General features: G+C 50.8%; 105 protein-coding genes, 1 tRNA gene and 1 pseudogene (2 of these 107 cut by a window edge). 70 read left to right on the top strand and 37 right to left on the bottom strand.

All coding sequences use genetic code 11. The features are described 5' to 3' along the window. From sucC to AC07N2_RS01840, 8 genes are all read left to right on the top strand, one after another. On the top strand, positions 1-644 hold the 3' portion of the coding sequence (gene sucC, locus AC07N2_RS01875; protein WP_494776755.1) for an ADP-forming succinate--CoA ligase subunit beta. It extends 523 nt beyond the left edge of the window; only the last 644 of its 1167 coding nucleotides appear in the window; the start codon falls outside the window, past its left edge; it ends in the stop codon at positions 642-644. A gap of 2 nt (positions 645-646) precedes the next feature. Further along, on the top strand, positions 647-1522 hold the full coding sequence (gene sucD, locus AC07N2_RS01870) for a succinate--CoA ligase subunit alpha (protein ID WP_076592421.1): 876 nt from the start codon (positions 647-649) through the stop codon (positions 1520-1522). Between the two features lie 194 nt (positions 1523-1716). Further along, a complete protein-coding gene (locus AC07N2_RS01865; protein ID WP_076592420.1) occupies positions 1717-2484 on the top strand; it encodes a fumarylacetoacetate hydrolase family protein in 768 nt (255 codons plus the stop codon). A gap of 19 nt (positions 2485-2503) precedes the next feature. Then, a complete protein-coding gene (locus AC07N2_RS01860; protein ID WP_076592419.1) occupies positions 2504-3514 on the top strand; it encodes a 2-dehydropantoate 2-reductase in 1011 nt (336 codons plus the stop codon). A 762-nt stretch (positions 3515-4276) separates the two neighbouring features. After that, positions 4277-5305 carry a Bug family tripartite tricarboxylate transporter substrate binding protein gene (locus AC07N2_RS01855; protein WP_076592418.1) on the top strand — a complete coding sequence of 343 codons (1029 nt, stop codon included), beginning with the start codon at positions 4277-4279 and terminating at the stop codon, positions 5303-5305. Between the two features lie 115 nt (positions 5306-5420). After that, positions 5421-5942, top strand: a complete 522-nt coding sequence (locus AC07N2_RS01850; protein ID WP_494776754.1) for a tripartite tricarboxylate transporter TctB family protein — start codon at positions 5421-5423, stop codon at positions 5940-5942. A gap of 72 nt (positions 5943-6014) precedes the next feature. Beyond that, positions 6015-7544 (top strand): tripartite tricarboxylate transporter permease, encoded by a 1530-nt coding sequence (locus tag AC07N2_RS01845; RefSeq protein ID WP_076592416.1) that lies wholly within the window; start codon positions 6015-6017, stop codon positions 7542-7544. Positions 7545-7781: 237 nt separating this feature from the next. Beyond that, positions 7782-8615 (top strand): cytidylate kinase family protein, encoded by an 834-nt coding sequence (locus AC07N2_RS01840; RefSeq protein ID WP_494776753.1) that lies wholly within the window; start codon positions 7782-7784, stop codon positions 8613-8615. Positions 8616-8648: 33 nt separating this feature from the next. Here the strand turns inward: AC07N2_RS01840 and AC07N2_RS01835 are convergent, their stop codons facing one another. Then, a complete protein-coding gene (locus tag AC07N2_RS01835) occupies positions 8649-9257 on the bottom strand; it encodes a Crp/Fnr family transcriptional regulator (RefSeq protein ID WP_076592414.1) in 609 nt (202 codons plus the stop codon). A gap of 280 nt (positions 9258-9537) precedes the next feature. On the opposite strand from AC07N2_RS01835, the gene oxc reads away from it, so the two are divergent. The 6 genes from oxc (at position 9538) to fdhF (ending at position 21609) form a co-directional block, all read left to right on the top strand. Further along, positions 9538-11250: an oxalyl-CoA decarboxylase gene (oxc, locus tag AC07N2_RS01830; protein WP_494776752.1), complete on the top strand. Its 1713-nt coding sequence runs from the start codon at positions 9538-9540 to the stop codon at positions 11248-11250. A 250-nt stretch (positions 11251-11500) separates the two neighbouring features. Beyond that, a complete protein-coding gene (frc, locus tag AC07N2_RS01825) occupies positions 11501-12760 on the top strand; it encodes a formyl-CoA transferase (RefSeq protein ID WP_076592412.1) in 1260 nt (419 codons plus the stop codon). 582 nt (positions 12761-13342) lie between these two features. Further along, entirely contained in the window at positions 13343-15094 is a 1752-nt protein-coding gene (locus AC07N2_RS01820; protein WP_494776751.1) for a thiamine pyrophosphate-binding protein, read from the top strand. A 72-nt stretch (positions 15095-15166) separates the two neighbouring features. Further along, complete coding sequence (frc, locus tag AC07N2_RS01815) at positions 15167-16417, top strand: formyl-CoA transferase (RefSeq protein WP_494776750.1); 1251 nt, start codon at positions 15167-15169, stop codon at positions 16415-16417. A 616-nt stretch (positions 16418-17033) separates the two neighbouring features. Then, complete coding sequence (locus AC07N2_RS01810; protein WP_494776749.1) at positions 17034-18737, top strand: NADH-ubiquinone oxidoreductase-F iron-sulfur binding region domain-containing protein; 1704 nt, start codon at positions 17034-17036, stop codon at positions 18735-18737. Positions 18738-18768: 31 nt separating this feature from the next. Next, the gene (gene fdhF, locus AC07N2_RS01805) at positions 18769-21609 is read left to right on the top strand and encodes a formate dehydrogenase subunit alpha (RefSeq protein WP_494776748.1); all 2841 of its coding nucleotides are present in this window, start codon (positions 18769-18771) and stop codon (positions 21607-21609) included. A 98-nt stretch (positions 21610-21707) separates the two neighbouring features. Here fdhF and AC07N2_RS01800 read toward each other — a convergent pair whose 3' ends face one another. Further along, a complete protein-coding gene (locus AC07N2_RS01800) occupies positions 21708-22544 on the bottom strand; it encodes an EamA family transporter (RefSeq protein WP_494776747.1) in 837 nt (278 codons plus the stop codon). A gap of 256 nt (positions 22545-22800) precedes the next feature. Between AC07N2_RS01800 and AC07N2_RS01795 the strand changes: the two genes are divergently transcribed. Continuing rightward, on the top strand, positions 22801-23637 hold the full coding sequence (locus AC07N2_RS01795; protein WP_494776746.1) for a formate dehydrogenase accessory sulfurtransferase FdhD: 837 nt from the start codon (positions 22801-22803) through the stop codon (positions 23635-23637). A gap of 22 nt (positions 23638-23659) precedes the next feature. Here the strand turns inward: AC07N2_RS01795 and AC07N2_RS01790 are convergent, their stop codons facing one another. Further along, positions 23660-24988, bottom strand: coding sequence for a D-amino acid dehydrogenase (locus tag AC07N2_RS01790; protein ID WP_494776745.1), 1329 nt, complete (start codon positions 24986-24988; stop codon positions 23660-23662). Positions 24989-25314: 326 nt separating this feature from the next. On the opposite strand from AC07N2_RS01790, the gene AC07N2_RS01785 reads away from it, so the two are divergent. Then, positions 25315-25650: an HAD family hydrolase gene (locus AC07N2_RS01785; protein WP_076592404.1), complete on the top strand. Its 336-nt coding sequence runs from the start codon at positions 25315-25317 to the stop codon at positions 25648-25650. A 114-nt stretch (positions 25651-25764) separates the two neighbouring features. Here AC07N2_RS01785 and AC07N2_RS01780 read toward each other — a convergent pair whose 3' ends face one another. The 4 genes from AC07N2_RS01780 to AC07N2_RS01765 form a co-directional block, all read right to left on the bottom strand. After that, positions 25765-26904: a UbiH/UbiF/VisC/COQ6 family ubiquinone biosynthesis hydroxylase gene (locus tag AC07N2_RS01780; protein ID WP_494776744.1), complete on the bottom strand. Its 1140-nt coding sequence runs from the start codon at positions 26902-26904 to the stop codon at positions 25765-25767. 10 nt (positions 26905-26914) lie between these two features. Further along, on the bottom strand, positions 26915-28246 hold the full coding sequence (locus AC07N2_RS01775) for an aminopeptidase P N-terminal domain-containing protein (RefSeq protein WP_494776743.1): 1332 nt from the start codon (positions 28244-28246) through the stop codon (positions 26915-26917). After that, the gene (gene murU, locus AC07N2_RS01770; RefSeq protein ID WP_494776742.1) at positions 28243-28959 is read right to left on the bottom strand and encodes an N-acetylmuramate alpha-1-phosphate uridylyltransferase MurU; all 717 of its coding nucleotides are present in this window, start codon (positions 28957-28959) and stop codon (positions 28243-28245) included. Before murU ends, AC07N2_RS01775 begins: the two co-directional genes overlap by 4 nt. 79 nt (positions 28960-29038) lie before the next feature. Next, positions 29039-30076: an aminoglycoside phosphotransferase family protein gene (locus tag AC07N2_RS01765; protein WP_494776741.1), complete on the bottom strand. Its 1038-nt coding sequence runs from the start codon at positions 30074-30076 to the stop codon at positions 29039-29041. Between the two features lie 149 nt (positions 30077-30225). Between AC07N2_RS01765 and AC07N2_RS01760 the strand changes: the two genes are divergently transcribed. From AC07N2_RS01760 to gloA, 5 genes are all read left to right on the top strand, one after another. Next, on the top strand, positions 30226-32439 hold the full coding sequence (locus AC07N2_RS01760; protein ID WP_494776740.1) for an LPS-assembly protein LptD: 2214 nt from the start codon (positions 30226-30228) through the stop codon (positions 32437-32439). Positions 32440-32468: 29 nt separating this feature from the next. Next, positions 32469-33872: a peptidylprolyl isomerase gene (locus AC07N2_RS01755; protein ID WP_494776739.1), complete on the top strand. Its 1404-nt coding sequence runs from the start codon at positions 32469-32471 to the stop codon at positions 33870-33872. Positions 33873-33899: 27 nt separating this feature from the next. Then, a complete protein-coding gene (pdxA, locus tag AC07N2_RS01750) occupies positions 33900-34943 on the top strand; it encodes a 4-hydroxythreonine-4-phosphate dehydrogenase PdxA (protein ID WP_494776738.1) in 1044 nt (347 codons plus the stop codon). A gap of 26 nt (positions 34944-34969) precedes the next feature. Then, positions 34970-35737, top strand: a complete 768-nt coding sequence (gene rsmA / locus AC07N2_RS01745) for a 16S rRNA (adenine(1518)-N(6)/adenine(1519)-N(6))-dimethyltransferase RsmA (RefSeq protein ID WP_494776737.1) — start codon at positions 34970-34972, stop codon at positions 35735-35737. Between the two features lie 96 nt (positions 35738-35833). After that, positions 35834-36241 (top strand): lactoylglutathione lyase, encoded by a 408-nt coding sequence (gene gloA, locus AC07N2_RS01740; RefSeq protein ID WP_494776736.1) that lies wholly within the window; start codon positions 35834-35836, stop codon positions 36239-36241. An 80-nt stretch (positions 36242-36321) separates the two neighbouring features. Here the strand turns inward: gloA and AC07N2_RS01735 are convergent, their stop codons facing one another. From AC07N2_RS01735 to AC07N2_RS01670, 14 genes are all read right to left on the bottom strand, one after another. Further along, on the bottom strand, positions 36322-37224 hold the full coding sequence (locus AC07N2_RS01735; protein WP_494776735.1) for a M48 family metallopeptidase: 903 nt from the start codon (positions 37222-37224) through the stop codon (positions 36322-36324). A 14-nt stretch (positions 37225-37238) separates the two neighbouring features. Further along, positions 37239-37994: a lysophospholipid acyltransferase family protein gene (locus AC07N2_RS01730; protein ID WP_494776734.1), complete on the bottom strand. Its 756-nt coding sequence runs from the start codon at positions 37992-37994 to the stop codon at positions 37239-37241. 30 nt (positions 37995-38024) lie between these two features. After that, entirely contained in the window at positions 38025-38582 is a 558-nt protein-coding gene (gmhB, locus tag AC07N2_RS01725; RefSeq protein WP_494778094.1) for a D-glycero-beta-D-manno-heptose 1,7-bisphosphate 7-phosphatase, read from the bottom strand. Between the two features lie 80 nt (positions 38583-38662). Further along, positions 38663-40765, bottom strand: coding sequence for a glycine--tRNA ligase subunit beta (gene glyS, locus AC07N2_RS01720; RefSeq protein ID WP_494776733.1), 2103 nt, complete (start codon positions 40763-40765; stop codon positions 38663-38665). Positions 40766-40767: 2 nt separating this feature from the next. Beyond that, positions 40768-41685, bottom strand: coding sequence for a glycine--tRNA ligase subunit alpha (gene glyQ, locus AC07N2_RS01715; protein ID WP_076592391.1), 918 nt, complete (start codon positions 41683-41685; stop codon positions 40768-40770). Between the two features lie 71 nt (positions 41686-41756). Further along, positions 41757-43307, bottom strand: coding sequence for an apolipoprotein N-acyltransferase (gene lnt / locus AC07N2_RS01710; RefSeq protein ID WP_494776732.1), 1551 nt, complete (start codon positions 43305-43307; stop codon positions 41757-41759). Positions 43308-43363: 56 nt separating this feature from the next. Further along, entirely contained in the window at positions 43364-44254 is an 891-nt protein-coding gene (locus AC07N2_RS01705; RefSeq protein WP_494776731.1) for a CorC family transporter, read from the bottom strand. Positions 44255-44393: 139 nt separating this feature from the next. After that, on the bottom strand, positions 44394-44852 hold the full coding sequence (gene ybeY / locus AC07N2_RS01700; protein ID WP_173830597.1) for an rRNA maturation RNase YbeY: 459 nt from the start codon (positions 44850-44852) through the stop codon (positions 44394-44396). Continuing rightward, on the bottom strand, positions 44836-45906 hold the full coding sequence (locus AC07N2_RS01695; RefSeq protein ID WP_494776730.1) for a PhoH family protein: 1071 nt from the start codon (positions 45904-45906) through the stop codon (positions 44836-44838). The genes ybeY and AC07N2_RS01695 overlap by 17 nt, the downstream gene beginning before the upstream one ends. Before the next feature lie 37 nt (positions 45907-45943). Beyond that, positions 45944-47296: a tRNA (N6-isopentenyl adenosine(37)-C2)-methylthiotransferase MiaB gene (gene miaB / locus AC07N2_RS01690; RefSeq protein ID WP_494776729.1), complete on the bottom strand. Its 1353-nt coding sequence runs from the start codon at positions 47294-47296 to the stop codon at positions 45944-45946. A 45-nt stretch (positions 47297-47341) separates the two neighbouring features. After that, positions 47342-47710, bottom strand: coding sequence for a hypothetical protein (locus AC07N2_RS01685; RefSeq protein WP_494776728.1), 369 nt, complete (start codon positions 47708-47710; stop codon positions 47342-47344). A 249-nt stretch (positions 47711-47959) separates the two neighbouring features. Continuing rightward, a complete protein-coding gene (locus AC07N2_RS01680) occupies positions 47960-48403 on the bottom strand; it encodes a universal stress protein (RefSeq protein WP_494776727.1) in 444 nt (147 codons plus the stop codon). 291 nt (positions 48404-48694) lie between these two features. Beyond that, positions 48695-51694: an FAD-binding and (Fe-S)-binding domain-containing protein gene (locus AC07N2_RS01675; RefSeq protein ID WP_494776726.1), complete on the bottom strand. Its 3000-nt coding sequence runs from the start codon at positions 51692-51694 to the stop codon at positions 48695-48697. 150 nt (positions 51695-51844) lie between these two features. Further along, a complete protein-coding gene (locus tag AC07N2_RS01670) occupies positions 51845-53062 on the bottom strand; it encodes a pyridoxal-phosphate-dependent aminotransferase family protein (protein ID WP_494776725.1) in 1218 nt (405 codons plus the stop codon). A gap of 293 nt (positions 53063-53355) precedes the next feature. Here AC07N2_RS01670 and AC07N2_RS01665 point away from each other — a divergent pair, with 293 nt between their 5' ends. Next, a complete protein-coding gene (locus tag AC07N2_RS01665; RefSeq protein WP_076592383.1) occupies positions 53356-54081 on the top strand; it encodes a GntR family transcriptional regulator in 726 nt (241 codons plus the stop codon). A 128-nt stretch (positions 54082-54209) separates the two neighbouring features. Here the strand turns inward: AC07N2_RS01665 and AC07N2_RS01660 are convergent, their stop codons facing one another. The 3 genes from AC07N2_RS01660 to AC07N2_RS01650 all read right to left on the bottom strand — a co-directional run bounded on the left by AC07N2_RS01660 (position 54210) and on the right by AC07N2_RS01650 (position 57331). Beyond that, the gene (locus AC07N2_RS01660; protein WP_494776724.1) at positions 54210-55718 is read right to left on the bottom strand and encodes a tripartite tricarboxylate transporter permease; all 1509 of its coding nucleotides are present in this window, start codon (positions 55716-55718) and stop codon (positions 54210-54212) included. 9 nt (positions 55719-55727) lie between these two features. Further along, positions 55728-56249: a tripartite tricarboxylate transporter TctB family protein gene (locus AC07N2_RS01655; RefSeq protein ID WP_494776723.1), complete on the bottom strand. Its 522-nt coding sequence runs from the start codon at positions 56247-56249 to the stop codon at positions 55728-55730. 77 nt (positions 56250-56326) lie between these two features. Continuing rightward, positions 56327-57331 carry a Bug family tripartite tricarboxylate transporter substrate binding protein gene (locus AC07N2_RS01650; protein WP_494776722.1) on the bottom strand — a complete coding sequence of 335 codons (1005 nt, stop codon included), beginning with the start codon at positions 57329-57331 and terminating at the stop codon, positions 56327-56329. Positions 57332-57702: 371 nt separating this feature from the next. Between AC07N2_RS01650 and AC07N2_RS01645 the strand changes: the two genes are divergently transcribed. The 20 genes from AC07N2_RS01645 (at position 57703) to AC07N2_RS01550 (ending at position 74001) form a co-directional block, all read left to right on the top strand. Beyond that, complete coding sequence (locus tag AC07N2_RS01645) at positions 57703-58845, top strand: DSD1 family PLP-dependent enzyme (RefSeq protein WP_494776721.1); 1143 nt, start codon at positions 57703-57705, stop codon at positions 58843-58845. 145 nt (positions 58846-58990) lie between these two features. After that, positions 58991-59563 carry a DUF302 domain-containing protein gene (locus AC07N2_RS01640; protein WP_494776720.1) on the top strand — a complete coding sequence of 191 codons (573 nt, stop codon included), beginning with the start codon at positions 58991-58993 and terminating at the stop codon, positions 59561-59563. 100 nt (positions 59564-59663) lie between these two features. Continuing rightward, positions 59664-60635: an MBL fold metallo-hydrolase gene (locus tag AC07N2_RS01635; RefSeq protein WP_494776719.1), complete on the top strand. Its 972-nt coding sequence runs from the start codon at positions 59664-59666 to the stop codon at positions 60633-60635. A gap of 40 nt (positions 60636-60675) precedes the next feature. Beyond that, positions 60676-61104: a DsrE family protein gene (locus AC07N2_RS01630; protein ID WP_494778093.1), complete on the top strand. Its 429-nt coding sequence runs from the start codon at positions 60676-60678 to the stop codon at positions 61102-61104. 126 nt (positions 61105-61230) lie between these two features. Further along, on the top strand, positions 61231-61605 hold the full coding sequence (locus AC07N2_RS01625; protein ID WP_231949311.1) for an ArsR/SmtB family transcription factor: 375 nt from the start codon (positions 61231-61233) through the stop codon (positions 61603-61605). Positions 61606-61699: 94 nt separating this feature from the next. Further along, positions 61700-63061: a sulfite dehydrogenase gene (gene soxC, locus AC07N2_RS01620; protein WP_494776718.1), complete on the top strand. Its 1362-nt coding sequence runs from the start codon at positions 61700-61702 to the stop codon at positions 63059-63061. Continuing rightward, entirely contained in the window at positions 63045-64121 is a 1077-nt protein-coding gene (locus AC07N2_RS01615) for a c-type cytochrome (RefSeq protein WP_494776717.1), read from the top strand. The genes soxC and AC07N2_RS01615 overlap by 17 nt, the downstream gene beginning before the upstream one ends. 81 nt (positions 64122-64202) lie before the next feature. Beyond that, positions 64203-64637 (top strand): pseudoazurin, encoded by a 435-nt coding sequence (locus AC07N2_RS01610; protein WP_494776716.1) that lies wholly within the window; start codon positions 64203-64205, stop codon positions 64635-64637. Between the two features lie 57 nt (positions 64638-64694). Then, on the top strand, positions 64695-65156 hold the full coding sequence (gene soxY, locus AC07N2_RS01605; RefSeq protein WP_076594043.1) for a thiosulfate oxidation carrier protein SoxY: 462 nt from the start codon (positions 64695-64697) through the stop codon (positions 65154-65156). Positions 65157-65209: 53 nt separating this feature from the next. Then, complete coding sequence (gene soxZ / locus AC07N2_RS01600; protein ID WP_494776715.1) at positions 65210-65521, top strand: thiosulfate oxidation carrier complex protein SoxZ; 312 nt, start codon at positions 65210-65212, stop codon at positions 65519-65521. A gap of 92 nt (positions 65522-65613) precedes the next feature. Beyond that, entirely contained in the window at positions 65614-66420 is an 807-nt protein-coding gene (gene soxA / locus AC07N2_RS01595) for a sulfur oxidation c-type cytochrome SoxA (protein ID WP_494776714.1), read from the top strand. A 9-nt stretch (positions 66421-66429) separates the two neighbouring features. Beyond that, positions 66430-67044, top strand: coding sequence for a sulfur oxidation c-type cytochrome SoxX (soxX, locus tag AC07N2_RS01590; RefSeq protein WP_494776713.1), 615 nt, complete (start codon positions 66430-66432; stop codon positions 67042-67044). Positions 67045-67177: 133 nt separating this feature from the next. Next, positions 67178-68890 carry a thiosulfohydrolase SoxB gene (soxB, locus tag AC07N2_RS01585; protein ID WP_494778092.1) on the top strand — a complete coding sequence of 571 codons (1713 nt, stop codon included), beginning with the start codon at positions 67178-67180 and terminating at the stop codon, positions 68888-68890. A 12-nt stretch (positions 68891-68902) separates the two neighbouring features. Beyond that, positions 68903-69487 carry a rhodanese-like domain-containing protein gene (locus AC07N2_RS01580; RefSeq protein WP_494776712.1) on the top strand — a complete coding sequence of 195 codons (585 nt, stop codon included), beginning with the start codon at positions 68903-68905 and terminating at the stop codon, positions 69485-69487. A gap of 62 nt (positions 69488-69549) precedes the next feature. Then, positions 69550-70065 (top strand): TlpA disulfide reductase family protein, encoded by a 516-nt coding sequence (locus AC07N2_RS01575; protein ID WP_494776711.1) that lies wholly within the window; start codon positions 69550-69552, stop codon positions 70063-70065. A gap of 9 nt (positions 70066-70074) precedes the next feature. Next, positions 70075-70596, top strand: a complete 522-nt coding sequence (locus tag AC07N2_RS01570) for a thioredoxin family protein (RefSeq protein ID WP_494776710.1) — start codon at positions 70075-70077, stop codon at positions 70594-70596. A gap of 122 nt (positions 70597-70718) precedes the next feature. Next, entirely contained in the window at positions 70719-71048 is a 330-nt protein-coding gene (locus AC07N2_RS01565) for an ArsR/SmtB family transcription factor (RefSeq protein ID WP_494776709.1), read from the top strand. Beyond that, positions 71048-71479, top strand: a complete 432-nt coding sequence (locus AC07N2_RS01560; protein ID WP_494776708.1) for a YeeE/YedE family protein — start codon at positions 71048-71050, stop codon at positions 71477-71479. Before AC07N2_RS01565 ends, AC07N2_RS01560 begins: the two co-directional genes overlap by 1 nt. A 10-nt stretch (positions 71480-71489) precedes the next feature. Then, on the top strand, positions 71490-71927 hold the full coding sequence (locus AC07N2_RS01555) for a YeeE/YedE family protein (RefSeq protein WP_494776707.1): 438 nt from the start codon (positions 71490-71492) through the stop codon (positions 71925-71927). A 370-nt stretch (positions 71928-72297) separates the two neighbouring features. Continuing rightward, on the top strand, positions 72298-74001 hold the full coding sequence (locus tag AC07N2_RS01550; protein WP_494776706.1) for an HNH endonuclease: 1704 nt from the start codon (positions 72298-72300) through the stop codon (positions 73999-74001). 94 nt (positions 74002-74095) lie between these two features. Here AC07N2_RS01550 and AC07N2_RS01545 read toward each other — a convergent pair. Both AC07N2_RS01545 and AC07N2_RS01540 read right to left on the bottom strand, forming a co-directional pair. Next, positions 74096-74755, bottom strand: a pseudogene (locus AC07N2_RS01545) (recombinase family protein); the annotation flags it as partial. A gap of 704 nt (positions 74756-75459) precedes the next feature. After that, positions 75460-75990 (bottom strand): hypothetical protein, encoded by a 531-nt coding sequence (locus AC07N2_RS01540; protein WP_494776705.1) that lies wholly within the window; start codon positions 75988-75990, stop codon positions 75460-75462. 94 nt (positions 75991-76084) lie between these two features. Here AC07N2_RS01540 and AC07N2_RS01535 point away from each other — a divergent pair, with 94 nt between their 5' ends. The 3 genes from AC07N2_RS01535 (at position 76085) to AC07N2_RS01525 (ending at position 77784) form a co-directional block, all read left to right on the top strand. Further along, positions 76085-76348 (top strand): helix-turn-helix domain-containing protein, encoded by a 264-nt coding sequence (locus AC07N2_RS01535; protein WP_494776704.1) that lies wholly within the window; start codon positions 76085-76087, stop codon positions 76346-76348. A 651-nt stretch (positions 76349-76999) separates the two neighbouring features. Next, the gene (locus AC07N2_RS01530) at positions 77000-77203 is read left to right on the top strand and encodes a hypothetical protein (RefSeq protein ID WP_494776703.1); all 204 of its coding nucleotides are present in this window, start codon (positions 77000-77002) and stop codon (positions 77201-77203) included. A gap of 11 nt (positions 77204-77214) precedes the next feature. Next, positions 77215-77784, top strand: a complete 570-nt coding sequence (locus tag AC07N2_RS01525; RefSeq protein WP_494776702.1) for a hypothetical protein — start codon at positions 77215-77217, stop codon at positions 77782-77784. Between the two features lie 222 nt (positions 77785-78006). On the opposite strand, the gene AC07N2_RS01520 is transcribed toward AC07N2_RS01525, so the two are convergent. The 4 genes from AC07N2_RS01520 to mutL all read right to left on the bottom strand — a co-directional run bounded on the left by AC07N2_RS01520 (position 78007) and on the right by mutL (position 82528). Beyond that, complete coding sequence (locus AC07N2_RS01520; protein WP_494776701.1) at positions 78007-79416, bottom strand: DUF6538 domain-containing protein; 1410 nt, start codon at positions 79414-79416, stop codon at positions 78007-78009. Positions 79417-79502: 86 nt separating this feature from the next. Then, a tRNA-Met gene (locus AC07N2_RS01515) sits at positions 79503-79579 on the bottom strand. 129 nt (positions 79580-79708) lie between these two features. Further along, on the bottom strand, positions 79709-80662 hold the full coding sequence (miaA, locus tag AC07N2_RS01510) for a tRNA (adenosine(37)-N6)-dimethylallyltransferase MiaA (protein WP_494776700.1): 954 nt from the start codon (positions 80660-80662) through the stop codon (positions 79709-79711). 27 nt (positions 80663-80689) lie between these two features. Next, positions 80690-82528, bottom strand: a complete 1839-nt coding sequence (gene mutL / locus AC07N2_RS01505) for a DNA mismatch repair endonuclease MutL (RefSeq protein ID WP_494776699.1) — start codon at positions 82526-82528, stop codon at positions 80690-80692. Positions 82529-82650: 122 nt separating this feature from the next. On the opposite strand from mutL, the gene AC07N2_RS01500 reads away from it, so the two are divergent. Continuing rightward, the gene (locus tag AC07N2_RS01500; protein ID WP_494776698.1) at positions 82651-83307 is read left to right on the top strand and encodes a VTT domain-containing protein; all 657 of its coding nucleotides are present in this window, start codon (positions 82651-82653) and stop codon (positions 83305-83307) included. Between the two features lie 23 nt (positions 83308-83330). On the opposite strand, the gene AC07N2_RS01495 is transcribed toward AC07N2_RS01500, so the two are convergent. From AC07N2_RS01495 to AC07N2_RS01475, 5 genes are all read right to left on the bottom strand, one after another. Then, complete coding sequence (locus AC07N2_RS01495; RefSeq protein ID WP_494776697.1) at positions 83331-84632, bottom strand: N-acetylmuramoyl-L-alanine amidase; 1302 nt, start codon at positions 84630-84632, stop codon at positions 83331-83333. Then, positions 84596-85081 carry a tRNA (adenosine(37)-N6)-threonylcarbamoyltransferase complex ATPase subunit type 1 TsaE gene (gene tsaE / locus AC07N2_RS01490; protein WP_494776696.1) on the bottom strand — a complete coding sequence of 162 codons (486 nt, stop codon included), beginning with the start codon at positions 85079-85081 and terminating at the stop codon, positions 84596-84598. Before tsaE ends, AC07N2_RS01495 begins: the two co-directional genes overlap by 37 nt. A 163-nt stretch (positions 85082-85244) precedes the next feature. Then, positions 85245-86135 carry an AEC family transporter gene (locus AC07N2_RS01485; protein ID WP_494776695.1) on the bottom strand — a complete coding sequence of 297 codons (891 nt, stop codon included), beginning with the start codon at positions 86133-86135 and terminating at the stop codon, positions 85245-85247. 98 nt (positions 86136-86233) lie between these two features. Beyond that, positions 86234-86824: a response regulator transcription factor gene (locus tag AC07N2_RS01480; RefSeq protein ID WP_494776694.1), complete on the bottom strand. Its 591-nt coding sequence runs from the start codon at positions 86822-86824 to the stop codon at positions 86234-86236. 124 nt (positions 86825-86948) lie between these two features. After that, a complete protein-coding gene (locus AC07N2_RS01475) occupies positions 86949-88979 on the bottom strand; it encodes a sensor histidine kinase (protein ID WP_494776693.1) in 2031 nt (676 codons plus the stop codon). Positions 88980-89193: 214 nt separating this feature from the next. On the opposite strand from AC07N2_RS01475, the gene AC07N2_RS01470 reads away from it, so the two are divergent. From AC07N2_RS01470 to AC07N2_RS01440, 7 genes are all read left to right on the top strand, one after another. After that, complete coding sequence (locus AC07N2_RS01470; protein WP_494776692.1) at positions 89194-90213, top strand: DctP family TRAP transporter solute-binding subunit; 1020 nt, start codon at positions 89194-89196, stop codon at positions 90211-90213. A 388-nt stretch (positions 90214-90601) separates the two neighbouring features. Then, positions 90602-91579: a tripartite tricarboxylate transporter substrate binding protein BugD gene (locus AC07N2_RS01465; protein ID WP_494776691.1), complete on the top strand. Its 978-nt coding sequence runs from the start codon at positions 90602-90604 to the stop codon at positions 91577-91579. 175 nt (positions 91580-91754) lie between these two features. Then, complete coding sequence (locus AC07N2_RS01460) at positions 91755-92216, top strand: tripartite tricarboxylate transporter TctB family protein (RefSeq protein WP_494776690.1); 462 nt, start codon at positions 91755-91757, stop codon at positions 92214-92216. Between the two features lie 12 nt (positions 92217-92228). Then, entirely contained in the window at positions 92229-93731 is a 1503-nt protein-coding gene (locus tag AC07N2_RS01455; RefSeq protein WP_494776689.1) for a tripartite tricarboxylate transporter permease, read from the top strand. Positions 93732-94221: 490 nt separating this feature from the next. After that, positions 94222-94722, top strand: coding sequence for a methylated-DNA--[protein]-cysteine S-methyltransferase (locus AC07N2_RS01450; protein WP_494776688.1), 501 nt, complete (start codon positions 94222-94224; stop codon positions 94720-94722). Beyond that, positions 94719-95624, top strand: a complete 906-nt coding sequence (gene xerD / locus AC07N2_RS01445) for a site-specific tyrosine recombinase XerD (RefSeq protein WP_494776687.1) — start codon at positions 94719-94721, stop codon at positions 95622-95624. The genes AC07N2_RS01450 and xerD overlap by 4 nt, the downstream gene beginning before the upstream one ends. Before the next feature lie 246 nt (positions 95625-95870). After that, the gene (locus tag AC07N2_RS01440; protein WP_494776686.1) at positions 95871-96068 is read left to right on the top strand and encodes a hypothetical protein; all 198 of its coding nucleotides are present in this window, start codon (positions 95871-95873) and stop codon (positions 96066-96068) included. A gap of 1 nt (position 96069) precedes the next feature. Here the strand turns inward: AC07N2_RS01440 and AC07N2_RS01435 are convergent, their stop codons facing one another. Further along, positions 96070-97083 (bottom strand): endonuclease/exonuclease/phosphatase family protein, encoded by a 1014-nt coding sequence (locus AC07N2_RS01435; protein ID WP_494776685.1) that lies wholly within the window; start codon positions 97081-97083, stop codon positions 96070-96072. 36 nt (positions 97084-97119) lie between these two features. On the opposite strand from AC07N2_RS01435, the gene AC07N2_RS01430 reads away from it, so the two are divergent. The 3 genes from AC07N2_RS01430 (at position 97120) to AC07N2_RS01420 (ending at position 98766) form a co-directional block, all read left to right on the top strand. Continuing rightward, positions 97120-97611 (top strand): aminoacyl-tRNA deacylase, encoded by a 492-nt coding sequence (locus AC07N2_RS01430; protein WP_494776684.1) that lies wholly within the window; start codon positions 97120-97122, stop codon positions 97609-97611. A 54-nt stretch (positions 97612-97665) separates the two neighbouring features. Beyond that, positions 97666-98271 carry a glycerol-3-phosphate 1-O-acyltransferase PlsY gene (gene plsY / locus AC07N2_RS01425; protein ID WP_494776683.1) on the top strand — a complete coding sequence of 202 codons (606 nt, stop codon included), beginning with the start codon at positions 97666-97668 and terminating at the stop codon, positions 98269-98271. Positions 98272-98343: 72 nt separating this feature from the next. Next, the gene (locus AC07N2_RS01420; RefSeq protein WP_494776682.1) at positions 98344-98766 is read left to right on the top strand and encodes a hypothetical protein; all 423 of its coding nucleotides are present in this window, start codon (positions 98344-98346) and stop codon (positions 98764-98766) included. Between the two features lie 96 nt (positions 98767-98862). On the opposite strand, the gene tsaD is transcribed toward AC07N2_RS01420, so the two are convergent. Further along, entirely contained in the window at positions 98863-99891 is a 1029-nt protein-coding gene (gene tsaD / locus AC07N2_RS01415; protein ID WP_494776681.1) for a tRNA (adenosine(37)-N6)-threonylcarbamoyltransferase complex transferase subunit TsaD, read from the bottom strand. A gap of 102 nt (positions 99892-99993) precedes the next feature. On the opposite strand from tsaD, the gene AC07N2_RS01410 reads away from it, so the two are divergent. From AC07N2_RS01410 to dnaG, 14 genes are all read left to right on the top strand, one after another. Then, positions 99994-100638, top strand: coding sequence for an ANTAR domain-containing response regulator (locus AC07N2_RS01410; protein WP_494776680.1), 645 nt, complete (start codon positions 99994-99996; stop codon positions 100636-100638). A 322-nt stretch (positions 100639-100960) separates the two neighbouring features. Continuing rightward, entirely contained in the window at positions 100961-102184 is a 1224-nt protein-coding gene (locus tag AC07N2_RS01405; RefSeq protein ID WP_494776679.1) for a CmpA/NrtA family ABC transporter substrate-binding protein, read from the top strand. Between the two features lie 9 nt (positions 102185-102193). After that, positions 102194-103123, top strand: coding sequence for a nitrate ABC transporter permease (gene ntrB / locus AC07N2_RS01400; RefSeq protein WP_494776678.1), 930 nt, complete (start codon positions 102194-102196; stop codon positions 103121-103123). A 56-nt stretch (positions 103124-103179) separates the two neighbouring features. Further along, a complete protein-coding gene (locus tag AC07N2_RS01395; protein ID WP_494776677.1) occupies positions 103180-103986 on the top strand; it encodes an ABC transporter ATP-binding protein in 807 nt (268 codons plus the stop codon). A 41-nt stretch (positions 103987-104027) separates the two neighbouring features. After that, entirely contained in the window at positions 104028-106466 is a 2439-nt protein-coding gene (nirB, locus tag AC07N2_RS01390) for a nitrite reductase large subunit NirB (protein WP_494778091.1), read from the top strand. Positions 106467-106503: 37 nt separating this feature from the next. Further along, entirely contained in the window at positions 106504-106860 is a 357-nt protein-coding gene (nirD, locus tag AC07N2_RS01385) for a nitrite reductase small subunit NirD (protein ID WP_494776676.1), read from the top strand. Continuing rightward, positions 106857-109718 carry a nitrate reductase gene (locus AC07N2_RS01380; protein WP_494776675.1) on the top strand — a complete coding sequence of 954 codons (2862 nt, stop codon included), beginning with the start codon at positions 106857-106859 and terminating at the stop codon, positions 109716-109718. The genes nirD and AC07N2_RS01380 overlap by 4 nt, the downstream gene beginning before the upstream one ends. A gap of 47 nt (positions 109719-109765) precedes the next feature. After that, on the top strand, positions 109766-110776 hold the full coding sequence (ybiB, locus tag AC07N2_RS01375; RefSeq protein ID WP_494776674.1) for a DNA-binding protein YbiB: 1011 nt from the start codon (positions 109766-109768) through the stop codon (positions 110774-110776). Beyond that, positions 110745-111548, top strand: coding sequence for a uroporphyrinogen-III C-methyltransferase (gene cobA / locus AC07N2_RS01370; protein WP_494776673.1), 804 nt, complete (start codon positions 110745-110747; stop codon positions 111546-111548). Before ybiB ends, cobA begins: the two co-directional genes overlap by 32 nt. Before the next feature lie 72 nt (positions 111549-111620). Next, positions 111621-112817 (top strand): BaiN/RdsA family NAD(P)/FAD-dependent oxidoreductase, encoded by a 1197-nt coding sequence (locus tag AC07N2_RS01365; RefSeq protein ID WP_494776672.1) that lies wholly within the window; start codon positions 111621-111623, stop codon positions 112815-112817. A gap of 90 nt (positions 112818-112907) precedes the next feature. Beyond that, the gene (locus AC07N2_RS01360) at positions 112908-113345 is read left to right on the top strand and encodes a VOC family protein (RefSeq protein ID WP_494776671.1); all 438 of its coding nucleotides are present in this window, start codon (positions 112908-112910) and stop codon (positions 113343-113345) included. Between the two features lie 143 nt (positions 113346-113488). After that, complete coding sequence (gene rpsU / locus AC07N2_RS01355; RefSeq protein ID WP_011870001.1) at positions 113489-113701, top strand: 30S ribosomal protein S21; 213 nt, start codon at positions 113489-113491, stop codon at positions 113699-113701. Between the two features lie 129 nt (positions 113702-113830). Next, on the top strand, positions 113831-114280 hold the full coding sequence (locus AC07N2_RS01350) for a GatB/YqeY domain-containing protein (RefSeq protein WP_076592339.1): 450 nt from the start codon (positions 113831-113833) through the stop codon (positions 114278-114280). A gap of 25 nt (positions 114281-114305) precedes the next feature. Beyond that, on the top strand, positions 114306-115343 hold the 5' portion of the coding sequence (gene dnaG, locus AC07N2_RS01345; protein ID WP_494776670.1) for a DNA primase. 762 nt of this gene lie beyond the right edge of the window; only the first 1038 of its 1800 coding nucleotides appear in the window; the start codon lies at positions 114306-114308; the stop codon falls past the right edge of the window.

Genomic DNA, 115343 nt, shown 5'->3' with positions numbered 1-115343 from the left:
CACAAGCGCGCGCATTCATGCAAGGCTTGTACAAAGCATTCGACGAAACCGATGCATCGTTGGCTGAGATCAATCCATTGATCGTCACTGGCGACGACCGTATCGTTGCACTCGACGCGAAATTCAATTTCGATTCGAACGCAATGTATCGTCATCCAGAAATCGTTGAAATGCGCGATCTGGACGAAGAAGATCCAGCTGAAATCGAAGCATCGAAATTCGACCTGACCTACATCTCGCTCGACGGCAACATTGGTTGCTTGGTTAACGGCGCAGGTTTGGCAATGGCAACGATGGACGTCATCAAATTGTACGGCGGCTCGCCAGCCAACTTCCTTGACGTAGGCGGTGGTGCTACGACTGAGAAAGTTACTGAAGCATTCAAGATCATGTTGAAGAACCCAGACATCAAAGCGATTCTGGTTAACATCTTCGGCGGCATCATGAAGTGCGACGTGATCGCACAAGGCGTGATCGCAGCAGCGAAACAGGTTGATCTGACAGTTCCACTGGTCGTTCGCATGGCGGGCACCAACGAAGAATTGGGCAAGAAGATTCTGGCTGAATCAGGTCTTCCGATCATCACTGCAAACAACATGGCTGAAGCGGCTGAAAAAGTCGTCAACGCAGCACAGGGGAAATAAGCATGTCAATCCTGATCAATAAAGATACTAAAGTTATTACCCAAGGCATCACCGGCAAAACCGGTCAGTTCCACACCAGAATGTGTATCGAATACGCAAACGGTAAAAACTGTTTCGTTGCTGGCGTGAACCCAAAGAAACCTGGCGAATCGTTTGAAGGCGTGCCTATTTACGCATCCGTCGCTGAAGCAAAAGCAGAAACAGGCGCAACCGTTTCGGTTATTTATGTTCCGCCTCCGTTCGCTGCAGCAGCAATCGACGAAGCAGTTGATGCTGGTATCGATCTGGTGATCTGTATCACCGAAGGCATTCCAGTGCGCGACATGATTCGTACCAAAGCACGCATGGAAGGCAAAAAAACCTTGCTGCTCGGACCGAACTGCCCAGGCTTGATTACGCCAGACGAAATCAAGATCGGCATCATGCCAGGTCACATCCACAAGAAAGGCCGCATCGGCGTCGTTTCGCGTTCGGGTACTTTGACATATGAAGCAGCTGGTCAATTGGCTGAATTCGGCCTCGGTCAATCGACCGTGGTTGGTATCGGCGGCGACCCAGTCAGCGGCTTGAAGCACATCGACGTTCTGCGCATGTTCAATGACGATCCTGATACCGATGCAGTCATCATGGTTGGCGAAATCGGCGGCGATGCAGAAGAAACTTGCGCACGCTGGATCAAAGACAACATGAAGAAGCCAGTTATCGGTTTCATCGCTGGCGTTACTGCACCAGAAGGCAAACGTATGGGCCACGCCGGTGCGATCATCTCTGGCGGCAAAGGTACAGCACAAGAGAAGTTGGCTGTGATGGAAGCGTGCGGTATCAAAGTCACACGTAACCCAGCTGAAATGGGCCGTTTGCTGAAATCGGTTCTGTAATAAGAAGTTCCGACACTCCCCATGCATGGGGAGTGTTATCTCTACAGGAAATACACGGTGTTTTCTGTAGAGATAGTTACTACATGCATGTGCGCTTATTGCGCACGCCGGGATGTGACCGCGCTAGAGCGTAAGTTCGCGCAGGTCTGCCTTGAAGTAACAGTACAAGTTTTTAAATCTTGAGAGAGTAAAAAATGTCACAACGTTGGGTACGCTTTAGTCACGCAGGTAACACACAATTCGGTACGCTTGAAGGCGATAACATTCAAGTCCATACCGGCGATATGTTTGCTAATCCAGTCAAAACTGACACAGTGTTGAATATCAACGACGTCAAAGTGTTGATGCCGGCACAGCCAACCAAAATCATCGCTATGTGGAACAACTTCCACGAATTGGCGAAGAAATTGAATCTGGCAGATCCGAAAGAGCCGCTGTACCTGATCAAGGCACCGAACTCGTATCTGAACCCAGGTGAAACCATCCAGAAGCCACCAACAGATGACAAAGTCGTCTTTGAAGGTGAGCTTGGTATCGTCATCGGCAAAACTGCCAAGGCAGTATCCGAAGCGGATGCAATGGATTATGTATTCGGTTACACCGTAGCAAACGACGTTACCGTTGCGACCATCTTGAATCGCGATGAATCGTTTGCACAATGGGTGCGCGCAAAAGGTCTGGATACCTTCTGCCCATTTGGTCCAACAATTGCAACCGATCTCGATCCAACCACACTGGTTGTTAAAACTGTTCTGAACGGCGATGTTCGTCAAAACTATCCAATTAGCGATATGCGTTTCTCCACGCAGCAATTGGTAAGCATGATTTCCGCCGATATGACGCTGTTCCCAGGCGACATCATCTTGTGCGGCACCTCGGTAGGTGTCGGCTCGATGAAGCCAGGTAGCGTCGTGGAAGTTGAGATTGCTGGCATCGGCAAGCTCACAAATGATTTTAAATAATAGTGGCGAGGTCTAGAGTATGAAAATTGCAATTATTGGAGCAGGTGCAATCGGCGGTTATGTTGGCGTTAAGTTGGCATTGGCCGGCGAAGATGTCACTTTCATCGTCCGTGGCGCGAATCTGGAAACCATCCGCAAGAACGGCGCCAAGCTGATCATGCACGATGGTTCAGAACACATCGCATCTAACGTCAAAGCAACCAACAACTACGACGAAGCTGGTCATCAAGACATCATCGTTCTGGCAATGAAGGCGCATCAACTCGAAGCGATCGCTGATGATTTGCCAAAACTGATCGGACCGGACACCGTCATCGTTACGATGCAAAATGGTATTCCATTCTGGTACTTCCACAAGCATGGCGGCAAACTGGCAGGTACACGCGTAGAAAGCGTGGACCCAACAGGTAAGATCACTTCCAAGATTCCTGCTGACCGCGTACTTGGTTGCGTTGTGTATCCAGCATCGGAACTGATCGCTCCAGGCGTGATCAAGCACATTGAAGGCGATCGTTTCCCTATCGGTGAACTCGATGGTTCGATCAGCGAACGTGCAACCCGTGTTTCGGAATGCTTCACCAATGCTGGTTTCAAATCGCCAGTGCTGGATAACATCCGTTCAGAAATCTGGCTCAAATTGTGGGGCAACCTGACCTTCAATCCAATCAGCGCGTTGTCGCACTCGACTCTGCAAGACATCTGCCAGTTCCCACTGTCACGTGAACTTGCTGCTGCGATGATGACTGAAGCGCAAACGATTGCACACAAACTCGGCATCGAATTCCGCGTCACGCTCGAGAAGCGTATCGCTGGTGCTGAAAAAGTGGGCAAGCACAAAACATCGATGCTGCAAGATGTGGAAGCAGGCCGTGATCCAGAGATCGACGCATTGGTTGGTTCGGTAGCAGAACTCGGTCGTTTGACTGAAACACCGACACCGCACATTGATACAGTGTTCGCATTGGTCAAATTGCTGGCGAAGACCATGAATGAAGAGACTGGGCAGGTCAAACTGCAAAAAGTCGCTTAATTCAGCGGTATGACAGTCTGAAACATGATGAGCCCATGAAGATTTAAAAGTCTTCATGGGCTTTTTTAATGCATCGGTGATGCGTGATTATGGTGCGCGGCTAAATATAAATCGATGATCAATGCTCGATTAGCGTGCGTTGATTTTGATGTCATTGATGTAAATAATGTTAATTCTTAACCTTCATCAAGGAAAGCGTTCAACAGCTCTCGCAGAATCAGATTATCTAGTGTGATCATTTAAAGAGAATCAAGAATTGATATTCGATTTTTGTTTTGCGATTGAAAATATTTAAATGGTGTGACTACGTATAAATACGTAGTGAAATTTTTTCCCACTTTGTTTCTTAAGAATGGCACACTGATGTAAAGCGGATTTGGTTCCGTAAAGCAAGTAGGTACATAAAATATAAATGCTGTGTATCTGAGTAAAGAAAAGTCGTTAGATGATAGCCGCAATAAAACAGGCACTTCGAATGACTTTCGTTGATTTGCAAGTAGGGTAAATGGAGACCTTAGGCGCATTTCGATCACTCGAAAGAGTGGCTCGGAACAATAGCAAGTGACGCGTCCAACATGGTCGTAGTCCTGAAAACTTGACGCAGGTCAAGAGATTTTTCGAAGAAAGGCCACACTATCTTTGAAAAATTAAAACAATTTCAAGTATGTAAGCATCGTCCGCCGTGCGGTGCTTGTGCTCACAAGGCACCTTGAAGCGGCAAGTAGCACAGTAGTTAAAATTATTATTAACAGGAGACAAGCAATGATCAAGGAATTCATTTCGCATTCGAAAAGCGGCATGGCAATGGCAACTGCCGGTGCATTTGCTGCAGTAGCTCTTGCTGCAACCCCAGCGTTCGCCGCTTGGGAACCAACCAAACCAGTCGAATTTGTAGTCCCTGCCGGTACCGGCGGTGGCGCTGATCAAATGGCACGTCTGATTCAAGGCGTGATCATCAAAAACAAATTGATGAAAGAACCACTGATTGTTGTCAATAAATCGGGTGGCGCTGGTGCTGAAGGTTTCCTCGGCATCAAAAACGACAAAGGTGATCCACACAAAATCATCATCACTTTGTCGAATCTGTTCACAACACCTATGGCTACTGGCGTCCCATTCAACTGGCGTGACATGACCCCAGTTGCGATGTTGGCACTGGATCAATTTGTTCTGTGGACGAATGCAGAACAACCATACAAATCCGCAAAAGAATATATCGATGCGGTAAAAGCAGCCGGCCCTAATAAATTCAAAATGGGCGGCACAGGTTCCAAACAGGAAGATCAAATCATTACTGTTGGCCTGGAAAAAGCAACTGGCACCAAGTTCATCTACATCCCATTCAAAGGCGGTGGTGAAGTTGCAGTGCAATTGGTTGGTAATCACTTGCAATCGACGGTTAACAATCCTATCGAAGCAGTTTCGCAATGGCGCGCAGGTAAGCTGAAAGCGCAATGCGTATTCGATCATGATCGTATGCCATACAAAACCAAGGTTACCGATACTCAATCGTGGAACGACATCCCAACATGTAAAGAAGCCGGTATCCCTACCGACTACACCATGTTGCGCGGTATCTTTATGCCTGCAGGTGTAACGCCTGATCAACTGGCATTCTATGTTGACCTCTTCAAGAAGGTGCGTGAAACACCTGAATGGAAAGACTACATGGAAAAAGGCGCGTTCAACACGACCTTCAAAACTGGTAACGACTTCAAAGTCTGGCTGGAAGCAGCAGAGAAGCAACACGCTACTCTGATGCAAGAAGCTGGCTTCATGGCGAAGAAGTAATCAACATCGGGATATAGGCAATAAGAAGCAGCAGGCAGCGCTACCGGCTAACGGTAGTGCTGGCTTCTGCTCGCCTGTCCCAACATCATTGTAAAAATTTTCAGGAGCATTCCTCATGGATCAGAATTCAGAATCCAGCGGTGGCGTTCGCACTGGCGTGGCCACTTATGTTGTCGAGGCAGTTGTCGCTGCTCTGCTGCTGTTGCTGGGTATTACTGTTGTTATTTCAAGCTGGGAGTTGGGCGCCGGTTGGACGACCGATGGCCCTGGCTCAGGTTACTTCCCGTTTTATATCGGTATCGTTATTTGTATATCGGGTATAGGCACTCTTTATCAATCCTTGTTTGGCAAAGAAAAAAACACGGAAGTGTTTGTCGATAGCGAACAGTTGAAGCGCGTGCTGCAAGTCTTGATCCCAGCAATTATCTATGTTGGTGCCATTCAGGTCTTCGGTATCTATGTTTCCTCTGCCGTCTATATCGCATTGTTCATGGTCTTCCTCGGTAAGTTCTCACCAGTAAAAGCGGTCATTGCTGCGGTAGGTGTCAATGTCGTCTTCTTCCTGATGTTTGAGGTGTGGTTCAAAGTGCCCCTGTACAAAGGGTCGATAGATCTTTTGAGCTTCCTCGGTTACTAGAGCTTGTGCGTGTCGATTACATCGATGTACTTGCTATCGAGTTAGATTGGAATTCAAGGAGTAATAAGTAAAATGGAAGAAATTAATTCACTATTTCACGGGTTTGCTGTCATTCTGACGCCCATGAACTTTTTGCTGATGGTAATCGGCATTGTGTTGGGTGTGTTGATTGGCGTATTGCCTGGTTTGGGTGGCGCGAATGGCGTAGCTATTCTGTTGCCGTTGACCTTCTCGATGTCGCCGACATCTGCAATTATCATGTTGTCTTGTATCTACTGGGGAGCGTTGTTCGGCGGTGCGATTACGTCGATTCTGTTCAACATTCCCGGTGAGCCGTGGTCCGTCGCAACGACGTTCGACGGATACCCGATGGCGCAAAAAGGGAATGCGGGTGAGGCACTGACAGGTGCATTTACATCGTCATTCATCGGTGCGTTCGTTGCGGTTGTCATGATTACCTTTATGGCACCGTTGGTTGCTAAATTTGCGTTGCGTTTCGGTCCTCCGGAATTCTTCTCGGTTTATCTGCTGACCTTCTGTAGTTTTGTCGGTATGGGCAAAGGCTCGCCGTTCAAAATTCTGGCTTCGATGGCACTCGGCTTTGCACTCGCAGCAGTCGGTATGGATACGGTTACAGGCCAATTGCGTTTGACCTTCGGTTTCGAAGAGTTCATGCGTGGTTTCGACTTCCTGATTGCAGTTATCGGTTTGTTCGGTATCGGCGAAATCTTGTTGTCGATGGAAGAAGGTTTGGCGTTCTCCGGTAAGTCAGCGAAGATCGATCCAAAAATCGTTTTCCAAACCTGGAAAAAATTGCCTAAGTACTGGGTAACTTCGGTTCGCAGCTCGCTGGTTGGTATCTGGATGGGTGTCACACCAGGCGGTGCAACTCCAGCATCTTTCATGGCTTACGGTCTGGCCAAGAAAATGTCGAAGAACGGTTCGAAGTTCGGTACCGGTGAACTCGAAGGTGTTGTTGCTCCTGAGACTGCTGCACATGCTGCTGGTACAGCTGCATTGCTGCCTATGCTGGCTCTGGGTATCCCAGGTTCGCCAACAGCGGCTGTGTTGCTCGGCGGTTTGTTGATCTGGGGTCTGCAACCTGGTCCATTGCTCTTCGTTGAGCAAAAAGACTTCGTTTGGGGTTTGATCGCTAGTATGTATCTGGGTAACTTGGTTGGCCTGCTGGTTGTATTGACCACAGTTCCACTGTTTGCTTCGATTCTGCGTATTCCATTCTCGATCATCGCACCAGTGATTATCGTGATTTGCGCGATCGGTGCTTACACCGTTCACAACGCGATGTTTGATATCTGGTTGATGGTGGTGTTTGGTGTCATCGGTTATCTGTTCAAGAAACTCGATTACCCATTGGCTCCTATGGTTCTGGCGCTGGTGTTGGGCGACAAGGCAGAAGATTCATTCCGTCAAGCGATGTTGACATCGCAAGGCGAAGTGTCTGTCATGTTCTCGAACCCACTGGTTGGTAGCATCACTGGCCTGGCGTTGCTCATGTTGTTCTGGCCATTGATCTCGCGTCTGATCGCAAAAGTTCGTCCACCAAAAGTTGACGAGTTTGCTGATGAGCGTCCAGTAGATTGATAGACCTTTGTAATATCTTTGATCCGGCATCCTGCAAAACGGGATGTTGAATGATTCAGCTTTCAAGCTAATCTGATCTAGTGTGCCCCACGCGGTGAATAGCCACGTGGGGCATAGTTGTTTTTGGAGCTAAATTTTGATGGTATGGTTACTCTGCTTGACCAGAGTAATCAGCTTCAATTGAACTGTTTATTGATTAGTCGTGTATTACCGAGAACCATAACTAAGGAGATAGCTATGCCAGTGATCGCAATGACGCAGGAAATGGGCTCGCTTGCCAAAGATGTCGCAATGCATCTTGCACAAACACAGAATCTTGCAGTGATGCGCCATGAGGTGATCGATCATCTTGCAGAAAAGATGGATATAAGCAAAAGCGTGATTCGCCGTTTGCGTGAGGGCAAGGCCGGTTTTGTCGATCGTATTACTGCAGATGAAGAAGGTATCGCCTTATATACAGCGGAAGAAGTATTCGAGTTGGCCAACAAAGGCAATGTTGTCTTGCGCGGCTGGGGCGCAACTTGCCTGCTGCATGCAGTGCCACATGTGGTGACAGTTCGTATTACACGTTCAATGAAAAATCGGGTCGCATGGCTGATGGCGCATTTGGAAACAGATGATGCAGATTTTGCCGAAGCGGAAATCCGTCGTAGTGATGCAGCGCATGCCACACGCATGCATCAGCAATTTGGAGTAACGTGGGGAGATCCGGTGTTATACGATCTGGTGCTGAATACTGATCGCTTATCAGTTGAAAGTTGCGCAGCACAAATTATGAATTTGGTAGGGCGTCCAGAATTCAAGGAAACAAAAGCATCGCAAGCCGTACTTGAGAATATGACGCTAGAGGCGCATGTGCGTGCTGCATTAAAGAGTGCGCCGGCGAGTCGCGATGTCAAGATTACGATTGAAGCAAATCGCGGTCATGTCGTGTTGAGTGGCTTGGTCCTGCATGCTGATGAACATGCTGCTGCAGAGAAAGTTGCCGCTGGTGTTCCAGGTGTTGTCAGTGTGGACAATCAAGTGCGCTTGATGGTTAATTCAAAACTGTATTCTTCGGGCAAATACTAGTTTTTTGAAAATCTGACCTCACTTACCAAGAGGTCAGATTTTTCCTTGATGTTTTAGTCGGCTCAATGTTTCTGGCGACAAATTGAGGTAGGAGGCGAGTTCTTTCTTCGGGATGCGATCGAAGAGTTCTGGATGTTTACGAGTAAAGCGCTGTACGCGACCAGGCGCATCGAGCAAATGCAAAGTAATCGTATGTGCCATGATTTCGCTCATCAAATGCATGACGTCTAACTCAAATGCTTGTTTGACATGTTCATGTTTATCGATGAAAGCGATCCATTGCAGCAAAGGCAACTTCACGACGCGCGCTTTGGTTACGCAGATGATGCTGTAAGGTGTAGGCGTTTTCAGTCGCCATGCGGCGTAACTGGTTTCCATATTGCGTTCATCGGCAAAGCGTAGAATCATTTCCTTGGCTTGCTGATTAGTAACAACGCGCTTCAATATGCCATCAAGGATGAAATATTGTTCCATTTCATGCACGCCCTGATGCAGCAGGAAGTCACCTTTTGGACAGTCTACGACGAGTAAATGCGACTCCAGTTCGGCCCATTCGCTATCAGTCATGTCTTTTAAGACAAGATTTTGTCTGAGCTGGACGCGAATGACATTTCGTTCTGGATGGTTATCAACAGTCGGCATTTACAAGATATGTAGATATAAAAGAAAGAAGGGTGGTCGGGGCCGATATCATGCGATGAAAATTGACCGGGGTCAATGATCGAAGCGAGGGCAGATCGATATGATACGCCCACTTGGATAGTGTATGCGTAAAAGCATAACTAAAGGGTATCTCTAAAAATCAACCGATCTGATTTTTAGAGGTGCCTTGCAAGTACGAATGGCCGACAAAAGCGCGGCAACCATGGGATTAGGCAACGTTGCCTAACCTTTATCGAAATCAACCGAAGAGATATTCATTATGAAAAACGACATTCAGGCAGTAGCAGAAGGCGTAGAGCTGACAGACGGCTTCCACCTCCTGATGGAAGCCTTGGAAATGAACGGCATTACCAACATTTATGGTCTTCTCGGCATTCCGGTTACCGAAATCGGCCGTATGTGGCAAGCACGTGGTAACAAGTTCTTCAGCTTCCGTAACGAACAAAATGCAGGTTACGCGGCATCGGTTGCTGGTTACTTGACCAAAAAACCAGGCGTTTGCGTGACTGTTTCCGCACCTGGCTTCTTGAACGGTTTGACTGCACTGGCTAATGCCACCACCAACTGCTTCCCAATGATTCTGATTTCCGGTTCTTCGGAACGTGAAATCGTCGACCTGCAACAAGGCGACTACGAAGAAATGGATCAGTTGAACATCGCTCGTCCACATTGCAAAGCTTCGTTCCGTATCAACCGTACTGAAGATATCGGCGTAGCAGTTGTGCGCGCTATCCGTACAGCATTGTCCGGTCGTCCAGGCGGCGTGTATCTGGACATCCCAGCACGTCTGTTCAGCACCACCATGAGCGCAGAAGAAGGCGCGAAAACTCTGTTCGTTCCAGTTGATCCAGCTCCAGCACAGATCCCAGGTCCAGACGCTGTTGCACGCGCTGTTGCATTGATCAAAGGCGCTAAAAAGCCATTGATCTTGCTCGGCAAAGGTGCTGCTTACGCTCAATGCGACGCAGACATCAAAGCACTGATCGAAGAAACAGGTATTCCTTTCACGCCTATGTCGATGGCTAAAGGCCTGGTTTCCGATACGCATCCACAATGTGCTGCTGCTGCACGTTCGATGGTTCTGCAAGAGTCCGACGTTGTTGTATTGATCGGTGCTCGTCTGAACTGGTTGTTGTCGCACGGTAAAGGCAAAACATGGGGCGGCTCGAAACAATTCGTACAGATCGACATCCAAGCTAACGAAATGGACAGCAACGTACCTATCGCTGCACCACTGGTTGGCGACGTTCAATCTTGCGTCAATGCATTGCGCGCTGGCCTGAAAGGCGCTGCTAAGCCAACAGAATGGATGAGCGCTATTGCTGAACGTGCTACTGGCACCAAAGCTAAATTGGCTACCAAACTGAGCACAGCTACTCCAGTCATGAACTACTTCAACTCGCTCGGCGCAATCCGTGACGTGTTGAAAAACTACCCAGACATCACTCTGGTTAACGAAGGTGCAAACACCCTCGATAACGCACGTATGGTCATCGACCAATACTTGCCACGCAAACGTGTAGATACAGGTACATGGGGCGTAATGGGTATCGGTATGGGTTCGGCTGTTGCTGCAGCTGTTGAAACCGGCAAGCCAGTCGTTGCAATTTGCGGCGACAGCGCATTCGGTTTCAGCGCAATGGAATACGAAACAATCACACGTTACAACTTGCCAGTAACCGTCATCATCATGAACAACGGCGGTATCTACCGCGGTGACGAAGCAAACCCAGAACACCAATTCTCGTGCATGTTGTTCAATCCGAACACCAAGTACGATATGTTCAGTGTCGCTCTGGGTGGCGAAGGCGTTCGTGCTGAAACTCCAGAACAACTGGCTAAAGCTTTGGAAGCTTCCCTGAAATCGGGCAAGCCAACCATCATCGACGCGATCATCGATCCAGCAGCTGGTGTTGAATCCGGCCGTATTGGTAACTTGAACATCGTTTCGACGATCGGTAAGAAGAAGTAATACTAGATAGAGCCAAGGCGCAAGCCATGGTCATTGCGTGGCACGGTCAGCGAAGTGTTGACTGTGCCGCAACTTGACACTGTTTGTGGTGCGGCACTAGACTAGAAGGTTAAGAACTCCAAGTAGTATTGGATTAAAGCCATGTAAATGGCGCGATTCCACTCAGAACTCTCTGAGTGGTTTTTCACTTCCTGAAAGTATTCTGATTTCAGGAGTCAAGTTAAACGATTGATAAGGAAATCTACCAATCATGAGTCAAACATTACCATTAGCAGGCGTTAAGATCATCGACTTCACCCACGTACAAGCTGGTCCAGCATGTACGCAGCTGTTGGCTTGGTTCGGTGCTGACGTTATCAAAGTTGAGCGTCCAGGTTCCGGCGACGTAACTCGCTCACAATTGCGCGACATCCCAGGCAAAGATGCTTTGTACTTCACCATGCTGAACAGCAACAAGCGTTCGCTGACCTTGGATACAAAAACCCAAGAAGGTAAAGAAGTTCTGGAAAAGCTGATCAAAGAATCCGACGTTATGGTCGAAAACTTTGGTCCAGGCGCATTGGATCGTATGGGTTTCTCATGGGCACGTGTCCAAGAATTGAACCCAGGCATGATCATGGCATCGGTTAAAGGTTTCAGCGATGGTCACCACTACGAAGACTTGAAAGTCTACGAAAACGTGGCTCAATGTGCTGGCGGCGCTGCTTCCACCACAGGTTTCTGGGACGGCCCACCAACTGTTTCGGCAGCTGCTTTGGGTGACTCCAACACAGGTATGCACTTGGCAATCGGTATTTTGACAGCTCTGATGGGTCGTCAAAAAACTGGCAAAGGCCAAAAAGTTGCTGTGTCGATGCAAGATGCTGTTTTGAACTTGTGCCGCGTCAAACTGCGCGATCAACAACGTTTGGACAAAATCGGCTACTTGGAAGAGTACCCACAATACCCACACGGTAAATTCACTGACGTAGTACCACGCGGCGGTAACGCTGGCGGTGGCGGTCAGCCAGGTTGGGTTCTGAAATGTAAAGGTTGGGAAACCGATCCTAACGCGTACATCTACTTCACCATCCAAGGTCATGCTTGGGCGCCAATCTGTAAAGCATTGGGTAAAGAAGAATGGGTTGACGATCCTGCATACAAAACTGCAGAAGCTCGTCAAGACAAGATTTTTGACATCTTCGCAACGATCGAAGAATGGCTCAAAGACAAAACCAAGTTCGAAGCTGTCGACATTCTGCGTAAGTACGACATCCCATGCGCACCAGTTCTGTCGATGAAAGAATTGGCTAACGACGTATCGTTGCGCGAAAGCGGTTCGATCGTTGAAGTTGAGCACAAAGATCGTGGCGAAAAATACCTGACAGTTGGTAGCCCAATCAAATTCTCCGATATGAAACCAGAAATCACTGGTTCGCCATTGTTGGGCGAACACACTGATGAAGTTCTGGCTCAATTGGGTTATTCGAAAGAGCAGATCGCTGCATTGCACGCTGCTAAAGCAGTTTAAGAATTTCTTCAACTAGCTTCTAGCTTGTAAAAACGGCGCCCAGTTTGGGCGCCGTTTTTTTTCGTCTGTGCCACGAGAGGGCAATGCGTAAAGTGGCACTTCTGGGTGTGTAATCGTTAGCTGATATAGTGCTTGTTTGCTCAAGCGAGCATGTTTGAGGATGAGTAGTGAATGATAAATTATGCTGCGATGCAAAATTTTATCTAAGCTCGCATTGATTCTGCGTGTTCTCGGATAACTAGTGCGCTGCAAAATCTCATCGATAAATCGGTGTTAAAAAAGCACGATGGAAGGTAAGAAGAGTAGTTGCTGTGATGGCCTTATTTAAGAGGGAAAAATAGGCAAAACAGAGAAGGATGCGCAGGGCGAATATCATGCGATGAAAATTGACCGGGGTCAATGATGGAAGCGCAGGCAGATCGATATGATACGGCCACTCGTATTAGCTATAGTGAATGCGCAGGCTGAAGGGTATCTCTAAAAACCTATACATGTTTTTTAAAGATGCCTTACCGTAAGAAGTAAGTAAACAGCACGGCCGTGAACGAGCATGACTTTCATGGCCGGCTTAACAGGAAAATCATGTCTTCAGTAACGGCGTATCCGTCGACCACGACAGCAGATGACACCCTCAAAGTGAAGAGCCGCGATAGCGGCATCATTTCGGGTGGTCATCTGGTTGCGCGTGCACTGAAGAATGAAGGCGTCGATACCATCTTTACCCTATGCGGTGGGCACATCATCGACATCTACGATGGTTGTGTCGATGAAGGCATACGCATCGTTGATTTTCGCCATGAGCAAGTTGCTGCACATGCAGCAGACGGCTATGCCCGTCAAACTGGCAAGCTCGGCGTTGTTGTCACTACGGCAGGACCGGGCTGCACTAATGCCATGACTGGTATTGCCACCGCTTTCCGTTCGGAGAGTCCGGTGCTGCACATCGGTGGTCAAGGTGGCATCACTCAACACATGATGGGTTCCCTGCAAGATTTGCCGCATACAGAAATGATGCGTCCCATCACCAAGTTTTCTGAAGGTGTGCGTTCCACTGAACGTATAGCAGACATGGTGTCTATGGCGATACGTGCAGCGTTCGCTGGTGCATGCGGTCCTTCGTATCTGGAAATCCCGCGTGATGTACTTGATCGTGAAATCGACGTGAGTCGTGCTGTGATTCCTGCACCTAGCAGCTATCGTGCGTCAGTTAAATCGATAGGTGATCCGCTCGATATTACAAAGCTGGCGGACTTGCTGTTGCACGCAGAGCGTCCAGTTATTCTGTTCGGTAATCAAGTCTGGACTTCGCGCGGACACAAAGAAGCTGTTGCTCTGGTGCGCATGCTGGATATTCCAGCTTACTTTAATGGCGCTGCGCGCGGTATCTTGCCGCCGGGCGATCCGCATCACTTTGATCGTACACGTCGTGAAGGTTTCGACAAGGCGGATGTCATTGTGATCGTCGGTACGCCTTTTGATTTCCGCATGGGCTACGGCAAACGCTTGAGTCAAAATGCGAAGATCGTTCAGATCGATCAAGACTATCGTACGGTCGGTAAAAATCGCGACGTCAATTTGGGTTTGGTTGGTGATCCGGGTGCCATCCTCGCGGCAACGCTGGAGGCAGCATCAGGTCGTATCGACAAATCGGCGCAAGCAAAACGCAAAGTATGGATGAAGGCCTTGCAGGCAGCAGAAGTTGTCGCAACGGAGAAATTGATGCCGCTGTTCAAATCGAACAGCTCACCGATACATCCATATCGCGTTGCATATGAAATCAATGAATTCCTCGGCGAAGACACTATCTACATCGGTGATGGTGGTGATGTCGTGACGATCTCGGCACAAGCGGTTCGTCCACGTAATCCGGGGCAATGGATGGATCCAGGCGCCTTAGGCAGCTTGGGGGTTGGTACCGGCTTCGCAATTGCTGCCGGTTTGGCCAATCCGGAAAAAGAGGTATTGTGCTATTACGGTGATGGCGCATTCTCAATGACCTCGTTCGATATTGAAACAGCGAATCGCTTCAATGTCCCATTTATCGCGGTGGTCGGGAACAACTCGGCCATGAATCAAATCCGTTACGGCCAATTGGCAAAGTACGGTGAAGAGCGCGGTAATGTTGGTAACCTGCTGTCCGATATCCCGTACAGTCGGTTTGCTGAAATGTTGGGCGGTTATGGTGAGGAAGTGCGCGACCCATCACGCATCGCAGGCGCGCTACAGCGTGCTCGCGAGTCAGTACAGAAAACACGTAAATCTGCAGTCATCAATATCTGGGTCGATCCCGCGGTCTACGCACCAGGTACGATGGCGCAAACAATGTATAAATAATTTTTATTAGCTAAGTACTGCGCGAGTGGGGATGACCTGTTCGCGTTTTTTTGTAAAAGATAGGAGTAGTTGATGAGTAAGGCATTAAGCGGCTATCGCATTCTTGATTTCACACACGTGCAATCAGGCCCGACATGTACCCAGTTACTGGCATGGTTTGGCGCAGATGTTATCAAGGTTGAACGTGCTGGCGAAGGCGATGCTACACGTGGTCAATTGCGTGACATCCCAGAGGCAGACAGCCTCTATTTCACGATGCTCAACCATAACAAGCGTTCGATCACGCTGGATACAAAAAATCCAAAAGGGAAAGCTGTCCTCGAAACCTTGATCAAGGAATGCGACGTACTGGTAGAGAACTTCGCACCAGGCGCGCTGGATCGTATGGGTTTCACATGGGAACGTATCAACGAACTCAACCCAAAAATGATCGTCGCATCGGTCAAAGGTTTTGGTCCTGGTCCATACGAACACTGCAAAGTGTATGAAAATGTCGCGCAATGCGCAGGCGGTTCTGCTTCGACTACCGGTTTCGACGACGGCCCACCAATGGTCACTGGCGCACAAATCGGCGACAGCGGTACCGGTTTGCATTTGGCGCTGGGTATCTTGGCTGCATTGTTGCAACGTCATGCAACTGGCCGTGGTCAAAAAGTGTTGGCACCTATGCAGGATGCAGTCTTGAATCTGTGCCGCGTCAAGCTGCGCGATCAACAGCGTCTGGAACGTACCGGCGTCATGAAAGAGTACCCACAATATCCGGATACTCCATTTGGCGATTCCGTACCACGCGCCGGTAATGCATCGGGTGGCGGTCAGCCTGGTTCGATTCTGAAATGTAAAGGTTGGGAAACCGACCCTAACGCATACATCTACTTCATCGCTCAAGGTGCGGTATGGGCGCCGATCTGCAAAGTGATCGGTAAAGAAGAATGGTTGACGGATCCAGCATACGCAACACCAGCATCGCGCTTGCCACACTTGAAAAACATCTTCGCAACAGTGGAAGAGTGGACTAAGACCATGACCAAGTTCGAAGCCATGGACATCCTCAACAAGTTCGACATCCCTTGCGGTCCGATCTTGTCGATGAAGGAAATCGCTGAAGAGCCATCGTTGCGTGAAACAGGCACCATCGTTGAGGTGGATCATCCAGTTCGCGGCAAATACCTGACAGTCGGTAACCCGATCAAACTGTCGGATAGCCCAACTGATGTGACACGTTCGCCATTGCTGGGTGAGCACACAGAAGAAGTGCTCGGCCAACTTGGTTACAGCGCGGAAGATATTGCAGCATTGCGTGCGGAACGCGTGATCTCGTAATTCAAAAGTAAAGCGGTCTGTAAAGACCGCTGCTGCAAAAAAGCCTCTCCCTAACGGGAGGGGCTTTTTTTATTGGCTAACGGCATTCGCGTTTGTATATGCAACGTAGAGCGTATAGCGTATAGCGAATGAAATGGGGAATTGATATATGCTTATTTCAGCCGGTAAAATGAGGTGCTTTGGAGCGAAGCATTTTATTTTGGGATAGCATGATAGGAATGCGTTAAGCGAGTCATTCAAATGAGAATGATTCCTTTTACGGTGAAAATGCGAGCAGAAGGCTGATTTTTCTATGGTTTTTGCCTGCGGCAAGGGCATATGTACTAAAGATCATGTGGAAAATTGACCTTGGTCAATGCTGGAGGTGGGGCCGCATCGATAAGATACGGCCATCTGAAAAGGGTCTTTATATGCTAAAAAAAGCATATATGCGGTTTCCCGGGAATTAATTGATACGTAAGCCAAGCAGTAAGTGCAGCAAAGATGGTGGAAGTCGAACGGTCTGATGCAGAAAGACGGGCATCCACGATGCAGGATAAAGCGCAATAAGACATAGAACGACACGATGAGAAGACCCTGATAACTGTCAGGGTATTTAAGCTGATTAGGAACAATCATGAACCACAAAGTCATTCCAATTGCAGTGCAAGAAGTAGTCAACACAAAGGAGCGCAAGCGTCAGGCGCCAAAAGGCCGCCGGGTTGACCCTGCTGCATTGGCTGAAGTGCGCGCGTTGCTGGGCGACGAATCACGTCAAGCCGATCTGCTGATTGAACATCTGCACAAAATCCAAGACAAATTCGGTCATTTGGCTTCCAGCCATCTGGCTGCGCTGGCGCAAGAAATGCGCTTGGCACAAACAGAGGTGTATGAAGTGGCGAGCTTCTACCATCACTTCGATATCGTTAAAGAAGGTGGTATTGCACCGCAGGCATTGACCGTTCGCGTATGCGACGGCTTGTCATGTGAAATGGCCGGCGCGAAAGATATGTTGGCCAAGTTGCCTAAGCTTTTGGGCAAAGAAGTGCGCGTGATTGCAGCGCCTTGCGTTGGTCGTTGCGAACAAGCTCCAGTTGCGGTCGTTGGTCAAAATCCGATCATCAACGCAACATGCGAAGCAGTACAAGCAGCGGTTGAGAAAAAAGAAATCGTGCAGGCAGAAGGCAGCATTACTGACTTCGCTGCATATCAAAACGAGGGCGGCTACGCGCTGCTGAAGAAATGTATTTCCGGCGAACGCGATGTTGAGTCTGTCATCAAGACGATGGAAGATTCCGGCTTGCGTGGTCTGGGTGGTGCAGGTTTCCCATCTGGTCGCAAATGGCGCATCGTGCGTGGCGAAAAAGGCCCACGTCTGATGGCTGTGAATATCGATGAAGGCGAGCCAGGCACATTCAAGGATCGCGTCTATCTGGAAAAAGATCCGCATCGTTTCCTCGAAGGCATGTTGATTGCAGCATGGGCTGTTGATATCCAAACTATCTATATCTACCTGCGTGACGAATACCACGGTTGCCGCACCATGCTGGAAGCGGAATTGGCGAAACTGAAAGCCAATCCACCGATGGAAAACATGCCTGAGATTTTCCTGCGTCGCGGCGCTGGCGCTTACATCTGCGGTGAAGAATCCGCGATGATCGAATCAATCGAAGGCAAACGCGGTATGCCGCGTCTGCGTCCGCCATATGTGGCGCAAGTCGGTTTGTTCGGCCGTCCGACACTGGAACATAACTTTGAAACCCTGTACTGGGTACGCGACATCCTGGAAAAAGGCGGCGACTGGTTTACATCGCATGGCCGCAATGGTCGTAAAGGTTTGCGTTCGTACTCAGTCTCCGGTCGCGTGAAAAATCCTGGCGTCAAACTGGCACCAGCTGGTATCACGATCCAGGAATTGATCGACGAACATTGCGGCGGCATGCTGGATGGTCAAACCTTCTACGGTTACCTGCCAGGCGGCGCATCGGGCGGCATCTTGCCAGCATCGATGAATACGATTCCACTCGATTTCGATACCTTGCAACCATACGGCTGCTTCATCGGTTCGGCGGCGGTTATCGTTTTGTCGGATAAAGATACTGCGGTACAAGCAGCACGCAACATGATGGACTTCTTCAAGCATGAGTCTTGCGGTCAGTGCACACCATGCCGTGTTGGTACTGCCAAAGCAGCAGAATTGATCAAGAAGCCGAAGTGGGATGTTGGTTTGCTGGAAGATCTGTCGCAGGTGATGCGTGATTCGTCGATCTGCGGTTTGGGTCAGGCTGCGCCTAACCCTATCGACTGTGTCGTCAAGTACTTCCCGCATGAGTTGGCTTAAGTACGTAGCCCCGGATTAAGGTGAAAAGATAATGAACGCAATTACCCGAAGCGAAATGGCACAACTCGAAGTGCCTACAGTTACGTTTGAGTTGAATGGTCGTGAAGTAACCGGCCGTGCAACCGATACGATCTTGACCGTCGCCAAGCGCGAAGGCATAGAAATTCCGCACCTTTGCTTTAAAGAAGGTATGGACACAGCAGGTAACTGCCGCGCATGCGTCGTCGAAATCAATGGCGAACGCGTACTGGCACCTTCCTGCTGCCGTAACCCGACCAACGGTATGAAAGTAAATACCGAAAGCGAACGTGCAGTGAAATCGCAAAAACTGGTGTTGGAACTGTTGCAGTCCGACATGCCAGAAGCTGACTATACGCGCCACAATGAAGTGGACGAATGGGCTGCGAAAATGGAAGTCGGCAAGCCACGTTTTGAAGCACGTGCACGCGTCGCTCCTGATTTCTCGCACCCTGCGATGACGGTCAATCTTGATGCATGTATTCAATGTACACGTTGCGTACGCGCTTGCCGCGACGAACAAGAAAATGACGTGATCGGCCTGGCATTCCGCGGCGATCACGCGAAGATCGTGTTCGACATGGATGACCCGATGGGCGCGTCGACTTGCGTCGCTTGCGGCGAATGCGTACAAGCATGCCCAACCGGCGCTCTGATGCCGGCACGCGATGTTGCGATGAACGTTCCTGACAAACAAGTTGATTCCGTCTGCCCATATTGCGGCGTCGGTTGCCAACTGACTTACAACATCAAAGACAACAAGATTCTCTACGTTGAAGGCCGCGATGGTCCTGCTAACCGTGAGCGTCTGTGTGTTAAAGGTCGTTACGGTTTCGATTATGCAAACCATCCACACCGTTTGACCAAGCCTTTGATCCGTCGTGCTGATGCACCTAAGAGCGGCGACTTCATCATGGATCCAGATCGCGTAATGGAAGTATTCCGCGAAGCGACATGGGAAGAAGCATTGCAAGTTGCCGGTGGCACCTTTGCAAAAATCCGCGACACCCACGGCAAAAAATCGTTGGCTGGTTTCGGCTCGGCAAAAGGCAGTAACGAAGAAGCGTACCTGTTCCAGAAATTGGTACGTACTGGTTTCGGTAGCAACAACGTCGATCACTGCACACGCTTGTGCCACGCATCGTCAGTTGTCGCTTTGCTCGAAGGTATCGGTTCCGGCGCAGTGTCGAATCCAGTAATGGACGTGACCAAGGCAGAAGTTGTCATCATCATTGGTGCCAACCCAACTGTGAACCATCCGGTTGCTGCAACCTGGATCAAGAATGCTGTCAGCAACGGCACCAAGCTGATCGTTTGCGATCCACGTCGTACAGAAATGTCGCGTATTGCGCATCGCTTCATGCAGTTCAAGGCTGATACCGACGTTGCAATGCTGAACGCGATGATGAACGTCATCGTTACTGAAGGTCTGGTCGATAAAGAATTTATCGAAAGCCGCACCATCGGTTACGAAGAACTGCGCAAAAACGTTGAAGGTTACACACCTGAATTGATGGCGCCTATCTGCGGTATCGATGCAGAAACATTGCGTTATGTTGCACGTCTGTACGCAACCTCAAAAGGATCGATGATCCTGTGGGGCATGGGCGTATCGCAACACATCCACGGTACTGACAACGCACGTTGCCTGATCGCACTGGCATTGATGACTGGTCAAATCGGTCGTCCAGGTACAGGTTTGCATCCATTGCGCGGTCAAAACAACGTGCAAGGTGCATCCGACGCTGGTTTGATCCCGATGGTGTATCCAGATTACCAAAGCGTGAGCGATCCTAAGATCCGTGCCAACTTTGCAAAAGCATGGAAGATGTCGGAAGACTTGCTGGATCCAGAACCAGGTCTGACCGTGGTTGAGATCATGCATGCGATCACCGACGGCAAAATCCGCGGTCTGTATGTACAAGGTGAAAACCCAGCGATGTCTGATCCAGATGCAAACCATGCGCGTGAAGCATTGGCTGCTTTGGATCACCTCGTTGTTCAGGATATCTTCTTGACTGAAACCGCTTATCTGGCTGACGTCATCTTGCCTGCAAGTGCGTTCCCGGAAAAAACCGGTACCTTCACGAATACTGATCGTACGGTGCAAATGGGTCGTCAAGCGTTGAACCCACCAGGCGAAGCCAAGCAAGATCTGTGGATCATTCAGCAAATGGCAAACCGCCTTGGTCTGGATTGGCAGTACAAGCATGTGTCGGAAGTGTTCGATGAAATGCGTCACACCATGCCTAGCATCGCTGGTATCACATGGGAACGTCTGGAACGTGAAGATTCCGTGACCTATCCATGCGAAAAAGAAGGCGATCCAGGTGAGCCAGTCGTGTTCGTTGACAGCTTCCCACGTGAATCCGGTCGTGCGCGTTTTGTACCTGCAGATATCATTCCTGCAGCTGAGCGTCCTGATGCTGAGTACCCTATGGTCTTGATCACGGGTCGTCAGTTGGAACACTGGCACACAGGTAGTATGACGCGTCGTGCAACGGTGCTGGATTCGATTGAACCGGATCCTATCGCTCTGATCCATCCGTTGGATTTGGCGAATATGGGGGGCAATCCAGGCGATATCATCACGCTTGAATCACGTCGCGGTAAAGTCTCTCTGTATGCACGTGCTGACGATAGCTCGCCACGCGGCGCGGTATTCGTACCGTTCTGCTACTACGAAGCGGCGATTAACCGTTTGACGAATGCTGCACTGGATCCGTTCGGCAAGATTCCAGAGTTCAAATACTGCGCAATTCGTATTGCTTTGGGTGGTGTTGCTCCGGTACAGACCAGCTACGGTGGTGGTCAGGCATTGACTAACTTGACGAATAGTCTGGCGCTTAACTAAGACGATTTAGTCAGGTTTAGTTAGCGTTAAAAAACCGGCACTTGCTCTTGCAGCAAGTGCCGGTTTTTATTTGGATTAAGTATTTTGAAATGTTGATGCTAGAGGTGTAGTCCCAGCACGACAGCGCCGACCGTAATCAAGAGGCAAGACAGTATCCGGCGCATGCTCAATTTTTCACCGAGGAATAACCAGCCTATCAGCGCGGCAAACAGTACTGATGTTTCGCGCAAGGCCGATACGGTTCCCATCGGTGCCAACGTCACGGCCCAGATCACGATGCCGTAAGCCAGCAGCGACATGACACCGCCGCCTAGTGCGGTCCAGGTTTCGCTGGTGCCCAATGTAATTGGCAGGCGCCTGTGTCGCCACAGATAGATCAATGCAAGCGGTATGCTGTCGAGCACGAACAGCCAGCCGCAATAGGATAGAGCATCACCTGATGCACGTGCGCCCATGCCGTCAGTGATGGTGTACGCCGCGATGAAAGCACCGGTGGTGAATGCTGCGATGGGGCCTGCAAGATTCACGTGATCTCTGACGTGCGCGAGGCTGATGATGCCAACGGAAATCAAGATCACGCCTAGCAATGTCAACATGCTCATTTCTTCGCCGACAAATAGCGCTGCACCGAGCGTCACGAGCAAAGGCGAAGAGCCACGCGCAATGGGATAAGACTGACTAAAGTCGCCAATCCGGTAGGCGCGTATCAGGAACAGGTTGTAACCAGTATGCAGGACGGCCGACAAGGCGATGAAGGGCCAACTTGCTGCCAGCGGCAGCGGCAGGAAAAATATCAGTGGTAACGCACCCAAACCTGCGCCTATGGTCATTACGGCGAGGGAGCCTAGTCTATCGGCGCTGCTCTTTAATAAGGCATTCCAGGAGGCATGCAAGAGCGCGGCGCACAGCACCAATGCAAGAACAAATGGGCTCATGCCAAGCTGCCGTAAGAGGGATGCATCATTAGATAGGTAAGTAGATTGAAGCATCCATGATACTCGTACAGCTTCTAGAACGCGTTTACACCTTGGGTCGCTGTTGGATAGATTAAAGTCACTCGTCCTGCTTACCTGCCTGAGCAGGCCTGGTAATGCGATAATCACGACATCTGATTTTCATTTACTCGTTAAACATGGCTACGCACGATCAGCTGCTTGCGAGTGCAGTCGTACTATTTTGAATTTGTTATCTATGAATGCTCGTCCAGTTTTATCCAATGCAGTTCGCAAGCTGACACATGATGTTGAAGTCATGGATGAGCGTGGTCGCGTCTCAACGATTGCGATTCCAGCCGAGCAGCCATTAACGATTTATGTCGACAAGCGTGAACTGGTGACCTTGATGACTTTGGGTGGTGCGCCGGAAGCATTGACCTTGGGTTATTTGCGCAATCAGCGTTTCATCAAAAATATTGAAGACATCTTGTCGGTGCAGGTGGATTGGGATGTCGATGCGGCGGCGGTAGTAACGCGCAACGGTATCGATAATATTGAAGAGCGTACTTCCAAGCGTACGGTCACGACAGGTGGCGGCGAAGGCACAGTGTTCGGTGGCTTGATGGATGAAATTGATTCCATCTCTTTATCATCTGATGCACGCTTAAAGCAATCTACCCTGTACAAAATCATAGACACCATACGCATACATCGTTCGGTCTATAAGCAAGCCGGTTCGGTACATAGTTGCGCCTTGTTTTCTGCAAATGGTGAGCTGATTCATTTTGTTGAAGATGTCGGTCGTCACAATGCCGTCGATGCAATCGCAGGAAAAATGTGGTTTGACGATGTGCGTGGTGATGACAAAATTTTCTACACCACAGGGCGTTTGACATCAGAGATGGTGATGAAGGGTGCGCAGATGGGCATTCCGTTTTTACTATCGCGCTCCGGTGCTACGCAGATGGGGCACATGGTGGCCGAGCGTCTGAAGATGTCATTGATTGCGCGTTGCAGCGGCAAACACTTCTTATTGCTGAGCGGCGCTGACAGGATTGTTTTTGATGATCTTGCAGTGGCCGAAAACGCGTAGCCGATTCAAGCGGGTTTGTTGTTTATGCAGTGCGATTATTGTGGCCGCTTGATACAACAGAGTGGGTAGATGCCTTGCGCGGTGTAATGCCGGTAAAAGCAAAATCTACCTCTGGATGTACGCCAGAAATAATATCGGCGATCGCACGTCCCGAACCGCAGCCCATGGTCCAGCCTAGCGAACCATGTCCGGTATTCAAGAATAAATTACTGAATTTTGTCTTGCCTATATAGGGCACATTCGATGGCGTCAATGGACGCAGGCCCGCCCAGTATGCAGGACTCTCGTAATCGCAAGCATCGGGAAACAGCTCACGCGTTCTGCGCGTAATTGCCTCGCATCGCGTGGCATTCAATTCGCGCGAATAACCATTGAATTCGCAAGTGCCAGCCACACGCAATTTATTTCCCAGTCGCGACAAAACCAGTTTGTAGCCGTCATCGATCAGCGATATGGTTGGTGCCAAATCGGGATTCACAATCGGATAAGTCGCCGAATAGCCTTTGCCCGGATAGATCATCAAATCGATACCCAGCGGTTTCAACATTGGTACGGAAAAACTTCCCATCGCCATCACGAATGCATCCGCGTGCAGCGTCATGTGACGACCTTCCGGATCAATCACTTCAACACCGGTTATGCGTGCTGCAGCGCCGCTTCCTTCTGTAATCAGGCGTGTGACCGTCGTGTTGAATTGAAAGTTGACGCCGCGCTCTTGCGCTTTGCGTGCCAGGCCGGTGGTGAATTTATAGATGTCGCCGGACTCATCTGTTTCAGTAAAATCGGCACCGACTATTTGCTTGCGGATATGGGTTAACGCTGGTTCCAATGTCACTGCTTGATCCACAGTCATGGGCTCACGTGGACAACCGAGATCACGCATCACGCTGGCTGATGCCAGTGATTCGTCGTAGTCTTTTTGATCTGTGTAGAAGTGCAGAATGCCGCGCGTTAAGCAGTCGTAGTCTATGTCGACTTCGGCACGTACAGATTGCAGAGTCTGGCGACTGTATTCAGCGATGGCGACGATTTGATGGATGTTGTGAACGGTGCGTGCTGGTGTGCATTCACGCAGAAAGTTCATGCCCCATTTCCACTGCAGCCATTCGGCGCGGAAACGATAGAGCAAGGGCGCATCTTCCTTGCCTAGCGATTTGAGTATGGTCATGGGCGCAGTCTTGTTGGCCCATGGTGTGGCATGCGAGACGGAGATCTGGCAACCATTGGCAAAACTGGTTTCCTGCGCAGCACCGGGTTGGCGTTCGATGACCGTGACGTCGTGACCGGCTTTGTTCAAAAACCAGGCCGATGCCGTGCCGATAATGCCCGAACCCAAAACGATGACTTTCATGACGCGATCAATCCCGAGATGTTGCTGTTGATGCCTGCGATTGAGCGATGCGGATTGCAGACCGGCCTGTATTTAGCCCGGTCGCAACAATATCCTGCCTGAGCAAGGTTTGCCTATGACTACTGTCAATAATCACCGTAAACCTCGTCATAAATCATTAAATAGCAGTTTTTTATTCTTCTTATTCATAAGTTATAAGTAATGATTATGATTAAATACTTTAACTATACCTAATCATTGTTGGGCATTACGATACGTTCGCAGTCTGTAGAAAGGTGTGCAGACAGGGTTCCGCAGTGACGTGAACATATAGAAGAGGAAGTGCCATGATCAATTCCGTACTTGAACAATGCCCAATACGTGATGCAGTTGAATGCCATCTTGCTGCCTATAATGCAGCGTTCTACGAGCTCGGCCTGAGCTGGCACTGGGATGACGAAACATTCCACGCGCTGCAAAGCCTGTCGTGCGAAAGAGATCGCATCAAGAAGTATATGGAAACGCATCAATCGCATTTGCTCAGAGTGTACGACGCGGACTTCCTGATCGATGCCATCCAAACTACCAAAGCCCGCTGCTACGAAACCATGACACATGGCGGTGCTAAAAAAGCATCGACAGTCAATTGGGCAGAATTTCAGCGTGCTGAAGTCGGCGTCTGATCAAAATAATTTTTAAGTGACAGTGCCGAGCGCACTGTGCTGATTTGCTAGGAATCATGAAAAAAGCCGCATCTGGTGATGCGGCTTTTTTATTGGGCAGAGCAAGAATGCCGCTTAAGGGCGTCGACCAAACATCATTTGCTCAGCCAGAAATTTCTTGGCAGGCTGGATTGCATCGACCATGCCTAGTGATATCCCCAACAAGGTTTGCGAAATAATTCCGCGAGAGTTATCCGCGAAAATTCTCGCCATGATGTCGGTCAGATGGATGGTGGTGTTGCGATCCGTGCGACGTTTTTCTGCGAACTTGTTTAATGCATCCGGCATTGCATGTGTGCTCAGCAGTTGCGCCAGTACTACGGCATCGCGCAATCCCAGATTGAGTCCCTGACCTGCAACCGGATGCAAGGTTTGAGCGGCATTACCGATTGCGATCATGCGTTCGGATGTATCTGGTTTTGCATTCAACCCAAGTTGGAAGGAATTGCGTTTGCTGCAGGCGGTGAAGTTGCCCAAGCGCGTACCGAAAGCGCGTCCAAGCTCTTGCAAAAATGCTGCATCCGACAAGGCCAGCAAATGCTCTGCAGTTTTCGGACGTACACACCATACCAAGGCATAGCCATCCTCCTGTGGCAGCAATGCCAGCGGCCCTTCATCCGTGAAACGTTCAAAAGCACGATGTGAAATCGCTGCGCTGACATCTACGTGCGCGACGATCGCAATTTGGTCGTAGTCGCGGTGCAGCGTTTTCTTTGTTTGTTCGTTATAGATGCCGCCTTCAGCCTGTATCACCAACTGTGCGGACAATGGCGCATGCTCGGTGAAATTCAGGCTCACCATGCCATCGTTTTCCGTGATGCTGCTGACACTTTGCGGGCGTATCATCTTGATCGCCGTCGCTCCTGCAAGTGCATTCAGAGCGGAGACGATAGCGCCGTAACGTGTGACGTGACCGAGTGCGGGCAGATGGTATTCAGCACGGTCTATCAGAGTGCGGCCAAAATGGCCGCGACGCGAGACATGAATTTGATGGATGGCTGTCGCTGCAATGGGCCATGCACCTATCCGTTCCAGGATTTGCTGACTGCCGTATGACAGTGCAATTGAGCGTGGGTCTTGCGCGCTTTGCTCTATGGTTTTTGCATCTATCAGTGCAATGCGATCAGCTTGTTTGCCATGCTTGACCAATAATGCAGCGAGCGCCAGTCCTACCGGGCCGGCGCCGCAAATGGCGATGTCGAAATCAGTTTGCATGGCAATCGAATCAGTGCTTCATCAAGGCTTCGATATCGGCCACAGTTTTCGGTGCTGCTGCGCTCAGGACGTGTGAACCGTTAGCCGTGACCAAGGCGTCGTCTTCGATACGGATGCCGATATTCCAGTATTTTTCTGGCACGCCTTCTGCCGGACGAACGTAAATACCCGGCTCAACGGTCAGCACCATACCCGCCTGCAAAGTACGCCATGGTTTATCTGTGCCATTTGGTGCTGCATCTCGGTATTCGCCGACGTCGTGTACATCCATGCCCAGCCAATGCCCGGTGCGGTGCATATAGAACTGGCTATAGGCGCGACTGGTAATCACATCATCCAGCGAGCCGACCTTGTTCTTGTCGAGCAGGCCGGTGTCCAGCATGCCTTGTGCCAGAACTTTGACAGCGGCATCGTGGCCATCCATGAAACGTTTACCAGGGCGCGTTTCTGCAAACGCGGCATCTTGTGATGCGAGCACGATTTCATACAATTCTTTTTGCGGGCCAGAGAATTTTCCGTTCGCCGGGAAGGTGCGCGTAATGTCGGATGCGTAGCTGTCTAGTTCACAACCAGCATCGATCAAAACCAGATCGCCATCTTTCAACTCCGCATCGCTGGCACGGTAGTGCAGCACGCAGGCATTCGCACCAGTGGCGACGATGGAGCCGTAAGCTGGAAACTGCGAACCGCTGTTGCGGAATTCATGCAGGATTTCTGCCTCCAGATGATATTCACGCAAGCCTGGGCGTGAGATGCGCATCGCACGTCTATGTGCTGCGGCGGCGATATCGGCTGAGCGTTGCATGATGTCGATTTCACTCGCGCCCTTGAACAGGCGCATTTCATCCAGCAGTACATGCACATCGTAGGCAGCAGTCGGCGGTGTGACGCCAGCGCGTGCTTGTGTGCGTACAGTTTGCAGCCAGCTTTGTACTTGCGTATCGAGTTTGCTGTCGCTACCGAGTGCGTAGAACAGGGCCGGTGCATTCGCCATCAACTTTGGCAGTTCGGTATCCAGTGCTTCTATCGGATAGGCGGCATCGAAACCGAAAGTGCTGCGTGCTACATCCGGGCCATAGCGAAAGCCATCCCAGATTTCACGTTCCATATTCTTTTCGCGGCAGAACAATATGGCTTGGTTCTTTGCGCCTGCGACTAAAACAATCACGGCTTCCGGTTCGGTGAAGCCGGACAAATAATAGAAGTAACTATCGTGTCGATACGGATAGTCGGCATCACGGTTGCGCATGACTTCCGGCGCGGTCGGGATGATCGCAATGCCGCCGCCTTTGGCTTGCATTTGTGCGATCAGTGATGCGCGTCTATCGGTGTACGGTTTCATTTGTAATGTCCTGTCAAAGGTGCATTCAGTTCTGCCAAGCGTTCAGCCGTGCCTACATCAGTCCAGTCGCCGCGATACAGTTCGCCGCCGACCTGGCCGCGCGCTGCATATTCACGCAACAGCGGTGCGAGCTTGGCCGATTCACCGGCTGCTATCGAATCGAACATGCTAGGGCGATACACGCCTATGCCGGAAAAAGTCAGTCGAGGCTCGCCTTCGTTGGCGATGGAAAAACTGTGCAAGGAAAAATCACCCAGCGGATTATGTACCGGATTCTTTACCAGATACAGCCATGCTACATCGCGTTGATCGACAGGGTATGGATTGCCCCAGACATCGTTATCTTCCAGCACATTTTTCACTTGTGAAAAATCAAAGTGGGGGCAGTAGATGTCGGCTGCAAGAGCCAGAAAAGGTTCATCGCCGAGCAGGTGGCGCGCCTTGGCAATGCCGCCTGCGGTTTCCAGTGCCGTGCCTTCAGCTGAATAGCTGATACGTGCGCCAAATTTTTCACCGTTGCCCAGTGTTTCTTCAATCATATTGCCGAGGTGGGCGTGATTGATCACGATATCTGTGATGCCAGCGCGCACCAGATTCAGGATGTGCCAGACGATCAAAGGACGCCCGCGCACTGTGAGCAGCGGCTTGGGGCAAGTATCTGTGAGCGGACGCATTCTTTCGCCGCGCCCGGCTGCGAATATCATTGCTTTCATGGTGTTCGCATTTCGTTAATAGATATTTGATGCGACCTGCGTAGCCAAGGGCTAGCGGCAGGCCGGAGTGTGTTGTTGCTTAAAAGGTATAGCCGACTTGGGGAGCCTTGTCTTCCAGCTCGTCCAGTAATTTCACTAGAGGTGCCAGTTCCTTGTAACGATAGGCCACTTTACGGGTGTATTCCATGACCAGCGGTAGGTCTTTCAGATAAGCGTCTTTGCCGTCGCGGTGATGCAGGCGAGCAAAAATACCCAGTACTTTCAGGTGTCGTTGCAGACCCATGAATTCAAAATCGCGGTAGAAAGAGTCGATATCTGGATTGACCGGTAAACCGGCACGTTTGGCGCGTTCCCAATAGCGGATTGCCCAGTCCAGTACGATTTCCTCATCCCATTGTATGTAGGCATCGCGTAGCAATGAGGCCAGATCGTAAGTGATAGGGCCAAATACAGCATCCTGGAAATCCAGTATGCCGGGATTGCCTTGCGTCAGCACCATCAGGTTGCGTGAATGGTAATCGCGGTGCACATAGACTTGAGCCTGCGCAAGATTATTCGCCAACAGGAGCTCGAATATATTGTTCAGTGTAGTGGTTTGCTTTTCTGTCATGGTCAGGCCAAGATGCTTGCCTATATACCATTCTGGAAACAGCATCAGTTCGCGCAACAGCAAAGCGCGATCATATTCGGGTAAAACCGCAGGTTTGCTGTGAGTCTGGATGTGCACCAATGCATCGATGGCATCTATATATAACTTGTGCGCATTGTCGGGATTCAGCAATTGCAGATAAGTGGTCGATCCGAGGTCGGTCAGCAGCAAAAAGCCCTGGTCGATATCTTGTGCCAAAATGCTCGGCACGGACACGCCGGTTTCGCCAAAAACCTCTGCAACATGGATAAACGGCCGTACGTCTTCCTGTGGCGGTGGGGCATCCATTACGATAAAAGTGGCGCCATCCGCATCGTCTATGCGGAAATAACGGCGGAAACTTGCGTCGGAGGAAGCAGGCCGTAAGGAGTCCAGTTTGAGCAGCGGTGCTGGTAAAGAGGCTAGCCATTTGTTGAGTTCCGTCAGACGCAAGTCGTCAGCGGAATCAGATGTTGTATGTAAAGACATGAAGCAAGCCTAGGTAATCCGGTTGATGGGCGGTGAGTTCCCATATAATAAGGGATTAAATTCGAAAAATCGCCAGCGATGGTACTCAAAACTCTATTTTCATGACCTGGCCCTTCTCTTTTCACCGCCCTCAGCGTTTGCTAACGACAATGGCCGCATTGATCGCCGCGGTTTCTGCGCCGACCTTCGTTTCTGCCCAAATTGTTGAAACAACTGCAAAATCGCCCAAGGCGGCCGAACGTGACGAAGAGACGCGTGTCAGCGCCGAGCAAATGACAGGGCGTCCGGATCGTGAGCTGATACTTGATCGTGATGTGGAAATCATCCGCGGCGAGACGACGGTTTCTTCCGATCATGCGACTTATTGGGTGAGCGAGGATGAGGTCGAAGTGAACGGTAACGTTCGCATGACGCGCTTCGGCGATCGCTACACTGGCGACAAGATGCGTATCAAGATGGATACGGGCGTTGGTTATGTCACCAATCCGACGTATCTGATGCAAGAGAGTAATGGGCAGGGTCGGGCGGAACGGATTAATTTCGAATCGGAAGACCGCGCCGTCGTTGTAGATGGGACTTATAGTACCTGCGAAGGCCCGAATCCGGACTGGTATATCAAAGCGAGTACCCTGGAGCTAGATACCGGGCGTGAGGTTGGTTCTGCCGAGTCACCTGTGATTTATTTCAAGGGCGTACCGATTTTAGGTGCGTTTTCGATGTCTTTCCCGCTTTCTGGTGCGCGCAAGTCAGGTTTTCTGGCGCCGACCTTTGGTACGACGAGTACCGGCGGTTTTGAATTAGCGACACCTTATTATTTCAATATCGCGCCGAATCGCGATTTGACACTGACACCGCGATACATCGCCCGTCGAGGGCTTATGTTGGGTGCGGATGCACGTTATTTGGATGCCGATTACGCAGGACAAACCAAAGCGGAATTCCTGCCTAATGATAGTGAGACTAAGACTAATCGTTGGGCGTTTTCCTCTGTGCATACGCAACGCTTTAATTCAGCGGCGTCGTTTGGCTGGAATATCAATTCGGCTTCGGATAATAACTACCCCGTTGATTTCTCACGGAATCTGACAACGAGTACGCAACGCCTGTTGTCGCGAGATCTGTACTTCAATTACTCCGGTAGTTTCTGGACAGCGACGGCACGCGCTTCTAACTATCAAGTATTGCAGGATCCTGCTTCGCCTATCGTAGCTCCGTACGATAGACTGCCTCAGGTAAGTCTTGTCGCAGGACGACAAGACGTTAATGGTTTTGATTGGACGGCAAATCTTGAGGCGACACGCTTTTGGCATCCGACTCTGGTGCGCGGCGAGCGTTATGTCGTTAATCCTAGTATTTCATACCCGATTATTCGTCCTAGTTATTTCCTGACGCCTAAATTGTCGTTGAATGCTGCGACATATAGTGTTCAGGATCCTTTGACTGACATCAGTTCAAAATATAACCGTGCATTGCCGACTTTTTCTTTGGACGGCGGTTTGGTATTCGAACGGGAAACCAGTATTTTCGGTCAAGCCGCAACCCAGACCCTGGAACCGCGTCTGTTTTACGTAAGAACGCCGTATCGTGATCAAAGTCAGTTCCCGATATTTGATACGGCATTAGCTGATTTGAGTTTTGCACAGATTTTCAGTGAAAATCGTTTTATCGGTAACGATCGCATCAGCAATGCGAACCAGTTAACGCTGGCGATGGTCTCACGTTATATCGAAGAAAGTGGCACGGAACGTTTGCGTTTGGCACTCGCGCAGCGTCTTTATTTTGACGACCAACGCGTTACCTTGGGCACCCCGATTGCAGAAAGCAAATCCGATTTGCTGGCATCAGGCATGCTCAAAATTTCCAATGCGCTTAGCACTGAAGGCAATATGCAATACAGCGCGAGTGAAAGAGGTATTACTCGTGCGAATGCAGGGGTGAGCTGGCGGCCGGAGCCAAAGAAAGTATTGAATTTGACCTACCGTGTGGACGTACCGAATGCCTTGCGTCAAGTGGACGTATCCGGCCAATGGCCGATCGCTGATCGCTGGTATGGTGTCGGCCGACTCAATTATTCTTTGCCTAACGATTATGCGAATCGTCCTAGTTATACGCAGACAGGCGTGGCACCAGCCAGAGGTTTGTCTGAAGGCCTGATCGGTCTTGAATACAAGGCCGATTGCTGGATATTCCGTGTGGTGGCACAACGTATTCCAACGGCGACTGGTCAATCAACATCAACGCTCTTTTTCCAACTCGAGTTGAGCGGCTTAACCAAGTTGGGTTCCGATCCTTTGGAAGCCTTACGTACAAGTATTCCTGGCTATCAAGTCTTGGGAAGACCTTCCAACAATCTCAATTATTAAGCTGGCACGTAAAAATCATGAGTCATCCTATGTTTAATTTTCAAAAGCCGATTCGATCTGTCAAACATGCATTGATTTTGTTGGGCATGACGTGTGGCATGACGCTTGCTGCCCATGCGCAAAACATGGCCCCTGCAACTACTCCTGCATCTGTACCTAGTGTGCAGCCGCGTTTGGCCGATGCCATTATTGTGGTGGTCAACAATGAAGTGATCACGCGCTATGAATTCCTTGAGCGTCTCAAGATGATCGAGGCCAGATTGAAAAGTCAGGGTGGTGCCATGCCACCACGCGATCAGCTGCAACGCCAATTATTGGAGCGCATGATCGTCGAGCGCGCGCAATTGCAGCAGGCGAAAGAGTCGGGGATCAAGGTTGACGATGTGATGCTGGATCGCGCCATTGGTCGTATTGCAGATCAAAACAAATTGAGCATGCCGGAATTCCGCAAGCGCCTGGAAGAAGATGGTCTGGTCTACTCCAAATTCCGCAATGAGATTCGCGACGAGATCACCATGCAGCGTTTGCGTGAGCGCGAAGTAGATAACAAGATCCAGATATCGGATGCAGAAATAGATGCTTACCTTGCAGCACAAAACGGTACGACCGCCGCCGCTCCGCAGGAATTACATCTCGCACAAATTCTGATTCGTGTACCTGAAAATGCAACGCCGCAACAACTCGCCGATAGCAAAAAACGCGCAGATGATGTGATCGCACAATTAAATGCTGGTGCGGACTTTACCAAATTGGCGGTTGCCTATTCAGATGGTACGGATGGTTTGACGGGTGGTGAGTTGGGCTGGCGTACTGCGGATCGTTTGCCGCAATTATTCGTTGATGCCACAGCCAATCTGCAAGAAGGACAAATTGCCCCGTTGGTGAAAAGCGGTAACGGTTTTCATATTATCAAGTTACTCGGAAAACGCACGCAAAGCGTGATGCGCGGCGCGACGCAGGATCACGGTGCAGCGGCACCTGCGGCGGTCAAGCAAACACATGTCAGCCATATTCTGATCAAGGTGAATCAAGTTGTCTCGGCAGCGGAAGCGCGCCGCAAATTGACAGAATTGAAGCAGCGTCTCGATAACAAGGCTGCGACGTTTGAAGAATTGGCGCGACTGTATTCGAATGATTTCTCTGCATCCAAAGGTGGCGATCTGGGCTGGATTTATCCTGGCGATACCGTGCCCGAATTCGAACGTGCGATGGATGCACTGCCGATAGGTCAAGTCAGCGAACCGATCGAATCGCCGTTTGGCTATCATTTGATTCTCGTGACGGAACGCAAGAGCGACGACGTATCGCAAGAACGTCAACGCATGATTGCGCGTCAGGCAATTCGCGAACAAAAAATGGAAGAAGCAACGCAGGATTGGTTGCGCCAAGTACGTGACCGCGCGTATGTTGAATACCGTTTGGAAGATAGATAATCATGTCCCTCTCGCTTTATCCATGCTGTGAGTAAGCGCCCGACTATCGCCATTACCTGTGGCGAGCCAGCCGGCATCGGCCCGGAAATTTCTATCCGGGCTGCATGGGAATTGCGTGCCGATGTAAAAAGCATATTGATAGGTGACGCGGCATTTCTAGCGATGACCGCCGCTGCCATCAATCCGGCTATTCGATTGTCAGCACTATCTTTGCAAGCAGTACGCAATAGCGGTTTGCCGGATTTCCCACGTGATCAAATTACAGTGATCGACTGTTCGCTTGCGGCGCACGTGGTACCCGGCAAGCTGGATGCGCATAACGGACGTTACGTGTTGCAAACGCTGGATATCGCGATAGAAGGTGCAATGCAAGGCTGGTTTGATGCGATCGTGACTGCGCCGCTGCAAAAAAGTACCATCAATGAAGCCGGTGTACCATTCACCGGCCATACAGAATATCTGGCTGATAAAACCAATACGGCGCAAGTTGTGATGATGCTGGCGACCAATGCGACGCCGCAGCCTTTGCGTGTGGCCTTGGCAACGACGCATCTGGCATTGAAGGATATTGCTGAGGCAATTACCTTCGATAGCCTTGCCGGTATCCTCGATATTCTGCACGTCGATTTGCAGAAAAAATTCGGCATCGTGAAGCCGCGTATTCTCGTAACAGGTTTGAATCCGCATGCAGGCGAAGGCGGCTATCTGGGGCGGGAAGAAATTGAAGTCATCACGCCGGTACTGCAAGCTGCGATCGCTAAAGGTTTCGATGTGCGTGGTCCGTATCCAGCCGATACATTATTCCAGCAAAAGTATCTGGAAGACGCTGATTGCGTACTCGCGATGTATCACGATCAGGGTTTGCCGGTATTGAAGTACGCCAGTTTCGGGTTAGGTGTAAACATTACCTTGGGTTTGCCGATCATCCGTACCTCGGTCGATCACGGTACAGCGCTGGATCTGGCCGCTGCCGGTTTGGGCCATGCCGATCATGGCAGCATGCTGGAAGCGATACGCGTTGCATCGCAAATGGCAACAGCATCCACCTCTTTTACAGAAGCAACTCGCTGAATTCATTCGGCTTGAACCGTTAATCAATGAAACATATTCCTCGCAAGCGGTTCGGCCAGAATTTTCTGACCGACGACACAGTTCTATACAACATCATTCGCGTGATCGATCCACAGCCACAAGATACGATGGTTGAAATCGGTCCCGGCCTTGCTGCGATGACGCGCTTGTTGCTGGAAGGCGTGGATCAAATGCATGTGGTTGAACTGGATCGCGATCTGGTCGAGCGCTTGAAGAAAACTTTCGATCCGAAGAAGCTGATTATTCATTCGGCAGATGCCTTGCAATTCGATTTTTCGTCTATCCCGGTTCCTGCCGGCAGCAAATTGCGCGTGGTTGGTAACTTGCCGTACAACATTTCCAGTCCCTTGCTGTTTCATCTGGCGGAGATGGCGCCGCATGTGCAGGATCAGCACTTCATGCTGCAAAAGGAAGTGGTAGAGCGCATGGTGGCTGAACCGGGTAGCAAGACCTATGGTCGTTTGTCTGTGATGTTGCAATGGCGTTATCACATGGAATTGATGTTCATTGTGCCGCCGACTGCATTCGATCCGCCGCCGCGTGTGGAGTCCGCCATCGTGCGTATGATTCCGCTCGAAAATCCGCTGCATTGCGATCAGGAAAAACTGGAGCAAGTTGTACTGAAGGCATTCTCGCAACGTCGCAAGGTCATACGTAATTGTCTGGCTGGAATGTTTGCTGAGAGCGATTTGATTGAAGTTGGTATCGATCCGCAATTGCGGCCGGAAACAATTCCACTTGCACAATACGTCGCATTAGCCAATCGCCTGTAAGGCGAATTCGCGATCCTCGATCTGCTGCGTGTCCGGCAAGGAATGCCTGATAGGCATAGAATTCAGGCTTCACTTTATTTATCCACGAGGACTTACATGCGCATTCTTCACACCATGCTCCGCGTCGGCGATCTGCAACGATCCATAGACTTTTATACCAAACTGCTCGGTATGAAATTGCTGCGCCAGGTGGAAAACACCGAATACAAATACACGTTGGCTTACCTCGGTTACGGCAGTAATCCAGAGCATGCTGAGCTGGAGCTGACCTATAACCATGGCCAGCATGACTATGAAATGGGTACGGCTTACGGTCACATCGCGATTGCAGTGCCTGATGCTTATAAGGCTTGTGCTGATGTCAAAGCTGGTGGCGGTAACGTAACGCGTGAAGCAGGGCCGGTCAAAGGTGGTAGTACTGTGATTGCATTTGTTACAGATCCCGACGGTTACAAAGTCGAGTTGATCGAACGCAAGGAATGGGAAAGTACAGAGAAGTTCTAAGGTTTGAATAAGTGTCTGCTAGCGGACAAAACGCATCATGCATAGCTACAGCGCATGATGCGTTTTATTATAAGAACTTGCTAGAAAATCGGTAGTGTTTCCGGCGCGTGATCGCGCAATGCTTTTTTCGCCGCAGCGAATTCAGGGAATACCGATTGCACAGTCGCCCAGAATTGTGGACTGTGATTCATCTCGCGCAAATGCGACAACTCATGCGCAATCACGTAATCAATCAGCGGCAGCGCAAAGTGAATTAACCGCCAGTTCAATCGAATCTTGCCATCTGCAGTACACGAACCCCATTGCGTCATCGCCGATGACAATGCGAAGGATTGGTAGCTGACATCCAGCTTCTCCGCATAGACAGGCAAACGTTCGGCGAAAATACGTTTCGCTTCCAGTTGCAACCAGCCTTGTACGCGATCTTTCAGCTGGCGCTCAGCAGCAGCGCCAGGCAGACAGACGGTTAATTCTTTTGATTCGGCATCGTAAACTATGCCGGCAGATTGGGTACCCAGTATGCGCAAGGTGATGTCGTTGCCAAGATAGGGCAAGGTTGCGCCATCACGCCATTCCATTTGCGGTTGCAGACGTCGTGCAGAGTGTTCGCGTCGCTCATTCAACTTGGTGAAAATCCAGCGCTGCTTTTCGCAAATCGCATTCTCGATTTCAGTCAGCGTTACCCATTTCGGTGCAGTGATGCGCAAGCCATCGTCATCAATCATAAAGCCGATAGAGCGCCGCTTGGATCTCACCAACGTGTAATCCAGTATGTGCTCACCGACATGGACGCGGCGCTTGCCATGAGGCACAGGTGCGCTCACATCGCCATTTGATAATGGCAAACTTGGTAGCAACGATCCAGGTGAATGCTTGGGTGCCGGGTGATCTATTTTCGGTTGCGAAGAAAAATCGGACGAAAAGAAATCAAGCTGCAGCGCAAGCTGTTGCGGATCGGGCGATGTGTGACGAAGCAGCTTCAAGAGTAGTCGGGCCGTTATTGTTTCTGCGATGTTTCAGCAGGATAGGCTTCGGGCGAAATCACCCGCATTTCGGATTCTATCCAATTTTCGACTTGTTGCATCAATTCGACTGCAGTGAGTCCTTCCGGCGACATCGGCTTGCCGATGGAAACAGTCACCAATCCTGGTTTCTTGATGAAGGAATTTTTCGGCCAGCACGCGCCTGGATTCAAGGCGATAGGCACAACCACGGTATTGGTTTCAACGGCGAGGCGTGCGCCACCGCCTTTGTAGCGACCTTGCTCGCCGACAGGAATACGCGTGCCTTCCGGGAACATGATGATCCATTGACCATCGGCAAGACGTTTGCGGCCTTGCACCACAACTTGAGCAAACGCGTCCTTGCCGTTATTGCGATCGATAGGGATCATGCGCAACAGTCCAAGTGCCCAGCCAAAGAAAGGCACGTAGAGCAATTCCTTCTTGAAGACAAAGACCAATGGGCGCGACATTTTGCACAGCAGAAAAATGGTTTCCCATGCTGACTGATGCTTGGACAGCAAGATCACAGGTTGATCTGGAAGATTTTCATATCCTTTGATCTCGTAGCGGATACCGCACAACACTTTTGCCAGCCAGATGATGAAGACGTTCCAGCGCGAAGTAATGTAATACCGTCGGTTATAAGACAACGGCGCAGCCAGAAAGCAGATCGGCGCCCATATCAAGGTGGCGACCAGCATGATCAATGCAAACAACAGGGAACGCAAAAACAAAATGGCACGTGACATCAAGTCTCCAGATTTTTTAACAGCAATAATTTAAACGGCGTAACTGAGCGCAGGCGCTTTCAGTAAATGATCGACGACGGCAGCGAGGTTGGGATAAATCGTGGTTCCCGGTGGCAAGCCACCTTTCTCGCTGGTTTTTTCGCCTTTGCCGGTGAGTACCAGATAAGGTGCGCAGCCAACGACAAAACCTGCCTGCAAGTCACGCAGGGAATCGCCTATCATCGGCAATCCCTTCAAGCTCACATTGAATCGTTTTGCTATCGTATGCAGCATGCCCGGCTTGGGTTTGCGGCAATCGCAGCTATCGTCTTGTGCGTGCGGGCAAAAGAAAACGGCATCTATCTCTGCACCTACCGATTGCGCGGCGGAATGCATTTTTTGATGGATCGCATTCAATGCCATGATGTTGAACTCACCGCGTGCAATGCCAGCCTGATTGGTGGCGACGACCACGCGATAGTCGGCTTGATTCAAGCGCGCAATTGCTTCCAGCGAGCCGGGAATCGGCACCCAATGATCAGGCGTTTTGATAAAGGTGTGCGAGTCGTGATTAATGACGCCGTCGCGATCGAGGATAACCAGTTTCATCGAATCACCTTTCAAAATGGATTGCATGATGGATCGTTAATACGATACTGCAATGTCGTGAAGCAAGCGGCTTGTTGCCATCAAGAGGCCAGCTTGGAAATGTCGGCAACCTGATTCATCGCTTGATGCAAGGTAGCCAGCAAGCCCAGACGATTATTACGCAGTGCGACATCTTCCGCATTGACCATAACGCCATCAAAGAAAGCATCGACTGGATTCTTCAATGCGGCCAATGCTTGCAAGGATGCATTGTAATCACCGCGTGCAAAAGCTGCTTCAGCTTGCGGTTTGACCGTCGCCAAGGTCTGGTTCAGTGCGACTTCGGCAGCTTCTTTCAGCAGAGCAGTATCGACCTTGGCAGCAACTTCACCATCCACTTTTTTCAGAATATTGCCAACGCGCTTGTTGGCTGCAGCCAGACTGGCTGCTTCCGGCAATGCGGCGAAAGCACGGACTGCAGCAAGACGATCCGCGACATCGGCCAGGCGTTGTGGTTGCAATGCCAGTACTGCATCGATTTCTTGCGCGCTGTAGCCTTGTTCGCGTAAAGCATTCGCGAGACGATCAAAAATGAACGTCAACAAGGCAGTGCGATGTTCTGCGCTCAAACCGTTGAATGGTTTTTCCGCTGCAGCGATTAAATCGTTGATGCCGATATCCAATTTGCCTTCGATCAGCATGCGGATGATGCCGAGTGCATGACGACGCAATGCAAATGGATCTTTGTCGCCAGTCGGTACTTGTCCGATGCTGAACAAGCCAACCAAGGTTTCCAGTTTGTCGGCGAGTGCTACGACCATGCCGACTGGATTGCGTGGCAATTCATCGCCGGCAAAACGTGGTTTGTAGTGATCTTCAATTGCATCGGCAACCTGCGCTGGCAAGCCGTCATGCAGCGCGTAGTAGCGGCCCATGATGCCTTGCAGTTCTGGGAATTCACCGACCATATCGGTCAGCAAATCTGCCTTGGCCAATTGCGCTGCGCTATCTGCTTGTTGCGCATCGACGCCGAGTTTGGCGGCAATAGCTTGTGCGATGGCGCGCACGCGAGCGATACGTTCGCCTTGAGTGCCGAGTTTGTTGTGGTACACAACTTTGTCGAGACCTGCTACGCGTGATGTCAGTGTCTTCTTGCGATCTTGATCGAAGAAGAATTTGGCATCGGCCAGACGAGGGCGGACCACGCGCTCGTTACCGCCGATGACGGTACTGGCATCGGCTGGACGGATGTTGGAGACGATCAGGAATTTATTGCTGAGGCCGCCCTTGCTGTCGAGCAAAGGAAAGTATTTCTGATTCGCCTTCATGGTCAGAATCAAACATTCCTGCGGTACTTCGAGGAAGGCTTCTTCAAACTGGCCGATCAGAACGTTAGGACGTTCGACCAGGCCGGTGACTTCATCCAGCAATGCTTCATCTTCAATCGGTGTCAGATTGTCGCCGGCTTCTTTGGCTGCAGCGGCAAGCTGGCGCACGATTTCTGCGCGACGTTCAGCGAAGCTGGCAATGACTGCACCTTCACTGAGGAGTTGCTTCGCATAGCTGTCTGCATCGCGGATGTAGACAGGATCGAGGCCGGCTTCAAAACGATGGCCGCGTGTTGTGTTACCTGCATGCAGACCGAGCACGGCAAGCGGTACGACATCGGCACCATGTAATGCAACCAAGCCATGCGCAGGACGCACGAAGTTGACTGTATCCCAGCCGTCAGCCAATTGATAAGCCATGACTTTAGGAATAGGTAATTTGCTCAGTGTTTCTTCCAGAGCTTTTTGCAAGCCGTCAGCCAAGGTGACGCCGGTCACGATGCTGTTGAAAAACAGTACATCGGTTTTGCCGTCGGATTCGCGCTTCAGACCGGCGACTGCAGATTCGTCTGCACCCAGTGCTGCAAGTTTTTTCAGCAGAGCAGGCGTGGCTTTACCATCGGCGCTCAAACCTACCGCTGCCGGCATCAATTTCTGCATGACTTGTTTGTCGTCAGCCTGAATCTCAACTTCTGTCAGATGCACGCCGAGACGACGTGGTGATGCGAAGTGCGTCAGTACGCTGCCATCAGCCAACAGACCTTGCGTCTTGAGCGATGCTTGCAATGTTTGTGCAAATGCTTCGCCAATTTTTTTCAGCGCCTTTGGTGGTAATTCTTCGACGAACAGTTCGACTAATAAATTTTTGGTACTCATACTTATGCCGCTTCCTTCTCAATCTGGGCCAGCACTTCGGCGGCATGTTCTGGTTTTGCCATCGGGAAGCCGAGACGAGCACGGCTGTCGAGATAGCTGCGTGCAACGCTGCGTGCCAGATTACGGATGCGCCCGATATAGGCAGCTCGTTCAGTAACCGAAATGGCACCACGTGCATCCAGCAGATTGAAAGTGTGTGCGGCTTTCAATACTTGTTCGTAAGCAGGCAAGGCCAGTTTGTTATCGATCAGATTCAGCGCTTGTTTTTCGTGTGCACCGAAAGCGGTGAACAGGAAGTCGGCATCGCTATGTTCGAAGTTGTAGGTCGATTGCTCGATCTCATTTTGCTTGTAGACGTCACCGTAGGACAGGCCTTCAGTCCACTTCAAATCGTAGACGTTATCGACGCCTTGCAAATACATGGCGAGGCGTTCCAGACCGTAGGTGATTTCGCCGGTGATCGGTTTGCAGTTAATGCCGCCAACTTGCTGGAAGTAAGTGAATTGCGTGACTTCCATACCATTCAGCCAAACTTCCCAGCCCAGTCCCCAAGCACCCAATGTTGGGTTTTCCCAGTCATCTTCAACGAAACGGATATCGTTTTGCTTCAGATCGAAGCCAAGTGCTTCCAGTGAGCCCAGATACAGTTCCAGAATGTTTGCTGGTGCTGGTTTTAACACGACTTGAAATTGGTAGTAGTGTTGCAAGCGATTTGGATTTTCACCATAGCGGCCATCTTTCGGGCGGCGCGATGGTTGTACGTAGGCAGCTTTCCATGGCTCAGGGCCGATTGCACGGAGGAAAGTAGCGGTGTGGGAAGTGCCGGCGCCGACTTCCATATCGTATGGTTGTAGCAGTGCGCAGCCTTGTGCGTCCCAGTACTTCTGGAGCGTCAGAATAATTTGTTGAAATGTGAGCATCTTGTTTGAATTTTTGCATCACCCGGTACGGGCGAGGGCAGAGTTGCCGAAACCCTAGATTTTACCGGGTTTTAGTGGCTACTAGGGGTTCTGCGCGCAAGATACCAGGCAGCGAGCAGCAGGGCGAAAGCCAGCAGCACGATGAAAACGTTGCCAACCGCAACATAAGGCGTGATTCCGCGATAACCCTGCACTGACGCCGTCAGCACGCCGCGCTCGAAGGGTTTGAGCTGTGACAGCACTTTTCCGTCTGGACCTATGATGGCAGTGGCGCCGGTATTGGTCGAACGCAACATGGGGCGGCCAGTCTCTATCGCGCGCATTTGCGAGATTTGCAAGTGTTGCGGCAAGGCGATCGAATCGCCGAACCAGGCGATATTCGAGACATTCAGCAGCAGTGTCGCGACCGGCGTGCCGGCAGCATCGCTGGCGCGTAATTGACCGGCGATTTCTTCACCGAACAAATCTTCGTAGCAAATATTCGGCAAGACCCATTGATCCTTGACTGCGAACGGTGCCTGCAAGGCATCGCCGCGGCTGAAATCGCCCAGCGGAATGTGCATCATGTCGACAAACCAGCGGAAACCGAGCGGAATAAATTCGCCGAAGGGCACCAGATGATGCTTGTCGTAGCGATACAGTTTGGGTGCGGTGCCGTTAGCTGGTGTGGGCGTGATGCCGATCACGCTATTGGCATATTGCTGCGGCCCGTCGCTGATCGGGATGCCGATGACCAGATGACTGTTTGAGGCGGTAGAAAACTCAGCCAGGCGCGGCAGGTAATCTGCCGGCAATTGATGCGCCAAGAGTGGTAGTGCGGTCTCTGGTGTCGCGATTAAATCTGCTGGCGCGGCACGTATCATGTCTTCGTACAAGGTCAGCGTCGCATTGATTTGCTCGGCGTCGAACTTGATTTCCTGCGGCACATTGCCTTGCAACAGACGTACGGAAATAGCTTGCCCATTTGGTGCCGTCCAACTGACTGTCTTCAGACCTAGGCCCGCCGCCAGAATGACGATAAACAAAGGGAAGGCGAATTTTTTGTTCGGCAGCAAGACTAGACAAGCGGCCAGCAATGCGGCCAGCCAACCCACGCCATATACGCCGATCAGTGGCGCGTAACCGGCGAGCGGGCTATTGGTGTGTGCGTAACCAGAGATGGCCCATGGAAAGCCGGTAAACACCCAGCCGCGCAACCATTCGGAGAACATCCACAATGCAGGCAAAATCAGCAAGAGCATGATCCAAGAGGGGATCACTCGACCACGTTGAAAACGTGCGGCGAGGCCAGTGGCCAACGCAGGAAGAAGGCCGAGGAAGGCCGCCAGCAAGATCACGGCCAGCGCCGCGATGGGTGCCGGCATGCCGCCATATTGATGCATGCTGATGTACAGCCAATACACGCAACAGACAGACCAGCCAAAGCCGTAAGCCCAGCCTGTCAATGCGCTGACTTTGACCGATGGCGCTTGCAATATCAGGTAGAACAGCAGCGCCAGCGCGATGATTTGCACCTGCCAAAAACCGAAAGGCGCGAAGGCGAATACATTCAGTGCGCCTGCGAACAAGGCCGCGATGGCGGCCAGGGTCGGTGTAAAACGGAAGGATGAAAGCTTGTTCACGTGATTAGGCGAGATGCCGTGACGTGATGCAGGAGCGCGCGATGTTATCTGTGAAATCAGCTATCAAGCGCATCCTCGTTTGGTGACGACGGCAGTTTTTCTACTAGCAGTACATGAATGTGGCGTGCATCGGCGCGCAATACTTCAAAGCGCAGATTGCCGATATCCAGCATTTCGCCTTTGTGCGGCATGCGTCCAAGATGATCGGCAACCAGGCCGCCTATCGTATCGACATCCGGACTGGATAATGCAGTGCCTAGCTCTTCATTGAATTGTTCAATCTCGGTCAAGGCCTTGATACGCCAGCGCGGGCCATGTTCGCCGGCCTTGATTGCGAGGATATTGTCTTCTTCCTCATCAAAGTCGTATTCGTCTTCGATGTCGCCCACGATTTGTTCCAGCACATCTTCAATCGTGATCAAGCCAGCCACGCCACCGTATTCATCGACCACGATGGCAATGTGATTATGCTTGGCGCGGAAGTCGCTCAGCAAGACGTTCAGGCGCTTCGATTCGGGAATGAAAACGGCAGTGCGCAAGGTGCTGCGGATATCAAAGGATTCTTCCGCGTAGTAACGCAGCAAGTCCTTCGCCATCAAAATCCCGACTACCTTGTCACGTTCGCCATCGATTGCAGGGAAGCGCGAGTGTGCAGTATGCAACACCATAGGCAGCCATTCTTCAATCGGTTTGGTGATATCGACGACGTCCATTTGCGCACGCGGCACCATGATGTCGCGTGCAGACAATTCCGATACTTGAAAAACACCTTCGATCATCGCGAGCGCATCCGCATCGATCAGATTGCGTTCGTGTGCATCGTGCAGGATGGTGAGTAACTCGGAGCGACTGTCGGGTTCGGGAGCGATTAATGCGGTCAGGCGCTCAAACAAGGATCGATGCGGTTTCGCATCGCCGGATTTGCCGCTAGTGGGGATATCTTGCATAAGGCGAAAAGCCGTTGCGGGTGGTGGTTTCAATTGATATTAGGATACAACAAATGACGTGAGCTGCCAAAAATGCGTGGAATCGCATGGCAGAACGCTACTTGCTGATGTGCAATGCCTGTGTGAGATGAAGTGCTGATTAGGTATTCAGATATGGATTGGCGTAGCCGAGATCTGCCAGAAATTCGATTTCCAGCGCTTCCATCTCTTCTGCTTCTTCGTCCGATTCGTGATCGTAGCCTTGTGCATGCAATACGCCGTGTATCACCAGATGTGCGGTATGCGCTTCCAGCGTTTTCTCTTGTTCGGCAGCTTCGCGTTCCAATACGTCTGTACACAGGATGATGTCGGCTTGCGTAACTTCGCTGTCTTCATCTTCGGTGTAGGCGAAGGTCAGTACGTTGGTGGCGTAGTCCTTGCCGCGGTAATTGCGATTCAGTGTGCGACCTTCTTCGGCGTCGACGAAGCGTAAAGTGATTTGCGCAGGTGCAAGCAGTGCGGCCTTGACCCAGCTACGTAATTTAGGACGGGTGATCAGGTCTTGCAGGCGTTTGTCAGGGTATTGCACTGACAGGGAAAGCTTATTTTTTTGCAGCATTTTTCGTCGTGGTCTTGGTGGCTACGGTTTTCTTTACAGCAGGTTTGGCAGCTTGATTGGCATCATCATAAGCATCGACGATGCGCGCCACCAATGGATGGCGTACGACGTCGGCGCTGGTGAAGCGTGTAAAGGCCAGACCGCGCACATCTTTCAGCACATCAATCGCTTCGATCAAGCCGCTTTTTTGATGTTGCTGCAAATCGATTTGCGTAATGTCGCCTGTGATAACTGCTTTGCTGCCGAAGCCTATGCGTGTCAGGAACATTTTCATTTGTTCTGGCGTGGTGTTTTGTGCCTCATCCAGAATGACAAAGGCATGATTCAAAGTGCGACCGCGCATATAGGCCAGCGGCGCAATTTCAATCGCCTGTTTTTCAAACATTTTTTGCGTGCGATCAAAGCCGAGCAAATCGTAAAGCGCATCGTACAAAGGGCGCAGATAAGGATCGATTTTTTGCGACAAATCGCCAGGCAGAAAACCGAGACGCTCGCCAGCTTCTACTGCCGGGCGGGTCAGAATAATGCGTTTGACCGCATCGCGTTCCAGCGCATCGACGGCGCAAGCAACAGCCAGATACGTTTTGCCGGTACCCGCGGGACCGACACCAAAGGTGATGTCGTGATCCATGATCGCCTTCAGATACTGCAACTGATGCGGCGTGCGGCCGCGCAAATCATGGCGGCGGGTTTTTAAAACCGGCGCATCGGTGACGGATTCAACGGCTTTCTTTTTCGAAGGTTTGGCAGTCACTGCCAAGACCAGTTCCGGTTCTGCCAATGCTGCGCGTTGTTCAACCAGCGCCAGTTGCACTTCTTCCAGCGAGACGATCTTGTCCGCCAGCGGATAAAACTGCTCAAGAATTTCCAGCGCGCGCGCGCCGTTGTCACCGTTGATGATGAACTTCTCGCCACGACGGAAGATGGTGACGTCGAGTGCGGCGGAAATCTGCCGCAGATTCTCATCCATAGGGCCGCACAGATGCGCGAGGCGCTTGTTATCCAGCGGTTCCGGGATGAAATACAGTGGTTGAGCGGCAGTTTTTGTTTTCAATTTTGGCTGAGCAGGCGCTTATGCGATTAGAGGAATATTATTGTTTAACGATGATCTCGCCGCGCAATGTATATGCGTGAGATTGCACGATATTGACGTCGACCATTTGACCGATCAGACGTGCAGAATTAGGACCGGCAGAGAAGTTGACGACACGATTGTTCTCGGTGCGGCCTTGCAGTTCATCCGCATCTTTTTTCGATGGGCCTTCCACCAAAATACGTTGTACGGTGCCGACCATTTCATTGCTGTAGCGACGTGTGTTTTGATCGATTACCGCTTGCAGACGTTGCAGGCGTTGTAGTTTGACTTCATGCGGTGTGTCATCTTCCAGATTGGCAGCAGGTGTGCCTGGACGCGGGCTGAAGATGAAACTGAAACTGTTGTCGTAACCGACGTCATCGATCAACTTCATCATCGCTTCAAAATCGGCATCGGTTTCGCCAGGGAAGCCAACGATGAAATCAGATGAAATCGAAATGTTCGGGCGCACTTCACGCAAGCGACGCAGTATCGATTTGTATTCGAGCGAGGTGTAGCCGCGCTTCATCGCTGCCAATATACGGTCGGAGCCGTGCTGCGCTGGCAGATACAAATGATCAACCAGTTTAGGTACTTTTGCGTAGGCGTCGATCAGGCGTTGCGTGAATTCTTTTGGATGGCTGGTGACGAAACGGATACGTTCGATGCCTTCCATTTCGCCTATGTATTCGATCAACAGCGCGAAGTCGGCGATCTCGCCATCGGCTGCATCACGGCTCATCTTGCCGCGATAGGCGTTGACGTTTTGGCCGAGCAGAGTGATTTCCTTCACGCCTTGCGCTTCGAGTCCGGCTACTTCTGCCAGCACATCATCGAAGTTGCGCGAAACTTCTTCACCGCGTGTGTACGGCACGACGCAGTAGCTGCAGTACTTGCTGCAACCTTCCATGATGGAGACGAATGCTGTTGCGCCATCGACTTTGGCTGGCGGCATGTGATCGAATTTTTCGATTTCCGGGAAGCTGATATCGACTTGTGAACGACCGGTAGAGTGGCGCTGCTTCAACATTTCCGGCAAGCGATGCAGGGTTTGCGGGCCAAATACCAGATCCACATACGGTGCGCGCTTGACGATGGCATCGCCTTCTTGCGATGCGACACAACCGCCGACGCCGATTACCAGATTGGGGTTGATCAGTTTCAGTTCGCGCAGACGGCCGAGATCGGAGAACACTTTTTCTTGCGCTTTTTCGCGCACGGAACAGGTGTTGAGCAAGATCACATCGGCATCTTCTGGCGTGTTGGTTTTGATCATGCCATCGGAGGCATTGAGTACGTCGACCATCTTGTCCGAGTCGTACTCGTTCATTTGGCAACCGAAGGTTTTGATGTATATCTTTTTCTGCATGGTATGGCTTATTTACTCAGTTTCTTGCTTAGTTAATTACTTGAATTACTTGGACACAGGGGCCGGCAGTGGTGTGGGCTTGGCTGGTTCTACTGGCACGAGCGGCAAGGTCCTTTTCGCTTCGTCTGCCGTCAAAATCCAGATGCGGTCGATGTCGCCGGTATTGCTTTCCGTGTAATTCACGGCGATGTCGCTACCGCGTAAAGCAGATGGCATCTCGATCATATTGTCCTGATTCCAGATCCGCGCACCGGCAGACAAGGTGCGTGTTTTCTCATTGATAACAATTGCCGGATAGCTGGCCGGTGTCATCACGCCGCGTTTTACCTCGGGCGGGAAAGGCCGTTCAAACGCTTGTGCCGATAATGTCACAAGAGCAAGAGCGCAAGTGATCAGGAAATTATGTATCCGCATGACTAATTCCGTTCAGGATAAAAATGGATGGCGGCTATCTGGATGGCTAGGACAAGAATCAATCCGGCTCGGATATACGAACTATGCGGATTTTTTGCGAATTTCGTGTTGAATCAGGATGTTTTCTGCGCATTTTTGCGAAGCGCAATGATACCACGGGGCGAGAACGGCTATTACCCGCTTACCTTGGATGGAATTGCAGGGAAAATGGGTCACGACAGGCGTCGCAACCCAGGGTAATACGCGCTTCTAGCGGAGCACCAGAACTGGCAGCGTGGTGTGCGCCAGCACTTTTTGTGTTTCGCTGCCGACAAACAGCTTGTTCAAACCTTTGCGTCCGTGCGATGCCATGAAAATGGCGTCGCATTTGTACTCTTCGGCGATCTTGACGATTTCTTCATACGGATTGAGGCCTATCGACACCACGGTTCTGGATTTAATGCCTTTGGCTCGTGTCGTGGCTTCGATTTTATCTAGGTGTTTCTGTGCAAGGTCGGCAACCTTGTCGTCATACAGCACCGGATCTATCGGGAAGACGCCTGCGCCTTCCATCATGCCTGTATATAAATAGGGTTCGGCGACGGAGAGTATGACCAGTTCGCCGCCCAGTTTTTGAACAAACTCAATTGCTGTATCGACTGCTTTATCGGATAGCGGAGAACCGTCGGTTGGAATGAGAATTTTCTGGAACATGGTGACCTCCATGAGGTGGGAAGGACGCTACTTTCTTCGACTATATTGCGCACGCAGCGCAAGAGATTGATGCAGATCAAAAACATCGGCAATACGCGGATTCGGTCGTTACGTCAGAGTCCCAAGGCCGATAGCTTAGGTGTTATTTCATCTTACACACTTAAACTGAGTGCAAAAAGATCGATTGGTTCCGGGCGGAAGCAGAACTTCTTGCCATCCTTGGCTGGACAGCGGTGTTTTGAGTGAGGGAGATGTTTTTGTTGCGATGCACTATGCGTGCATCGCAACTGATTACGTGCGTAAGGCGTCGGCCAGTACGCGTGAAACGTGGATGGCTTCTTCTTGTGTACCGTCAGAAATTTGATGTCTGCAACTGGTGCCGTCGGCGACAAAGATGGTGCCATCTTCTGCCTTGCGTATTGCAGGGAACAGCGACAGTTCACCCATCGCTTGCGACGCATCGTAATGTTCTGCTTCGTAGCCAAAACTACCAGCCATGCCGCAGCAAGACGATTCGACGACAGCAACGTCTAGTTGCGGTATCCAGTTCAATACCGTTTGTACCGGACGGAATGCATCGAATGCTTTTTGGTGGCAGTGACCATGCACCATCGCCTTGTTTGAGGCGAGTGGTTTGAGATCAAGCTGTAGTCGTCCTGCGCTATGTTCATGTACTAGGAACTCTTCAAACAGATAGGCCATGCTCGCCAACTTCTCGGCTTCTTTGCCATATCCGTAATTGAGGAATTCATCGCGCAGTGACAGCAGGCACGATGGTTCCAGGCCGACGATAGCAACGCCTCTATTAACGAAAGGCATCAATGCATCCAGCGTTCTGCGCGCTTCTTGCTTGGCTTGATCAACTAAACCGGCGGACAGGTAAGTACGGCCGCAGCACAGCGGACGTTCGCCAGCGCGTACATTGAAATGCACGGTGTAGCCGGCAGCTTCCAGCACGGCTTGTGCGGCGATGGCGTTTTCCGGCTCCATGTAATTATTGAAGGTGTCGACGAACAGCAGCACTTCCTTGTTAGTCGTCGCATCGCTGTTGTGATTGCTACGTTGCGACAGGAACGATGGCTTGAAGCGCGGGAATGCTCGTTGCGGTGCCAGCCCGATTTGTTTTTTCAACCAGCCGGATATCCACGGCAGCTTGTCGGCGACAGCGAGCAGCGTGCCGACGTGACTGGCATAAGGTGCATAACGCGGCATGTAAGCCACGAGTTTTTCACGCAGGCTGATGCCGTGTTTATTTGCCCATGCTGCGCGTGCTTCTATCTTTACTTTGGCCATATCGACGCCGGTCGGGCAATCGCGTTTGCAGCCTTTGCAAGAGACGCACAGATCAAGCACTTCCTTGACGTCGGGACTGGCCAGACCTTCATCGCCAAGTTGGCCTGAGATAGCCAGACGCAATGTGTTGGCGCGACCACGCGTCACGTGACGTTCATCTTTTGTGATGCGATAACTAGGACACATGGTGCCAGCGTCGAACTTGCGGCAATGGCCGTTGTTGTTGCACATCTCGACGGCTTTGGCTAAACCGCCGGTGCGATCATTGCCGGTACCTGGTTCTGTTTCCTTACCGCTGGCAGGATCACGTGTAACGTTCCATGCCGACCAATCCAGTTGTGTCTTGATCGGCAATTCCTGATAACCGGGTGCAAAGCGGAAATTGCTTTTGTCATCCATCTTCGGCGGACGCACGATCTTGTCAGGATTGAAGCGATTGTCTGGATCGAACAAATCCTTGATTTCGCTGAATGCCTGATTGATGCTCGGTCCGTATTGCCAGGACACCCATTCGCCGCGGCATAAACCGTCGCCATGCTCGCCGGAATATGCGCCTTTGTATTCGCGTACCAATGCCGATGCTTCTTCCGCAATCTTGCGCATGTCGGCTGCGCCGTCACGACGCATATCGAGTATAGGACGTACGTGCAAAGTACCGACGCTGGCATGCGCGTACCAGGTACCTTCGGTGTGATATTTGTGGAAAACTTCAGTGAGACGATTCGTGTATTCGGCCAGATGTTCTAGCGGCACGGCACAGTCTTCGATGAAGGACACGGGTTTGCCGTCGCCCTTCATGCTCATCATGATGTTGAGACCGGCTTTGCGCACATCCCACAAAGCTTTTTGTTCATTCGCATCGACCATGTTGACGACAGATCCGGGCAAGCTGAGATCACTCATCAAGTCGGCCAAAGCGGCGAGTCTTTCAACCAATGCTGCTTTATCGTCGCCCGCGAATTCCACCAGCAAGATCGCTTGTGGACTGCCGACCAAGGCTTTTTCAATGACAGGACGGAATGCGGCTATATCTAACGACAGATCAATCATCGTGCGATCAACCAGCTCTACAGCGGTCGGCAGCAGTTTGACGATGTGCTGCGCGGCATCCATCGCTTGATAAAAGGTTGGGAAGTTGATGACGCCGAGCGCCTTGTGCTTAGGCAGTGGTACCAGCTTCAATGTCAGTTGACGGCTGAAGGCCAATGTCCCTTCGGAGCCGACCAATATATGTGCCAGATTGGCGCTGCCATCATCGGTGTAAGCGCGCGGATTTTGGCAGTCGAACAGATCGATGTTGTAACCGGCGACGCGACGCAATACTTTCGGTACGCGTTCGATAATTTCTTGCTGTTCGCGGGTTGCGATACGTTTTAAGCCTTGTGTGATTTCTTGCAGGCGCGTGGTGTGCGCCATATTTTCCAGCGTCTCGAAGCGGCCTTGCGTGCCATCAGCAAGCACAGCATCTATTGCCAACACGTTGTGCACCATATTGCCGTATTCGATAGAACGCGAGCCGCAGGAATTGTTGCCTGCCATGCCGCCTATCGTGCACTGCGCCGCAGTCGAAACGTCAACCGGGAACCATAAGCCATGTGGTTTGAGCCATGCATTCAGATGGTCCAGCACCATGCCCGGTTCTACCGTGATGGTGCGTTTTTCTGCATCGAAATCGATAACGTTATTCAACCACTTGCTGTTGTCGATGACCAGCGCTTCGCCTACTGTTTGACCGCATTGGCTGGTACCGCCGCCGCGCGCGAGGATGGGAGTTTTTTCGGAACGTGCAATGTCCAGACAGAGCAGCAGATCAGCTTGATCGCGCGGAACCACAACGCCTATCGGCATGATTTGATAGATCGATGCATCGGTGGCGTAACGGCCACGATCTGCATTGCCGAACAACACATCGCCGCGCAATTCCTTGCGCAAGCGGCTTGCCAGCGGGCTAGGACTACGTCCGCTTACAGGAACAAAGTGAATCGGCTTGACGAGCATTTCCGGGACATCCTTTTCTGAAACAAACAGCACATTCAATCAGCGCTGCACAGTCGCGTGCGTCTCTTTATATATGCAAAGCTTTTTGACGCAGCCTGCAGTTAGCTATTACGCCAGCATGCAGGCTGATGTTCTTTGACAGAGTTTTAATCAGGCTGCGATTTTCAACGGTGGGATTTTTTGTTCTGCCAAAAATTCCATCGCTGCGCCAACGCCGCTGCCCTTGAGTTTGATACCGGCGATTTTCAAACCCATTTCGCAACCGGCCAATGTCGCCATCAAGCTCAGATCGTTTGCTTCGCCCAGATGACCGATGCGGAACATACGGCCTTTCATCTTGCCGAGGCCGGTGCCCAGCGACATATTGAAACGTTCGTAAATGGTTTTACGCACCATGTCTGCATCGATTCCTTCAGGTGTCATGACGCCAGTCAGGATAGGTGAGTAGACGGAAGAGTCCGCGCATTGCACTTCCAGGCCCCAGGCATTGACGGCGAGGCGGCAAGCTGCGGCCAGACGTTCGTGGCGGGCAAATACATTGTCTAGGCCTTCGGTGAGGATCATGTCGAGCGCTTCGTGCAAGCCGTACAAGAGGTTGGTGTTCGGTGTGTACGGCCAGTAGCCGGTTTTGTTCATCTCGATGATGTCAGTCCAATCCCAGAATGCGCGCGGCAACTTGGCATTCTTGCTGGCAGCGATCGCTTTTTTCGAGACGGCGTTGAAGCTGATGCCAGGCGGCAGCATCAAGCCTTTTTGCGAACCGGATACTGTCACGTCCACGCCCCATTCGTCATGACGATAGTCCGCTGCTGCGAGGCCGGAGATCGTATCGACTAACAACAGTGCAGGGTGATTGGCTGCATCCATCGCCTTGCGTACGGCTGCGATATTGGAGGTAACGCCGGTGGAGGTTTCGTTATGGACTACGCAGACTGCTTTGATGACATGACCGGTATCGGCACGCAGACGTGCTTCGATCAAATCAGCTTGTACGCCGCGACGCCAGCCTTCGATGCCAGGCAAGCCGATGAACTCAGGTTTGATGCCGAGTGCTTCTGCCATTTTTTTCCACAGCGTGGCGAAGTGACCTGTTTCATACATCAGTACGGTGTCGCCCGGGCTGAGGGTGTTGCTCAATGCTGCTTCCCATGCGCCGGTGCCGGATGCTGGGTAAATGATGACTGGTTGCGTCGTTTTGAAAATCTTTTGGATGCCGGACAGAACCTTCAAGCCCAGCGCACCGAATTCAGGGCCGCGGTGATCGATGGTCGGATAGCTCATTGCGCGCAGGATGCGATCCGGCACAGGGCTAGGGCCAGGAATTTGCAACATGTGGCGGCCGGCTGGGTGAAAGTCGAGCTTCAGCATTTCATTCTCCTAAGGAAACTTCGCATTATTGAATATTGCATACAAAATACTTTAGCAGAGTGATTTTGATTAGTAAAGCTTTTTGCGTCCAGCAATGCGCGAATTGATACGGATGGTTTACATGTCGTTTTTAGGTGTATCCAGCAAGTTGCTGGGAATGCAATACTGGCGTGGTGTGACTAAGCAGATACATGTAATCGAGCGCATGGGATGTATGTGAAATGCCATATGGTGTGCTGCATCAATTCCCAGGCAATTAGATTAAAATAGAGTTAAATTAAATCGGACTTAGTATGCAAAATACATTGATCGCTGGTGAAAATAACAATAGCAGCCCAGACATGCCACGCATGGAGCGTCAGCGCTTGCATGATGCGGTGGTGGAACATTTGCAGCGACTGATCATTGAAGGCGTGCTGGCTCCGGGCATGAAGTTGAACGAGCGAGAGGTGTGCGAACGCTTGGGCATTTCGCGCACGCCGCTACGCGAAGCGATGAAGGTGCTGGCGTCGGAAGGTTTGATCGACATCGTGCCGAATCGCGGTGCCTTCGTGTCGAAGATGAATGACACTGAAGTCTGGGAAGCGTTTGAAATGATGAGTGGCTTGGAAGCCTTGTCGGGCGAGCTGGCGGCTGAGCGCATCTCGCCAGCGGAGATTGCTGATATCAAGGCTTTGCATCAAGCGATGCTGGTATGCAGAGCGCAAAACGATTTGCCTGGTTACTACAGCCGCAATCAAACCATACATAACAAGATCAATGAAGCGGCACGCAATTCGATGCTGCGACAAATCTATCTGTCAGTGAACAGACGTTTGCTGGCCTTGCGCTTCAAGTCCAACTTCAAGGAAGAGAAGTGGGATAGAGCCATCGGTGAACATGATGAAATGATACAAGCACTGGAAGCGCGCGATGGTAAACGACTGGCAGTTATTCTGCGTCAGCATTTGCTCGACAAGCGTGACTCGGTGATGGCGGATTTGCGTGACACCAGCAGCCGTGCTGCAAAGGTAGATTGAACGCTAAAGTAATTCGCAGCTAATTTGCTTACGCAATATCCCAGCAATAAAAAAAGCCTGAAGAGAAATCTTCAGGCTTTTTTACGTTAGGCAGTGGAGAGTCGTTGTTCTCCACTGCTGCACGTTTGTCAGGCAGGTTTTTGACGATTCTGACGAAGATTACCGATAAGGCTGCTGATGATAGGCCACACAAGTGCGATGACTGCCAGCGTCATCACGGTGCCAACCAGGCCGCTACCCCAGAACACGCCGAGTGCGCCTTTGGAACCAACCATGGTTTGACGGAATGCATCTTCTGCACGATCACCCAGCACCAAGGCCAACACCAAAGGTGCTAATGGATAGTTCAGTTTCTTGAAAATGTAGCCGATCACGCCGAAGATCACCATCAACCAGATGTCGAATTCTGCGCCGTGTACCGTGTAGGCACCGATCGCACAAATCACCATGATGGATGGAGCAATGATCGAAAACGGAATGCGCAGGATCGCAGCGAATACCGGGACTGTGCTGAGTACAACCAACAAGCCGACGATGTTGCCGAGGTACATACTGGCAATCAAGCTCCAGACGAATTCCTTCTGTTCGACGAACAGCATAGGACCTGGTTGCAAGCCCCAGATCATCAAGCCGCCGAGCAGAACTGCCGCTGTAGCCGAACCAGGAATGCCAAGTGCGAGCATAGGCAGCAGTGCGCTGGTACCGGCAGCGTGTGCTGCTGTTTCCGGTGCCAATACGCCTTCAATATTGCCTTTGCCAAAAGACTCGGAATCACGCGACAACTTCTTGGCCATGCCGTATCCCATGAAGGATGCAGCTACCGCGCCGCCTGGCGTAATGCCCAACCAGCAACCAATGACCGACGAACGCAACAAGGTCATCCAGTACTTAGGCATCATCGCCCAGGTCTTGAAAACGACCTTGAGATCGATCGCTGCCTTCTTGCCTTTGAATGCCAAGCCTTCTTCCATCGTGATCAGAATTTCGCTGACACCGAACAAGCCGATCACCGCAACGAGGAAATCGAATCCGCGCAACAGATCAGGAACATCGTAGGTCATGCGCAATTGCCCGGACACGGTATCCATACCGACTGCAGCGAGCATGAAGCCGACGCACATCGAAATGATGATCTTCGCTTTCGGTTCCTTGCCCATGCCGATGAAGCTGCAGAAGGTCAGGAAGTAGACAGCGAAAAATTCCGGAGGACCAAAGCGCAATGCAAACTTGGCGACCACTGGAGCCAGGAAGGTAATCACGATTACGCCGAACAATGCGCCGATGCAGGAGCCGGTAAATGCGGACGTCAGTGCCTGTCCCGCCTTGCCTTGTTGCGCCAGCGGATAACCATCGAAGGTGGTGGCCACCGACCACGCCTCACCCGGAATGTTGAACAGGATGGATGTGATCGCACCACCGAACAAAGCGCCCCAATAGATGCAGGACAGCAGAATGATGGCTGAGGTCGGATTCATCGAGAACGTAAGCGGCAACAGAATGGCAACGCCATTCGGACCGCCGAGACCAGGCAGCACGCCGACCACGATGCCCAGCAAAATGCCGAGGAACATCAGTGCAATGTTGTGCCAGCCGAGAACGTGGCCGAAGCCGATCATTAATGAGTTTAGTTCTTCCATGTTTTTTCCTTAGAAGCCTAACCAGTTTTCAAGAGGACCCTTAGGCAGCGGCACCTTGAATTGAATTTCGAAAACAAAAAAGAACACGAGCATGACGATGATCGACACGCTGGCCGACTTCCACCAAGTGAACTTGCCGAGGAAAAACATGAATGCTGCGATGAAGATGATCGATGCAACGTAAATGCCCAGATATGCAATGGCAAAGACGAACACGATCAGCGGCAGCAGAATGACTGCAACCAGACGTGCTTGTGCGATTTCAAGGAAGGGCGTTTGATCGTTATCGCGTATCGCATGTACTAATACGAGGCAACTGGCGAGCAGGATCACTACGCCTAATCTGAGTGGGAAATAACCGGCTTCCGGGCCATAAGCACCCCAGCCTGCGCCGAGTTGGTAATTGCTCCAGATAGTAAGGAGGGATACCAGGCCGAGCGTAATCGCTACGATGATTTCGGCGCTGCGGATGGTGATGACTGCGCGAGAGTGTTCTCTCTCTTCTTCTGCGTGAGGTTCTGAAGGATTCATATTCGCTTGTCCGTGAGGTGATTCAATGACCGTGGCGTACGCATGTCGGTCATTGAATCAGGGTGATGATGTGAGGATTACTTGGAGACGATGAAGCCAGCCTCTTTCATGATTTCACGGTGCAACTGTTCATCTTTCATCAGGAACGCTTCCAGCGGAGCACCTGTCATGAATTCGCCTTTCAGCGCATTCTTTTCGAGATACGTTTTCCACTCAGGTGTTTCCATCACTTTTTTAAACAGGTCCACGTAGAACTGTGTCTGTTCTGGTTTGACGCCGCCTGGCATCATGAAAATGCGCAGCATTTCATAGCTGACATTAAGCCCCTGTTCCTTGCAGGTAGGGATGTCGGACCAGGCTTGTGTAGCAGTCACTTTGGCGGTGTATGCAATGCGTTTAGGCGAGAACACGCACAAAGCCTGATGCTCACCGGCGCGCCATTGCGAGACAGATTCAGATGGATTGTTGGTGTCGGAATTGATGTGGTTGCCGGAGAGTTGGGTAGCCGCTTCGCCGCCGCCTTTATACGGAATGTAGAGGAATTTTGCGCCGGTTTGTTTTTCGATCATCATCGTAATCATGTGATCTTCGCGCTTGGAACTGGTGCCGCCCATCTTGAACGTTTCTGGCTTTTTCTTGACATCGTCAATGTAAGCCATCGGTGTTTTGTAGCCGGCTTGAGTATTGGTCCACAGTACAAATGCATCTTGCGCAACCATGGCTATCGGCGTCAAATCGCGCCAGTTGAATGGCAGGTTGGTAGCGAGAGGTGTGGTGTATATCGATGAGGATGCGACGATAATTTTGTTCGGATCGCCTTTGGCTGCTTTCAGATCAAGCAAACCTTCCGCGCCGCTGGCGCCGGCCTTGTTTTGCACGATGATCGGTTGCTTCATCAGATTGTGCTTGGTGATGATGCCTTGAATCGAGCGTGCCATCTGATCTGATGCGCCGCCTGCGCTGAACGGTACGACCAGTTCAACCGGTTTGGTTGGTTCCCAGGCCGATGCACTCAATGCGCAGCACATCGTGGTGAGGAAGAGGCCGACTTTCATCGGTTGGCGGATAAGTTTTTTCTGCATGATGCTGTCTCCTATATGTGGGTTGCGAACCCTTTTTTGACCATCTCCTGCATCAGTAGCGGACAACATTGCCCACATCCTGAATTCGTTTTCCGGTAGAAATGCGATGCGTCTGACGCGCTTTTTTCATCTCTGCCCAACTAATCATTTCCTAAAAGTATGGAGTCGCTGTAATTTGCGATCCGTGCATTTAGAATATTGAATACAATATACATCTGAGAAAAAATGTCAATTGCTGGATACGTGATGCCATGAAATTTTTCGAAGAAATTCGTCTAAATGGCATTTTGAGTACAAAGTAGCTGCTTCCAGATGCGTCCATGGATGCGGGAAGTCGTGCATATCGTCTTATTTTTTATTTCGGAGTGAGCATGAAAGATGTCGCAAATTTGAAGCTGCCGGTCATGGCCCGCATCGGCGATCCGGTCTCGCGCGTCAGTACGCCTGCGCTTTTGCTCGATCTGGACGCGTTTGAGGCTAATGCGCAACGCATGGCGGAACTGACGCAGCGGCATGGCGTGGCACTGCGCCCGCATGCCAAAGCACATAAATCGAGTGCAATTGCGCAAGCGCAGCTGGCGCTGGGTGCAGTCGGTATTTGCTGTCAAAAGATGAGCGAGGCTTACCCTTTCGTAGAGAAGGGCGTGCAGAGCATACATATTAGTAATGAGTTTGTCGGCGCGGACAAGGTGGCGATGGCGGTCGAATTGGCTGGTTACGTGCGCTTAAGCGTGTGCGTGGATCATGTGGCGCAAGTAGATGCGCTGGGAAAAGCAGTCAGTCAGGCCGGCGTTTCTATCGCGGTCTTCCCTGAAGTGGACATAGGTCAGGGGCGCTGCGGCGTGAAAGGTAATGATGCGCTGGCTGCCTTGGTCGACAGGATCGCGAGCTATCAAGGTTTGTCTTTTGGTGGTTTGCAGGCGTATCACGGCGGTATACAGCATCTGGCTAGCTGGGAGCAGCGTCGGTCGGCGGCTAGTGTCGCGGCAGATGCGGCAGCGCAGTATGTGCAATTCCTCGCAGCGCGCGGGATCGCTTGTCCGGTTGTGACAGGTGGTGGCACGGGGACGGCGGAATTCGATGTGACGAGTGGTGTATTTACCGAGATTCAGCCTGGTTCGTACGTCTTTATGGATGGCGACTATGGTTCCAAAGATTGGGTAGGCGGCTGGAAGCCGGCGCATAGCCTGTTCATCGCTACTACTATTATGAGTACCGCAAAAGCGGGGATGGCCGTATGCGATGTAGGTCTTAAAGGTGTGGCGGTGGATTCCGGTTTGCCTTTGGTCAGACCAAGAGAATATGGCGATCAGCTTAAATACACGGCAGCCAATGATGAGCATGGCATTTTGCAGATCGCGGCCGGTAATACGCAGGATTATCTGGGCGAACGTTTGTTTCTGATCCCTGGTCACTGTGACCCGACTGCGAATCTGTATCAGCAGTACGTTGGGTTCAGAGGTGATGTTGTTGAATGCTTGTGGAGTATCGATGCGCGTGGCTTGAGTCAGTAATTTTGCTAGCCGCACAATCTGATTTTTGTTGATGTTTTGGCACTCGCTCTATTTCTTGATAGAGCGAGTGAGCTGAGCGCGGTATAGTACGGCTGCCGCGCAGAAATGAAGCGGCGCGCTCTCAAACCAAGTCAGATTAGTTGTAATGAAAATAAAATCCTGGATCAAGCTGTTGTCGTTGACCGTCGCACTCGCAAGTTTGTCTGCGTGCGGCACGCTGCGCGCAATCAATAATACGGAAGATGGTTCCGGCGCTGAAGCGATGAACGTCTGGCAGCGCTGGGTAGATTCGGATGGCGATATCGCTGTGGCGACGACCTGGGAGCGCAAGGTCAAGGATGGCGTGACGATAGCCGAAGTAGAGCAAGCCTTTACCAGTGTTGCGGCAGAAGAGAATATCAAGTCGGTTGGTGAATTCTTTCTCTCGCGTGAATTGTCGCTGCGCTCCGGCAAACCGGAAAAATTCCTGAAAGTTTATTCCTACTGTAGTCCCACCATCGCGCGCGAAATGGTTGATTTCAGTCCGCACATGGCTGCTTATATGCCGTGTCGCATCACCGTTGTAGAAAGAGATGATGGTCTCTGGATCTACGCGCTGAACATGGACATGCTGATCAAGATGGGCCGCAAGCTTCCACCAGAGTTGAAAAAATCCGTGATGCAAGTACGCAACACGATGTGGAAAATGATGGAGCGGGGCGCGCAAGGCGAATTCTAATAAGACTGTGCGGGACGGAATTGCTTTGGTAATATTTGCTTATATAACTATATAATTAATTTATACGTATTTAGGCAGATACGCATAGTACGGAGAAGACATGCAGCGCTATACCAAGGTTTATGGTTTTCTGTTTATCGCACTGACACTGTTGTGTACACGTGCAGCAGTCGCAGAAGAAATTACGCTACGTCCGATAAAAATATCGCCGCATGTGTATTACTTCCAGGGCACGGCCGGGATGGCGAGCGCGGCCAACAAAGGCTTCATGTCGAATGCCGGTTTTGTTGTCACGAAAGATGGCGTAGTCGTTTTCGATGCATTGGCAACGCCAGCCTTGGGTGTAGCGATGCTGAAGGCGATCAAGCGGATTACACCGCAGCCGGTGAAGCGCGTGATCATTAGTCACTACCACGCAGATCATTTCTACGGCTTGCAGGCATTCAAGGCACAAGGTGCAGAAGTCTGGGCGCACGAGAATGCACGCGCCACACTGAATTCGGATTTGACGCAAGAACGACTCAAGCAGCGGCGCACCGATCTTGCGCCATGGGTGAATGAAAATACACGTTTGATCCCGGCAGATCGCTGGCTCAGTTTTAAAGATGCCAAAGTGCTGTCGTTTGAAATGGGCGGCATGCATTTCCGCATTATCGATTCCAGCGGTGCACATTCGCCGGAAGACATCATGCTGTACGTAGATGAAGATAAAGTCTTGTTTGCTGGCGATCTATTCTTCACTGGCCGCATTCCGTTTGTCGGCGAAGCGAATAGCAAGGTCTGGCTGCAAGCACTGGATCGTATGTTGGAAGTCAAGCCAGCGATGGTTGTTCCGGGGCATGGAAAAATGTCGCATGCGCCTATGAAGGATATGCAGTTGACGCGCGATTACCTGATTTTTTTACGACAAAAAATGGGTGATGCAGTAGCGGATCTGGTACCGTTTGATGAAGCGTACGGCAAGGTTGATTGGTCCGGGTTTGAAAAATATCCGGCATTTGATCAAGCCAATCGGCTCAATGCCTACGGCACCTATATTTTGATGGAAAAAGAAAGTCTGGATAAGCCTTAAGCTGATTGGCTAGACGATAATTCTAATTTTGGAGACGATGATGAAAATGATCCGCGTAGCATTCCTGTTACTTTTATGTGCAACTGTCGGTATGACAGCTGCTGGTGCCGCCGAGCGTGAAGAGAAGGTGGTGTATCACATCAACGATAGCTCTGTTGCTACCGCTGCCTTGAACAATATCCGCAATCATTTGAATGCCAGTCCTAAAGCGAAAATTATCGTCGTGACACATGGCCCTGGCATCGACTTTTTGCTGGAAGGCGCAAAGAACAAAAACGGTAATCCTTACGATGCAGTCGTGCAGGAACTGGTTAATCGCAATGTGCAATTCCGGGTTTGCAACAATACTTTGGAAACACGCAAAATCGACAAGAGCCAAGTAATCCAGGAGGCAACCATTGTTCCTTCTGGCGTGGCTGAAGTGGCACGTTTGCAAATACAAGAAGGTTACGCTTACATCAAGCCGTAATCAGCCTGCCGGGTTATTGCTAACTCGGCAGTTTTTTTAAGTGCAGTGATGAAGCAGTAGTGTTAACGTTGCATGTGTATAGTGAACGAACTATCTGTTTTTATTATTTATTTTTAGGTGCAAGTCGTGGATAAAAATTTCAACAAAGAAGAGATGAGTGTGCTGTTTGAAGAAGTAGCAAACTATTTTTCTTTGCTCTGTGAGCCGACTCGCCTGAAGATTTTGTACGCAGTGTGTAATGGCGAACGTTCAGTTGGCGATATCGTCAACGAAGTCGAATCGACACAAGCGAATGTGTCGCGCCAAATCAATATGTTGTACCGCGCAAAAATTCTGGCGCGTCGCAAAGATGGTACGCAAGTGTATTACCGCGTCGATGACGAAAAGACCGTCGATTTGTGCAAGTCTGTATGCGGTCGAGTCGCTGCCCAGATAGGCGTGCAGTCACCGGTAGTTGAACTGCCAGTCGTGGCTACAACACGTCGCATCGCCAGTAGATAATTTAAAAAAATAAAAAAACGTTTCTAATATTCCGTATATGCGCATATAGTTATATAGGCACATAATTAAACGAAATTGCAGCAGGAGACGATGGATGACTAAAGAGGCGCTAAAGGCGGGCCGCATAGTGCGCGCGCCAGAGAATTTCGTGGATCCTGTATTGGCCCAGGAAATTACATCCCAAGGTTTGAGTGAAGAGCGCAGGGGTTTTCTGCGTAAAAGTTTTCTCGCAGCGAGTGCTGCAATGGCAAGTGGTGTTTCATTTGCACAGACTGGATCGGCAGTCGGTGACGGTGATCCGAACATCCTGAATCTGCCTGAACATTCCACGACGTTGGGTCAACCTGTAGCAACCAACGGTTACGGTGTTCCATCCAAATACGAAAAAAATCTGATGCGCCGCGAATCGCCGGGGCTGACGCGTGTGTCTGCCGCTTCGGTTTCGTTCGCGCCGCTGCAAGGCTTGTTCGGCATCATCACGCCTAGCGGTTTGCACTTCGAGCGTCATCATCAAGGTTGGCATGACATCGATCCGAGCAAGCATCGTTTCATGATCAATGGCCTGGTCAAGAATCCAAAAGTTTACACAATGGATGACTTGATGCGCCTGCCGTCTGTGTCGCGCATGCACTTCATCGAGTGTGGTGCCAATACCGCGATGGAGTGGGGCAATGTCGCCGTTCCTTCCGTGCAGTATTCGCATGGCATGTTGAGCTGCTGCGAATTTACCGGTGTCCCTTTATCGGTATTGCTGGAAGACTGCGGTTACGACAAGAAGAATGGCAAGTTCGTCCTCGCCGAAGGTGCAGATGGTTCCAGCATGACGCGCACCATCAGCATGGATAGAGCCTTGGACGATGTCATCGTCGCATGGGGCATGAACGGCGAAATGCTGCGCCCTGAGAATGGTTATCCGCTGCGTTTGGTTGTACCTGGCGTGCAAGGCGTGTCATGGGTCAAATGGCTGCGTCGTATCGAAGTAGGTGATATGCCTTACGCGACCAAAGACGAAGCGATTCACTACATCGATGCAATGCCGGATGGCATGTACCGTCAGTACACATCAATCCAGGAATGCAAATCGGTCATCACCACACCATCTGCCGGTCAGATGCTGCTGGATAAAGGCTTCTACAACATCACAGGTTTGGCATGGTCGGGTCGCGGCAAGATCAAGCGCGTTGATGTGTCTGTCGATGGTGGACGTAACTGGCGTACGGCACGACTGGAAGGGCCGATCAATACCAAGTGCCTGACACGTTTCAATATCAATTGGACGTGGGACGGCTCGCCAGTCGTATTGCAATCGCGCGCGATAGACGAGACCGGTTACGTGCAACCAAAAATCAATGAACTACGCGAAGTGCGCGGCACGCGCTCCATTTATCACAACAACGCTATCCAGTCCTGGAAAGTGTCGGAATCCGGAGAGGTGTCGAATGTCCAGGTTTACTAAAACTGTCGTCGCGCTGGCGCTGGCAGCAACGGGCGCGATTGCCTTTGCACAAACTGCTTATTCAAACATTGGCCGTACTGCAACTGAAAAAGAAATCGCAGCGTGGGACATCGATGTGCGTCCTGATTTCAAGGGTTTGCCTAAAGGATCAGGTTCGGTTTCCAAAGGCATGATTGTATGGGAAGGCAAGTGCGCCTCCTGTCACGGTACCTTCGGTGAATCGAATGAAGTCTTCACGCCTATCGTTGGTGGCACTACCAAAGAAGATATGAAGACGGGTCACGTTGCTGCATTGACTACCAACAAGCAGCCGCAACGTACCACGATGATGAAAGTCGCAACGGTATCGACCTTGTGGGATTACATCAATCGCGCAATGCCGTGGACTGCACCGAAGTCGCTGACGACGGAAGAAGTCTACGCGGTGACGGCTTACATCTTGAACATGTCAGAAATTCTGCCTGACGATTTTGTTCTGTCGGACAAGAACATCGCCGAAGTGCAACAGCTGATGCCGAATCGTAATGGCATGACGCAAAAGCACGGCATGTGGGATGTCAAAGGCAAACCGGATGTGAAGAGCGTTGCATGCATGAAGGATTGCCCGGTCAGCAGCGATGTTCGTTCGACGCTGCCTGCACCATCCAGAAATGCACACGGCAATATTCAGGAGCAGAACCGTCCCTTCGGTGAAGTACGTGGTGTTGATACTACCAAGCCGCCTTCGACTACACCGATTTCTTCTGTTTCCAAAGATCAGAAGTTGGCACTCGCTGCACCGGCCAAGCCTGCAGCACCTGCTAAACCGGATGGACTTGCCATCGCCAAGCAGTACGCTTGCGTTGCCTGCCATGGTGTTAACAACAAGATCATAGGCCCAGGCTTCAATGAAATCGCCGCCAAGTACAAAGGCGATGCCGGAGCAACGGCAGCATTGGCGGCCAAGATAAAAAACGGTAGCACTGGCACATGGGGGCCGATACCTATGCCGGCGCAAGCACATGTCAAGGATGACGATATTAAAACGCTGGTTGCCTGGATCTTGAACGGCGCGAAATAAGGTTGGTGGAACGCTGACTGTTATCTGTAAACACAGTCAGTAAAAATTTGATTTAACTAGAACTAGAAATTGGAGAGATGCATGTACAAATTAGTAAGCGCTGTGACTTTGGCATTGTTTTCGTTGGGCGTGTCGGCAGCAGAACATCAAGTAAAAATGGTTAATAACGGCAAGGACGGCATGATGTCCTTCGAGCCTACTTTTCTGAAAGCGGAGAAGGGCGACACAGTTAAATTCATCAAGGCTGATGCAGCGCACAACAGCGCTTCCACTTTAGTACCAGCAGGTGCCAAAGAGTGGAAAGGCAAAATGGATGAAGAAATTGTTGTGTCACTGACGCAAGATGGCGTGTATGTTTATGTCTGCGATCCTCATAAAACCATGGGCATGGCGGGTGTGATTCAGGTCGGTAAGCCAACGAATCTGGACGCAGCAAAAGCCGAAGCAGACAAGCTGTCGAAGAGCTTCGTCATGAACAAAGATCGTCTGTCGAAGGCGCTGGCGCAAGTGAAGTAAATGATGATCGTGCCATCAGCAGTTGAGATGGCATCCATTTTTCAAGAGGAGAATCTAATGAATCAAAATAGACGCGACGCGTTGCGCATTGCAACCGTACTCGGCCTGGCTATCAGCGCAGGTTTGTTGAAGCCTACAGACGTACTGGCTGCAGACTGGAAGTCTAGCGGCTTCGATGCAAAATCCCTGCAAGAAGCATTGGCAGCCTTGGGTGCCGATAAAGCAGCAATCAGCACAGACATCGCTGTCAACGGTCCTGATATCGCAGAAAACGGTGCAGTGGTTCCAGTGTCGGTTTCGAGCAATGTGCCGAACACGGAATTCATGGCCATTCTGGTCGAGAAAAATCCTACGCCATTGTCAGCTACGTTCACTATCCCTGCAGGTACTGAAGCAAACATCAGCACCCGCGTGAAGATGGGCGGTACATCGAATGTGCACGCGCTGGTAAAAGCAAATGGCAAGTGGCTGATCGCTAGCAAAGAGATCAAAGTTACTCTCGGCGGCTGCGGCGGTTAAGTAATCTGCACTGAGCACGCTGTATATCTATACCAATTTTTGAGGAAATTATCATGGGAAATCCGATGCGCATTCGCGCGAATGCAAGCGGCGACGTCGTAGAAGTGAAGGTCTTGATGCGTCATGATATGGAAACAGGTCAACGCAAAGATGCAGCAGGCAAGCTGGTTCCTGCGCACTTCATTCAGACGCTGGTTGCCAAGTGCAACGACAAGGTTGTACTGGATTCATTGATGGGTACTTCGATCTCCAAGGATCCGTTCCTGTCGTTCAAATTCAAAGGCGGCGCAAAAGGCGACAAGATCACCATCACCTGGACCGACAATATGGGTGATAGCCGTACCGATGAAGCAGTAGTTTCCTGAAGCTAGTCATACGCAAATTAAACGGGAGCAGTCGTACCCGAGTGACATGAATGCGGCATAGACCGCATCCACTTTATTTTAAGGAGGGCGTAATGAGACATAGAGGCTTATATCTTTTAGCAGCGATCGCAATGAGCATGGCTGCATCTGCAATGGCTCAAGGGTCGGCAACGGACGAGATTGCAAAGTATCGTCAATTGCTGGCTGATGGTAATCCTGCCGAGTTGTGGGAAATGCGCGGCGAAGAATTGTGGCGCATGAAGGCAGGGCCAAAGAATGTCAGCCTGGAGCAATGCGATCTTGGTAAAGGGCCTGGTGTACTCAAAGGCGCTTATGCTGAATTGCCGCGTTACTTCAAGGATGCCAACAAGGTCATGGATCTTGAACAGCGCCTGATCTATTGCCGCATGAACTTGCAAGGTTTGACACGTGAACAAGCGGTGAAAATGCCGTTTGGCTCTGCTGGTAAGCCTTCTGAGATCGAGCCTATCGTGGCCTACATTACTTCCGAATCGAGAGGCATGAAAATGTCGGTGTCGACTTCGCATCCGGAAGAAAAACGTGCTTACGAAATCGGCAAGAAAGTTTTCTTCTACCGTGCCGGCTCGCATGACTTCGCGTGTGCAACTTGCCACTCGGTCGACAATCAACGCATACGATTGCAAGACCTTCCTAATCTGCTGAACAAGAGCAATGCACAGGCTGCTTACACAACCTGGCCGGCATATCGCGTATCGCAAGGCGAGGTGCGCACCATGCAGCATCGCTTGAACGATTGCTTCCGTCAGCAGCGCTTCCCTGAGCCGCTTTATGGCTCGGATGTCATCACTGCAGTGACGATGTTCCTCGCGAAAAATGCCGATGGTGGCGTCTATAACGGCCCAGCGCTGAAACGATAAGGAGGCGATATGAAAAAAATTGGCATCTTATTGGCATCGGCGGCAATCATCGCCGGTTGCGCAACAGTGGCAGCGAATAGTGACTATGACAAAGACACTGTTGCTATGTTGAAGTCTGACTTCAAATCCAAAGGTCCGGCAACGATGGAGCGCATGCTCAATCAGGACGATGCACAGAAATTGTGTAGCGAATATCCGAGCGACGTACCTAAGGATAAAGCAGCCGCACTGGAAGCTGAGCAAATGAAACTGGTGAAATATCCAGCGGATGGTAAGTATCTCGGCGATTGGAAAGAAGGCGAGAAAATTGCACAGAACGGTCGCGGCATGCAATCGTCTGATGCAATTGGTAGCGTGAACGGCGGTAACTGCTATGCCTGTCATCAAATCGGCAAAGCGGAAATTTCGTTCGGCAATATCGGCCCGTCTCTCTATCAATACGGCAAGATACGCGGTCAAAGCGAAGACATGCTGAAGTACACCTGGGCCAAGATTTATAACGCTCAAGCCTTCACTGCATGTTCGAACATGCCGCGCTTCGGCCACAACGGCATCCTGCAAGAAAAGCAAATCAAGGACGTAATGGCCTTGTTGCTGGATCCGGCTTCACCCGTCAACAAGTAATACGATCAGAGCATCGAAGACGCGCAGATTCATGGCGCAGCTTCGATGCTCGTTTCTTTGTCTTGTCCCATCGCTTGCGCACAGCAAGAACGGTGAGGCTATCTACCGAATACATTAGAGGAATAACATGGGGTTGAATCGTCGCGAGTTCATTCAGGTCATGGGTATTGCGGCCGCTGGCGGCATGCTGCTCGACGCCAAGGGCGCACTGGCTGCACCATCTGCTTCCAAGCTCTACGACGTGCCACGTTTTGGCAATGTCCACTTTTTACACTTCACTGATTGCCATGCGCAGCTGAAGCCGATTTATTTCCGCGAGCCTAATGTCAATCTTGGCATAGGTGACGCGGTTGGTCGTCTGCCGCATCTGGTTGGTGAACAATTGCTCAAGCAAATCGGCCTCAAGCCGAACACGCCGGAAGCGTATGCATTCAGCTATTTGAATTTTGAAAAAGCTGCGCAAACTTACGGCAAGGTCGGTGGCTTCGCGCATCTTTCAACACTGGTTAAACGCATGAAAGCGGGGCGTCCTGGCGCATTGCTGCTTGATGGTGGCGATACATGGCAGGGTTCGGCAACGGCTTTGTGGACCAATGGTCAAGACATGGTTGATGCCTGTCTGGAGCTGGGTGTTGATGTGATGACGGCGCACTGGGAAATGACTTTGGGCGACAAGCGCGTCAAGGAAATCGTCGAGAAAGACTTTAAGGGCAAGGTCGATTTTGTCGCGCAAAATATCAAGACGACAGACTTCGGTGATCCGGTATTCCCTCCGTACGTTTTGAAAGAAATGAACGGCGTGCAGATCGCGATTATCGGTCAGGCTTTCCCATATACACCTATCGCCAATCCGCGTTATCTGGTGCCTGAATGGAGCTTCGGCATTCAGGAAGAGAATATGCAAAAGATGGTGGATGAGGCGCGCAGCAAAGGTGCCAAGGTCGTCGTCGTGTTGTCACATAACGGTATGGACGTCGATCTGAAGATGGCGTCGCGCGTACGTGGCATCGATGCCATCATGGGCGGTCATACGCATGACGGTATCCCGACACCGGTGATCGTCAGCAATCCAGGCGGCAAGACACTGGTAACGAATGCCGGCAGCAACAGCAAATTCCTCGGCGTACTCGATTTCGATGTGCGTGGCGGCAAGGTACAAGGTTATAAATATCGTTTGTTGCCAGTGTTCTCGAACTTCCTGCCAGCCGACAAGAATATGGATGCATTGATCACGAAGATACGTGCGCCGTATGAATCCAAGCTCAATGAAAAACTTGCGATGACGGAAGGTACCTTGTACCGTCGTGGCAATTTCAATGGCACCTTCGATCAATTGATCGTTGATGCCTTGATGGATGTCAAAGGTGCGGACATTGCATTCTCTCCGGGCTTCCGTTGGGGCACATCTCTGTTGCCGGATAGTCCTATCCTGATGGAACATCTGATGGATCAAACCGCGACCACGTATTCGTACAGCACACTGACGGAAATGAATGGCGCGACGATCAAAACCATCCTCGAAGACGTCGCCGATAATTTGTTCAATCCTGATCCGTATTACCAACAGGGTGGCGATATGGTGCGTGTTGGTGGCATGAGCTACACGATAGAGCCTAAGCAAAAAATGGGTGGGCGTATTCAAGACATGCGCCTCGACGGTAAGCTGATTGATGCCAGCAAGACCTATAAGGTCGCTGGTTGGGCACCGGTTGCCGAAGGTGCGTCAGGCGAGCCGGTATGGGACGTCGTAGCGCAGTGGCTGCGCACGAACAAGGTCGTTACACCGCGCAAGCTGAACACGCCGAAGATTATTGGCATGGATGGTAATCCTGGTATCGCTAACTAAGACTGAGCTGACATGAAAAAAATTCTTGCAGCTCTGTTGCTGAGCGCTAGCTGTGTATCCGCATTTGCCTTTGATGCTGCGCAAGTACCGGATATCAAGCAAACCAAGGCAGGTTTGTATCTCGATGCCAAAGAAGCTTATGCATTCAAACAGCAGTTGGGTACAAAAGCTTATTTCGTTGATGTACGTACGCGTGGGGAAGTGTCCTACGTTGGTATGCCGACTATCGTTGATGCGAACATTCCATATGTTGAGCATCCGGACGATGCACCGTGGGACGACAAGAACGGCCGCTTCAAACTCGATGTGAATAGTGACTTCGGACCGGAGTTGGCACGTCGCATAAGTGCAAGCGGTTTAGGTAAAGACGATACGGTGATTCTGATTTGTCGCTCAGGTGATCGCAGTTCGCGTGCCGCCAATCTGCTGTCAGATCTTGGTTACAGCAAGGTGTATACCGTGGTTGATGGATTTGAAGGCGATGTGGCAAAAACAGGGCCGCAGGCAGGGCAACGCGTAGTAAACGGGTGGAAGAATGCGAATCTGCCGTGGAGCTACAAGTTGGACAAGAGCAAGCTGTATTTTCCCAAGTACTGATGTGAGGCATGATTGCATACCTTGTGTCATGCTATTAATTTCATACACTCAAGGTGTGCAGCATGCGTAATCGTTTGATGTTGCCCTTATCCCGTCTGTTCGTTCTGGTGTCCTTTTTATCTGCCGGATGGGCGCACGCTGCTGATGTGCGCCCCGGTGACACGCCGGTGTTGCCGACATTGACTACTCTGGATGGAAAAACGATCACGCCTGCCAGTTTGCGTGGCAAGGTTGTTGTGCTCAGTTACTTCGCTTCCTATTGCCCTTTCTGCGCGAATGAAGCTCCCAAGCTGCAAAAGCTGTATCGAGAGAACGCAGATAAATTGATCGTCATTGGCGTCAATATTGAAGTCGGTGATGCAGACCAAAAAACGAAAGCACTGAAGTGGGTAGAGAAATACCACCTTACTCATCCAGTTACGACTGACTATCTGGCACTGGAACGTGTGCTCGGTAAACGCAAAGGTTTGCCAGTCAACTATGTATTCGATAAGCGAGGAGTGCTGAGGCGTATAGATATCGGGGAAATCTTTGATGAAGACTTCGATGATATCGGACGTTTCGCCCAGCAAAATTAGGATGTGAAAATGAGTTTGCGTATTCTCTCGGTGCTGTTGCTTGGCCTCATGTTGAACGGCCATGTCGTCGCCGCTAATAAAGTGATGGCGGTGCCGATGTTGACCGATCTATCGCGCGACAGCACGCAAGCTCAACGTCAGGGCAAGCCCATCATTCTCTTCTTCACGTTGCCTGGTTGCTCGTTTTGCCATGTCGTGCGGAACAACTATCTATTGCCCTTGTTGCGTGATGCTCGTGTCAAGGAGCGTCCTGTCATCCGTGAAGTGGATGTGACGGGAACGCAGGCTGTTGTGAATTTTGATCATTCATGGGGCAATCATCGCAGCATAGCCAAGAGCTACAAAATTCATGCTGCGCCTACTGTTCTCTTTCTTGATGCTGCGGGATGTTTGCTGACGGCACCGATAGTCGGTGGCGATATTGCTGGCTTGTATGGTGGTTATCTTGATAATGCATTCGCTGAAGCGGCGAAAAAAATAGCTGCCTCCAGAAAACACAATAAGGCCAACAAAGGATGCGCGCAGCTATGAACCATTGTTGCGTATGTTTTCAGCAGTCGCGCGTGAAATAGCGCACTATTTTTTATCTTATAATATATAAAAATATATATTAAAATAATGCATATTGTTTTGTGCGCAAATGAGTAATGTAGATGAGTACAAAAGAAGAGGTTGATTTGGAATCGTTGCAGAAGGCAGCTTCCAAGGCATGCAGTTTGCTTAAGACTTTATCGAATCCGGATAGATTGCTGCTGCTTTGCCAGTTGTGCGAAAGCGAATACTGCGTGAGTGAGCTGGAAGTCGTGACGGGCATACGGCAACCGACTTTATCGCAGCAGTTGACCGTATTGCGCGAAGAGCAGTTGGTCAATACGCGGCGTGAAGGCAAACAGATTTATTACAGCATCGCCAGTACGGAAGCGATGGCAGTGATTGATGTGTTGTACCAGCAGTACTGTACTACTGGCAAAAGGAAAAAATAATGACTATCGACTGGGTGCACTTTACGCCGTGGAGTTCGCTATTGGGCGGATTGCTGATCGGCCTTGCTGCGGCATCGTTCATATTATTCAACGGCAAGATCGCCGGTATCAGCGGCATTTTGGGTGGCTTGTTGCGACCGGTGAAGGGCGATATGTCCTGGCGCATTGCCTTCCTGATTGGTTTGATCTTGGCACCGCTTGTGTTTGCTCTATTCAAACCTTTACCGGATGCACATATCGATGCCGATTTCGTGACACTGGTCATAGCTGGATTATTGGTAGGGATAGGCACGCGCTACGGTTATGGCTGTACGAGTGGGCATGGCGTCTGCGGATTGTCGCGTCTTTCACTGCGTTCGCTGGTGGCGACCATGACGTTCATGGCAGCTGGCTTTTTAACGGTATTTATTGTGCGACATCTGATCGCTTAAGGAGCGGAGTATGCAAATTGTCATGGCATTGCTCGCTGGTTTGATTTTTGGATTTGGTCTGATTATTTCGGGCATGGCTAATCCGGCCAAGGTGATCGGTTTTCTGGATATCGGTGGCAAGTGGGATCCCTCGCTGGCTTTTGTGATGGGTGGAGCCATTCTGGTGGGACTGATTGCATTCCGCATTGCTGCAAAGCGGACAACGACACTGTTGGGTGGCGCATTACGTTTGCCACAGGCAACGCAGATAGACCGCCGTTTGGTATTGGGCGGACTTGCCTTCGGTGTAGGTTGGGGGCTTGCTGGTTACTGTCCCGGCCCGGCGCTGGCTTCTTTGATTATCGGCAACAGCAAGACGATTATTTTTGTTATCGCGATGGTGGCGGGGATGGGGATATTCGAATTGCTGGAGCGCTATGCGCGTACGCAGCAGCATAAACATAGCTAATAGTATTTCTTCTTATTGCGGCCTCGTTTGAACGTGAGGCCGCAATAAATTAAAAAACAAAAAACCCGCATCGGCCGAGGCTGAAAGCGGGTTTTTGTATGTTCCGGATTGCTCTGAAAACATGTTCTTGGTGGTGATAGGTGGAATCGCACCTGTCGTTGCAAGAAATTCATAACCATATGATTTGTAAGCATTTTTTCTAGCGCTTGGTGTCGAGATTGAGTCAATGTGCATCACCTAAGTGATGCGCTTCAGGACAACATAACGTTCAGTGTATGCAAAATTTTCTGCGCCCGCTAGTTTAGAGAGTTATTCAAAGAGCTATAGTTGGAGTCCTAGCGGTAGCGGCAATTAATTTAGGCAGGAATAAATGGACGAAAAAATTGCACGGACAGTTCGCAATCTAAACAATTGGGAAGACTTACGCCAGTTCGAAGCAAACGCGCGCAAACTAAACCGGCTGACCAACGAGGTTGTCGCCGCAATTTCAACTCGTGCATCCGAACTAGCAAAAAAGCTGATCGAAGATAAAACAGGATTAGCTGTGAGCGAGCTATCGCCAGCTGAACAGAAAATTGTGCAAGCGGTAAGTCTGTATGTTGGGGTAATGCGGCAGCAGGGAAAGTATCCTGGCAGAACGCTTGAACAATTGAGAAATCGGGGCCTTATTGATGCCGCAGAAACCGCCGTAAGTCGAGCAAAACCCACGCAAGGATTTCAGACTTTGGTCGATGCCGACTTGGAAGACTTATCTTATGAGCAAATTATCGTAGACCATCCAGAAGAATTCTCAGTACGCGCACTATGGTTCGCCCGACGAACTCTCGGATTGCAAAATGAAATTAACTCGCCACCCGCCTATGTCGATAGCGAGACACAAGCCCGAACAGAAAAACTGATCCAGTGGCTCAAACTTCAGGCCAGAGAATATGACGGTCTTATTCCAGTTTTTTCCAATGCCGATGCCGCAGAGGTAATGGACATCAGTGACGCGAAACGCTTTGGTCGTGTTCACGGAAACATACAGTCCCGTATTGATTTGGCTTGCTACATTCTTGGCTTTCCACCACTTGGCTTAGCTGCCCAGGTTCCTTTTGAAAAAGCTTGGGGAAGAGAAGGCCGAACATGGTCTTTTCCAGTTGCGGATATGCAGGCTGCAACTCAGTCTCGCAACTGGACAGATGCAGAATTTGATCAAGTGCTTAGCGAAACGGAAAAACTACCAGGGCAGGCGCATGTCTTGTGGAAAGAAGCACTGCAGGGAAATACGGAAGTAGAAGTTAAAAACTGGGCTTATAGTTTGAAAGCCGATACTTCAAATGCGATACAAGAGGTGGGCATACCCGTAGCGCGCCGCAATGTCGCATGGTCCAGAGATGAATTGATTCTGGCGCTTGACCTATACCTACGTCATCGCGCATCTCCGCCTGGCAAAGATAGCGAGGAAGTTGGGGAGCTTTCTGAATTCTTGAACAGATTGAGCGTAGCGCTCGGTCGACCCATTACCGATACATTCCGTAACGCAAACGGGGTCTACATGAAGCTGATGAATTATCGGCGCTTCGATCCCGATTACACTAATGATGGCAAGGTCGGACTGACTCGCGGAAACAAGGATGAAGAAATCGTATGGGCTGAATTTTCCGGTGACTCAGCGAGATTGTTTGACGTTGTCGCTGCTATCAGGTTGACTGTGGAAAGTAATCCAGTTGGAACACTTGGCGGCGAAGACGAAGCTGGCATCGAAGAGGCGGAAGAGGGACGCGTTCTCACGCGTCTACATCGTGTTCGAGAGCGGAGCCGAACACTTGTTGAACAGTGCAAGAAAGCAGCGTTAAAGAAGCATGGTCGGCTGGTTTGTGAAGCATGTGAATTCGACTTTTCAGTAAAGTATGGCAGTGTGGGTGCTGGGCTTATTGAAGTTCACCATACCAAACCAGTTCATACGCTAAGAGAAGGTGACAAAACAAAACTTACCGATCTTGCATTACTTTGTGCGAACTGCCATAGGGTTGTGCATTCGTCGCGTCGCTGGCTTACCGTCGAACAGGTAAAGGCAGCGATTCGAGATTGACCAATTCCTGACGGCGAGTAGAACTTATGCATATCGAATAAGCGCCGCAAATAGAGAGGCCATAGTTCAGCGCGCAATAAGTCAGGCCGCTAAGTTAAGGGGCTGTCGGCCCGTTCAGACGATTCAAAAGCCGCTGCAATTGAATTAAGGACCAGGTGCCACCCCTGGATGTGCGGATGCCAAGCTCGTTCAACTCGACAATCATTTGACGCTGGGTCAGTCTCCGCAACTCAAAGCCTTTCACCTGGCCGCGAAGTTTTTCAGCGAATGCCGCAGCCTCTGATTGGCGGCGTTCGATATCAGGTTTCAGGTTGCCTGAACCGGCAGCGCCAAGCACTACACCACGTTTTTTAGCCATCGCCAAAGCGTCTTTGGTGCGCTCACTGATGCGCCTCGCTTCATGCTCGGCGAATGCCGCCATCAAGTGAATAGTCAGGTCGTTGGCGTCCGGTATATCGCACGCTACGAATTTGACGGCGTTCTTGCCGTTCCCGCGTGACGCCTCCATCAAGCCAGTGATGAAATGAACATTACGGGCAAGCCGGTCTAGCTTGGCGATCAAAAGCTTTGCACCGGACTTGCGGCACGCCTCAAGTGCAGCGCGAAGTTGGGGACGCTTTGCCAACGCATCGGCTCCTTTGCCTGTCTCAGTCTCAACAAATTCCGTGATCAGTTCCCATGCGCCTCCATTCAGGTATTGCGCCACCGCCGCCTGTTGCGCTTCCAAGCCGAGACCGGACGCACCTTGCTTTTGCGTGCTTACCCTTTAGTAAGCGATGTATTTGCCGTTTGTCATTTTTGCCCCATTGACTACATTACAAGACGTTCATTTAATATGTAGTCAAAGGTTAGCACGCCATGTAGATATTGCCGGATAAGAAAGACATATTCACAACCCTTATATGCAATTGAGTTGCAATAGTGTATGCTCATGATCTTGTACATCGCGTTTTATCGGTACCCTAACGTTCGGGCGCGATGAGTTTGGAAATAGAAGGTTCTGGCATATTTCAAGCGGTGGAGTTGGCTCGCAAGAGGCTTCGCAGACCGTGCCAGTGAATGTAATCAACGCACCTGACCTCGATCAGTTGATTGCATAACAGATAGCTGCGATGGAGATTGAGTTACAAAAAACTATACCCATGCCTTATGGGGTAGACAAGGTGACCACCTAACCCCCAATCTCTTGGGGTTAGGGGGAGTATGCCCTGAACTACCCCATGCCCCTAAAAAGCATTAAATTCTTTGAATTTGTTCTGTTAATTCTTTTGTTTGCCCTTGCTACGTTCGTAGCACTTCAACTTAATCAATTGTCCGTTCCGTATTCTTCAGAGATACATAAAAATTTCCCTGCTCGTCAAAGACAACTCTAAGCATCTTCTGCTGACTAATGTCGACACGAGACCGCGACATTTGAAGGTCACGATTAGAACGGAATCTTGCAGCGTCCATTACCACTTAATTACAGTCCACAGCTCTACCAGCATCGGTAACGCTTGTTCGGCACGTATGAGTAGTACCGTCTTTCATTATGTATGTGTCGTATCTATTGCCAACACCAGGAGCGGAACGAATATGCTTCACAGCTTTCTTTTCGTACTCGGCTGATCCAGCCTGCTGTGTAGCATCGAACGCTGTATTTTCAGCTTCTGCTTCTGCACGATATTCGCTCGGCTCTTTTGTTCGAATGGTGTGCCTCACTATATTGAGTCTGCTTTTCATTTTGTAGCAGTAATAGTCGCTGCCTGCGGGTGTTGTTTGGGCAACGATTAATGCATCCAATGCATCGAGATAATTTGCCTTCGAGTTTGCTTTCCAAGGATTGTCCCCGTTAAGGTTGCATTCTTTGCATCCAATGTGCGTAAACGCCTCCAATCGACTAACGCATTCAGCTTTCTCTTTGTCATATTTCGCTTGTTGTTCTTTGCTAGTGCATCCTGCTATTAAGCAAAGCAAAAGTAGCTGCGTCATAAAAGCGAGTTTCATCATCGGTTGCCTTCTTGGAAGTGAGTTTAATAGTGGCGGCGACAGTGTCAATTGCTCGATATGTCTCGATTAGAGAGGTATCAATTAGAGCGTGGCCTTGCAGTGTACATTAGCCGACATTTACGGGGTGAATATTCCTCTCCGAAAACGTTTCGGCTCTGCGGTGAAAGCCATGAGACTGAACACTGGCTTGTCCCAGGAAGCCTTTGCTGACCACTGTGGGTTTGCGCGCAGCTATATGAGTCGCCTTGAACGAGGTAACGCTAATCCATCACTGGATGCAATTGAAAAACTTGCTGCTGCCTTTGATGTAGATGTCGCGGTGTTGTTTGTCACCCAGGTTGAAGCAAAAAAACGATAAAAAGTGCATAAGAAACGCTCAAGGATTCCTCCCCTTTTTTTCTCTTATACATTGCGGTAGTCTTAGATATATAAGAGTTGATTCGAAGGTGATGACTTCATCATTCCGAGAAAAATTTCAACTTGCCTTATACATTTGCAATTCAGCAATTCAAAGTGCCGACTAAATAAGTGATCCATGCTTGGACCGCGCAATGCGGGGAGGATTAGGCTCAGAACAATTTGAACTCTGCCAAACTGCTGACCTGTTGCTCTCTAGGAGAGACTTTACGTGGCTCGGAATGACAAGCGGTAGGGTGAGTGAATTTCATTAAGGCAGTCCCCAGCTCAGCTCTGACTAACTGAGTCCGCATTGCTAGGCACCTTACAGAAACATTAATGTTTTTAAAAATACTATCCGTGTTTTGGGGTTTGAATAGCGCCAAAAACGCCAATATTGGTAATATTTGAACAACTAATAATTCTTTAAGGAAATTGATAATGAGTATTGACGTCTATTAAACAAGATGGCATTCTCAAATTGTTATTTACCGGTTGGTCAATATATGTCGTTGATTTGGTACGATTTCTTTGCTATAGTCGCTGGCTGTCATTGAACTAACTTCATCTTTGGTTAGTCTGTCTACATCATAATGCTCTCGAGGGGCTTGCCGTGAAAACTGATCCAGTGCTTAACAGCACAGTACCAACACTTAAAATCGATCCGCAAACTCTAGCTACAATGGCTGGTGTGTTGCTGGGCGGTGGTGCGGTTGATCATGAGTTCGAAAATGGCTGCAGCACAAAAATCAGCGACATGCTGAAATCGGGAAGTGGTGGATTCCTGAATACTGATAAATATCCGCGTCCAGCTTGAGCGGGTTACCGATGGGCGAAGTAGTTCCTATTGTCTCGGCTTCGCCCGCCGATGCGGCCTTAGCATTACTCAACAGTGATATTGAAGGGATTCTCCAGCAATTTTTCTGGGGTGTACCTACAGGCCTAAAGTTATATCGGGATCATTGTTCGCCGTTTCCTAAGCCTACTGATATGGCTGCTCAACGTGCTTTTGAAGACGAATCTATCGCCTGTATCAATCGTATTCGCAAGGTTATAGAAACTTGTAAAGACGAACTGATGCTGAATGCTGCGGCTAGTATTTTCAAGTACCTTACAAATCACCGAGTCAAATCCCACTCTCAAGATCCATTTAAACTCGCTTATTGGTTTGGAATCGCGTTAACTAATAAGTTAATTGAGGAAGTTGATAAAAAGGTTTCGTTAATTCTTACTGCATGCGTCCTGGATATTTTTTGCTATTCGCATTGCGAAAAAGAAATGCCTCCAATTCTGCGCTCTAAACTTTTTATATCCATTTCAGATGGAAGAAGTGCGCAAGAATTCGGTGAGCATGGAATTTACTTCTCATTCAAGCTAATTGCTAAACTAGCAAAATAGTTCTTGTACTCTTCTGTACATTCTTACCCCCTGTCTTCGATTCTTAAAGTAGCTAACACTGCTACAGCCTTCAGACTGTATCAACTTCATACGAGGTAAGTACTGAGTCGTCAGCTGCGGTGTCTAAGCGAGTCAAATCAGAACGTAGAGTGTTTCTGGACGCGGGTTTGATTCCCGCCATCTCCAGCAATAAAATAATCAACTCGCTTGAGTCGCAATTTATTAAGCACCTAGTGTTTTGTTGAGTAAAGCTGCGACTGCATCCAAGCCGCGCTCGACACCCTCGATGGATAAGCGACGGTGATTCTGTTTCAGCTTTTCATATCGTTCCGCGTCAGAGCTGGCGTATCGCCGTCCGGCCAGAGCTTCTGAAATATGGCTGGGTACGCCGGCATCGCCCAAGACGCGTTTGAATGTATGGCGCATTGAGTGAAAGTAGGCGAGGCTATCGGCATCGAATTGTTGATGTTTTGCGATTGCATCCAATTCCCTGCCGCCCCATCGACTGATGTAATGGCTCCATTTAATGATATGCCCCAGATCGGATTTTACTTCGCGAGGTTTCCATTCTTTTGAAAAGGGTCGTTGGAATCCTGCTTGTTGTTGATCTCTCAAAAAATCAATAAAGCCATGCTGAATCAGTGACGCGTGTATTGGCACGTGCCTCCAAGTGGATACCTTTTTTAACGACTTTCGAACTATGCCGTCAGGGTCAGGGCGACCGTCCAATTTTAAATACCAGATACCCGCCTCTTCGTCGTTAACCAAGTCAGATTTCAAATGAATTTGGCAAAGCTCTTCGATTCGGCATCCCAAAAAGGCGGGGGCAATCGTAACCCAGAACTTATACGGATTGCTCCGTCTATATTGCTTAGCGTTTTCGAACACTAAGGCAAGCTGTTCTAGGGTGAAAGCGTCCCTGTCTTCTGACTCGGGGGAGTCTCTCTTCGGCATTAGTGTTTTTGTCGTGAGCGCGGATAGGCCTGCTGTCCTGACGCGATGCCAGTTCAGAAAGCTTGCGACGGTGGTCATGTAATGACCTTGCGAGGTGATATTTGGTACCGTTGCCAATACGTGACCGCAGTAGGCCACAAAATCCGCTTGGTCGATCTTCAGCACGTCTTTGGCGTCACCAAAATACTTTTGAGCATGATCAAGTTTGCTGCGATAGGTCGCCTTCGTCTGCGCTTTGATCTGTGACTTACTGAAATATTCTGTGAGAGCCGCTCTGAAGGGTTTGTGAGTGATTGTGTGGCTGATATTGTTGCCGTGGCCTCTTATGCCCTCTAGCGCAGTTCTAATCGCAGAGTTGACTGCATCCTGCTCTTCCGGCTCAGCTTTGACGTAAAGTTTCTTGGGCTTCCCCAAGTCGTCGAGATCGATCTCCATTTCCCAGTTGGTGATGAAGCCGTCGGAAGCGTTTGATTTTGTTGACATTGCTATGCGTCGGAAAATTGAATCGGTTTGAGCCGCAAGCCCCCGACCCCGAACGACAGCTAAGCGGCGGTCACTGGTTTCTAGTGATTGCACGAACACCTGCCGACCAAAGACGTGCTGTGCTGCTTTAGGAACTCGCCGTCGGAAATAATAAATGGTTCCGTGCCGCGATTTTGTTAAGAACGTGCCTGCCATGTGTAGCACCTTTGTGCAACACCAAGCGGGTAGGGCGGCAAACAAAAAGCCGCTGATCCTTACGAATCAACGGCTTATGTATTTTTTGGTGGTGATAGGTGGATTTGAACCACCGACCCCAGCATTATGAGTGCTGTGCTCTAACCAACTGAGCTATATCACCAGATAGCCGAAAATTATCGCGTTTTTGGCCGTCCCTGTCAATATCCAATTCCATTACTTAGCAAGATATTGGGCAAAATCCTTGGCTTCTGCGGGTTTGCAGGAGATGAAATTATTATTGAATTTGCAATCAGGGCTTTTTTTGAGCGTTTTCTATCTGCTGCAAAATTGCGCCGGCAGCATCGGGTGCAAGACAGTCGATAACATGTCTATCTTCCATCGAGCGTAGCCAGGTTAATTGTCGTTTGGCTAGTTGGCGTGTGGCGGCGATGCCTTTTTCGCGTAATTCACCCAAGCCGTAAGCGCCGTCCAGATATTCCCAGCTTTGGCGATAGCCGACACAGCGCATGGATGGCAGGCCGAGATGCAAGTCGCCACGTGCGCGCAATGCTTTCACTTCATCGAGCAAGCCACCGCCTTTCAGCATGGCATCGAAACGCGTTGCTATGCGTGTATGTAAAACACTGCGATCAGATGGTTCCAATGCAATTGGCAATAGAGTAAAAGGCAATTCAGTTTTTGGTGCTTGTGCCAGCAGTGCTGACATCGGTTGTCCGGTCAGTGCGAGGATTTCCAATGCGCGTTGTATGCGTTGTGCATCGTTTGGCTTCAAACGAGCCGCAGTGATGGGATCCAAGGCTGCCAGCTTGGCGTGCATGGCCGGCGAGCCGATGATTGCTGCTTCGGCATCCAGCTCGGCGCGGAGCGCGGCATCGGCCTGCGGCAAGGCATCCAGCCCATCTTTCAATCCTTTGAAATACAACATCGTGCCGCCGACCAGCAAAGGCAGTTTGCCGCGTGCGCTAATTTCTGCTGCCAGGCGTATGGCATCCTGACGAAATTGCATGACCGAGTACGATTCCAGCGGATCGAGGATGTCGATCAAATGATGCGGTACTTGCGCGCGTTCTTCATCAGTTGGTTTGGCAGTGCCGATATCCATCTCGCGATACACGAGAGCGGAATCGACTGAAATGATTTCCGCCGGGATGCGTTCTGCAATGGCTAGCGCGGCAGCAGTTTTGCCGGAAGCAGTCGGCCCCATGATGGAGACGACCAACGGTTTTGCGGAATGGGTAGTCATGCGCTTGCTGCTTGAATGATGGACACTTTAGCGTCCGCGCTCGAAGAGTTTATCCAGATCGGATAAGCCTAGCTGCACCCAGGTTGGACGGCCGTGATTGCATTGGTCTGCCCGTTCGGTTGCTTCCATTTGACGTAGCAGGGCGTTCATTTCCGGGCCGGTCAGCGTACGGTTGGCACGCACCGCGGTATGGCAGGCCAATGTGCCGAGTAATTCATTGCGTCGCTCGACCAATACACGCGAGCCGCCGTATTCACGTACGTCACGCAATACATCGCGCGCCAGTGTTTGTGCATCGGCACTTTTCAACAGTGCGGGTACAGCGCGCACGGCCAAGGTGGTCGGTGACAAGGCAGCGATGTCGAAGCCTAGTGATTGCAGTATGTCTTTATTGTCTTCCGCTGTGCCAACTTCCACGCCATCAGCGTAGAAGGTAATCGGGATCAGCAGCGGTTGCACCTGCATCGCATTATCGTCCAGCGCATTTTTTAATTGCTCATACAGTATGCGTTCGTGTGCGGCGTGCATATCGACTAGCACCAAGCCTTTGGTGTTTTGTGCCAGGATGAAAATTCCGTGCAACTGTGCCAGCGCAAAGCCGAGAGGAAATTCATCATCGGATAAAGTCTGCGTGTTATTGCCGGTGAACGCTTGCAGTGGCGAAGACGCGCCGTTGTTTTGATCCGCTATAGGTTCTGCGCCAAAGAGTGCGCCATAACTTGCAGTTGTTTGCGCGACGCCATACGGCGTATTGAATTGCGGCGCGAACGATGTCTGTTGCTGCTCGCGCAACCACGGCATAGCACCGGATGGTGCCGGTGTTGGCGAAGGAACTGCGCCGAATGCTGTGGCAGATGTTTGTGCCAAGGCGCGACTAACGGCATGGAAGACAAACTGATGTACGGCGCGACTATCGCGGAAGCGTACTTCAATCTTCGATGGATGCACGTTGACGTCGACCAATGCTGGATCGAGATCAAGACTGATCACATACGATGGGTAGCGATCACCATGCAATACATCTTGATAAGCGGAGCGTACTGCGTGCGTCAATAATTTATCGCGTACGAAGCGGCCATTTACATAGAAGTACTGCGCATCGGCACGCGCCTTGGAGGCTGTTGGCAAGCCGATAAAGCCGTGCAAGCGCAAAGGGCCCGCGGCTTCTTCCAAAGGCATGCGCGCGCCGGAGAATTCATTGCCGAGTATATGTGCGCTGCGCTTGGCGATATCGTTCACCGCCCAGTGATCGATGGTGCGGCCGTTATGTGACAGCGAGAACGATACGTCCGGGCGCGACAAGGCGATGCGACGCACGACTTCTGCGCAGTGGCCGAATTCGGTTTGTTCGGTTTTTAAAAACTTGCGACGTGCAGGTGTATTGAAATACAAATCCTGTACATCGACGGTGGTACCTAATGCGCCGGAAGAGGGCGCAACCGTGCTTTTTTGATCTATGGTTTGCACGCCGCTGATTTCCCACGCGTGCTGTGCATCTGCTGTGCGTGATGTCAGCGTCAGTTGTGCAACGGATGCAATGGATGCCAGCGCTTCACCGCGAAAACCCAGTGTGGCGACATTTTCCAATTCGGTCAGCGAATTGATCTTGGATGTGGCGTGGCGTGCCAATGCCAGTGGCAATTGTTCCGGCGCAATGCCGCGACCGTTATCGGTGATCGCGATGCGTTTTACGCCGCCTTGTTCCAGTCGCACACTGATTTGCGTGGCACCAGCATCCAATGCGTTTTCGAGCAATTCCTTGACGACGGCAGAGGGGCGCTCGACTACCTCGCCGGCGGCGATTTGCGAAATGAGTTGGTCGGATAGTGGCTGTATCGGCCGAACGGGCTGGGAGGATGCGTGCATGGATAGATTATAACGTTGCATGCGCATGAGCTGCAGTGAACTGTCGCTGCAAAGCGTAGTCTTTCTAGGTTGTCTGTCAGCCTGATCGCTGGTGTATGATGCTGCCGCTACCAAGGAAAATTATGGATTTCATGCAGTTCTTCGACATGATTTTGCATGTTGACAAGTATCTCGGCATTTTTATTGCGCAATACGGCATGTGGATTTATGTCGTTCTGTTTGCCATTATTTTTAGTGAAACCGGTTTGGTTGTCTTCCCCTTTCTACCCGGTGATACCTTGCTCTTCATTGCGGGCGCATTCTGTGCGTCTGGCCAAATGAATCTATGGCTGCTGCTCAGTCTGTTGATGGCAGCGGGAATCCTTGGTAACACGGTGAATTACTGGATAGGTCACTTGGTGGGTGAAAAAGTGTTTACCCACGATTACCGTTGGCTGGACAAGGATGCCTTGAGAAAAACGCATGCCTTCTATGAAAAGCACGGCGGTAAAACCTTGATACTTGCGCGCTTCATCCCGTTTGCTCGCACCTTTGCGCCGTTTATTGCCGGTATATCGGATATGACTTTCTTCCGATTCCAGATATTCAACTGCGTCGGTGCGATTCTGTGGGTAGGGATACTGGTGGTGGGTGGTTATCTGTTCGGCAATATTCCGATCATCCGCGATCACTTGAATACCATCGTGCTGGTCGGTGTAGGCGCAGCCTTCGTGCCAGTCGTGATCAGTGCCTTATGGCGTTTCGCTAAACGATTCAGGAAAGAATCGATCAAGAATTAATCAGCGTGCGCGGGCTGCGCACACTACATCATTCTGCTTTTTGCCAGCGGTGGATTTTTTGCAAAGTATTTCTTGATGCCTTGCGCCACCGCATCGGCCATCCGATCCTGATACGCATCGTCGTTCAGTTTGGCTTCTTCTTCCGGATTTGAAATAAACGCGGTCTCGATCAGAATGCTCGGGATGTCTGGCGCTTTCAATACTGCAAAACCTGCTTGCTCCACCGCATTCTTGTGCAAGCGGTTGATGCCACCGATTTCATTCAATACCGCTTTGCCTAGTTTCAGACTGTCGTTGATCTGCGCGGTTGTAGATAGATCGAGCAAAACGCTGGCGAGTTGCTTGTCGTGATTCTTGATGTTGGTACCACCGATCAGATCAGCAGCATTCTCCTTATTGGCGAGCCAGCGCGCAGCAGTTGAGCTGGCACCTTTCTCCGACAAAGCGAATACCGATGAGCCGTTGGCCGTCGGTTGCACAAACGCATCTGCATGGATGGAGACAAACAAATCAGCCTGCACCTTGCGCGCTTTTTGTACGCGCACATGTAGCGGCACAAAATAATCGCCGTCACGCGTGAGCATGACGCGCATATTTGGATGTTGTTCCAGTTTGGCCTTCAGGCGTTTGGCGATAGACAGCACGATATGTTTTTCGTAGCTGCCGCCGCGTCCTACTGCGCCGGGATCTTCGCCGCCATGGCCGGGATCGAGCGCAATGGTCAGCATGCGGCTGACTTGCGGTGCGCGATCCACTTTAGGTTCTGCATACGGCGGTTTGACTTCGGCAACCGGCGGCGGCATTGTTTCAGTCGGTTTATCCAGCGACCATTGACCTTTTTCTATCAGCGCGGCAATCGGATCAGGAGGATTGACTGGGTACAAATCGAATACCAAGCGGTGCTGATATTTATCGACCGGGGCCAAGGTAAATACCTGCGGATTGACTTCTTCCTTCAGATCGAACACCAGACGCACGACACCAGGCTTGTTTTGGCCGACACGTACTTGTTTGATGTAGGGATCGTTGGGCTGAATTTTTGCGATCAGACTTTTCAGTGTCGGATTCAGATCGATGCCTTCCACGTCCACCACCAGCCGTTCCGGATCCTTGATGATGAAATGGTTGGTCTTTAGATTCGCATCGTTTTCCAGCGTGACGCGTGTGTAATCTTCTGATGGCCAAACGCGCACGGCAAGAATTTGCGAAGCGAATGCCGGCAAAGGGGAAAAGAGCGAGATGAGTAAAGTGCCGCCCGCCTTGAGGACGGTGCGACGCACTCTTGCTTTTACAGGTTTGGAGCGAATTTCAGTCGATTCAGACATTCAACACCTTGGTCGGACAACGCTTGCAATTCTACATCACGCCCTTCGCCTGCAACTGCGAGCGAAATGCTGATATCGGGAGGAGGCAATACCGTTTCAGCCTTTTCAGGCCATTCGATGACGCAAATGGTTTGATGATTGAAGTATTCGCGGAATCCGGCATCAAGAAATTCTTCAGCACTCGCCATCCGATATAAATCGAAATGGATCACATTGACGGTTTGCTCGCCTATGGTGACTGTATATGGCTCGGCTAATGTGTAGGTTGGACTTTTTACATGGCCGCTGTGGCCTAGCGCATGCAGCATGGAACGCGTCAATGCGGTTTTCCCTGCACCAAGATCGCCATGCAGATAGATCGTCAGACCTGGTTGCAATGCGCGCGCGAGCGCTGCACCGAGGGCGATGGTGCCGGCTTCTTCATGCAAATGGGCGGTGTAGTGTTGCATTGAATAGACGTGTCCGTAAATTACTGGTCAATGATCTCGTTCTTTGCCGTGCTTGGCTAACAGTGCGCAGCAGTACGATGCAATTGTTTAAGCAGAGTTCAATTTTCCACTACTTCTGCGTGATCTTATTATTTTGGTGTTGCGACAGCGATGAGAGTTTACTTTACTGTAGCAGCGCCAGCCAAAGTGGCAAGCTTGCCATGGAAATCAGTGTGCCGGCAGAAATCAGAAATGCAACAAAAGGTCCATTTCCACCCATACGAACAGCCAACACATATGCGCTGGATGCCGTCGGCAATGCCGCGAACATGACGACCATTTGTAAATGTAAGGGCGATAAGCCTATCCACAATCCGAGGACATACGCGACGATAGGTACGAACAATAGTTTGACGACGAGGAAATAGGCGGCAATACCCTTTGATGCTTCCAGGCCATTCAAGCGCAGTCCGGCACCAACCATGATCAGACCAAGTGCGATGGACGCATTACCCAAGCGTGACAGGAAAGCGCTGGCCAAATCGGGCAGATGAAAGCCGAGCAGATTAAAGATGACGCCGCCCATGGTTGCCATCAACAACGGGTTCTTTACTAACTCCATCAGCAGATTGCCTTTGTTCTTCACCAGCGCATGGACTGCTGCCATATTGCATAAAGGAACAGCAAAGCCGATAGCCAAGCCCATCAAGGATGCGCCTTCATCGCCGCCGAGTCGGCCTGCGATCGCGAGCGCAATGTAGGAGTTGAAGCGAAATGCGGTTTGCAAGCCGGATTCGAAAATCATCGGGCCGGCTTTGAATAGCGGCTTTGCCAGCCAACCTAAAACAATACCGGCGACGCATGTCGCGATGACAATCTGAAGAAACTGCGCAGTCGTGCCGAAATTGATAGGCGAGCGTGCGGTGGAGTAAAACAACAATGCCGGAAACAGCACGTAGTAAATCAGCTTTTCCGTCCCGATCCAGAACTCGTCATGCCAATTCGTGACGCGAAACAGCACAGCGCCGAACAGAATCAGCATGAAATCAGGCAGCAGGAGGTTGACGATATGCATTGCAATCAGCGACAGGCGCCGGAACGGGAAGACAGGTTAGGGGATAAAGCGGTGCAATGGTGCGGCATGCAAGACATGAGTCTTGCATGCATAAGATTTTACTTCAACAGGCGTGCCAACTCGACTGCTGTTTTTACATTCATCTTGTCGAAAATATGTGCGCGATGAACTTCTACTGTGCGCATGCTGATGCCCAGTTTGTCGGCAATGACCTTGTTCATCTTACCTTCAAGGATCAAATCCAATACTTCGCGCTCACGTCCGGATAGCGCTGACAGGCGTGTGTGTATGGCTGCGCTGGCCGAAGCATGCTCCGACGAAGTCAGCGCTTCTTGTATGCGATCCATCAACTTGTTGTCGTTGAACGGTTTTTCAAAGAAGTCGAATGCGCCACGCTTCAAGGTATCGACTGCCATCGGCACATCGCCATGGCCGGTCAGGAAAATGACTGGAAACGCTTGCGTCAAGCCACGTGCAGTGAGCAGGTCGAACAAGGCAACGCCGCTAATGTCCGGCATGCGAACATCCAGCAATACGCATTGGCCCTGCGTGTTGGTGCGTGTCGTGCTGTCTAGCGTAGCGAGAAAGGTCTTGCCGCTTTCATATGCAGTGGCGGGGATGCCACGTGATTTGGCCAGCCACATCAGTGAATCGCGGATTACTTCTTCATCGTCAATAATGTGCAGCATTGAATATCCTGTCGGTCTGCCGTATGTCTTGTTACGTTTACTCTCACAGCGACTATATATTGTCGCGGCCAGATGATAGAGCTTAAAAGTGTCAAAAATATATCAAAAAGATATCTTTTAATTTTTACTTTGCACGCATTGTCGTTTCGATCAATTTATTTTGCAACGTCGGGAGCGAGAAACGGAAGGTCGTGCCACCGCCCGGATTCTCTGTGTGGGTGAGTGTGCCACCGTGAAATTCGATTGCCGTACGACAAATACTCAAGCCCATGCCCATTCCGTCTGCCTTGGTTGAGAAGAACGGCGAATACAAGCGTTCGGACACTTCTGCCGGTATGCCGTGTCCTTGATCGCTGATGGAGACGATGACATTTTGCGGTACGGCATCGTCGACTGTAGCTGCAATTTTCAATAGGCGTTTTTCTGGTGCTGTATCTTGCATCGCTTCGATGGCGTTGCGAGTCAGATTGAGCAAGACTTGCTCCAGCAACACATGATCGGCCAGTACTGGCGGCAAGGTCGATGGAATGTCGATCTTGATCATGACGAAATATTTTTGCGCTTGTAATTCAACCAGAGGTGCGACGCTCTCTATCAATTCCGCGATGGTAACGGCGGTACGCATAGGTTCACGTTTTTTGACGAAGGTGTGCACGCTGCGGATGATTTGTCCTGCGCGTTGCGCTTGGGCTTGGGCTTTTTCCAATGCGTGCGTCAGCATGTCGATATTGACTTCGTTGGCTCTGGATTTATCGCGCTCCAGCATATTCAGCGCACCAGTGGTGTAGCTGGAGATTGCAGCAAGCGGCTGATTTAATTCATGCGCCAGCGTCGAGGCAATTTCACCCATGGTGGCGAGGCGTGCGCTGGCTTGCAGTTTTTCTTCCTGTTGTCGGTTCAAGTCTTCTACGCGTTTGCGATCAGAGATATCGAGGATGGAGCCCATCCAACCGGTTTGTGCGCCAGTGTTATCAACCAGTGGCGATTCAAAAATCAACACCGGGATACGACGACCATCTGCATGCTGGAAAATAGTTTCAAAGCCTTGTGGATTGGCAGTGCCTGCGGCGACTTGGGAGAAGTGTCGATGATACTCAGACCTTGCTTCTGGTACCCAATACGGCATAGGAGGCAAGTGCCCAACAATGTCTTCCGCGGGTATGCCTACCATTTGCGAAAAAGCCGGATTCACATAGGTCACACGCCCTTCCAGATCGCGTGCGCGCAAGCCTGTAATCAACGAGTTTTCCATCGCGGTACGGAAAGCAATTTGTTCGCGCAAAGCGGTTTCTGCAGCAAGGCGGCGATTAATGTCGCGCCACAATGCGATCAAGCTCCACGCCAGCCCGAGCGACAACAGGATGACCGTATCGACCAGCAGACTTGGTAACAGCTTGGGTGCGCTCTTGATGCTGTTGGTGCTCAGCTTCAACGAGACACCAGCAAGATTGAGCGCGCGTCTATGTGTATACACACCACGTCCGGCGCCACCTGATGCGCGTTTGTGGATGATTACATCATTGATGTCTGTGAGCGCGATTTCATTATCTTGCGCAAACCACCATGGCACCATGTCATCCAATATGCTGGATGCGAGATAGCTCGCAATAATGCTGCCTATATATTTGTTGCCGACAAAAAGCGGTACGTGATAATCGATCATCACCGGCCCGCTGATATCGGTAGCGGGCTGACTGTAGAGCGGTGTTCTGGTCGTGCGTGCGCGTTCGTTGGCTTTTTTCGATGGTGCTGACAATTCATTGAAGGTGATCAATGTTTCGTCGGTCGAGGTGAGCAGTTTGCCGTTTGCATCGAGCTCGATGATGCGGTGGATTTCGTGATTATTACGAATTAAACTCTCCATCCGATCAAGTAAGCGTTTACCTGTCAGATAGCCTGAGATAATCTCGGAGCCCATCAAGCCCAAGCTTTCTTCGTTGCGTTGTAGCTGGAAGCGTATGGTTTGCTCGACCCACAAGGAATCGGCAATTAATTGTTCCTGGCGCTCGCTGGCTTCCTGTTGCTTTTCGTGCAATGGCAACCAGATCAGGGTTGTCAAAAACAGTAGTGCCAGAAATAAAGGGGCAAGCCAGCGCCACGCTTGTTTGCGACTTGGAAAGCCGAAGCTTGGTGAACGAGGTTGATTTGGTATCATAAATAACAATGTAAAAAATCGACTGGCTGTGCAGTAGCGCTGGCGATTTTTTGTGGTTCATTCACAGCATTACATTCAAATTAAAAAATGCTGGTGTATTTCAAGTGTGTGCGTGAGGCATCTATTGTGGCGGAGAATGTGGTTATCCACACTTGTGATGCCATGAGTGACTGCGCATAGTAGCAACCCCAATTTGAAACTTTCTGGTCGTGCGATGAAATTAGCAACAAAACTACATTTGTTTCTGCTGGGCTTGGCATTATCGCTGACCAGCGCAATTGTATCTGCGCAAACGACTACTGTAATCAAATTCAGCCACGTTTCTGCCAGCGATACCCCTAAGGGCAAGGCGGCCCTGCGTTTTAAGGAACTGGTTGAAGAAGCCAGCCGCCGTCGCATACGGGTGGACGTTTACCCAAATAATCTGCTTTATAAAGAGTCGGACGAGCTGGAAGCGCTGCAATTAGGTGCGGTGCAGATGCTGGCTCCATCCTTGGCAAAATTGGCAGAATTCGGCTCGCCGGATTTTGAGGTCTTTGATTTGCCATTCGCTTTTGCCGACAAGGACGCGGTAGCGCGCATTACAGAAGGGCCAATCGGTAAAGGTTTATTAAAGAAGCTGGATTCCAAAGGCATGATAGGGCTAGCGTATTGGAATAGTGGCTTCAAGATCATGTCGGCGAACAAAGCATTGAAGACGCCGGCCGATTTTGTCGGACTTAATATGCGGATACATCCATCCAGAGTATTGGGTATGCAAATGGAAGCGCTAGGTGCTGCGCCACAGATACTGGACGCGCATGAGGTTTATCCCGCGCTGCAAGTGCATGCGATCGATGGCGCTGAGGGTACGCCAGCCAGTTTTTATGCAAGAAAATGGTATGCCGTACAAAGCAATGTGACGATATCGAATCATGGCTATCTGGGCAGTGCCGTCGTCGTCAATAAAAAATTCTGGGAAAATTTGCCATCGGATCTGCGTAATGCGATTGAAGTATCGATGCGTGAAGCAACTACCTACGGCAATCTTCTGGCCGAGCAGGAAAATGCTGCTGCACTTGAACGTATCAAGAAAATGAAAAAATTGACCGTGCATACCTTGACCGAAGCAGAAACTGCTGCCTGGCGTCAGGCTTTGTTACCGGTGCAAAAAGAACTGGAAAGCAGAATTGGTAAAGCGATCGTGTTTGCCGTGACGCGCGATTCTGATGCGCGCCGCGTAAGCGGACGCTGATTCTCATTACTCCGCCCGCACACTTTCAGTGCGCGCTGTTTTCACTATTTTGAACCATCACTCATTTAGTATTGATTATTCGCAAACGATAATATTTCTTTTCTTGCGGACGGCAACTAAAATCGTTTAGTCTTGTCCCCGCAAGTTTGGTGAAAGGTTCAGTTAGTATTATCGCCCTCCCTAGATTAGTTCAGGAAGATATAGGATCGCTAGAATCCTCCACGTTTTTGGTACAAAACGTCTCTTCCACCCAATCAGAGGTATTAACTAGCATCCTTGGTATCGTTTTTTTGACGACTTTGATAGGATGCACGAACAATAGTGACCCGAGCCACTCGGATCTCAGTTGTAGCCTTTCCAATAATTATTAAATCTGGAGACACGTCACATGAAACATAAATTTCTGAAGTCGGTTGTTGGCCTTGCTGTATTAGCTAGCGCATTTTCATACGCCCAAACACCTTATCCAACCAAGCCGATCACGATGATTGTGCCGTTTGCTGCAGGCGGCCCTACCGATACTGTTGCACGTCTGGTTGCACAGTCGATGGGTAATACATTGAAGCAAACAGTTCTGGTTGAAAACGTCGGCGGTGCAGGCGGAACTATCGGTGCAGCACGTGTTGCGAAATCGGCACCAGATGGTTACACCCTGTTCTTGCATCACATCGGTCAATCGACAGCGCCATCGCTGTATCGCAAGTTGAGCTACAACGCGATTGATGATTTCGAGCCAGTTGGCCTGATCACCGATGTGCCTATGACTCTGATCGCACGCGGCGACTTCCCAGCTAAAGACTTGAAAGAGTTGCTGGCTTACGTTAAAGCTAACAAAAACAAAGTGACTTACGCTAATGCTGGCGTTGGTTCCGCTTCGCATCTGTGCGGCATGTTGTTCATGACTGCAATCGATACTGAATTGACCACTGTTCCATATAAAGGTACAGGTCCGGCAATGAACGATTTGCTCGGCGGTCAGGTTGATATCATGTGCGATCAAACCACCAACACCACCAGCCAGATCAAAGGCGGCAAAATCAAGGCTTACGCTGTAACCACAAAAACACGTGTACCTTCCTTGCCTAACCTGCCAACAATGAACGAAGCTGGCTTGCCTGGTTTTGAAGTCGCTGTTTGGCATGGTCTGTATGCACCTAAAGGCACACCAAAACCAATCATCGACAAGCTGGATGCCGCACTGCAAATCGCACTGAAAGATCCAATCGTGAAACAACGTTTCGCTGATCTGGGTACAGAGCCAGTTGCTGAAAATCGTGCAACACCAGAAGCATTGCGCGCACATCTGAAGTCGGAAATCGCCAAGTGGGCACCGATCATCAAAAAAGCTGGCGTCTACGCTGACTGATCATAAAAATGCAGTAATTCTATAAATGACGAGATGCGCTTAGGCGCATCTCGTCATTTGAGTAATGGCTTGGTAGTAATTTCGCAATTACTGATTCATGGCAGGACAGAATGTATATCGTTCGACGTTTGATATTCAGCGTTGAACCATCTGGTTTTTAGAGAAGGGGAGCATCTTGTTATCATTTATTCGACATCCCAAGGATTTTTGGACTGGGGTTATTTTCATAAGTATAGGACTGGCCGCTGTCCTCATCGGTCGTGACTACAATATGGGCACTGCAGGCAAGATGGGTCCTGCCTATTTCCCTACTATTCTGGGTGGCTTGCTGGCATTGATCGGTCTGATTGCCATGGTGCGTGCGTTCTTTCGTGATGGCGAGCCTATCGGCAAATTTGCTATCAAAGAAACAATTCTGATTCTGGCCGGTGTTTTGCTCTTCGGCTTTCTGATTCGTGGTGCAGGTTTGGTCGTTGCGGTATTCGCAATCATCATGTTCAGCGCCTACGCTAGTACAAAATTCAAATGGGTACCGGCGATCATGCTGGCCATAGGTGCTGCCGTGTTTTCGGTAGTGGTTTTCGTCGAATTGCTCGGCTTGCCGATTGCAATTTTTGGCCCATGGTTTGGCGGTTAAAAAGGTACTCAAATGGAATTATTTGCTAATTTAGCTCTTGGATTCGACACGGCTATGTCGCTTCAGAACTTGGCATACTGCTTGGCCGGTGTTTTCCTTGGCACAGCGGTGGGTGTATTGCCTGGACTGGGTCCTGTCGCCACGATCGCAATGTTGTTGCCTGCGACGTTTGCGTTGCCTCCGATCGCTGCTTTGATCATGTTGGCGGGTATTTATTACGGTGCGCAATACGGTGGTTCCACTACTGCAATTCTGGTTAACTTACCGGGGGAGTCTTCCTCGGTGGTGACGGCGATTGACGGTTACCAGATGGCCCGACAGGGACGAGCGGGTGCGGCGCTGGCAACGGCTGCGATTGGCTCCTTCTTTGCCGGTACTGTGGCGACCATCTTGCTCGCATTGTTTGCGCCGCCTCTGGCAGATCTGGCGTTGAAGTTTGGCCCTGCAGAATACTTCTCGCTGATGGTCTTGGGTTTGGTAGCGTCGGTCGTGTTGGCCAGCGGTTCCTTGCTCAACGCAATCGGTATGGTGATTCTGGGCTTGTTGCTGGGTTTGGTTGGTTCCGACGTGAACTCCGGCGCAGCACGCTACACCTTCGATATGCCTGAGCTGGCAGACGGTATCAACTTCGTGATTGTTGCGATGGGTATGTTCGGTATCGGTGAAATCATCCGTAATCTGGAACATGAAGAAACCCGTTCTCTGGTGATGAAGAAGGTTTCCGGCTTGATGCTGACCAAAGACGATATGAAGCGCATCATTGCACCTATCCTGCGCGGTACTGCGCTGGGTTCGGCATTGGGCATCTTGCCTGGTGGCGGCGCGATGTTGGCATCTTTCGCGTCTTACTCCTTAGAGAAGAAGATTTCGAAAAATTCGGCACAGTTTGGTAAGGGCGCGATTGAAGGCGTGGCAGCACCAGAATCGGCAAACAATGCCGGTGCACAAACTTCTTTCATTCCTATGCTGACTTTGGGTATCCCATCGAATCCGGTGATGGCGCTGATGATTGGCGCGATGATTATTCAAGGTATCCAACCAGGTCCTGCGGTGATGACTGAACAGCCAACACTGTTCTGGGGTTTGATTGCATCGATGTGGATTGGTAACTTCTTCCTGATCGTGTTGAATCTGCCTATGATCGGCTTGTGGGTACGCATGATTACCGTGCCATACCATCATCTGTTCCCGGCAATTCTGCTGTTCTGCGCAATTGGCGTATTCAGCTTGAACAATAGCGATTTTGATATTTATCTGATGGCATTGTTCGGTTTGTTTGGTTACATTTGCGCCAAGCTGGAAGCTGAACCGGCACCGATGTTGTTGGGCTTCATCATTGGCCCAATGATGGAAGAGTATCTGCGTCGTGCACTGTTGTTGTCCCGCAGCGACCCGATGGTTTTCTTGCAGCGCCCAATCAGCGCAACCATGCTGGCTGTTGCAGTATTGGCGATGGCAGTGGTTCTGTTGCCAGCATTGCGCAAGAAACGCGAAGAAGCGTTCAAGGAAGACTAATCCTGTGCTGCTGAACTGAGCGATTAAGCGATCAGCTAGGCAGCAGGTAGAAATGTAAAAAAGTAGTATGTAAAGATTAAGGGCGCATCGCGAGATGCGCCCTTTTTATTTTGTGTTACATGCTTGATTATGGGTATGAAACGTTTGTTTGCATTTAGACAAAAAAATATGCCACAAGCTGTTTTCCTCGGCTATGATCCAGTCTGGCGCAACGCTTGATTTCTCGTGAATTGATTTTTATAATCAGTCCCACTCAGCGCAGGGCGCGTATTATCGCAAGACAGAATTGGTAGCAGAGGCGCATACACACACACGGCATCGATGCCGGATTAGTAGGGGAGACCTGTATCAATAAAGAGGCGATAGCCCAGGCTATACGCAGCGGGGGTACAGTAGAGGTATTTGAGGGCGCATCGCGAGATGCGCCTTTTTTATTTTATGCTGTGTTGCTTTATGCTTGTCCTATCGCACTCTTATTCAATTCATTGCCATGAAACAGAACGCTGCCCAATCTTTATTCACCGCTATCGTCGAAGCATCTTTCGGTGCAATAGGCATACGCGTGGAAGGTGAGCATGTGCGCGAGTTGGTGTATTTGCCTGCGAGCTTTGATGAAAAAGAACCAGTCGATCTATTGTCGGAAAAAGCTGCCTTGCAGGTTGATCGTTATCTGCACGATCCCGACTTCCGTTTCGATTTACCTTTGGCGCCAATAGGAACGGCATTTCAAAACAAGGTGTGGAAAGCAATTGCTGAAATTCCACGCGGCAAAGTGCTGACTTACGGTGATATTGCCAGACGCGTGCAATCAGCGCCGCGTGCAGTCGGTCAAGCCTGTGGTGCGAATTGGTATCCCTTGGTGATTCCTTGTCACCGCGTTACGGCTGCGAATGGTCTCGGCGGTTTCTCGCACTACGACGATGAAACCAGTTTTCACGTCGGTGTGAAACGTTGGTTATTGGCACATGAAATGGTGGAAGGTTATCGATGAGCGTTGAGGCATTGCGCAGCCAAGGCGAGATCGATGAGTTTTGCGATACCTTGTGGCTGGAGGACGGTTTGGCCAAGAATTCGCTGGAAGCGTATAGACGCGATCTGCGCTTATTCGCTGTGTGGCTGCAGGCCGAGCGTAACAAGCCTTTGCTGGCTGCGCATGCTGATGATCTGAACGCATATTTCTTTGCACGACATGCAGAGACCAAGGCAACTTCGTCGAATCGCCGATTGGCCGTGCTCAAACGCTTTTATCAATTGGCACTGCGTCAAAACAAAATTACTGATGATCCTTGTCTGAGAATGCGTTCGGCCAAACAGCCGCCACGCATGCCGAAGACACTGTCAGAGGCACAAGTGGAATCCTTGCTGGCTGCGCCTGATGTGACAACACCTTTGGGTTTGCGTGACCGCACGATGCTGGAGCTGATGTATGCCAGCGGTTTGCGCGTGACAGAACTGGTGTTGTTGAAGTCGATAGAGGTGGGCATGAATGAAGGCGTGCTGCGCGTGACAGGTAAAGGTGATAAAACGCGCCTGATCCCGTTTGGTGAAGAGGCACGTGCGTGGATAGAGCGTTACCTGAAGGAAGCGCGTCCTGCGATCCTGAATGGCCAGATTGACGATGCCTTGTTCGTGACGGCACGCGGCGGTGCCATGACACGTCAAATGTTCTGGATCTTGATCAAGAAGCACGCATTCGCGGCAGAGATTAATGCGCCTTTGTCGCCGCATACTTTGCGCCATGCCTTTGCCACACACTTGCTGAATCACGGTGCCGATTTGCGTGTCGTGCAGCTATTGCTGGGGCATTCCGATATTTCCACGACGCAAATTTATACGCATGTGGCGCGCGAACGCTTAAAGCGCTTGCATCAGATGCATCATCCGCGCGGTTAATGTAGATTATTTTGTCGACGCCTCGGTTTATTTTGTTGCTTAAAAGAATGTAAATGGACTGAATTGCCTATTTTTGCCAGATATTTCGATGCGTTTCGAGGCTGCAATGGCAATTTTGCTCTGTCTGCTTCAAGACGCAAAGGGCGGTGGCATGCTAGCATTCGTCCCATTGATGGCGCGTTATCGAAGTAATGATTCCGACCATCTGCCTACCTTAAACAGAACATCCACTCAAAGAGCGACCACTTGGCTAAACCTAATTTTCAGTACGAAAAGCGTCAAAAAGAGTTGGAAAAGAAAAGAAAAAAAGAAGAGAAGTTGAAGCGCAAGCAGGAAAAAGGCAATTCGCCTGACGATGGCTCAGAACCATCTGAAGTTGATGCTGATGAATCGGATGCAGATGTTGCGGATGATGCAAGCAACGTTGATCCTGCCAGCAAGTAACTCAGTCGGACGGCAAGTCGGTTTGCTCGGATGGTTGAGCTGATTCGACAGTTTTATCATGTAACAGTATGCGTACCAGCACCAAGCCATGATCTGACTCATGCGCTTGTCTCAAGGTCATGTGATCGTTCAGATAGATTACTTCGACTACCTCACCGATGGCTGCATGCGATGTCGGATTAAATTCTTCCGAAACCAGAATGTGGTCGATCGTCTCGTAGCTGCTGTCATGAATATGTGTGTAGCCGACATCGCGTAGTGGGTCGCGTCGCGACTGGATGCGGTAGCTTTCAAACAAACGATCATCTACGCCGTTAAGCGGATATTTGCCCAGTCCCATCACCATTTGGGTCGGGATGGCGTCGGCCACATCGTTAAAGTCACCCATGACAATGACAGGTGCGCGCTTGCCTTTTTTTAAATCGGACAGCAAGTAGCGCAAGCCCAGTGCATCGGTGCCGCGACGTATCAATGAGCGCAGGATGGCGATGCCGGTTTGATCCGGGTGATCATCGTTGATGTCGTTGCGGTAATCCGGCAGTTTGGATTTCAGGTGGCAGACGAAAACATGTACCAGCAGCTCGGGCGAGACTTCGATTTGCGCATGCAGGATAGGACGCGTGAAATGCGTTACCGGATGGCTTACGCCAGGTAGATCAATGGCAAGATGGTTGGGGAGTTGCGTGTAAGTGGTGGCGCCGGCTGCGACCGGCAAGCGCGAGATCAAGGCCACGCTGGGCGTCAGATGATCGGCGGATGCTTCCGGATCGAAGCCTATATGATGTGCATTCTGGTATTTTTGAGTTTTGGCCAGTATGTCTGTTAGCGTGGCTTGCGAGAAGATTTCCTGCAAGCCGATGACGTCGGCATCAAGTCGGTCTAGCTGCTGTGCAATCCATGTAATCTTGGCATCGTATTCTTCGGCAGAATACGGAATCTGGTCTTCATAGAATTTCATGCCCGGCAATGCGAGATTGCAGACATTGAAGGTTGCAAAGCGGAGTTCTTGTTGCATAATGTGCTCCAAATTTTATAGATGAGCGTAACACGCATGGCCAAAAAAGAGCATATTTCCGAAACGCCCGCGACACTGTGGTTGCGCCGTAACGGTATAGGTTTTTCCGAACATCCTTACGATTATGAAGAACACGGTGGCACCACGGTTTCTGCGCAAAAACTGGGTGTAGATGAGCATCATGTCGTGAAAACGCTGGTGATGCAGGACGAAGCGGCCAAGCCACTGATTGTCCTGATGCATGGCGACTGCAAGGTATCGACCAAGAATCTGGCGCGCCAGATCGGCTGCAAGTCGGTAGAACCGTGCAAGCCAGAAGTGGCGAATCGGCATTCAGGGTTTTTGATCGGTGGCACGTCGCCTTTCGGTACGCGCAAGGTAATGCCGGTCTATGTCGAGCAGAGTATCCTTGCGCTTGATCATATTTATATCAATGGCGGACGGCGTGGTTATCTGATCGGTATAGCGCCGAATATACTGGTAGAAAAATTGTCTGCGACAGCCGTCAATTGCGCATTGACAGAATAGACACGACGAGCGTGATGAACGCGGTATGTGCAGGGAAATATTAAAAAGGTTGGTATGAATACAGTTTTGTTTGCCATCGGTGCTTATCTGATCGGTTCGATCTCTTTTGCTGTTGTTGTCAGCAAATTTTTCCGTTTGGCTGATCCGCGTAGTTACGGATCAAAGAACCCGGGTGCGACCAATGTGCTGCGTAGCGGTAATAAAAAAGCTGCAGTACTGACGCTGCTTGGCGATGGCGCTAAAGGTTTTCTCGCGGTCTGGCTGGTCAAGCAATTCGGCCCGGCTTATGGTGTACATGAGAATGGCGTTGCGCTAGTCGCGATTGCTGTTTTTCTCGGTCATCTGTGGCCTATCTTCTTCCGCTTTGTCGGCGGTAAAGGTGTGGCGACAGCGCTGGGCGTATTGCTAGCGCTGAATGGCTGGCTGGGTCTGGCGACCTTGATTACATGGGTAGTGATTGCGTATGCATTCCGCTATTCGTCACTGGCTGCATTGATAGCGGCTATCTTCGCGCCGTTCTATTATGGTTTGATGTTTGGGCCGGATGTGATTTTGCTGGCGGTGTTGGCGATGAGCATTCTGCTGGTCTATAGACACAGCAAAAATATCGGTAATCTGTTGGCAGGGAAAGAAAGCCGACTAGGCAGCAAGAAAAAATAATCCATCATTTACAGTGCGCGCATTCGGATTGTTACGTTTGATGAAGCAGACCTTGGCCGCAGGAGCGTGATCATGAAAATCTTGGTGTCTGGTTTCATTCACAAGTGTGTGTTGAGCCTAGTCTTGGGATTGATGTCGTCCGTGGTGCTGGCGCAGATACCAAGTCAGCTCGTTGTAGTGCATGGCACAAACGTAGCGAAGTTAAAGGGCGTGCTTAAAGGCCCGAACAAAAGCACACGTGATTACATCGTGCATGTAAAAGAAGGTGGCACCTTGTCGGTGGCACTGGAAGCCAGCAATAAATCCTCAACCTATTTCAATGTCTTGCCACCGTCGAGTGAAGTGGCCTTGTACGTGAGCGCAATGGATGGCAAGAATCAGTGGGAACAGAAAGTGCAAGCCGAAGGGAATTACACAGTGCGGGTTTATCTCAATCGCGCGGCGGCACGCAAAGGTAATTCTTCGCATTACACTCTGAGTATTGCGTCGTTCTAAAAGATAATAATGAACAGATCTGTTTCAGATGGATGGAGCGGGCCAGAGCAAGCTAGCCCTAAGCAAAGAGATTGCTTATTTCCTTACTGAATTCGCTCAAATCTCGCTGATGCTATCCAGCGGCCAGCGTGGTTTGACGTTGAAGGCGTAGTCCTTCTTCGCGGCGTCTGGATTAATCTGCAAACGCATCGCGCCCGCGAATGCAATCATCGCGCCGTTATCGGTGCAAAATTCCAGCTCTGGATAAAACACCTTGAAGTGCTTTTTGACAGCGGCAGCATTTAACGATGCACGCAGTTGTTGGTTGGCGCCTACACCACCTGCAATGACCAAGCGTTTCAAACCTGTATGTTTAAGTGCGGTGACGCATTTTGCGGTCAGCACTTCAACGATGGCATCGACGAAGGCGCGTGAGATATTGGCTTTGTCTTGTTCGCAGATATTCGTGGTTTGATTTTTGACCACCGTCAGCACAGCAGTCTTCAAACCGGAAAAGCTGAAATCCAGATTCTTGGAATGCAGCATAGGGCGCGGCAGCTTGTAGGCAGTCGGATCGCCAAACTCGGCCATGCGTGAAATCGCAGGTCCACCGGGATAACCGAGGCCCAGCAGTTTTGCTGATTTATCAAATGCTTCACCAGCTGCATCGTCCAGCGTTTCGCCCAGCATCGTGTATTGACCGACACCATCGACGCGCATCAATTGCGTATGACCACCGGAAACCAGCAGCGCAATGAAGGGGAATTCAGGCGGTTCGCTGGCCAGCAAAGGCGACAGCAAATGCCCTTCCAGATGATGTATGCCTAACATCGGCTTGTCCAAGGCTAGGCCCAAACCGCAAGCGACAGATGCGCCGACCAATAATGCGCCAGCCAAACCAGGGCCTTGCGTATAGGCGATGGCGTCTATTGCATCGTGCGCGACACCACTTTCTGCAAAGACTTGTTCAAGTAAGGGAATCGCACGTCTAATATGGTCACGTGATGCCAGTTCAGGCACAACACCGCCGTATTCCTCATGCATTTTTACTTGTGAATAAAGGGCGTGCGCGAGCAAGCCGCGTTGTGTGTCATACAACGCAAGACCCGTTTCATCACAGGAGGATTCGATACCGAGAACAAGCATGGGATAAAGATGCAGGAAAAATGCAACATATGGTGTGATTCTTGCATGGATTGTAGCTTATTCTGACAAGATCATATTTAGTACGACTTAATAGAACGCGAAATGACTAAGACTTCTCAACCTGATTTGCGCTCTTTACGTATTGTTGTCGTCAATCCCATCACGCCGGAGGGAGAGCCGGACGAGCACGCACTTGCGCAGGAAGAGCGCACGCGCGCATTACGCATAGGTCTGCTGGAAGCCGGCTACAACATCATCGCCTCATTTCCGGCAGATTTGCATTTGCCAGAACGGGTCGCGCAAATGCAGCCGGACATGATCATTATCGATGCCGAATCTGATGCACGCGATGTGCTGGAGCATGTCGTGATGGCAACACGTGATGCACGGCGTCCCATTGTTTTGTTTACCGAAGACAAGGCCACATCCAGTATGGAAGCTGCGATGGCAGCAGGCGTGTCGGCATATATCGTTGCGGGTTTGCAATCTGAACGTATCAAGCCGGTATTGGATGTGGCCATGGCGCGTTTCAACGCCGAGCAAAAATTGCTGACGGAGTTGTCGGATACCAAACTCAAGCTGGCTGAACGTAAAACGATAGAGCGCGCCAAGGGTTTATTGATGGAACGCCACAAAATTTCCGAAGACGAGGCGTATACCAAGCTGCGTCGCATGGCGATGGACAAGAATCTGAAGCTATCGGAGTTGGCGCAACGTGTTCTTGATATTGCGGATTTACTTGGTTAATCCGATAGTCGCACCAGAAGTCGTCTTGAATCCGCACTAAATAGATGCGGCGCACGGAAAGAGAGCGTTAATAAGAGAAGGATGACGTGACAGCCGCGCTAAGTAAGTAGTTTTTCGCTGGCACATCAATTGCTAGAAAGTGGTTAGTACCAACGACGGTACCAGGAACAAGATTATTCGGGCCAATGACGGCCGGGATAATCAGGACAAAGACGTCCGTGTCGCATGAGCTCTGCTTGTGTCGACCCGGGCGTCTTTTTTTTTGTGTTTATCAGAACCGCTCTTCGAGGAAACCATGACAACGAACGACAGGAAAATCAATATGACACGGCGCACAGTTTTGAAAGCGGGTGCAACCATTACGGCAACTGCCTTCAGTGGTTTGTCTACGCAAGGTGTCTGGGCTGCAGGTTCTGATAAGCCGGAAAAAGAAGAAATCAAGGTTGGCTTCATTCCCTTGACCGATTGTGCTTCTGTCGTCATGGCTTCAGTGATGGGCTTCGACAAAAAGTACGGTATCAAGATAGTGCCTACCAAAGAAGCGTCGTGGGCTGGTGTACGCGACAAACTGGTGAATGGTGAGCTGGATGCAGCGCATGTCTTGTATGGCTTGATCTACGGTGTACATGAAGGCGTAGGCGGTGCCAAGAAAGACATGGCCATCCTGATGAACCTGAACAATAACGGTCAGGCGATTACGCTTTCCAAAAAGCTGGCAGATGGTGGCGCCGTCGATGGCCCTGGCCTGGCGAAACTGATGCAAATGGAAAAACGCGAATACACATTCGCGCAAACTTTTCCAACCGGTACCCACGCGATGTGGCTGTACTACTGGCTGGCAACGTATGGCATTAACCCGATGAAGGATGCCAAGGTCATCACGGTTCCACCGCCACAAATGGTTGCCAATATGCGCGTCGGCAATATGGATGGTTTCTGCGTAGGTGAGCCATGGGGCCATCGTGCGATCGTTGACGGTATTGGTATCACTGCCGCCACTACACAAGACATCTGGAAAGATCATCCGGAAAAAGTATTGGGCACGACATCCGACTGGGTTGCCAAATACCCTAATTCTGCGCGTGCACTGACTGCGGCTGTACTGGAAGCCGGTCGCTGGATCGATGCATCCTTGTCCAACAAAAACAAAATGGCAGATGTGATTGCTGCCAAGTCCTACGTCAACACATCGGTAGACGTCATCAATCAACGCATTCTTGGTCGTTACCAAAACGGTTTGGGTAAAACCTGGGATGACCCTAACTACATGAAGTTTTACAACGAAGGCACAACCAACTTCCCGTATCTGTCGGATGGCATGTGGTTCATGACGCAGCACAAACGCTGGGGTTTGGTAAAAGGCGAGCCGGACTATCTGGGTACGGCCAAATCGATCAATCGCATCGATTTGTACAAGGAAGCGGCCACGCTGGCCAATGTGCCTGTCCCGAAAAATGTCATGCGTTCTTCCAAACTGATCGATGGCGTGGTGTGGGATGGCAAGAACCCGAAAGCATACGCAGAGTCATTCAAGATCAAGGCATAAGGAGTCATCATGAGTGCAATCATGCGTCCCGCAGAAAGCGCGCCTACCAGCGCAACGGCAAAGCCGGAAATGGAAGCCAGTACGAAACCGGAGGCTGTTGTGAAAAGTAGTGCTGCAAGTCTGGCGGTAGAGCCGCCTAAGGCAAAGGCAAAAACGTTTTCGTTCAAGCCTTTTTTCCTGACGGTACTGCCGCCGATTTTTGGTGTGATTTTCCTGGTTCTTGTATGGGAAATCATTTCAGTGAAGAACAGCGGCATTCCATCGCCTATGGTCACACTGAAATCTGCGGGCGTCTTGTTTGCCGATCCTTTCTATAGCAATGGCCCTAACGATCAAGGCATAGGCTGGAACATTCTGGCTTCTCTCAAACGTGTTGGTATGGGCTTTGGCATGGCGGCTCTGGTCGGTATTCCGCTTGGCTTCATGATCGGTCGTTTCAAGTTTTTGTCCGGCATGTTCAATCCCATCATCAGCTTGTTGAAGCCGGTTTCTCCATTGGCCTGGTTGCCGATAGGTTTGCTCGTATTCAAAGCCGCCGATCCTGCTGCGATCTGGTCGATTTTTATTTGCTCAATCTGGCCGATGATCATCAACACAGCAGTCGGTGTGCAACGTGTACCGCAGGATTACATGAACGTCGCTAAGGTATTGAAGCTGTCTGAATGGAAAATCGTAACCAAAATTCTTTTCCCCTCCGTGTTGCCATACATGTTGACCGGTGTGCGTCTGGCGATTGGTACTGCATGGCTGGTGATCGTCGCGGCAGAGATGTTGACTGGTGGCGTCGGTATTGGCTTCTGGGTCTGGGATGAATGGAACAACTTGAATGTGCCGCACATCATCATCGCCATCGTCGTGATCGGTATCGTCGGTTTGATACTCGAACAGATATTGGTCGGCATCGCCAGAGCCTTCACTTATGAAGATGTGAAGAGTTGATCGAGTAATAAAGCTGAATACGCAAACGCACCATACAACCAGATACAGGAAACATCATGGATAGCATCAACAGCAAGTTCATCGATATTCAACATGCGGAAATGTCCTTCACCACCAAGAAGGGCGTTTTCAACGCGCTGACCAATGTCAATCTGACCGTGGGTAAAGGCGAGTTCGTAACCTTGATCGGTCACTCCGGTTGCGGCAAGTCGACGCTACTCAATCTGATTGCCGGTTTGACGCAAGCGACCGGCGGCATGTTGTTATGTGGTAATCGTGAAATTGCAGGGCCATCACCGGAACGTGCGGTGGTGTTCCAGAATCATTCGCTGCTGCCATGGTTGACCTGTTATGAAAATGTGTATCTGGCAGTGGAGCGCGTATTCGGTGCGACTGAGAACAAAGCGCAATTGAAAACACGTACCAAGGCTGCACTGGCTTTGGTCGGTTTGACTCATGCAGAACAAAAACGTCCGAATGAAATTTCCGGAGGCATGAAGCAACGCGTCGGCATTGCCCGCGCCTTATCGATGGAACCGAAAGTGTTGTTGATGGATGAACCTTTCGGCGCGCTTGATGCATTGACACGTGCGCATTTGCAAGATGAGTTGCTGAAGATCGTCGCAGCCACCGGCTCTACTGTGGTCATGGTGACGCACGATGTGGATGAGGCAGTCTTGTTATCGGATCGCATCGTCATGCTGACCAACGGTCCATCCGCCACTATAGGCGAAATCCTTGAAGTGAAACTGGCGCGTCCGCGTGAGCGCGTGATGCTGGCGCAGGATCCGCTGTATGCGCAATACCGTACTGCCGTGTTGGAGTTCTTGTATCACCGCCAGTCGCATCCGGTTGCAGCGTAACAAACACAAAAAAATACCAGGAAGAACTCAGGAGAAGCATGATGGAAAAGATGAAGCTTGTCATGGTCGGCAACGGCATGGCTGGTGTGCGCACCTTGGAAGAGTTGCGCAAGATCGCCCCCGATGTGTATGACATTACCGTCTTTGGTGCGGAAGCCTACGCGAATTACAACCGCATACTGTTGTCGCCGGTATTGGCAGGTGAGCAAACGATACAAGACATCATGCTCAATGATGTCGATTGGTATGCAGAGAACGAAATCAAACTGCACCTCGGTAAAAAAATAGTACAGATCAATAGAGCACAGCGTTTGGTCATCGCTGACGATGGCACGATTGCGCCATACGACAGATTGTTGCTGGCCACAGGTTCCAATCCATTCATGTTGCCGGTGCCGGGCAAGGATTTGAAAGGCGTGATCTCGTATCGCGATATTCAAGATACCAACGCGATGATAGATGCGGCCAAGGTACACAAGCATGCTGTCGTGATCGGTGGTGGCTTACTCGGTCTGGAAGCTGCCAATGGTTTGAAGTTGCGCGGTATGGACGTCACAGTAGTGCATCTGTCTGATTGCCTGATGGATAGGCAACTCGATAATGTGGCTGGCAAGATGCTGCAAAAATCACTGGAAGATCGCGGCCTGAATTTCCTGTTGGGAAAAAATACCGAAGCGCTGATTGGTGATGACGATGGCCATGTCCAAGCGATTCGTTTCACCGATGGTCTGGAAGTGCCGGCGCAATTGGTTGTGATGGCAGTTGGTATTCGTCCGAATACCGCCTTGGCAGAATCCACAGGTTTGTATTGCAATCGCGGCATCGTCGTCAGCGATACGATGCAAACCTACGATCCACGTATTTATTCCGTCGGTGAATGCGTCAACCATCGCGGCACAGCCTACGGTTTGGTTGCACCATTGTTCGAGATGGCCAAGGTGTGCGCCAACCATCTGGCCAACTACGGCATCGGTCGTTACCAAGGTTCGGTTACTTCAACCAAATTGAAAGTCACTGGCATTGATTTGTTTTCTGCCGGTGAATTCATGGGTGGCGAAGGCACGGAAGAAATCCTTTTGTCCGATCCTATCGGTGGCGTGTACAAGAAGCTGGTGTTGAAAGACGACAAGTTGATCGGTGCCTGCCTGTACGGTGACACGGTTGATGGCAGCTGGTATTTCAATCTGCTACGCGAAGGCAAGGACATCAGCGAAATCCGCGATGCCTTGATGTTTGGTGAAGCCAATGTCGGCCGTCCGGGCGATGTCGGTCATGAAGGTTTTTCCAAAGCCGCTGCAATGCCGGATACCGCAGAAGTCTGTGGTTGCAACGGCGTATGCAAAGGCACCATCGTCAAGGCCATCAAGGAAAAAGGTTTGTTCACGATAGAAGACGTGCGCAAACACACGAAGGCTTCTGCATCTTGCGGCTCCTGTACCGGTCTGGTGGAACAAATCATCATGGCGACTGCCGGTGGCGATTATTCTGCATCAAGCAAAGCCAAGCCTATGTGCGGCTGTACCGACCATACACATCAAGAAGTACGTGATGCGATCAAGGCCGAGAAGTTGTTGACGGTTGCAGGCGTGATGACAAGGATGAACTGGCGTACACCTAACGGCTGCTCCAGCTGCCGTCCTGGCATCAACTACTACCTGATCTCGACCTGGCCGCATGAAGCCAAGGACGATCCGCAATCGCGTTACATCAATGAACGCGCACACGCGAATATTCAAAAAGACGGAACCTTCTCTGTCATTCCGCGCATGTGGGGTGGTGAGACCAGTTCATCCGAATTGCGCCGTATCGCTGATGTGGTCGACAAGTTCAAGATTCCAACCGTCAAGGTAACCGGCGGTCAGCGCATCGATTTGCTCGGCGTGAAGAAAGAAGATCTGCGCGAAGTCTGGCACGACCTTGGCATGCCTTCCGGTCTGGCCTATGCAAAAGGTTTGCGCACGGTGAAGACTTGTGTCGGTTCTGAATGGTGCCGCTTCGGTACGCAAGATTCGACCTTGATGGGACAGCAGCTTGAACGCCAACTCGCTCGTATGTATGCGCCGCACAAGGTCAAGCTGGCTGTCTCTGGGTGTCCGCGTAACTGCGCAGAATCCGGCATCAAGGACGTCGGTGTGATCGGTGTCGATTCAGGTTGGGAAATTTATGTCGGTGGCAACGGCGGCATCAAGACCGAAGTTGCGCAATTCTTCGTCAAGCTGAAAACGCATGGAGAAGTACTGGAATACGCCGGTGCCTTCCTGCAACTGTATCGCGAAGAAGGTTGGTATCTGGAGCGCACTGTGCATTATCTGGCGCGCGTTGGTCTGGAGCATGCGAAGCAGAAAGTCGTCGAGGATGAAGCGAATCGCAAAGCCTTGTATGAACGTTTGCTGTTCTCGCTGGAAGGTGAACCAGATCCGTGGCACGAACCGGAAAAAGCGATGGTCGATACGCGTCAGTTCGAACCTTTGTCGGTTTGATTATTTAAAAACAGAATAATTTTTATCAAGGCCAGTCATGTCTAACGAATGGAAAGTCATCTGCAAGGTTACAGACATTCCGGTACTCGGTTCCCGTGTCGTGCATCGTGACCATCAGCCTAACGTTGCCATCTTCCGCAATAGCGAAGACAAAATATTCGCCTTGCTGGACCGTTGTCCGCACAAAGGTGGTCCCTTATCACAAGGCATCGTGTTCGGTGAACGTGTTGCCTGTCCCTTGCACAACTGGAATATCCAACTGGATTCCGGCTGTGCAGTTGCACCGGATGAAGGTTGCACGCAAAAATTCAGCGTCAAGGTAGAAGCTGGGCTGGTTTATCTGGATGCGGCGGAATTGAAAGTCATCACGATCAGTGAGGCTGCCGCTGCATGAACGCGCCCATGCCTTCTGCTGCCGGTTTAGAGGCGAGGCATGCAAATGAATCGCCGCTGACCGAAACCAAAGCCACCTGCTGTTATTGCGGGGTAGGCTGCGGTGTGCTCGTGCAAAGCGATGGCGAGAAGGTAACCGGCGTACGTGGTGATCCCGATCATCCGGCTAACTTTGGTCGCTTGTGCACCAAGGGCAGTACCTTGCATTTGACAGCACGTCCGGCCTTGCAGCAGCAGGCGCGTGCGCTGTATCCGGAATTACGTCTGGCACGTGGCGATGAACGTGAACGTGCATCGTGGGACACCACGCTGGATTTTATCGTCAGCAAATTTGCGGCGACGATACGCGATCACGGGCCGGACAGTGTGGGCTTTTATCTGTCTGGTCAATTGCTGACGGAAGATTATTACGTCTTTAACAAGCTGGCCAAGGGTTTGATAGGCACCAATAACGTCGATACCAATTCACGCTTGTGCATGTCCAGCGCCGTCGCTGGTTACAAGCAAACCTTGGGTGCCGATGCACCGCCCGCATGCTACGAAGATATCGATCATGCAGAAGTGATTTTCATCGTCGGCTCCAACACCGCTTACGCGCATCCGATTCTGTATCGCCGCATAGAAGATGCGCGCAAAGCCAATCCAAATCTGAAAGTCATCGTCGCCGATCCACGTCGCACCGATACGGCGCGCGAAGCGGATTTGTTCCTGCCTATTCTTCCTGGTACCGATGTCGCATTGTTTAACGGCATGCTGCATATCTGTCTGTGGGAAAACCTGATCGATGCCGATTTCATCGCAGCGCATACAGAAGGCTTCGCAGAACTGAAGCACACCGTGCGCGATTACACGCCGAAATTCGTCATTGATACCTGCGGCATTACCGAGGCGGACTTGATGCAGGCGGCACGCTGGTTTGGTACATCGAAAGCATCCTTGTCACTTTACTGCCAGGGTTTGAATCAATCGTCGTCCGGCACTGCGAAAAATGCGGCACTGATTAATCTGCATCTGGCGACACATCAAATCGGCAAGCCAGGTGCGGGTCCGTTCTCGCTGACAGGGCAACCGAATGCGATGGGTGGGCGCGAAGTTGGTGGTCTTTCCAATCAACTATCAGCACATCGTGATTTGGCGAACCCGCAACATCGTGCCGAGATCGCTGCATTGTGGGGCGTCGATGATGTGCCGGAAAAAGCAGGCAAGAGCGCGGTGGAAATGTTCGATGCAGTACGCACCGGCGAAATCAAAATTCTGTGGATAGTCTGTACCAATCCGGCGCAATCGATGCCGGAGCAAAAGATGATCCGTGAAGCATTGCAGCATGCAGAGCTGGTCATCGTGCAGGAGGCCTACAAGACAACAGCGACTTGCGATTATGCAGACGTGTTGTTGCCGGCGACGACGTGGAGCGAGAAGGAAGGCACGGTTACCAACTCTGAACGCCGTATCACGCGTTTCAAATCTGTCTTGCCGAAACTGGCTGAGTCCTTGCACGATTGGGAAATCGCCGTACGCTTTGCACGCAAGCTGGAAGAGACGATGGCAAGTCATGCCGCGGGCAAAGTACAGCGCATTGCTACGGTCAGCCGCGATACGCTTTTTCCCTATGAGTGCACGGAAGACGTCTGGAACGAACATCGCGAATCGACACGCGGACGCGATCTGGATATCACCGGCTTGAGTTACAAGATGCTGGAAGAGCAGGGGCCACAGCAATGGCCTTTTCCTGATGGTGCCAACGGCGGCAAAAAGCGTTTGTATGAAGACGGCATCTTCCCGACTGCGAGCGGCCGTGCCAAGTTCGTCAATACGATTTATCACCCGGTAAGCGATCCGATTAATTCACGCTTTCCCTTCCATCTTTCCACCGGACGCCTGCGCGATCAATGGCATGGCATGAGTCGTAGCGGTACGGTGGCGCAATTGTTTTCACATGCGGCAGAGCCAGCGATAGTGATGTCGCAGGTCGATATGGATAGACGCTTGTTCAAGCAAGGTGATCTGGTACATGTCACCAGCAAATTCGGTTCGCAGATCTTTCCTGCAGCGGTTGGGGATGATATGCGCGCCGGACAGGCTTTCATCGGCATGCATTGGGGCGAGGAATATGTATCTGGTCGCGGCAGTGATGGTGCGGGTACGCACGGCGTCAATTCGCTGACATCGCCAGCCTACGATGCTGATTCCAAGCAGCCTGAGTTGAAGCATACGGCGGTGAAGATTTTGAAAGTGGAATTGCCGTGGCGTTTTATTGCCTTCGGTTGGGTGGATGAAGCGCAAGTACTGAATCTGCAATCCGCATTGCGTCCCATGATGCGCCAGTTTGCCTACGCATCGTGCACCTTGTTCGGTCGCGATAAAGTCGGCGTGCTGTTCCGCGCGGCAGACGATTACGCAGCCAGCGCTGAATTGATGGCAGAAATCGAAACCAAGTTCGGCATAGCCGGTACACAAGTATTGCGCTATGACGATAGCAAGCGTGGTAACTCGCGTCATATCCTGGTGAACGATGGCAAGTTGCAGGCGGTTGCTTTGGCGGGTGATATTTCTGCCGAGCGCTGGTTGAAGGATTATCTGGAAGGCGAGCAATCGGTGGCAACGCTAGGTCGTTTGTTGCTGATGCCATCGACCAAGGCACCGCAGAATTTCAAGGCGCGTGGTCGCATAGTCTGCAATTGCTTCAATGTGTCGGAAACCGAAATCAACGATGCGCTCATGGGCATGTCGGATGCACCGGATGCCGCCTTGACTGTACTACAAAAAAAATTGAAATGCGGTACCAACTGCGGTTCCTGCGTACCTGAATTGAAAAAAATCGTCTTCACTCAACGAACCTCGACACCAGAAGCTGCTTGATGCTCGCTGCGCTTTCGCAGAAGCAGCCTTCGTAGTACCCTCTTCGGATGCAAAAATTAACCAATACTGAACCATTTGCCACAGCTCGTTTCATCAAGGAAATCGGGCGTGGCGTCAAAGGCGCGCGCAGCCTGTCGCGTGAAGATGCCAATCAACTGTATGCGGCAATGCTGGATGGTCGCGTCTCCGATCTGGAGATGGGCGGCATCATGCTGGCCATGCGCATTAAGGGTGAGTCGGTGGATGAAGTCGCCGGTTTTATCGATGCGGCTGAAGCGTCTTTCGATCAATTGCACGCGCCTGATGGCGAGTACGCGCCTATCGTGATTCCCAGCTATAACGGTTCGCGCCAGATGCCGAATCTGACGCCCTTGCTGGCCTTGTTGCTGGCGCGTGAAGGTGCGCCGGTTTTCATTCATGGCGTGACGACGGATCCGGGACGCGTGACGACAGCAGAGATTTTGAAAGAGCTAGGCTATTCGTTCACACACAATGCACAACAAGCCGCAGAACAATTCGCGCGTCGTGCGCCGGTGCTGATGCCGATTGAAGATCTGGCGCCACGTATGTTTCGTTTGCTGGCGATGCGCCGCATCCTCGGCGTACGCAATTCCACGCATACACTGGTCAAGATCATGCAGCCGTTTTCTGCGCCTGCCTTGCGACTGACCTCGTACACGCATCCGGAATATTTATCGATGCTGACTTCGTATTTCACGACGGCAGCGCCAGCGGAGCGCGGCGATGTGTTTTTGATGCGCGGTACCGAAGGTGAAACAGTTGCCAACGCGAAACGTGCGCAACAAATCAATTGGATACACGAAAACGAATGCACAATTTTGGTGCAAAAGCAGGAGCCGGTCGATGAAATGCCGCCGCTGCCTGCAGAGCGCGATGCCGCGACGACGGCCAAATGGATAGAAGCCGCGCTGCGCGGTGATGTGCCGATTCCAGTGTCAATAGCGGAACAGGTGGAACATTGTTTGCTTATCTCTAAGAGTCTAAAGAGCAAACAAGGTGCAGATCATGGAGCGGCAGGTAGAGCAGAAGTCAGGTAAGGTTTTTTTGGTAGGTGCGGGTCCCGGCGATCCAGAGCTGCTGACCATCAAGGCCGTCAAGGCAATTGCATGCGCCGATGTCATTCTGATTGATGATCTGGTCAATCCGGCAGTGCTGGAACATGCACCTGCGACAGCGCGCGTCATTCAGGTCGGTAAGCGCGGAGGTTGCGCGCAAACGCCGCAGGAATTCATAGAACGTTTGATGTTGTCCGAAGCGCAAGCCGGTCTATGTGTCGTGCGGCTGAAGGGTGGCGATCCTTTTATCTTCGGTCGTGGTGGCGAAGAGCGCGATCATTTGCAAGCTGCTGGCATCGTAGTCGAAGTCATCAACGGCATCAGCAGTGGTCTGGCTGCGCCAGCCTCTATCGGTGTGCCACTCACGCATAGAGACTGGAGTCAGGGCGCCATCTTCATTACCGGTCACGGTAAAAATTCAGAATCGAATCCCGATTGGACCACGTTGGCCAAGTTGAATTTGACCTTGGTGATTTATATGGGCGTGGCGCGTTGCCGAGAAATTCAAATGGCATTGCTGGATGGCGGTAAAGCCGGCGATACACCAGTCGCAGTGATTCAATCCGCAACTGGCACGGCGCAAGCACAGTTGATTACGACCTTGTCTGAATTGCCAGATGCCTTGGCAAAATCATCCATCGGCAGTCCTGCCATCATCGTCATCGGCGATGTCGTGCGGTGTGCGACACAAGCGGCCACACAGCCAGCAACCAAGACCTTGCGCGAGACGGTTCTTGCACATCTGACAGCATAGGAGCTGAAAACAAGCGCGTCGCCTGAAGCGGCTGCGCTTACAATCACGGCTTATTTCTATTTGTAGCAAGCCATGACTAAACAGTTTGATGTTGCCGTAATCGGCGCGGGCGCAGCGGGCATGATGTGCGCTGCAGTAGCAGGGCAACGCGGCAAAAGCGTGGTGCTGATCGATCACGCCGCCAAGCTCGCAGAAAAAATCCGTATCTCAGGTGGTGGTCGCTGTAATTTCACCAACATCGATACCACGCCGCAAAACTTCCTTTCGCAAAATCCCCATTTCTGCAAAAGCGCCTTGTCGCGTTATACACCGCAGGATTTTCTCGCCTTGATGAAGCGTTATCGCATCGCGTATCACGAGAAGCATAAAGGCCAGTTGTTTTGCGATAACTCGGCGGAAGACATCATTAGTATGCTGAAGGCGGAGTGCGCGCTCGGCAATGTGGCGTGGCGCATGCCTTGCACCGTGGTGTCGATCGCTAAAAACGGCGAGCAGTTCCGCATAGAAACCGATACCGGCGATATTCTCGCCAATAGTCTGGTGATAGCCACTGGCGGTTTGTCGATTCCCAAGATAGGCGCGACCGATTTCGCTTATCGCATCGCCAAGCAATTCGGTTTGAAAATGATTGAACCGCGTCCGGCGCTGGTGCCGCTGACTTTCGATGCGAACGCCTGGCAGCCATTCGTACCTTTGTCCGGCATCGCCTTGCCGGTGGAAGTGGAAACTGGCAGCAAGAAAACACGCGGCTATTTCAAGGAAGATTTGTTGTTCACGCATCGTGGCTTGTCCGGTCCGGCGATTCTGCAGATATCCAGCTTCTGGCAACCGGGCACGCCATTAACAATCAATCTAGTGCCGGAAACCGATATTGCCGAAGCCTTGATAGAAGGTAAATCGACCAGCAAGAAGAATTTGGGCAATCAATTGGCGCAATGGTTGCCATCGCGTCTCGCAGATGAGTGGCTGGCTGTGAATGACTTCAAAGCCGATGCGCGCGTGGCGGATATGCAAGACAAGCAATTACGCAAGCTGGGCGCATCGCTGAATCAATGGAGCATCATCCCGAACGGTTCAGAAGGCTACCGCAAGGCAGAAGTAACGCTGGGCGGCATCGATACGCGCGAGTTGTCGCAGCAGACCATGATGGCCAGCAAGGTGCCGGGTTTGCACTTCATCGGCGAATCGGTGGATGTGACCGGCTGGCTGGGTGGCTACAATTTTCAGTGGGCTTGGGCATCTGGTGTGGCGGCGGGACAATCGGTTTAATTGGGATGGTTGCCAAGACTACTGACATGCCTTGTCAGTAGTGCAAGTTATGATCATTGCTGTTTTATTTATCCTTAAAGGAGCGATTAAATGGACAGTGAACAAGCGAGCAATGAAAATCCGAGCATTATTTCCCATGTTTCTATCGGGACGAATCAATTTGACAAGGCGCGGGCTTTTTACGATGCTGTTTTACCGGCTCTGAATATCAAGGTCATCATGGAACATCCCGGCGCGGTAGCTTATGGGCGCCTATACCCTGAGTTCTGGGTGCAGACGCCGCATGATGGCAAGCCTGCCAGTATCGGTAACGGTTTTCACATGGGATTTGGTGCTGCTAATAAAGAGCAGGTTCATGCGTTTTATGACGCTGCACTGGCAGCCGGAGCAAGCTGCGATGGTCCGCCTGGTCCGCGTCCGCTCTATGGCGATCCGTATTACGGTTGTTTTGTCCGCGATCCGGAAGGACATAAAATCGAGGCAGCTTATTGGGATGCCGAGCTGAGCATGAAGCTTTACGGTCATTAAATCCTTCTGATTGAAGGGGAATATAGAGCGGATGTTGTCGCATTTCCCCGTCAACTTCGATATGGTCGAATAAAGAGCCTTCCATTTGTCGCGCAAGGCTGCTATACTCTTCGACTCACTACCCAACATTGGTTTACATTTAAATGACCACTATCCGCCTTAAAGAAAACGAGCCGTTCGAAGTCGCTATGCGTCGCTTCAAGCGCACCATTGAAAAAACTGGTTTGCTGACCGATTTGCGTGCGCGCGAGTTTTACGAGAAGCCAACTGCTGAACGCAAGCGCAAGCTCGCTGCAGCTGTGAAACGCCATTACAAGCGTATCCGCAGCCAGCAATTGCCTAAAAAGCTGTACTAATTTCTTGAGAGCTGCGCGCGCTATGTGCGTGCGGTTTGAGAAATTAGTTGCAAACCCGCTCCGGTGTTGGTCCGCAGCGGGTTTTGGCGTTTTTAATGATCGCTTGATTAATCAGATATCGGAGTGCGTATGAGCCTGAAAGAACAGATCACAGAAGATATGAAAGCGGCGATGCGCGCGAAAGAAGCGGGCAAATTGGGCACGATTCGCCTGATTACTGCTTCCATCAAGCAAAAAGAAGTCGACGAACGTATCGAGCTGAACGATACCCAGGTACTCGCCATCATTGAAAAAATGATCAAGCAGCGCAAGGATTCGATTTCGCAATTCCAGGCTGGCGGTCGCCAGGATCTGGTTGATATCGAAGAAGCTGAGCTGGCTGTTCTGGTTACTTATATGCCTAGCGCATTGTCTGATGCAGAAGTGCAGGGCGAAGTTGCTGCTGCCGTAACCGCATCCGGTGCCGCTGGCCCGCAAGATATGGGCAAGGTCATGGCGATTTTAAAAGCGAAACTCGCTGGCCGCGCCGACATGACAGCCGTGTCCGGTTTGGTAAAAGCCGCGCTGACCAAAGCCTGATCGTCTTCAGCATTCAGCTGCCGACGTGATACCACAGTCGTTTATCCAGGATCTCCTTAACCGCGTCGATATTGTCGACGTGGTGGGGAAGTACGTGCAGCTAAAAAAAGGCGGCGCGAACTTCATGGGACTGTGTCCCTTCCATAACGAAAAATCTCCCAGTTTTACTGTTAGTCCGACCAAGCAGTTTTATCACTGCTTTGGCTGCGGTGCGCATGGTACTGCGATTGGTTTTCTTATCGAGTATTCGGGGATGGGTTTCGTTGAGGCGGTGAAGGATTTGGCGCAAAACGTCGGCATGGTCGTGCCGGAAGCGGAAGATCGTTTGCCGCCGGCGCAACGTGCCGAGCATCAGGCAAAAAGTCTTGCCTTGTCAGAGGCAATGACGCGTGCCTGTGATTTTTATCGTCAGCAATTGCGTCATGCTGAACGGGCAAAAAGTTATTTGATTGGCCGTGGTTTGACCGGTGAAATCGCTGCGCGCTATGGCATGGGGTATGCGCCTGACGGCTGGGATGGTTTGCGCGCAGTTTTCCCTGATTATGAATTGGATGCATTGGTCGAATCTGGCCTCGTGATCGATAAGGCCGAAGAAGAAGGCGCGAATCGCAAGCGCTATGACCGATTCCGCGATCGCATCATGTTCCCGATCCGCAATTCCAAAGGTCAGGTGATCGGTTTTGGTGGGCGCGTCATGGATAACGGCGAGCCCAAATACTTGAATTCGCCTGAAACGCCCTTATTTCAAAAGGGTAGTGAGCTGTATGGCTTGTTTGAAGCACGCCAGGCAATACGCGAAGCTGGTTACGCATTGGTAACAGAAGGTTATATGGATGTGGTCGCGCTGGCACAGCTCGGCTTCCCGCAGGTAGTGGCAACGCTGGGTACTGCGTGCACACCGATTCATGTGCAAAAATTATTACGTCAGACTGATCAAGTTATTTTCAGTTTCGATGGCGACAAAGCGGGACGTCGTGCCGCACGTCGCGCGCTGGAAGCCAGTTTGCCGCACGCCAGCGACAACAAAGTTATCAAGTTTTTGTTCCTGCCTAGCGAACACGAT

This window comes from Herminiimonas sp. GW821-FHT09C12, from assembly GCF_059416385.1.
The sequence above is the reverse complement of the archived record's forward strand: the minus strand, read 5'-3'. Positions and strand labels throughout refer to the sequence as shown.

Excerpts from the sequence above, each read along its gene's own strand:
- sucD (WP_076592421.1), top strand. The coding sequence starts at position 647 with ATGTCAATCCTGATCAATAAAGATACTAAAGTTATTACCCAAGGCATC.
- AC07N2_RS01865 (WP_076592420.1), top strand. The coding sequence starts at position 1,717 with ATGTCACAACGTTGGGTACGCTTTAGTCACGCAGGTAACACACAATTC.
- AC07N2_RS01860 (WP_076592419.1), top strand. The coding sequence starts at position 2,504 with ATGAAAATTGCAATTATTGGAGCAGGTGCAATCGGCGGTTATGTTGGC.
- AC07N2_RS01855 (WP_076592418.1), top strand. The coding sequence starts at position 4,277 with ATGATCAAGGAATTCATTTCGCATTCGAAAAGCGGCATGGCAATGGCA.
- AC07N2_RS01850 (WP_494776754.1), top strand. The coding sequence starts at position 5,421 with ATGGATCAGAATTCAGAATCCAGCGGTGGCGTTCGCACTGGCGTGGCC.
- AC07N2_RS01845 (WP_076592416.1), top strand. The coding sequence starts at position 6,015 with ATGGAAGAAATTAATTCACTATTTCACGGGTTTGCTGTCATTCTGACG.
- AC07N2_RS01840 (WP_494776753.1), top strand. The coding sequence starts at position 7,782 with ATGCCAGTGATCGCAATGACGCAGGAAATGGGCTCGCTTGCCAAAGAT.
- AC07N2_RS01835 (WP_076592414.1), bottom strand. The coding sequence starts at position 9,257 with ATGCCGACTGTTGATAACCATCCAGAACGAAATGTCATTCGCGTCCAG.
- oxc (WP_494776752.1), top strand. The coding sequence starts at position 9,538 with ATGAAAAACGACATTCAGGCAGTAGCAGAAGGCGTAGAGCTGACAGAC.
- frc (WP_076592412.1), top strand. The coding sequence starts at position 11,501 with ATGAGTCAAACATTACCATTAGCAGGCGTTAAGATCATCGACTTCACC.
- AC07N2_RS01820 (WP_494776751.1), top strand. The coding sequence starts at position 13,343 with ATGTCTTCAGTAACGGCGTATCCGTCGACCACGACAGCAGATGACACC.
- frc (WP_494776750.1), top strand. The coding sequence starts at position 15,167 with ATGAGTAAGGCATTAAGCGGCTATCGCATTCTTGATTTCACACACGTG.
- AC07N2_RS01810 (WP_494776749.1), top strand. The coding sequence starts at position 17,034 with ATGAACCACAAAGTCATTCCAATTGCAGTGCAAGAAGTAGTCAACACA.
- fdhF (WP_494776748.1), top strand. The coding sequence starts at position 18,769 with ATGAACGCAATTACCCGAAGCGAAATGGCACAACTCGAAGTGCCTACA.
- AC07N2_RS01800 (WP_494776747.1), bottom strand. The coding sequence starts at position 22,544 with ATGAGCCCATTTGTTCTTGCATTGGTGCTGTGCGCCGCGCTCTTGCAT.
- AC07N2_RS01795 (WP_494776746.1), top strand. The coding sequence starts at position 22,801 with ATGAATGCTCGTCCAGTTTTATCCAATGCAGTTCGCAAGCTGACACAT.
- AC07N2_RS01790 (WP_494776745.1), bottom strand. The coding sequence starts at position 24,988 with ATGAAAGTCATCGTTTTGGGTTCGGGCATTATCGGCACGGCATCGGCC.
- AC07N2_RS01785 (WP_076592404.1), top strand. The coding sequence starts at position 25,315 with ATGATCAATTCCGTACTTGAACAATGCCCAATACGTGATGCAGTTGAA.
- AC07N2_RS01780 (WP_494776744.1), bottom strand. The coding sequence starts at position 26,904 with ATGCAAACTGATTTCGACATCGCCATTTGCGGCGCCGGCCCGGTAGGA.
- AC07N2_RS01775 (WP_494776743.1), bottom strand. The coding sequence starts at position 28,246 with ATGAAACCGTACACCGATAGACGCGCATCACTGATCGCACAAATGCAA.
- murU (WP_494776742.1), bottom strand. The coding sequence starts at position 28,959 with ATGAAAGCAATGATATTCGCAGCCGGGCGCGGCGAAAGAATGCGTCCG.
- AC07N2_RS01765 (WP_494776741.1), bottom strand. The coding sequence starts at position 30,076 with ATGTCTTTACATACAACATCTGATTCCGCTGACGACTTGCGTCTGACG.
- AC07N2_RS01760 (WP_494776740.1), top strand. The coding sequence starts at position 30,226 with ATGGCCGCATTGATCGCCGCGGTTTCTGCGCCGACCTTCGTTTCTGCC.
- AC07N2_RS01755 (WP_494776739.1), top strand. The coding sequence starts at position 32,469 with ATGTTTAATTTTCAAAAGCCGATTCGATCTGTCAAACATGCATTGATT.
- rsmA (WP_494776737.1), top strand. The coding sequence starts at position 34,970 with ATGAAACATATTCCTCGCAAGCGGTTCGGCCAGAATTTTCTGACCGAC.
- gloA (WP_494776736.1), top strand. The coding sequence starts at position 35,834 with ATGCGCATTCTTCACACCATGCTCCGCGTCGGCGATCTGCAACGATCC.
- AC07N2_RS01730 (WP_494776734.1), bottom strand. The coding sequence starts at position 37,994 with ATGTCACGTGCCATTTTGTTTTTGCGTTCCCTGTTGTTTGCATTGATC.
- gmhB (WP_494778094.1), bottom strand. The coding sequence starts at position 38,582 with ATGAAACTGGTTATCCTCGATCGCGACGGCGTCATTAATCACGACTCG.
- glyS (WP_494776733.1), bottom strand. The coding sequence starts at position 40,765 with ATGAGTACCAAAAATTTATTAGTCGAACTGTTCGTCGAAGAATTACCA.
- glyQ (WP_076592391.1), bottom strand. The coding sequence starts at position 41,685 with ATGCTCACATTTCAACAAATTATTCTGACGCTCCAGAAGTACTGGGAC.
- AC07N2_RS01705 (WP_494776731.1), bottom strand. The coding sequence starts at position 44,254 with ATGCAAGATATCCCCACTAGCGGCAAATCCGGCGATGCGAAACCGCAT.
- ybeY (WP_173830597.1), bottom strand. The coding sequence starts at position 44,852 with ATGCTGCAAAAAAATAAGCTTTCCCTGTCAGTGCAATACCCTGACAAA.
- miaB (WP_494776729.1), bottom strand. The coding sequence starts at position 47,296 with ATGCAGAAAAAGATATACATCAAAACCTTCGGTTGCCAAATGAACGAG.
- AC07N2_RS01685 (WP_494776728.1), bottom strand. The coding sequence starts at position 47,710 with ATGCGGATACATAATTTCCTGATCACTTGCGCTCTTGCTCTTGTGACA.
- AC07N2_RS01680 (WP_494776727.1), bottom strand. The coding sequence starts at position 48,403 with ATGTTCCAGAAAATTCTCATTCCAACCGACGGTTCTCCGCTATCCGAT.
- AC07N2_RS01675 (WP_494776726.1), bottom strand. The coding sequence starts at position 51,694 with ATGCTCGTCAAGCCGATTCACTTTGTTCCTGTAAGCGGACGTAGTCCT.
- AC07N2_RS01670 (WP_494776725.1), bottom strand. The coding sequence starts at position 53,062 with ATGCTGAAGCTCGACTTTCACCCAGCCGGCCGCCACATGTTGCAAATT.
- AC07N2_RS01665 (WP_076592383.1), top strand. The coding sequence starts at position 53,356 with ATGCAAAATACATTGATCGCTGGTGAAAATAACAATAGCAGCCCAGAC.
- AC07N2_RS01660 (WP_494776724.1), bottom strand. The coding sequence starts at position 55,718 with ATGGAAGAACTAAACTCATTAATGATCGGCTTCGGCCACGTTCTCGGC.
- AC07N2_RS01655 (WP_494776723.1), bottom strand. The coding sequence starts at position 56,249 with ATGAATCCTTCAGAACCTCACGCAGAAGAAGAGAGAGAACACTCTCGC.
- AC07N2_RS01650 (WP_494776722.1), bottom strand. The coding sequence starts at position 57,331 with ATGCAGAAAAAACTTATCCGCCAACCGATGAAAGTCGGCCTCTTCCTC.
- AC07N2_RS01645 (WP_494776721.1), top strand. The coding sequence starts at position 57,703 with ATGAAAGATGTCGCAAATTTGAAGCTGCCGGTCATGGCCCGCATCGGC.
- AC07N2_RS01640 (WP_494776720.1), top strand. The coding sequence starts at position 58,991 with ATGAAAATAAAATCCTGGATCAAGCTGTTGTCGTTGACCGTCGCACTC.
- AC07N2_RS01635 (WP_494776719.1), top strand. The coding sequence starts at position 59,664 with ATGCAGCGCTATACCAAGGTTTATGGTTTTCTGTTTATCGCACTGACA.
- AC07N2_RS01630 (WP_494778093.1), top strand. The coding sequence starts at position 60,676 with ATGAAAATGATCCGCGTAGCATTCCTGTTACTTTTATGTGCAACTGTC.
- soxC (WP_494776718.1), top strand. The coding sequence starts at position 61,700 with ATGACTAAAGAGGCGCTAAAGGCGGGCCGCATAGTGCGCGCGCCAGAG.
- AC07N2_RS01615 (WP_494776717.1), top strand. The coding sequence starts at position 63,045 with ATGTCCAGGTTTACTAAAACTGTCGTCGCGCTGGCGCTGGCAGCAACG.
- AC07N2_RS01610 (WP_494776716.1), top strand. The coding sequence starts at position 64,203 with ATGTACAAATTAGTAAGCGCTGTGACTTTGGCATTGTTTTCGTTGGGC.
- soxY (WP_076594043.1), top strand. The coding sequence starts at position 64,695 with ATGAATCAAAATAGACGCGACGCGTTGCGCATTGCAACCGTACTCGGC.
- soxZ (WP_494776715.1), top strand. The coding sequence starts at position 65,210 with ATGGGAAATCCGATGCGCATTCGCGCGAATGCAAGCGGCGACGTCGTA.
- soxA (WP_494776714.1), top strand. The coding sequence starts at position 65,614 with ATGAGACATAGAGGCTTATATCTTTTAGCAGCGATCGCAATGAGCATG.
- soxX (WP_494776713.1), top strand. The coding sequence starts at position 66,430 with ATGAAAAAAATTGGCATCTTATTGGCATCGGCGGCAATCATCGCCGGT.
- AC07N2_RS01580 (WP_494776712.1), top strand. The coding sequence starts at position 68,903 with ATGAAAAAAATTCTTGCAGCTCTGTTGCTGAGCGCTAGCTGTGTATCC.
- AC07N2_RS01575 (WP_494776711.1), top strand. The coding sequence starts at position 69,550 with ATGCGTAATCGTTTGATGTTGCCCTTATCCCGTCTGTTCGTTCTGGTG.
- AC07N2_RS01570 (WP_494776710.1), top strand. The coding sequence starts at position 70,075 with ATGAGTTTGCGTATTCTCTCGGTGCTGTTGCTTGGCCTCATGTTGAAC.
- AC07N2_RS01565 (WP_494776709.1), top strand. The coding sequence starts at position 70,719 with ATGAGTACAAAAGAAGAGGTTGATTTGGAATCGTTGCAGAAGGCAGCT.
- AC07N2_RS01560 (WP_494776708.1), top strand. The coding sequence starts at position 71,048 with ATGACTATCGACTGGGTGCACTTTACGCCGTGGAGTTCGCTATTGGGC.
- AC07N2_RS01555 (WP_494776707.1), top strand. The coding sequence starts at position 71,490 with ATGCAAATTGTCATGGCATTGCTCGCTGGTTTGATTTTTGGATTTGGT.
- AC07N2_RS01550 (WP_494776706.1), top strand. The coding sequence starts at position 72,298 with ATGGACGAAAAAATTGCACGGACAGTTCGCAATCTAAACAATTGGGAA.
- AC07N2_RS01540 (WP_494776705.1), bottom strand. The coding sequence starts at position 75,990 with ATGATGAAACTCGCTTTTATGACGCAGCTACTTTTGCTTTGCTTAATA.
- AC07N2_RS01525 (WP_494776702.1), top strand. The coding sequence starts at position 77,215 with ATGGGCGAAGTAGTTCCTATTGTCTCGGCTTCGCCCGCCGATGCGGCC.
- AC07N2_RS01520 (WP_494776701.1), bottom strand. The coding sequence starts at position 79,416 with ATGGCAGGCACGTTCTTAACAAAATCGCGGCACGGAACCATTTATTAT.
- miaA (WP_494776700.1), bottom strand. The coding sequence starts at position 80,662 with ATGACTACCCATTCCGCAAAACCGTTGGTCGTCTCCATCATGGGGCCG.
- mutL (WP_494776699.1), bottom strand. The coding sequence starts at position 82,528 with ATGCACGCATCCTCCCAGCCCGTTCGGCCGATACAGCCACTATCCGAC.
- AC07N2_RS01500 (WP_494776698.1), top strand. The coding sequence starts at position 82,651 with ATGGATTTCATGCAGTTCTTCGACATGATTTTGCATGTTGACAAGTAT.
- AC07N2_RS01495 (WP_494776697.1), bottom strand. The coding sequence starts at position 84,632 with ATGTCTGAATCGACTGAAATTCGCTCCAAACCTGTAAAAGCAAGAGTG.
- tsaE (WP_494776696.1), bottom strand. The coding sequence starts at position 85,081 with ATGCAACACTACACCGCCCATTTGCATGAAGAAGCCGGCACCATCGCC.
- AC07N2_RS01485 (WP_494776695.1), bottom strand. The coding sequence starts at position 86,135 with ATGCATATCGTCAACCTCCTGCTGCCTGATTTCATGCTGATTCTGTTC.
- AC07N2_RS01480 (WP_494776694.1), bottom strand. The coding sequence starts at position 86,824 with ATGCTGCACATTATTGACGATGAAGAAGTAATCCGCGATTCACTGATG.
- AC07N2_RS01475 (WP_494776693.1), bottom strand. The coding sequence starts at position 88,979 with ATGATACCAAATCAACCTCGTTCACCAAGCTTCGGCTTTCCAAGTCGC.
- AC07N2_RS01470 (WP_494776692.1), top strand. The coding sequence starts at position 89,194 with ATGAAATTAGCAACAAAACTACATTTGTTTCTGCTGGGCTTGGCATTA.
- AC07N2_RS01465 (WP_494776691.1), top strand. The coding sequence starts at position 90,602 with ATGAAACATAAATTTCTGAAGTCGGTTGTTGGCCTTGCTGTATTAGCT.
- AC07N2_RS01455 (WP_494776689.1), top strand. The coding sequence starts at position 92,229 with ATGGAATTATTTGCTAATTTAGCTCTTGGATTCGACACGGCTATGTCG.
- AC07N2_RS01450 (WP_494776688.1), top strand. The coding sequence starts at position 94,222 with ATGAAACAGAACGCTGCCCAATCTTTATTCACCGCTATCGTCGAAGCA.
- xerD (WP_494776687.1), top strand. The coding sequence starts at position 94,719 with ATGAGCGTTGAGGCATTGCGCAGCCAAGGCGAGATCGATGAGTTTTGC.
- AC07N2_RS01435 (WP_494776685.1), bottom strand. The coding sequence starts at position 97,083 with ATGCAACAAGAACTCCGCTTTGCAACCTTCAATGTCTGCAATCTCGCA.
- AC07N2_RS01430 (WP_494776684.1), top strand. The coding sequence starts at position 97,120 with ATGGCCAAAAAAGAGCATATTTCCGAAACGCCCGCGACACTGTGGTTG.
- plsY (WP_494776683.1), top strand. The coding sequence starts at position 97,666 with ATGAATACAGTTTTGTTTGCCATCGGTGCTTATCTGATCGGTTCGATC.
- AC07N2_RS01420 (WP_494776682.1), top strand. The coding sequence starts at position 98,344 with ATGAAAATCTTGGTGTCTGGTTTCATTCACAAGTGTGTGTTGAGCCTA.
- tsaD (WP_494776681.1), bottom strand. The coding sequence starts at position 99,891 with ATGCTTGTTCTCGGTATCGAATCCTCCTGTGATGAAACGGGTCTTGCG.
- AC07N2_RS01410 (WP_494776680.1), top strand. The coding sequence starts at position 99,994 with ATGACTAAGACTTCTCAACCTGATTTGCGCTCTTTACGTATTGTTGTC.
- AC07N2_RS01405 (WP_494776679.1), top strand. The coding sequence starts at position 100,961 with ATGACACGGCGCACAGTTTTGAAAGCGGGTGCAACCATTACGGCAACT.
- ntrB (WP_494776678.1), top strand. The coding sequence starts at position 102,194 with ATGAGTGCAATCATGCGTCCCGCAGAAAGCGCGCCTACCAGCGCAACG.
- AC07N2_RS01395 (WP_494776677.1), top strand. The coding sequence starts at position 103,180 with ATGGATAGCATCAACAGCAAGTTCATCGATATTCAACATGCGGAAATG.
- nirB (WP_494778091.1), top strand. The coding sequence starts at position 104,028 with ATGGAAAAGATGAAGCTTGTCATGGTCGGCAACGGCATGGCTGGTGTG.
- nirD (WP_494776676.1), top strand. The coding sequence starts at position 106,504 with ATGTCTAACGAATGGAAAGTCATCTGCAAGGTTACAGACATTCCGGTA.
- AC07N2_RS01380 (WP_494776675.1), top strand. The coding sequence starts at position 106,857 with ATGAACGCGCCCATGCCTTCTGCTGCCGGTTTAGAGGCGAGGCATGCA.
- ybiB (WP_494776674.1), top strand. The coding sequence starts at position 109,766 with ATGCAAAAATTAACCAATACTGAACCATTTGCCACAGCTCGTTTCATC.
- cobA (WP_494776673.1), top strand. The coding sequence starts at position 110,745 with ATGGAGCGGCAGGTAGAGCAGAAGTCAGGTAAGGTTTTTTTGGTAGGT.
- AC07N2_RS01365 (WP_494776672.1), top strand. The coding sequence starts at position 111,621 with ATGACTAAACAGTTTGATGTTGCCGTAATCGGCGCGGGCGCAGCGGGC.
- AC07N2_RS01360 (WP_494776671.1), top strand. The coding sequence starts at position 112,908 with ATGGACAGTGAACAAGCGAGCAATGAAAATCCGAGCATTATTTCCCAT.
- rpsU (WP_011870001.1), top strand. The coding sequence starts at position 113,489 with ATGACCACTATCCGCCTTAAAGAAAACGAGCCGTTCGAAGTCGCTATG.
- AC07N2_RS01350 (WP_076592339.1), top strand. The coding sequence starts at position 113,831 with ATGAGCCTGAAAGAACAGATCACAGAAGATATGAAAGCGGCGATGCGC.